At 58.4% G+C, this 114,096-nt stretch carries 104 protein-coding genes, 1 tRNA gene and 1 pseudogene (2 of these 106 running past the window's edge); 61 read left to right on the top strand and 45 right to left on the bottom strand.

The features are described 5' to 3' along the window. On the bottom strand, nt 1-1,989 hold the 5' portion of the coding sequence (gene plsB / locus EKL29_RS06580) for a glycerol-3-phosphate 1-O-acyltransferase PlsB (protein ID WP_120455876.1). It extends 435 nt beyond the left edge of the window; the window shows 1,989 of its 2,424 coding nt (coding positions 1-1,989); it begins with the start codon at nt 1,987-1,989; its stop codon lies off the left edge, out of view. Nucleotides 1,990-2,116: 127 nt separating this feature from the next. Between plsB and EKL29_RS06575 the strand changes: the two genes are divergently transcribed. The 4 genes from EKL29_RS06575 to EKL29_RS06560 all read left to right on the top strand — a co-directional run bounded on the left by EKL29_RS06575 (nt 2,117) and on the right by EKL29_RS06560 (nt 5,043). Beyond that, nucleotides 2,117-2,485 (top strand): diacylglycerol kinase, encoded by a 369-nt coding sequence (locus EKL29_RS06575; protein WP_120455152.1) that lies wholly within the window; start codon nt 2,117-2,119, stop codon nt 2,483-2,485. Nucleotides 2,486-2,591: 106 nt separating this feature from the next. Further along, entirely contained in the window at nt 2,592-3,206 is a 615-nt protein-coding gene (gene lexA, locus EKL29_RS06570) for a transcriptional repressor LexA (protein ID WP_033749144.1), read from the top strand. 121 nt (nt 3,207-3,327) lie between these two features. Beyond that, nucleotides 3,328-4,650 (top strand): MATE family efflux transporter DinF, encoded by a 1,323-nt coding sequence (gene dinF / locus EKL29_RS06565; RefSeq protein WP_126689157.1) that lies wholly within the window; start codon nt 3,328-3,330, stop codon nt 4,648-4,650. A gap of 180 nt (nt 4,651-4,830) precedes the next feature. Further along, on the top strand, nt 4,831-5,043 hold the full coding sequence (locus tag EKL29_RS06560) for a CsbD family protein (RefSeq protein ID WP_033749146.1): 213 nt from the start codon (nt 4,831-4,833) through the stop codon (nt 5,041-5,043). 48 nt (nt 5,044-5,091) lie between these two features. Here the strand turns inward: EKL29_RS06560 and zur are convergent, their stop codons facing one another. Next, nucleotides 5,092-5,613 (bottom strand): zinc uptake transcriptional repressor Zur, encoded by a 522-nt coding sequence (gene zur / locus EKL29_RS06555; protein ID WP_126689156.1) that lies wholly within the window; start codon nt 5,611-5,613, stop codon nt 5,092-5,094. A 446-nt stretch (nt 5,614-6,059) separates the two neighbouring features. On the opposite strand from zur, the gene EKL29_RS06550 reads away from it, so the two are divergent. The 3 genes from EKL29_RS06550 (at nt 6,060) to pspG (ending at nt 8,872) form a co-directional block, all read left to right on the top strand. Continuing rightward, nucleotides 6,060-7,310, top strand: a complete 1,251-nt coding sequence (locus EKL29_RS06550) for a conjugal transfer protein TraF (RefSeq protein ID WP_126689155.1) — start codon at nt 6,060-6,062, stop codon at nt 7,308-7,310. A gap of 110 nt (nt 7,311-7,420) precedes the next feature. Beyond that, on the top strand, nt 7,421-8,416 hold the full coding sequence (gene dusA / locus EKL29_RS06545; protein WP_120455160.1) for a tRNA dihydrouridine(20/20a) synthase DusA: 996 nt from the start codon (nt 7,421-7,423) through the stop codon (nt 8,414-8,416). Between the two features lie 189 nt (nt 8,417-8,605). Continuing rightward, the gene (gene pspG, locus EKL29_RS06540; RefSeq protein WP_120455161.1) at nt 8,606-8,872 is read left to right on the top strand and encodes an envelope stress response protein PspG; all 267 of its coding nucleotides are present in this window, start codon (nt 8,606-8,608) and stop codon (nt 8,870-8,872) included. 189 nt (nt 8,873-9,061) lie between these two features. Here pspG and EKL29_RS06535 read toward each other — a convergent pair whose 3' ends face one another. Continuing rightward, entirely contained in the window at nt 9,062-10,045 is a 984-nt protein-coding gene (locus EKL29_RS06535) for a quinone oxidoreductase (protein ID WP_120455163.1), read from the bottom strand. A gap of 95 nt (nt 10,046-10,140) precedes the next feature. Here EKL29_RS06535 and dnaB point away from each other — a divergent pair, with 95 nt between their 5' ends. From dnaB to EKL29_RS06505, 6 genes are all read left to right on the top strand, one after another. Further along, nucleotides 10,141-11,547 carry a replicative DNA helicase gene (dnaB, locus tag EKL29_RS06530; RefSeq protein ID WP_033793192.1) on the top strand — a complete coding sequence of 469 codons (1,407 nt, stop codon included), beginning with the start codon at nt 10,141-10,143 and terminating at the stop codon, nt 11,545-11,547. Nucleotides 11,548-11,670: 123 nt separating this feature from the next. Continuing rightward, a complete protein-coding gene (locus tag EKL29_RS06525; RefSeq protein WP_126689154.1) occupies nt 11,671-12,162 on the top strand; it encodes an Lrp/AsnC family transcriptional regulator in 492 nt (163 codons plus the stop codon). A 240-nt stretch (nt 12,163-12,402) separates the two neighbouring features. Continuing rightward, nucleotides 12,403-13,017, top strand: coding sequence for a YitT family protein (locus tag EKL29_RS06520; RefSeq protein WP_120455166.1), 615 nt, complete (start codon nt 12,403-12,405; stop codon nt 13,015-13,017). A gap of 48 nt (nt 13,018-13,065) precedes the next feature. Then, on the top strand, nt 13,066-14,259 hold the full coding sequence (locus EKL29_RS06515; protein ID WP_126689153.1) for an amino acid aminotransferase: 1,194 nt from the start codon (nt 13,066-13,068) through the stop codon (nt 14,257-14,259). 290 nt (nt 14,260-14,549) lie between these two features. After that, entirely contained in the window at nt 14,550-14,972 is a 423-nt protein-coding gene (locus EKL29_RS06510) for a secondary thiamine-phosphate synthase enzyme YjbQ (RefSeq protein WP_120455168.1), read from the top strand. Then, a complete protein-coding gene (locus EKL29_RS06505; protein ID WP_120455169.1) occupies nt 14,969-15,304 on the top strand; it encodes an MmcQ/YjbR family DNA-binding protein in 336 nt (111 codons plus the stop codon). Before EKL29_RS06510 ends, EKL29_RS06505 begins: the two co-directional genes overlap by 4 nt. 38 nt (nt 15,305-15,342) lie before the next feature. Here the strand turns inward: EKL29_RS06505 and EKL29_RS06500 are convergent, their stop codons facing one another. Both EKL29_RS06500 and uvrA read right to left on the bottom strand, forming a co-directional pair. Continuing rightward, nucleotides 15,343-16,407, bottom strand: coding sequence for an NAD(P)-dependent alcohol dehydrogenase (locus tag EKL29_RS06500; protein WP_120455171.1), 1,065 nt, complete (start codon nt 16,405-16,407; stop codon nt 15,343-15,345). 263 nt (nt 16,408-16,670) lie between these two features. Beyond that, nucleotides 16,671-19,499, bottom strand: a complete 2,829-nt coding sequence (uvrA, locus tag EKL29_RS06495) for an excinuclease ABC subunit UvrA (RefSeq protein WP_120455173.1) — start codon at nt 19,497-19,499, stop codon at nt 16,671-16,673. A gap of 225 nt (nt 19,500-19,724) precedes the next feature. Here uvrA and ssb1 point away from each other — a divergent pair, with 225 nt between their 5' ends. Further along, nucleotides 19,725-20,273, top strand: a complete 549-nt coding sequence (gene ssb1, locus EKL29_RS06490; RefSeq protein ID WP_120455175.1) for a single-stranded DNA-binding protein SSB1 — start codon at nt 19,725-19,727, stop codon at nt 20,271-20,273. 35 nt (nt 20,274-20,308) lie between these two features. On the opposite strand, the pseudogene EKL29_RS06485 reads toward ssb1, so the two are convergent. Beyond that, nucleotides 20,309-20,867, bottom strand: a pseudogene (locus EKL29_RS06485) (isochorismatase family protein). A 123-nt stretch (nt 20,868-20,990) separates the two neighbouring features. On the opposite strand from EKL29_RS06485, the gene EKL29_RS06480 reads away from it, so the two are divergent. Both EKL29_RS06480 and EKL29_RS06475 read left to right on the top strand, forming a co-directional pair. Continuing rightward, entirely contained in the window at nt 20,991-21,818 is an 828-nt protein-coding gene (locus EKL29_RS06480) for an AraC family transcriptional regulator (protein WP_126689152.1), read from the top strand. Nucleotides 21,819-21,898: 80 nt separating this feature from the next. Next, the gene (locus EKL29_RS06475) at nt 21,899-22,858 is read left to right on the top strand and encodes a DMT family transporter (protein ID WP_120455178.1); all 960 of its coding nucleotides are present in this window, start codon (nt 21,899-21,901) and stop codon (nt 22,856-22,858) included. A gap of 106 nt (nt 22,859-22,964) precedes the next feature. Here the strand turns inward: EKL29_RS06475 and EKL29_RS06470 are convergent, their stop codons facing one another. Further along, nucleotides 22,965-23,210, bottom strand: a complete 246-nt coding sequence (locus tag EKL29_RS06470; protein ID WP_120455180.1) for a hypothetical protein — start codon at nt 23,208-23,210, stop codon at nt 22,965-22,967. Nucleotides 23,211-23,782: 572 nt separating this feature from the next. After that, on the bottom strand, nt 23,783-24,178 hold the full coding sequence (locus EKL29_RS06465) for a transposase (protein ID WP_120455182.1): 396 nt from the start codon (nt 24,176-24,178) through the stop codon (nt 23,783-23,785). Nucleotides 24,179-24,703: 525 nt separating this feature from the next. Here EKL29_RS06465 and EKL29_RS06460 point away from each other — a divergent pair. Together EKL29_RS06460 and EKL29_RS06455 are read left to right on the top strand one after the other, a co-directional pair. Further along, on the top strand, nt 24,704-25,960 hold the full coding sequence (locus EKL29_RS06460; RefSeq protein ID WP_120455184.1) for a polysaccharide biosynthesis C-terminal domain-containing protein: 1,257 nt from the start codon (nt 24,704-24,706) through the stop codon (nt 25,958-25,960). A gap of 8 nt (nt 25,961-25,968) precedes the next feature. Next, nucleotides 25,969-26,919 carry an ATP-grasp fold amidoligase family protein gene (locus EKL29_RS06455; protein ID WP_120455186.1) on the top strand — a complete coding sequence of 317 codons (951 nt, stop codon included), beginning with the start codon at nt 25,969-25,971 and terminating at the stop codon, nt 26,917-26,919. Between the two features lie 54 nt (nt 26,920-26,973). Here the strand turns inward: EKL29_RS06455 and EKL29_RS06450 are convergent, their stop codons facing one another. Together EKL29_RS06450 and soxS are read right to left on the bottom strand one after the other, a co-directional pair. Continuing rightward, nucleotides 26,974-27,255, bottom strand: coding sequence for a YjcB family protein (locus EKL29_RS06450; protein WP_120455187.1), 282 nt, complete (start codon nt 27,253-27,255; stop codon nt 26,974-26,976). A gap of 266 nt (nt 27,256-27,521) precedes the next feature. Continuing rightward, nucleotides 27,522-27,947: a superoxide response transcriptional regulator SoxS gene (gene soxS, locus EKL29_RS06445; RefSeq protein ID WP_120455190.1), complete on the bottom strand. Its 426-nt coding sequence runs from the start codon at nt 27,945-27,947 to the stop codon at nt 27,522-27,524. Between the two features lie 83 nt (nt 27,948-28,030). Between soxS and soxR the strand changes: the two genes are divergently transcribed. The 4 genes from soxR (at nt 28,031) to EKL29_RS06425 (ending at nt 32,691) form a co-directional block, all read left to right on the top strand. Beyond that, entirely contained in the window at nt 28,031-28,516 is a 486-nt protein-coding gene (gene soxR / locus EKL29_RS06440) for a redox-sensitive transcriptional activator SoxR (RefSeq protein WP_120455192.1), read from the top strand. Between the two features lie 47 nt (nt 28,517-28,563). Beyond that, nucleotides 28,564-29,229 carry a glutathione S-transferase family protein gene (locus EKL29_RS06435; protein WP_126689151.1) on the top strand — a complete coding sequence of 222 codons (666 nt, stop codon included), beginning with the start codon at nt 28,564-28,566 and terminating at the stop codon, nt 29,227-29,229. 312 nt (nt 29,230-29,541) lie between these two features. Then, nucleotides 29,542-30,891 (top strand): NCS2 family permease, encoded by a 1,350-nt coding sequence (locus EKL29_RS06430; RefSeq protein ID WP_126689150.1) that lies wholly within the window; start codon nt 29,542-29,544, stop codon nt 30,889-30,891. Nucleotides 30,892-31,041: 150 nt separating this feature from the next. After that, complete coding sequence (locus EKL29_RS06425; protein WP_120455197.1) at nt 31,042-32,691, top strand: Na+/H+ antiporter; 1,650 nt, start codon at nt 31,042-31,044, stop codon at nt 32,689-32,691. A gap of 14 nt (nt 32,692-32,705) precedes the next feature. Here the strand turns inward: EKL29_RS06425 and EKL29_RS06420 are convergent, their stop codons facing one another. Then, the gene (locus EKL29_RS06420; protein ID WP_120455199.1) at nt 32,706-33,608 is read right to left on the bottom strand and encodes a LysR family transcriptional regulator; all 903 of its coding nucleotides are present in this window, start codon (nt 33,606-33,608) and stop codon (nt 32,706-32,708) included. 103 nt (nt 33,609-33,711) lie between these two features. Between EKL29_RS06420 and EKL29_RS06415 the strand changes: the two genes are divergently transcribed. The 3 genes from EKL29_RS06415 (at nt 33,712) to EKL29_RS06405 (ending at nt 35,490) form a co-directional block, all read left to right on the top strand. Then, nucleotides 33,712-34,137: a CidA/LrgA family protein gene (locus EKL29_RS06415; RefSeq protein WP_126689149.1), complete on the top strand. Its 426-nt coding sequence runs from the start codon at nt 33,712-33,714 to the stop codon at nt 34,135-34,137. After that, a complete protein-coding gene (locus tag EKL29_RS06410; RefSeq protein ID WP_120455203.1) occupies nt 34,130-34,825 on the top strand; it encodes an LrgB family protein in 696 nt (231 codons plus the stop codon). Before EKL29_RS06415 ends, EKL29_RS06410 begins: the two co-directional genes overlap by 8 nt. A 119-nt stretch (nt 34,826-34,944) precedes the next feature. Then, nucleotides 34,945-35,490, top strand: a complete 546-nt coding sequence (locus EKL29_RS06405; protein WP_120455205.1) for a YfaZ family outer membrane protein — start codon at nt 34,945-34,947, stop codon at nt 35,488-35,490. Nucleotides 35,491-35,558: 68 nt separating this feature from the next. Here the strand turns inward: EKL29_RS06405 and actP are convergent, their stop codons facing one another. The 3 genes from actP to acs all read right to left on the bottom strand — a co-directional run bounded on the left by actP (nt 35,559) and on the right by acs (nt 39,638). After that, nucleotides 35,559-37,208, bottom strand: coding sequence for a cation/acetate symporter ActP (gene actP / locus EKL29_RS06400; RefSeq protein ID WP_126689148.1), 1,650 nt, complete (start codon nt 37,206-37,208; stop codon nt 35,559-35,561). Continuing rightward, the gene (locus EKL29_RS06395) at nt 37,205-37,534 is read right to left on the bottom strand and encodes a DUF485 domain-containing protein (protein WP_126689147.1); all 330 of its coding nucleotides are present in this window, start codon (nt 37,532-37,534) and stop codon (nt 37,205-37,207) included. Before EKL29_RS06395 ends, actP begins: the two co-directional genes overlap by 4 nt. Before the next feature lie 148 nt (nt 37,535-37,682). Further along, nucleotides 37,683-39,638: an acetate--CoA ligase gene (gene acs / locus EKL29_RS06390; protein WP_120455211.1), complete on the bottom strand. Its 1,956-nt coding sequence runs from the start codon at nt 39,636-39,638 to the stop codon at nt 37,683-37,685. 550 nt (nt 39,639-40,188) lie between these two features. On the opposite strand from acs, the gene gltP reads away from it, so the two are divergent. From gltP to EKL29_RS06375, 3 genes are all read left to right on the top strand, one after another. Further along, a complete protein-coding gene (gene gltP, locus EKL29_RS06385) occupies nt 40,189-41,490 on the top strand; it encodes a glutamate/aspartate:proton symporter GltP (RefSeq protein ID WP_120455213.1) in 1,302 nt (433 codons plus the stop codon). A 262-nt stretch (nt 41,491-41,752) separates the two neighbouring features. Then, the gene (murQ, locus tag EKL29_RS06380) at nt 41,753-42,652 is read left to right on the top strand and encodes an N-acetylmuramic acid 6-phosphate etherase (protein ID WP_126689146.1); all 900 of its coding nucleotides are present in this window, start codon (nt 41,753-41,755) and stop codon (nt 42,650-42,652) included. A gap of 187 nt (nt 42,653-42,839) precedes the next feature. Then, the gene (locus EKL29_RS06375; RefSeq protein ID WP_126689145.1) at nt 42,840-44,384 is read left to right on the top strand and encodes a PAS domain-containing methyl-accepting chemotaxis protein; all 1,545 of its coding nucleotides are present in this window, start codon (nt 42,840-42,842) and stop codon (nt 44,382-44,384) included. Here the strand turns inward: EKL29_RS06375 and EKL29_RS06370 are convergent. Beyond that, nucleotides 44,381-45,343 carry an AraC family transcriptional regulator gene (locus tag EKL29_RS06370; RefSeq protein ID WP_120455219.1) on the bottom strand — a complete coding sequence of 321 codons (963 nt, stop codon included), beginning with the start codon at nt 45,341-45,343 and terminating at the stop codon, nt 44,381-44,383. The genes EKL29_RS06375 and EKL29_RS06370 overlap by 4 nt on opposite strands. A gap of 105 nt (nt 45,344-45,448) precedes the next feature. Between EKL29_RS06370 and EKL29_RS06365 the strand changes: the two genes are divergently transcribed. The 4 genes from EKL29_RS06365 to EKL29_RS06350 all read left to right on the top strand — a co-directional run bounded on the left by EKL29_RS06365 (nt 45,449) and on the right by EKL29_RS06350 (nt 50,045). Further along, a complete protein-coding gene (locus tag EKL29_RS06365) occupies nt 45,449-46,636 on the top strand; it encodes an MFS transporter (protein WP_126689144.1) in 1,188 nt (395 codons plus the stop codon). Between the two features lie 215 nt (nt 46,637-46,851). Next, nucleotides 46,852-47,061: a DUF1471 domain-containing protein gene (locus tag EKL29_RS06360; RefSeq protein WP_120455222.1), complete on the top strand. Its 210-nt coding sequence runs from the start codon at nt 46,852-46,854 to the stop codon at nt 47,059-47,061. A gap of 209 nt (nt 47,062-47,270) precedes the next feature. Next, on the top strand, nt 47,271-48,299 hold the full coding sequence (locus EKL29_RS06355) for a YncE family protein (protein WP_126689143.1): 1,029 nt from the start codon (nt 47,271-47,273) through the stop codon (nt 48,297-48,299). Between the two features lie 108 nt (nt 48,300-48,407). Next, complete coding sequence (locus EKL29_RS06350; RefSeq protein ID WP_126689142.1) at nt 48,408-50,045, top strand: dihydroxyacetone kinase subunit DhaK; 1,638 nt, start codon at nt 48,408-48,410, stop codon at nt 50,043-50,045. A 63-nt stretch (nt 50,046-50,108) separates the two neighbouring features. Here the strand turns inward: EKL29_RS06350 and sbmA are convergent, their stop codons facing one another. Continuing rightward, the gene (gene sbmA / locus EKL29_RS06345) at nt 50,109-51,350 is read right to left on the bottom strand and encodes a peptide antibiotic transporter SbmA (RefSeq protein WP_120455228.1); all 1,242 of its coding nucleotides are present in this window, start codon (nt 51,348-51,350) and stop codon (nt 50,109-50,111) included. A gap of 297 nt (nt 51,351-51,647) precedes the next feature. Between sbmA and EKL29_RS06340 the strand changes: the two genes are divergently transcribed. Genes EKL29_RS06340 through EKL29_RS06330 form a run of 3 tightly spaced genes read left to right on the top strand, consistent with a single transcriptional unit; the run spans nt 51,648 to nt 55,493 of the window. Beyond that, nucleotides 51,648-52,379, top strand: coding sequence for a gluconate 2-dehydrogenase subunit 3 family protein (locus tag EKL29_RS06340; protein ID WP_120455229.1), 732 nt, complete (start codon nt 51,648-51,650; stop codon nt 52,377-52,379). 2 nt (nt 52,380-52,381) lie between these two features. Next, nucleotides 52,382-54,166, top strand: a complete 1,785-nt coding sequence (locus EKL29_RS06335; protein WP_120455231.1) for a GMC family oxidoreductase — start codon at nt 52,382-52,384, stop codon at nt 54,164-54,166. A 10-nt stretch (nt 54,167-54,176) separates the two neighbouring features. Next, nucleotides 54,177-55,493 (top strand): cytochrome c, encoded by a 1,317-nt coding sequence (locus EKL29_RS06330; protein WP_120455233.1) that lies wholly within the window; start codon nt 54,177-54,179, stop codon nt 55,491-55,493. 70 nt (nt 55,494-55,563) lie between these two features. On the opposite strand, the gene EKL29_RS06325 is transcribed toward EKL29_RS06330, so the two are convergent. The 4 genes from EKL29_RS06325 to EKL29_RS06310 form a co-directional block, all read right to left on the bottom strand. Then, the gene (locus tag EKL29_RS06325) at nt 55,564-56,979 is read right to left on the bottom strand and encodes an MFS transporter (protein WP_311778978.1); all 1,416 of its coding nucleotides are present in this window, start codon (nt 56,977-56,979) and stop codon (nt 55,564-55,566) included. Nucleotides 56,980-57,166: 187 nt separating this feature from the next. Further along, the gene (gene abgT / locus EKL29_RS06320) at nt 57,167-58,687 is read right to left on the bottom strand and encodes a p-aminobenzoyl-glutamate transporter (protein ID WP_120455237.1); all 1,521 of its coding nucleotides are present in this window, start codon (nt 58,685-58,687) and stop codon (nt 57,167-57,169) included. Between the two features lie 76 nt (nt 58,688-58,763). Then, nucleotides 58,764-60,206, bottom strand: a complete 1,443-nt coding sequence (locus tag EKL29_RS06315; protein ID WP_126689141.1) for a M20 family metallopeptidase — start codon at nt 60,204-60,206, stop codon at nt 58,764-58,766. Further along, on the bottom strand, nt 60,203-61,516 hold the full coding sequence (locus EKL29_RS06310; RefSeq protein WP_126689140.1) for an amidohydrolase: 1,314 nt from the start codon (nt 61,514-61,516) through the stop codon (nt 60,203-60,205). Before EKL29_RS06310 ends, EKL29_RS06315 begins: the two co-directional genes overlap by 4 nt. 104 nt (nt 61,517-61,620) lie before the next feature. Between EKL29_RS06310 and EKL29_RS06305 the strand changes: the two genes are divergently transcribed. After that, nucleotides 61,621-62,517 carry a LysR family transcriptional regulator gene (locus EKL29_RS06305; RefSeq protein WP_126689139.1) on the top strand — a complete coding sequence of 299 codons (897 nt, stop codon included), beginning with the start codon at nt 61,621-61,623 and terminating at the stop codon, nt 62,515-62,517. A 73-nt stretch (nt 62,518-62,590) separates the two neighbouring features. Further along, complete coding sequence (gene yjdN, locus EKL29_RS06300) at nt 62,591-63,028, top strand: VOC family metalloprotein YjdN (RefSeq protein ID WP_120455243.1); 438 nt, start codon at nt 62,591-62,593, stop codon at nt 63,026-63,028. 203 nt (nt 63,029-63,231) lie between these two features. Here the strand turns inward: yjdN and EKL29_RS06295 are convergent, their stop codons facing one another. From EKL29_RS06295 to EKL29_RS06285, 3 genes are all read right to left on the bottom strand, one after another. Continuing rightward, on the bottom strand, nt 63,232-64,098 hold the full coding sequence (locus tag EKL29_RS06295; RefSeq protein WP_120455244.1) for a nucleoside-specific channel-forming protein Tsx: 867 nt from the start codon (nt 64,096-64,098) through the stop codon (nt 63,232-63,234). 275 nt (nt 64,099-64,373) lie between these two features. Continuing rightward, nucleotides 64,374-65,729 carry a HAMP domain-containing sensor histidine kinase gene (locus EKL29_RS06290; protein ID WP_120455246.1) on the bottom strand — a complete coding sequence of 452 codons (1,356 nt, stop codon included), beginning with the start codon at nt 65,727-65,729 and terminating at the stop codon, nt 64,374-64,376. After that, nucleotides 65,726-66,385: a response regulator gene (locus EKL29_RS06285; protein ID WP_120455248.1), complete on the bottom strand. Its 660-nt coding sequence runs from the start codon at nt 66,383-66,385 to the stop codon at nt 65,726-65,728. The genes EKL29_RS06290 and EKL29_RS06285 overlap by 4 nt, the downstream gene beginning before the upstream one ends. A gap of 186 nt (nt 66,386-66,571) precedes the next feature. Between EKL29_RS06285 and EKL29_RS06280 the strand changes: the two genes are divergently transcribed. From EKL29_RS06280 to EKL29_RS06270, 3 genes are all read left to right on the top strand, one after another. Beyond that, on the top strand, nt 66,572-66,940 hold the full coding sequence (locus tag EKL29_RS06280; protein WP_120455249.1) for a helix-turn-helix domain-containing protein: 369 nt from the start codon (nt 66,572-66,574) through the stop codon (nt 66,938-66,940). 68 nt (nt 66,941-67,008) lie between these two features. Continuing rightward, entirely contained in the window at nt 67,009-67,899 is an 891-nt protein-coding gene (locus EKL29_RS06275; protein WP_126689138.1) for a LysR family transcriptional regulator, read from the top strand. Nucleotides 67,900-68,006: 107 nt separating this feature from the next. Beyond that, a complete protein-coding gene (locus EKL29_RS06270) occupies nt 68,007-69,209 on the top strand; it encodes an MFS transporter (protein WP_126689137.1) in 1,203 nt (400 codons plus the stop codon). A gap of 44 nt (nt 69,210-69,253) precedes the next feature. On the opposite strand, the gene EKL29_RS06265 is transcribed toward EKL29_RS06270, so the two are convergent. Together EKL29_RS06265 and EKL29_RS06260 are read right to left on the bottom strand one after the other, a co-directional pair. Further along, a complete protein-coding gene (locus EKL29_RS06265; protein WP_120455880.1) occupies nt 69,254-71,644 on the bottom strand; it encodes a glucose/quinate/shikimate family membrane-bound PQQ-dependent dehydrogenase in 2,391 nt (796 codons plus the stop codon). Between the two features lie 282 nt (nt 71,645-71,926). Continuing rightward, a complete protein-coding gene (locus tag EKL29_RS06260; RefSeq protein ID WP_271152424.1) occupies nt 71,927-72,664 on the bottom strand; it encodes a hypothetical protein in 738 nt (245 codons plus the stop codon). Between the two features lie 241 nt (nt 72,665-72,905). On the opposite strand from EKL29_RS06260, the gene EKL29_RS06255 reads away from it, so the two are divergent. Further along, nucleotides 72,906-74,147 (top strand): MFS transporter, encoded by a 1,242-nt coding sequence (locus EKL29_RS06255; protein ID WP_126689136.1) that lies wholly within the window; start codon nt 72,906-72,908, stop codon nt 74,145-74,147. 98 nt (nt 74,148-74,245) lie between these two features. On the opposite strand, the gene EKL29_RS06250 is transcribed toward EKL29_RS06255, so the two are convergent. After that, nucleotides 74,246-75,403: a Gfo/Idh/MocA family protein gene (locus EKL29_RS06250; protein WP_120455257.1), complete on the bottom strand. Its 1,158-nt coding sequence runs from the start codon at nt 75,401-75,403 to the stop codon at nt 74,246-74,248. Between the two features lie 278 nt (nt 75,404-75,681). On the opposite strand from EKL29_RS06250, the gene EKL29_RS06245 reads away from it, so the two are divergent. Continuing rightward, the gene (locus EKL29_RS06245; RefSeq protein ID WP_126689135.1) at nt 75,682-76,593 is read left to right on the top strand and encodes a BadF/BadG/BcrA/BcrD ATPase family protein; all 912 of its coding nucleotides are present in this window, start codon (nt 75,682-75,684) and stop codon (nt 76,591-76,593) included. 45 nt (nt 76,594-76,638) lie between these two features. Then, the gene (locus EKL29_RS06240) at nt 76,639-77,757 is read left to right on the top strand and encodes an ROK family transcriptional regulator (protein ID WP_120455261.1); all 1,119 of its coding nucleotides are present in this window, start codon (nt 76,639-76,641) and stop codon (nt 77,755-77,757) included. Nucleotides 77,758-77,813: 56 nt separating this feature from the next. Here EKL29_RS06240 and EKL29_RS06235 read toward each other — a convergent pair whose 3' ends face one another. Together EKL29_RS06235 and EKL29_RS06230 are read right to left on the bottom strand one after the other, a co-directional pair. Then, nucleotides 77,814-78,905: an ABC transporter ATP-binding protein gene (locus EKL29_RS06235; protein WP_126689134.1), complete on the bottom strand. Its 1,092-nt coding sequence runs from the start codon at nt 78,903-78,905 to the stop codon at nt 77,814-77,816. A 12-nt stretch (nt 78,906-78,917) separates the two neighbouring features. Further along, the gene (locus EKL29_RS06230; RefSeq protein WP_120455265.1) at nt 78,918-79,517 is read right to left on the bottom strand and encodes a GNAT family N-acetyltransferase; all 600 of its coding nucleotides are present in this window, start codon (nt 79,515-79,517) and stop codon (nt 78,918-78,920) included. Nucleotides 79,518-80,069: 552 nt separating this feature from the next. On the opposite strand from EKL29_RS06230, the gene EKL29_RS06225 reads away from it, so the two are divergent. The 4 genes from EKL29_RS06225 (at nt 80,070) to EKL29_RS06210 (ending at nt 84,578) form a co-directional block, all read left to right on the top strand. Then, complete coding sequence (locus EKL29_RS06225) at nt 80,070-81,401, top strand: ABC transporter substrate-binding protein (protein ID WP_126689133.1); 1,332 nt, start codon at nt 80,070-80,072, stop codon at nt 81,399-81,401. Nucleotides 81,402-81,458: 57 nt separating this feature from the next. Further along, the gene (locus tag EKL29_RS06220) at nt 81,459-82,331 is read left to right on the top strand and encodes a carbohydrate ABC transporter permease (protein ID WP_120455270.1); all 873 of its coding nucleotides are present in this window, start codon (nt 81,459-81,461) and stop codon (nt 82,329-82,331) included. Continuing rightward, the gene (locus EKL29_RS06215; RefSeq protein ID WP_120455272.1) at nt 82,331-83,146 is read left to right on the top strand and encodes a carbohydrate ABC transporter permease; all 816 of its coding nucleotides are present in this window, start codon (nt 82,331-82,333) and stop codon (nt 83,144-83,146) included. The genes EKL29_RS06220 and EKL29_RS06215 overlap by 1 nt, the downstream gene beginning before the upstream one ends. Nucleotides 83,147-83,249: 103 nt before the next feature. Further along, entirely contained in the window at nt 83,250-84,578 is a 1,329-nt protein-coding gene (locus tag EKL29_RS06210; protein ID WP_120455274.1) for a glycoside hydrolase family 28 protein, read from the top strand. Here EKL29_RS06210 and EKL29_RS06205 read toward each other — a convergent pair. Continuing rightward, nucleotides 84,575-85,651, bottom strand: a complete 1,077-nt coding sequence (locus tag EKL29_RS06205) for a tartrate dehydrogenase (protein WP_126689132.1) — start codon at nt 85,649-85,651, stop codon at nt 84,575-84,577. The genes EKL29_RS06210 and EKL29_RS06205 overlap by 4 nt on opposite strands. Nucleotides 85,652-85,737: 86 nt before the next feature. On the opposite strand from EKL29_RS06205, the gene EKL29_RS06200 reads away from it, so the two are divergent. Continuing rightward, on the top strand, nt 85,738-86,655 hold the full coding sequence (locus EKL29_RS06200; RefSeq protein WP_126689131.1) for a LysR family transcriptional regulator: 918 nt from the start codon (nt 85,738-85,740) through the stop codon (nt 86,653-86,655). 126 nt (nt 86,656-86,781) lie between these two features. Then, nucleotides 86,782-87,867, top strand: a complete 1,086-nt coding sequence (locus EKL29_RS06195) for a YncE family protein (protein ID WP_126689130.1) — start codon at nt 86,782-86,784, stop codon at nt 87,865-87,867. Between the two features lie 184 nt (nt 87,868-88,051). On the opposite strand, the gene EKL29_RS06190 is transcribed toward EKL29_RS06195, so the two are convergent. From EKL29_RS06190 to EKL29_RS06180, 3 genes are all read right to left on the bottom strand, one after another. Continuing rightward, nucleotides 88,052-88,345: a DUF1330 domain-containing protein gene (locus tag EKL29_RS06190; RefSeq protein ID WP_120455282.1), complete on the bottom strand. Its 294-nt coding sequence runs from the start codon at nt 88,343-88,345 to the stop codon at nt 88,052-88,054. Between the two features lie 11 nt (nt 88,346-88,356). Beyond that, nucleotides 88,357-89,223 (bottom strand): glutathione-dependent disulfide-bond oxidoreductase, encoded by an 867-nt coding sequence (gene yghU / locus EKL29_RS06185; protein ID WP_120455284.1) that lies wholly within the window; start codon nt 89,221-89,223, stop codon nt 88,357-88,359. A gap of 89 nt (nt 89,224-89,312) precedes the next feature. Next, nucleotides 89,313-90,332: a LacI family DNA-binding transcriptional regulator gene (locus tag EKL29_RS06180; RefSeq protein WP_126689129.1), complete on the bottom strand. Its 1,020-nt coding sequence runs from the start codon at nt 90,330-90,332 to the stop codon at nt 89,313-89,315. Nucleotides 90,333-90,430: 98 nt separating this feature from the next. Here EKL29_RS06180 and EKL29_RS06175 point away from each other — a divergent pair, with 98 nt between their 5' ends. After that, nucleotides 90,431-91,444, top strand: coding sequence for a Gfo/Idh/MocA family oxidoreductase (locus tag EKL29_RS06175; protein ID WP_126689128.1), 1,014 nt, complete (start codon nt 90,431-90,433; stop codon nt 91,442-91,444). A 5-nt stretch (nt 91,445-91,449) separates the two neighbouring features. Here EKL29_RS06175 and EKL29_RS06170 read toward each other — a convergent pair whose 3' ends face one another. Together EKL29_RS06170 and EKL29_RS06165 are read right to left on the bottom strand one after the other, a co-directional pair. Further along, nucleotides 91,450-92,334: a sugar phosphate isomerase/epimerase family protein gene (locus EKL29_RS06170; protein ID WP_120455289.1), complete on the bottom strand. Its 885-nt coding sequence runs from the start codon at nt 92,332-92,334 to the stop codon at nt 91,450-91,452. A gap of 21 nt (nt 92,335-92,355) precedes the next feature. Next, nucleotides 92,356-93,387 carry a Gfo/Idh/MocA family protein gene (locus EKL29_RS06165; RefSeq protein WP_126689127.1) on the bottom strand — a complete coding sequence of 344 codons (1,032 nt, stop codon included), beginning with the start codon at nt 93,385-93,387 and terminating at the stop codon, nt 92,356-92,358. Nucleotides 93,388-93,961: 574 nt separating this feature from the next. Between EKL29_RS06165 and EKL29_RS06160 the strand changes: the two genes are divergently transcribed. Both EKL29_RS06160 and EKL29_RS06155 read left to right on the top strand, forming a co-directional pair. Then, complete coding sequence (locus EKL29_RS06160) at nt 93,962-94,885, top strand: TIM barrel protein (RefSeq protein WP_120455292.1); 924 nt, start codon at nt 93,962-93,964, stop codon at nt 94,883-94,885. Between the two features lie 10 nt (nt 94,886-94,895). Next, complete coding sequence (locus EKL29_RS06155; protein WP_126689126.1) at nt 94,896-96,065, top strand: Gfo/Idh/MocA family protein; 1,170 nt, start codon at nt 94,896-94,898, stop codon at nt 96,063-96,065. A gap of 449 nt (nt 96,066-96,514) precedes the next feature. Here the strand turns inward: EKL29_RS06155 and EKL29_RS06150 are convergent. From EKL29_RS06150 to aspA, 6 genes are all read right to left on the bottom strand, one after another. Continuing rightward, a tRNA-Phe gene (locus EKL29_RS06150) sits at nt 96,515-96,590 on the bottom strand. Between the two features lie 107 nt (nt 96,591-96,697). Continuing rightward, nucleotides 96,698-97,279, bottom strand: a complete 582-nt coding sequence (gene dicD / locus EKL29_RS06145) for a division control transcriptional repressor DicD (RefSeq protein ID WP_126689125.1) — start codon at nt 97,277-97,279, stop codon at nt 96,698-96,700. A 54-nt stretch (nt 97,280-97,333) separates the two neighbouring features. Next, nucleotides 97,334-99,034 carry a protein-disulfide reductase DsbD gene (locus EKL29_RS06140; RefSeq protein WP_126689124.1) on the bottom strand — a complete coding sequence of 567 codons (1,701 nt, stop codon included), beginning with the start codon at nt 99,032-99,034 and terminating at the stop codon, nt 97,334-97,336. Further along, on the bottom strand, nt 99,010-99,324 hold the full coding sequence (gene cutA / locus EKL29_RS06135; RefSeq protein ID WP_120455299.1) for a divalent cation tolerance protein CutA: 315 nt from the start codon (nt 99,322-99,324) through the stop codon (nt 99,010-99,012). Before cutA ends, EKL29_RS06140 begins: the two co-directional genes overlap by 25 nt. A gap of 75 nt (nt 99,325-99,399) precedes the next feature. Next, nucleotides 99,400-100,701, bottom strand: coding sequence for an anaerobic C4-dicarboxylate transporter (locus EKL29_RS06130; RefSeq protein ID WP_126689123.1), 1,302 nt, complete (start codon nt 100,699-100,701; stop codon nt 99,400-99,402). A 98-nt stretch (nt 100,702-100,799) separates the two neighbouring features. Beyond that, on the bottom strand, nt 100,800-102,236 hold the full coding sequence (aspA, locus tag EKL29_RS06125) for an aspartate ammonia-lyase (RefSeq protein WP_033793295.1): 1,437 nt from the start codon (nt 102,234-102,236) through the stop codon (nt 100,800-100,802). A 347-nt stretch (nt 102,237-102,583) separates the two neighbouring features. Here aspA and EKL29_RS06120 point away from each other — a divergent pair, with 347 nt between their 5' ends. The 4 genes from EKL29_RS06120 (at nt 102,584) to EKL29_RS06105 (ending at nt 105,820) form a co-directional block, all read left to right on the top strand. Next, entirely contained in the window at nt 102,584-103,042 is a 459-nt protein-coding gene (locus EKL29_RS06120; RefSeq protein ID WP_120455302.1) for an FxsA family protein, read from the top strand. 237 nt (nt 103,043-103,279) lie between these two features. Then, a complete protein-coding gene (locus tag EKL29_RS06115) occupies nt 103,280-103,573 on the top strand; it encodes a co-chaperone GroES (RefSeq protein ID WP_021507766.1) in 294 nt (97 codons plus the stop codon). A 45-nt stretch (nt 103,574-103,618) separates the two neighbouring features. After that, on the top strand, nt 103,619-105,268 hold the full coding sequence (gene groL, locus EKL29_RS06110; protein WP_120455310.1) for a chaperonin GroEL: 1,650 nt from the start codon (nt 103,619-103,621) through the stop codon (nt 105,266-105,268). Between the two features lie 195 nt (nt 105,269-105,463). Continuing rightward, on the top strand, nt 105,464-105,820 hold the full coding sequence (locus tag EKL29_RS06105; RefSeq protein WP_120455312.1) for a DUF4156 domain-containing protein: 357 nt from the start codon (nt 105,464-105,466) through the stop codon (nt 105,818-105,820). Nucleotides 105,821-105,967: 147 nt separating this feature from the next. Here EKL29_RS06105 and epmB read toward each other — a convergent pair whose 3' ends face one another. Next, on the bottom strand, nt 105,968-106,996 hold the full coding sequence (gene epmB, locus EKL29_RS06100) for an EF-P beta-lysylation protein EpmB (protein WP_120455314.1): 1,029 nt from the start codon (nt 106,994-106,996) through the stop codon (nt 105,968-105,970). Nucleotides 106,997-107,037: 41 nt separating this feature from the next. Here epmB and efp point away from each other — a divergent pair, with 41 nt between their 5' ends. The 3 genes from efp to EKL29_RS06085 all read left to right on the top strand — a co-directional run bounded on the left by efp (nt 107,038) and on the right by EKL29_RS06085 (nt 108,024). Then, complete coding sequence (gene efp / locus EKL29_RS06095; protein ID WP_120455316.1) at nt 107,038-107,604, top strand: elongation factor P; 567 nt, start codon at nt 107,038-107,040, stop codon at nt 107,602-107,604. Between the two features lie 51 nt (nt 107,605-107,655). Continuing rightward, nucleotides 107,656-107,787 carry an entericidin A/B family lipoprotein gene (locus EKL29_RS06090; protein WP_120455318.1) on the top strand — a complete coding sequence of 44 codons (132 nt, stop codon included), beginning with the start codon at nt 107,656-107,658 and terminating at the stop codon, nt 107,785-107,787. A gap of 102 nt (nt 107,788-107,889) precedes the next feature. Beyond that, entirely contained in the window at nt 107,890-108,024 is a 135-nt protein-coding gene (locus EKL29_RS06085; RefSeq protein WP_033749247.1) for an entericidin A/B family lipoprotein, read from the top strand. A gap of 33 nt (nt 108,025-108,057) precedes the next feature. Here the strand turns inward: EKL29_RS06085 and EKL29_RS06080 are convergent, their stop codons facing one another. Further along, nucleotides 108,058-108,582 carry a lipocalin family protein gene (locus EKL29_RS06080; protein WP_120455320.1) on the bottom strand — a complete coding sequence of 175 codons (525 nt, stop codon included), beginning with the start codon at nt 108,580-108,582 and terminating at the stop codon, nt 108,058-108,060. 134 nt (nt 108,583-108,716) lie between these two features. Here EKL29_RS06080 and epmA point away from each other — a divergent pair, with 134 nt between their 5' ends. Then, nucleotides 108,717-109,694, top strand: coding sequence for an elongation factor P--(R)-beta-lysine ligase (gene epmA / locus EKL29_RS06075; RefSeq protein ID WP_126689122.1), 978 nt, complete (start codon nt 108,717-108,719; stop codon nt 109,692-109,694). Between the two features lie 188 nt (nt 109,695-109,882). Here epmA and degS read toward each other — a convergent pair whose 3' ends face one another. From degS to zapG, 3 genes are all read right to left on the bottom strand, one after another. Continuing rightward, entirely contained in the window at nt 109,883-110,947 is a 1,065-nt protein-coding gene (degS, locus tag EKL29_RS06070) for an outer membrane-stress sensor serine endopeptidase DegS (protein WP_120455323.1), read from the bottom strand. A gap of 92 nt (nt 110,948-111,039) precedes the next feature. Beyond that, the gene (degQ, locus tag EKL29_RS06065; protein ID WP_120455325.1) at nt 111,040-112,410 is read right to left on the bottom strand and encodes a serine endoprotease DegQ; all 1,371 of its coding nucleotides are present in this window, start codon (nt 112,408-112,410) and stop codon (nt 111,040-111,042) included. A 109-nt stretch (nt 112,411-112,519) separates the two neighbouring features. Then, on the bottom strand, nt 112,520-112,921 hold the full coding sequence (gene zapG / locus EKL29_RS06060; RefSeq protein WP_120455884.1) for a Z-ring associated protein ZapG: 402 nt from the start codon (nt 112,919-112,921) through the stop codon (nt 112,520-112,522). Nucleotides 112,922-113,096: 175 nt separating this feature from the next. On the opposite strand from zapG, the gene zapE reads away from it, so the two are divergent. After that, a protein-coding gene (gene zapE, locus EKL29_RS06055) for a cell division protein ZapE (RefSeq protein WP_120455327.1) crosses the window boundary here: on the top strand, nt 113,097-114,096 show its 5' portion. It continues 128 nt past the right edge of the window; the window shows 1,000 of its 1,128 coding nt (coding positions 1-1,000); the start codon lies at nt 113,097-113,099; its stop codon lies beyond the right edge, outside the window.

Genomic DNA, 114,096 nt, shown 5'->3' with positions numbered 1-114,096 from the left:
CAGCGCGTCGATTTCCCAGCGCAGGAACAGTTCGCTTTTCAGCATCGGGTAAATCAGACGGACCTGGCGCAGCAGCTCGGCTTCGCTCAGGTTCGGATGCTGCTGAATAATGGCGGCAATCAGCGACGGCATCACCAGCATATGGTGAATATTGTTGCGGTAATAGGTCATCAGCACTGCCTGCTCGCGCGGCAGAATGATGATGTCGCCGATATTATCCTGTTCGGTTTCGAACTTATTCATGCTCATGGCATGGTTCAGCAGCTCTTCCGCTGAAAGCGGCGGCACCGTCGATTCCGGAGAATAGGGCACGTTACGCAGCAGCTCAATGTAGCACTCAAGCTGCTCGATCAGCTGCTCGCGCGTCAGCGAACGCTGGCGTGAGGCAAGCAGCGCGGTAACGCACAGGTTCATGGCGTTGGCGGCGCCCGCTTCGTTGATGCGCACCATCAGGCGCGCCGCGATATCGTTCACCGTTGGCGTCAGCCAGCTGGGACGTTGCGGTTCAATCGGGTCGATAGCGTCGCGCCACTCCGGCACCTGCTTGTTCAGGTAGTTCACCAGCGGCAGCGGTTCGCCGAAGTTAACGTAGCCCTGACCCAGATTGCGCAGCTTACGCAGACCGCGCACCATCTGCATAAAGCCTTCTTTCTCTTTCGCCGCGCCGCGTAGCTCTTTGGCGTAAGTGCCCACTTCCATAACGTGCTCATAGCCGATATAGATCGGCACCAGCGTAATCGGACGTTTGCCGCCGCGCAGCATCGCCTGCAGCGTCATCGCCAGCGTGCCGGTTTTGGGGTCGAGCAGACGGCCGGTACGTGAGCGCCCACCCTCAACGAAATATTCGACCGAATAGCCGCGGCTAAACAGCTCGCCGAGATATTCGCGGAATACGGTGGCGTAGAGTTTGTTGCCTTTAAAGGTGCGACGAATAAAGAATGCGCCCAGGCGGCGGAAAATCGGCCCGGCGGGCCAGAAGTTAAGGTTGATACCTGCGGCGATATGCGGCGGCACCAGGCCCTGATGATAAAGCACATAGGAGAGCAGCAGATAATCCATGTGGCTGCGATGGCAGGGCACATAGACAATCTCATGGCCATCTTCCGCCAACTGGCGCACGCGCTCGCCGCCGTTGACGTTGATGCCCTGATAGAGACGGCTCCAGAGCCAGCCCATCACGCGATCGGTCACGCGGATCGCCTCATAAGAGAAGTCCGCGGCGATCTCTTCCATCATCTCGACAGCGTTCTGCTGCGCCTTCTCATGAGAGAGCTTTTTACTGCGCGCTTCTTCTTCCACCGCTTTTTCAATCGCTTTGGACTGCAGCAGCTTGTTGAAGAGATCCTGTCGCGCCGGCAAACGTGGGCCGACCGCCGCTAACCGCTGACGCGCAAAGTGAATGCGCGCCACGCGCGCCAGTTTCTGCGCGATAGATTTATCGGTGCCGTGCTGCGTCGCCATCCAGCGCAGCGAGACGGTCGGGGAAAAGCGCACAAAGCTGTCGCGGCCGTGCCAGACGATGGCGAAAAACTTCTCTACGCCGTTAAGCTCGCGCAGGTGCGGCGTATCGTCGCCCTGAACTTCACGACCTGGCGCACGGCCGAACATCACCGAGACCGGCAGCATCTGGATATCCAGATGTGGATTATTGCGGTGCAGATCGAGATACTCGTGGAAAATTTTCACCGATTCCGTGTTCGGCCCGAAAGCGGGGAACACGCGCGGGCCATTGTGAATAAACACGTGGCGCGGCAGCAGCGTGCCGTCAATTTCCAGCGGCACCAGCGGATCGGGCAAATTATGCTTCAGACACTGCTGACGCAGCGTCAGCAAATCCGCCTTGGAATCGTATGGCAGCACGTACATAATCGGCCGCGTCGGATCGAGTCCATGTTCGGAAACGGGATCGGCCGGAATAGCCTTAGTTTTTACCAGAACGGAAAGTGGTAAATTCAACAATTTATAATAGAGTTTACGCCAACCTGACATAGACAACATGAAGCCTCTTGTTAGCAAAGCGCCGCAAGCATATCAGAAAGTGCTGCGAAGATCTGTGTGGTGCCAAACGCACCTGGCCCAGACATTGACGTCAAACAACTAAAAGGGTTCCCTCGCAATGGCAAGTAATACCACCGGTTTGCTCAGGATTGTGAAAGCGGCAGGCTACTCCTGGCAAGGGCTGCGCGCCGCCTGGCAGCATGAGGCCGCGTTTCGTCAGGAAGCCACGGCCGCCATCATCGCCGTTATCATCGCCTGCTGGCTGGATGTCGATACCGTCGCGCGCATCCTGATGATCGGATCGGTGGTGCTGGTGATAATCGTCGAGATCCTTAACAGCGCGATTGAAGCGGTGGTCGATCGCATTGGTCAGGAGCGTCATCCGCTGGCCGGACGGGCGAAAGACATGGGCTCAGCCGCCGTCTTGCTGGCTATCATACTGGCGCTGTTTGTCTGGATCGCGCTGCTTTGGTCCCATTTGCGCTAGGCTTTCCACAATTGCCCAAATGGCTGTTATTTCCCTGGGTTTTGGTTTTCATTTCGCCAATACCTGTATATACTCACAGCGACTGTATAAACAACCAGGGGGCGGGATGAAAGCATTAACCACCAGGCAGCAACAGGTTTATGACCTGATTCGCGACCATATTAACCAGACGGGCATGCCGCCGACGCGTGCGGAAATCGCCTCGCAGCTGGGGTTCCGTTCCCCCAACGCCGCCGAAGAACATTTGAAAGCGCTGGCACGTAAAGGCGTTATCGAGATCGTCTCCGGCGCATCACGCGGCATTCGCCTGCTGATGGAAGAGGAAGAGTCTAACGGGCTGCCGTTGATCGGCCGCGTCGCCGCCGGTGAACCGCTGCTGGCGCAGGAACATATTGAAACGCATTACAAAGTTGATCCCGACCTGTTTAAGCCTTCTGCTGATTTTCTGCTGCGCGTCGCGGGAATGTCGATGAAAGATATCGGCATTATGGATGGCGATCTGCTGGCGGTACATAAAACGCAGGATGTGCGTAACGGCCAGGTCGTAGTGGCGCGCATCGATGACGAAGTCACGGTAAAGCGCTGGAAAAAGCAGGGCACCGTGGTGCATCTGCTGCCGGAAAACAACGACTTCGAGCCGATTATCGTCGATACCCGCACGCAGTCGCTGACCGTTGAAGGTCTGGCGGTGGGCGTGGTGCGCAACGGCGAGTGGCTCTGACCGGTTGCCTTCAGACGCCTGTATCGTTTCGTCAGGCGTCTGTACGATAAGCTGTTAAAGCGCTCTCAATGCGGTTAACGCCGCTCCTTTCTGTTTTACGTTTTCAGGCATGGACCGGCTGATGCGTCTCTTCTCTACAGACGACCGACACCTCTGGCGGCTGGCGCTGCCGATGATCCTTTCTAACATTACCGTGCCGCTGCTCGGCCTGGTGGATACCGCCGTTATCGGCCATCTCAACAGTCCGGTTTACCTTGGCGGCGTGGCGATTGGCACCACCGCCACCAGCTTCGTCTTTATGCTTTTCCTGTTTCTTCGCATGAGCACCACGGGCTTTACCGCTCAGGCCTTTGGCGCACGCGACCCGCAGGCGCTGGCGCGCGCGTTGACGCAGCCGCTGCTGATGGCGCTGCTTGCTGGCGGACTGTTTGTGCTGCTGCGCGATCCGTTAAGTTCGCTGGCGAGTCGGCTGGCGGGCGGCAATCCGCAGGTGCTGGAACAGGCCGCGCTCTTCATTCATATCCGCTGGCTTAGCGCGCCGGCGACGCTGGCGAACATGGTGATCCTCGGCTGGCTGCTTGGCGTGCAGTATGCCCGCGCGCCGGTTGTGCTGCTGGTGGTGGGCAACGCGGTAAATATCCTGCTCGATCTCTGGCTGGTGCCGGGGCTGAAGTGGGGCGTCGCGGGCGCGGCGACCGCAACGGCGGTGGCGGAATATGTCACGCTGGCGGTAGGGCTGGCGATGGTGTGGCGCGTACTGAAAATACGCGGCATCTCCATGGCGATGCTGAAACAGAGCTGGCGCGGCGATATTAGCCGTCTGCTGCGTCTCAATCGCGACATTATGCTGCGCTCGCTGTTGCTGCAGCTCTGCTTTGCTTCGCTCACCCTGATCGGCGCGCGTCTGGGGCCTGAGATCGTCGCCGCTAATGCCGTTCTGCTGATGTTTATCACCTTTACCGCCTATGCGCTCGACGGTTTCGCCTACGCGGTGGAAGCTGTCTCTGGCGAAGCCTACGGCGCGCGCGACGGCGACAGGCTGCTGGCTGTATGGCACGCCGCCTGTCGTCAGGCAGGAATGGTGGCGCTGGCGTTCGCGCTGATTTACGCGGCGAGCGGCGAAGCTATAGTGGCGGCGCTCACCTCGCTGGATTCGCTGCGGCAGCAGGTGGATCGCTATCTGTTCTGGCAAATCATCCTGCCGCTGGCGGGGGTGTGGTGCTATCTGCTGGATGGCCTGTTCATCGGCGCAACGCGCGGGCGAGAAATGCGTAACAGTATGGCGGTTGCCGCGCTCGGCTATTTCCTGACGCTGCTGACCTTGCCCTGGCTGGGTAACCACGGTTTATGGCTGGCGGTGACGGTCTTTCTCGCGCTGCGCGGCGTCTCGCTCTGGCTAATCTGGCGGCGTGAATGGCGTCTAAACCGCTGGTTTAGCTGCTAATTAGCCTCTGCGCTCGCGTCTGATTTACGCCTCGTTAAACAGATTATTCTGTAATTATCCCGCAGTTGCCGATTCGTCTACTATAATTACCTTACAACAGCGCGACACAGCAGCGCTTTGTATTGTCGTACTGCCATTACATGGTGGTATGTAAAACTAAGGATGACGTGGAGGTCTGAAATGAATAAAGACGAAGCGAGTGGTAACTGGAAGCAGTTCAAAGGCAAATTCAAAGAAAAATGGGGCAAGCTGACCGACGATGATATGCAGGTTATCGAAGGTAAACGCGATCAGCTTGTCGGCAAAATTCAGGAACGCTACGGTTACGCTAAGGATGAGGCAGAGAAAGAAGTCTCAGACTGGGAAACCCAGAACAAAGATTACCGCTGGTAATCTCCCCGTTCAGCTTTTGTCTGAACGCCCGGCACAGGGAGGTGCCGGTTACCCTCTTTTCCCGCGTTTTTTCCCTTCTGTCTCATGGTCATGATCGCAGCTATCGTGCTCCATGCAGGCTTCTACCTCAGCACAGTCCACACAAAGCCCATGCGCCTCAATCACGCTATGTCGCAGGACAAAGCGCGCTTCGCCAGCGAGATCGTCAATAATCTTCTCTACACCCTGCGCCTGTTTCTCCGTCACCGCCGCGCAGCGATCGCATACCAGCATCACCGAGGTATGGGCGGGCGCTTCAAAGTGATGGCAAATGACATAACTGTTGTTTGACTCTACGCGGTGAATAAAGCCCTGTTCCAGCAAAAAATCGAGCGCGCGATAGACCGTCGGCGGTTTCGCCTGCGGCTCGCTGGCGCGTAACTGGTCCAGCAGGTCATAAGCGCTAATCGATCCATGCTGCGCAGCCATCAGACGTAACACTTCGGCGCGCTGCGCTGTCAGGCGCACCCCGCGTTGCAGGCAGAGTTTCTCAGCCTGGGTCATGATTTGCTCGGGCGTCATTATCGACATGGTGCTTCTCCGCTAAAAACGAGATGTTATTTTATCACACTAAAATCGCTTGCGCTGGAGTTGCGGTTGTTATCTCTTCTTTGCTCATTTCCAATTAAATATCAATAAATTAAATAGGTATTCAGCGACCAGCTATACCGCAAAGCGGCTTAGCAGTGCCAGCCTTACTGAGATATAAAGCAACAAAATTAACGATTCGCTTTACAACTCACCAGGTTAAGCACTAATGTTCATGAGGCCTTAAGAAACCGCTGGCCTTAATACCCTTTTTTAACTATCCCGCTAAATAATAAAAGCGCCGATTTGTAGCTAAAACATCCAATCCGGCGAATAACAGTGCTGTTTCGACTGAATTCACAGCAATGAACCGTTAGCCGCCGTTCACAATAGCGCTAACGACAAATTCCGATGATGAATGTTTTCCTGATCAAGGTGATGGCAGACAAATGGCGAACAAAACCACCCGGCGCTCCGCGCTTTTATATCCTGCTGTTTTAAATGCGCTTTTTATCTCCTCTTCCGCAATGGCTGCGGGTACCTGGTATGACGCGCGTAACGACGCGATGGGCGGTACAGGTGTCGCTTCCTCTACGTGGAGCTCAGCCGTACTGGCGAACCCGGCGCTGATGACGCGCGCGCAGCCGGATGATAATGTCGGCATCATTTTCCCGTCTGCGGGCTTGCAGATTACTGATAAAGACAAGATGGTCGACAAAGTCGATGACATCAGCGATACCGTTGATCGCTATCGTGACGTGATTAATGGCCTGACCTTCCGTGACTATCTTAACGGCTACCCGCAGTTGAAGACGGCGTCAAAAGACGTAGCGAATCAGCTGCGCGATCTGCGCGGCAATAAGGCTAACGCCACGGCGGGCGTCGCGCTGGCAGTAACCGTACCCAATGAAACCTTGCCATTCGCCTTTATCACCAAGGCTTACGGCACGGTGCACCTGCGCGCCAACGTGGCGCAGAGCGACATCGCCTATCTTGACGGTGTGGCGAACGGTACAGTGATTCCCGTGCCGGGCGATCAAAATAACTTACGCTCCAGCGCAAACGGACTCGCGGCACTGGTAACTGATTACGGCATCTCCGTGGCGCATGAATTCAACGTGGCGGGCCATCCGGTTTCGCTGGGCGTTACGCCGAAGATCCAGAAAACCTGGCTCTATAACTACACCGCCAGCATCTATAACTACGATAAAAATGACCTCAACGGCAGCCGCTACCGCAACGATAATACCGGCTTCAACATCGATGCCGGTTTAGCGACGCCGCTGGGCGACAACTGGACGCTGGGCGTCACCGGGCAGAACCTGGTATCGCGCGATCTGAAGACCAAAGAGACCAACGGCTATCGCGATACCTATCAGATCCGTCCGCTGGTGACCTCTGGCCTGTCATGGACCGGCGGTCCCTTTACCGCTGCGCTGGATGTAGACCTGACCGAAACCAAGCGTTTCAAATCGGAAGAGAGCAGCCAGTACGCTGGGATTGGCGGTGAATATCGCGTGCTGGACTGGCTGGCGCTGCGCGCCGGTTACCGCGCGGATATGAAATCCAACGATGAAAACGTCTTTACCGCGGGTTTCGGCCTGGCGCCGTTCAACAACAAGGTCCATCTGGATCTGGCGGGCTCGGTGGGCGACGACAACACCTGGGGTGCGATGATGCAGCTCGGTTTTAACTTCTGATCAGCGTTTCCAGCCCTCTGTAAACCGGGCGACGCAGAGTCGCCCGGCATCCTGTTAATGTGTTATCCTTGCGCAGATTATCATCACCCTTAACGGATTTTCTGCGCTTCATGAGCAACTCTTTTTCCCCGCAACGTTTTTCCATCGCGCCAATGCTCGACTGGACCGACCGACACTGTCGGTATTTTCATCGCCAGCTGACCGGCGATGCGCTGCTGTACACCGAAATGGTGACGACCGGCGCCATTATTCACGGCAAGGGCGACTATCTGGCCTACAGCGAGGCGGAGCATCCGGTTGCGCTGCAGCTCGGCGGCAGTGACCCGGCGGCGCTGGCGCAGTGTGCGAAACTGGCGGAGGCGCGCGGCTACGATGAGGTAAACCTCAACGTCGGCTGTCCTTCCGATCGGGTGCAAAATGGTCGGTTCGGTGCCTGCCTGATGGCGGAAGCCTCGCTGGTGGCCGAATGTATCGACGCCATGCGCCAGGTCGTTTCGATTCCGGTGACGGTAAAGACCCGTATCGGCATTGACGAGCAGGACAGCTACGCCTTTCTGACTGACTTTGTCGGCACCGTGGCGCAGCGCGGCGGCTGCGACACCTTTATTATCCATGCGCGCAAAGCCTGGCTCTCCGGCCTGAGTCCTAAAGAGAACCGCGAGATCCCGCCGCTCGACTATCCGCGCGTCTACCAGCTGAAGCGTGACTTTCCGCAGCTGACTATTGCTATTAACGGCGGCGTAAAGTCACTGGAAGAGGCGAAAACCCATCTGCACTATCTCGACGGCGTGATGATGGGGCGTGAGGCCTACCAGAATCCAGGCCTGCTGGCGCAGGTAGATCGCGAGCTGTTTGGCCGCGACGCGCCGGCTGTCGATCCGGTGGCGGTGGTGCGCAGCATGTATCCCTATATTGAGGCGGAGCTGGCGAAGGGCACTTATCTGGGCCATGTCACGCGTCATATGCTGGGTTTATTCCAGGGCATCCCAGGCGCGCGCCAGTGGCGTCGCCATCTGAGCGAGAATGCGCATAAGCCGGGCGCAGACGTACGCGTGCTGGAAGCTGCGCTGGCGCTGGTGGCGGATAAAATCCCACAGGAAGCGTGACGGCTTTTCACTACATAAAAAGACCAGCCTGAGCGCTGGTTTTTTTTACGCCATAAATCGGCGAATTTCACTATGAGCAAGACTTTGTCTCAGAGGTATTTATAATAAAATCAACAGATTATATTGTGGCACGCTTCTTGAAATAACCTCATGAAATAAAAGTGTAGAACTAACAAGAGGAGTAACGAAGTGGAAATTTTATTCGTGCTGGGCTTTTTTCTGATGCTGCTGGTGACCGGCGTCTCGCTGCTGGGCGTGCTGGCGGCGCTGGTGGTTGCCACGGTGGTCATGTTTGTCGGCGGCCTGTTTGCGCTTGTAATCAAATTGTTGCCATGGCTGGTGCTGGCGCTGGTTGCCGCCTGGGCTTATCGCGCCTTTTCTGGCGATGGTCGTGAGCGTGCACGCCGCAGGCTACGCCGCAAAATCAGCAAGTTAGAGCGACGTCGCGGCTATTAATTGCGGAGGCGATCACAGACTGAAAGATTGCTTATGCCAGTTTTGCAATTAAACATATTTTTTACTTATGTTTTCTGCCAGGATGTTCGCCGTTGAGTCGACATGAATTCATCGCCGCTGTCCCTACACCAGCGCGAACGATAAAAAGAAAAGGGGCTTCCTTCGGGAAGCCCCGTTTGCATTCTGGAATCAGGGAATCAGCAGGCTGGAGCCTTGCGTGCTGCGGTTTTCCAGCGAACGATGCGCTCGCTCCGCCTCTTTCAGCGGGAATTTCTGCTGTTCCGGCACCTCAACCTTGATTGCGCCGCTGGCCAGCAGCGAGAAGAGATCGTTGCTGGCGTGCTCCAGCTCTTCGCGGTTGGTGATGTAGCCGTAAAGCGATGGGCGCGTCACAAACAGCGAGCCTTTCTGATTAAGGATGCCGAGATTCACGCCGGTGACCGGGCCGGAAGCATTACCAAAACTCACCATAAGCCCCTGACGACGCAGCGAATCCAGTGACGCTTCCCAGGTATCTTTACCCACTGAGTCATACACGACCGCCACTTTTTTGCCGTTAGTCAGCTGGCTGACGCGTTCAGCGATGTTCTCTTCACGGTAGTTAATGGTCGCCCAGGCGCCTGCCTCTTTCGCCAGCTTAGCCTTTTCCGCCGACCCGACAGTGCCGATCAGGTGCGCGCCAAGCGCTTTCGCCCACTGGCAGGCGATCAGGCCGACGCCGCCCGCCGCCGCGTGAAACAGAAACGTTTCGTCCGGCTTCACCTGATAGGTCTGGCGCAGCAGATAGTGTACGGTCAGGCCCTTCAGAAAGCTGGCGGCGGCCTGCTCAAAGCTAATGGCGTCCGGTAACGGCATCAGGCGATCTTCCGCCACGTTGTGCAGTTCGCTATAGGCGCCCAGCGCTGCCTGGCAATAGACCACGCGGTCGCCCGGCTTAAAGCGCGTCACCGCGCTGCCGACGCGCTTTACCACGCCCGCGGCTTCGGTGCCGAGACCCGAAGGCAGAGCAGGAACCGGATAAAGTCCGCTGCGCACGTAGGTGTCAATGAAGTTAATGCCGATGGCGCGATTCTCCACCTGCACTTCGTGTTCAGCAGGATCGGCAGGATCGACGTCCACCCATTGCAATACCTCAGGCCCGCCCTGCGCGGTAAACTGAATACGCTTTGCCATTTTTACTCCTGTGATTGTTCAATATGAGGCGTGAGAGGCGCGTCGCCATAAGGTATACTGGCGCGTCCCCTCAGAAGATCGGTATTGCATTCACTATGGCAGGAAATAAACCCACCAACAAATCGAACGACACGCCCGACCGGCAGCTGGAAGGTATCAAAATGCCGCCGCATTCGATTGAAGCGGAGCAGTCGGTGCTGGGTGGGTTGATGCTGGATAACGAACGCTGGGATAACGTCTCCGAGCGCGTCGTGGCGGAAGATTTTTTTAACCGTTCGCATCGTCTGATTTTTTCCGAGATGCAGCGCCTGCTGGAAGCGGGCCAGCCCATCGACCTCATCACGCTGTCGGAGTCGCTGGAAACGCGCGGCGAGCTTGAAATGGCGGGCGGATTCGCCTACCTGGCGGAACTGGCGAAAAATACCCCCAGCGCGGCGAACATCGGCGCTTATGCGGACATCGTGCGCGAACGCGCGGTAGTGCGCGAGATGATCTCGGTGGCGAATCAGATCGCCGACGCCGGTTACGATCCTCAGGGACGCAACAGCGACGAACTGCTCGACTTCGCTGAATCCAACGTCTTTAAAATCGCCGAGTCGCGCGCCAGTAAAGATGAAGGGCCGAAAAATATTCAGGAAGTGCTGGAAGCCACGGTTTCGCGCATTGAATCCCTTGTCTCGACGCCGCACGACGGCGTAACCGGCGTCGATACCGGCTATCAGGATCTGAATAAAAAGACCGCCGGCCTGCAGCCGTCAGATCTGATTATCGTTGCGGCGCGTCCGTCGATGGGTAAAACCACCTTCGCCATGAACCTGTGCGAAAACGCCGCGATGCTGCACGACAAGCCAGTGCTGATTTTCAGCCTGGAGATGCCCAGCGAGCAGATTATGATGCGTATGCTGGCGTCGCTATCGCGCGTAGACCAGACGCGCATCCGTACCGGCCAGCTTGACGATGAAGACTGGGCGCGTATCTCCGGCACCATGGGTATCCTGCTGGAGAAGAAAAATATGTATATCGACGACTCTTCCGGCCTGACGCCGACTGAAGTGCGTTCGCGCGCGCGACGCGTTTTCCGCGAGAACGGCGGGTTGAGCATGATCATGATCGACTACCTGCAGCTGATGCGCGTGCCGTCGCTCTCCGATAACCGCACGCTGGAGATCGCCGAAATCTCCCGCTCGCTCAAGGCGCTGGCGAAAGAGCTCAACGTACCGGTCGTGGCGCTGTCGCAGCTGAACCGCTCGCTGGAGCAGCGCGCCGATAAGCGCCCGGTTAACTCCGACCTGCGTGAATCAGGCTCTATCGAGCAGGACGCCGATCTGATTATGTTTATCTACCGCGACGAGGTTTATCATGAAAACAGCGACCTTAAAGGCATCGCAGAGATCATTCTGGGTAAGCAGCGTAACGGCCCTATCGGTACGGTTCGCCTGACCTTTAACGGCCAGTGGTCGCGCTTCGACAACTATGCCGGCCCGGCTTACGACGACGAATAGCCTCTCTTTTCGGCATGCACAATCTGTGCATGCCGCCTCGCATCATCAGAAAATAGTGTTGGACAACCTCGCCTTTAATCGGGTTATCTGTATCACAGCGCATGTTTAAGCACTGGAAGCAGCATGACTCACGTAGACGATTACGACCTGAAAATACTGACCTTATTACAATCCAACGGCCGCTTAACCAACCAGGAGCTGAGCGATTTAGTTGGCCTGTCGGCATCGCAATGCTCGCGACGCCGCATCAATCTTGAACAGGCGAATTTAATCCTCGGCTATCACGCGCGTCTTTCGCCCGATGCGATTGGCCTGGGCATGGTCGGTCTGATTGAGGTGCGGCTGATTAACCACACCGATGAATATGTCGATAGCTTTCACCGCATGGTAGAGCAGGAGGAGGCGATCGTCGACGCGTACAAAACCACCGGCGACGCGGATTATCTGCTGAAAGTGGCGGTAGCCGACCTCGCTTCGCTGAGCGCGCTGATAAGCCAGCTGGTGGCGGGCCATCAAAGCGTGTCTCATGTGAAAACATCGGTGGTGTTAGGTCGTTTGAAAGAGAATGGCCTGATGATGCTCCCCGAGCGCAAAGTGCGCCAAAAGAGTGCATGATGTGCTTATTTGGTGCATCCGGACGCCATTTATGCAAAAGATACGCACAATATCCTGAATTTGTGCATGGGTTGACGGCCTGGCCGTAAAACGTGCGCAAAACCACGCAACAAAAGCGCCTTAGTTATCAACTGGATAATCACTGGCACCTGCCGAAGGCAGCAACGGGCTGACGGTATGGTGCGTTTTTTGCATCTGAGCGGTACGTTTTTTTCGGCTTTGACTGCAATGAGATGACCCATGGATAACGTCGTAGAACCTACCCGAATACCTCATTCGCGCATTGAAGATGCGCTGGCGATTTTGCTCGGCACGCTGATGGTCTCTTTCGGCGTCATTATGCTAAAGCAGGCGGGCGCGCTGACCGGCAGTACCGCCGGCATCGCATTTTTAATCAGCTATCTGTCGCCGCTCTCTTTCGGCAGCGCCTTTTTTCTGATCAACCTGCCGTTTTACTGGCTGGCGGTGCGCCGCATGGGATGGGAATTCACGCTGAAAACCTTCTGCGCGGTGGGGCTGGTATCGCTGTTTACCCATCTGCACCCGCTGTTCGTCCACTTTTCCGCGCTCAATCCCTTTTATGCGACACTGTTCGGTAACGTGATCATGGGCATTGGGTTTATAGTGTTGTTTCGACACAAAGCCAGCCTGGGCGGAATAAATATTCTGGCGCTGTGGCTGCAGGATCGCATCGGGCTACGCGCCGGGAAACTGCAAATGGCCGTCGATACCTGCGTTGTGCTGGCGTCGCTGTTTGTCGTCAGCGTACCGATGCTGCTGGCGTCGGTAGCGGGCGCAGTGATCCTTAATCTGATTATCGCCATGAACCATCGTCCCGGACGGTACATGGTTTAATGCTGCATACACCTCTGTTTTTTACGACCACTCATGGAGATCTGCACCGTGTTTCAAAACGTTGATGCCTACGCCGGCGATCCGATTCTGTCGCTGATGGAAACCTTCAAACAGGATCCGCGCACAAATAAAGTGAACCTCAGCATCGGCCTCTACTACGACGAGCAGGGCATCATTCCTCAGCTCCAGGCGGTCGCCGCCGCGGAAGAGCAGCTGAAGGCTGAGCCGCAGCAGGCGTCGCTTTATCTGCCGATGGAAGGCCTCAACGCGTACCGCAACGCCATTGCGCCGCTGCTGTTCGGCGCGGAGCACCCAATGCTGAAAGCGGGCCGTATCGCGTCGATTCAGACGCTGGGCGGCTCCGGCGCGCTGAAGGTCGGTGCAGATTTCCTCAAGCGTTACTTCCCCAATTCCGGCGTCTGGGTCAGCGATCCGACCTGGGATAACCATGTGGCGATCTTTACCGGCGCGGGCTTTGACGTTAACCACTACCCGTGGTACGACGCAGAGACCAACGGCGTCAAATTCGACGCCTTCCTCGCCGCGCTGCAGGCGCTGCCGAAGCAGAGCATCGTGCTGCTGCATCCCTGCTGCCACAACCCGACCGGCGCCGATCTGACTGACGCGCAATGGGATCAAGTCGTTGAGGTGCTAAAAGCGCAGGAGCTGATCCCGTTCCTGGATATCGCCTATCAGGGTTTCGGCGCAGGGATGGAAGCGGATGCCTATGCGATCCGCGCTATCGCCGCAGCGGGTCTGCCGGCGCTGGTCAGCAACTCCTTCTCGAAAATCTTCTCGCTGTATGGCGAGCGCGTCGGCGGCCTCTCTGTGGTGTGCGACAGCGCCGACGAAGCCGGGCGCGTGCTCGGCCAGCTGAAAGCTACGGTGCGCCGCAACTACTCCAGCCCGCCGAACTTCGGCGCGCAGGTGGTGGCGCGCGTGCTGAATGACGATGCGCTGAAAGCCAACTGGCTGGCCGAAGTGGAGGCGATGCGCCTGCGTATTATCGCCATGCGTAAAACGCTGGTGGATGTGCTCAGCACCGCGCTGCCTGGCAAAAACTTCGACTATCTGCTGAAGCAGCGCGGCATGTTCAGCTATACCGGCCTTAGCGCGCAGCAGGTGGAGCGGTTGCGCAATGAGTTAGGCATCTATCTGGTGGGCAGCGGCCGTATTTGCGTCGCCGGTCTCAACAGCAATAATGTGCAGCAGGTGGCGCAGGCGTTTGCCGCGGTAATGTAATCGCGCGGATGAGATCTGCAAGCGGGTGAGCACCCGACGCGTAAAGCGTCCCGCGACTGGGACTGAAGCGCAGAACATTCGCCCGGCGACGGGCGCGCCTCAGGGATAAGAGGCGTATCTGCGCGGGTCGCGCTGGCCGGGAGGCCAGCCTTCGCGTCACTGCGGCCGACCCCCCTCTCTTCAGTAAACTGAAACCCTCAGCTCAGGCTGGCGGTTTTTTTTTGCCTTCAGGTTTACCTTTCCACGACTTATTGCACACTTAAACGGTGTAACCAATTCAGGAAAAAGGCATGTGGCATCAACAAACGCTTACGCTGGGTGAGAAACCCCGCGGCTTTCATCTGGTCACCGAAGAGATCCTCGGTCAAATCCCGGCGCTGGGGCAGGTGCAGACCGGCCTGCTGCATCTGCTGCTGCAGCACACCTCAGCATCGCTGACGCTGAATGAAAACTGCGATCCCACGGTGCGTAGCGATATGGAAAATCATTTTATGCGTCACGTTCCGGAAGAGGCGCCTTACCAGCATGATTACGAAGGCCGCGACGATATGCCGGCGCATATCAAATCTTCCATGCTGGGCGTATCGCTGCTGCTGCCGGTCCAGCGCGGCAAGCTGATGCTGGGCACCTGGCAGGGTATCTGGTTAGGGGAACACCGCATTCACGGCGGCGCGCGGCGCATTGTCGCCACTTTACAAGGGGAGTCGAAATGAACACGTCAGATCTACTGACTTACTGTATGAACAAACCGGACGCGGAGCAGAGCGTTCACAGCGACTGGAAAGCGACGCAAATCAAAAGCGGCGGCGTACTGTTCGCCATGGTGCATGAGGTAAACGGACGTCCGGCGGTGTCGCTCAAAACCACGCCTGCGCTGGCGGAGCTGCTGCGCGAGGAGCACAGCGACGTTTTCCCCAGCGAGCATCTCAATAAGACGCACTGGAGCACGCTGCTGCTGGACGGGTCGCTGAAGGATTCGCAAATCTACTATCTGGTGGATGCTTCTTATCAGCAGGCGGGCGCTACCCGGGCGGCGGGCGTCTGAGAGAAGCGCGCGGCGTTGCGCCGCGCGCCTGGTTGCCGTTACGCCGCCGCTTCGTCGCGCAGCGTATTGATATCTATAACAAAGCGATATTTCACGTCGCTTTTCAGCATACGCTCATAGGCTTCGTTGATCTGATTCATCGCGATCATTTCGATATCAGAAGTGATGCCGTGCTTGCCGCAGAAATCGAGCATCTCCTGCGTTTCGGCGATGCCGCCGATCAGCGAACCGGCAATGCTGCGGCGTTTCATGATCAGGTTAAAGACCTGCGGTGCCGGGTGATCGTGCTCCGGCGCGCCAACCAGCGTCATATTGCCATCGCGCTTCAGCAGGGCGATAAACGGGTTGAGATCGTGCTGCGCCGCCACGGTGTTAAGGATGAAATCAAAGCTGTTAACGTGCTGCGCCATCTGGTCCGCATCTTTCGATACCACAACCTCATCCGCGCCCAGGCGCTTGCCATCTTCAATTTTTGACGGCGAGGTGGTGAACAGCACGACATGCGCGCCCATCGCGTGCGCAATCTTCACGCCCATATGGCCGAGGCCGCCCAGGCCGACGATGCCCACTTTTTTGCCCGGGCCGACGTTCCAGTGGCGCAGCGGCGAATAGGTGGTGATGCCTGCGCACAGCAGCGGTGCGACGCCCGCCAGCTCCAGGTTTTCCGGCACGCGCAGCACGAAGTTCTCATCGACGACGACCGACGTTGAGTAACCGCCGTAGGTGACGTCGCCGGTTTCGCGATCCTGACCGTTATAGGTGCCGACAAAGCCGACCTCGCAATATTGCTCCAGCCCTTCCTGACAGCTCGGACAGCTGCGGCAGGAGTCGACCATACAGCCGACGCCGACCAGGTCGCCTGGTTTGTATTTGCTGGCGTGATCGCCGACTGCAGTTACGCGACCAACGATTTCATGTCCCGGCACGACCGGAAAAAGGGTGTTTTTCCACTCGTTGCGGGCCTGGTGCAGGTCAGAGTGACAAACGCCACAGAACAACACTTCAATCTGTACATCATGCGCGCGCAGCTCGCGCGGGGTGTAATCGAACGGTGCCAGTCTGGATTTCGCGTCCTGAGCGGCATAGGCGTGCGTAATATTCATGGTGTCTCCAGGTTCGTTGTGTCGTGAGAATAGTGATGAGTGCGGCGCGCAGGGCGCCCGGCAAGAGGGCGAGGCCAACGGGGCGCGCCAATGAGGAACGCTTAAAAGGATAGTCACAGAACGCCAGCGCGGCTATGCCTATACATGCCTGAATCTTGCCTGATTCTGTTTTTATCGGATGGAATATGCAGTATGAAAAAGGCCCGCTTGCAGCGGGCCTGAGAGGTTTAACGCAATGTCAGTGTAGCACTGCTGACAGCGAACTATTTCGTCAGCAACGGCTTCAGGAAGCGCGCGGTATGCGATTTTTCACACTCCGCCACGGTTTCCGGCGTGCCGGCGACAAGGATCTCGCCGCCGCCGCTGCCGCCTTCCGGACCCAGATCGACAATCCAGTCGGCAGTCTTGATCACGTCAAGGTTATGCTCAATCACCACGATGGTGTTGCCCTGATCGCGCAGCTGATGCAGCACTTCCAGCAGCTGGGCGATATCGGCGAAGTGCAGGCCGGTGGTGGGCTCATCCAGGATATAGAGCGTCTGGCCGGTGCCGCGTTTCGACAGCTCGCGCGCCAGCTTAACGCGCTGTGCTTCGCCGCCGGAAAGGGTGGTAGCCGACTGGCCGAGACGAATATAAGAGAGGCCCACATCCATCAGGGTCTGCAGCTTACGCGCCAGCGCCGGGACGGCGTCAAAGAACTCGCGCGCCTCTTCGATGGTCATCTCCAGCACTTCGTGGATGCTCTTGCCTTTGTATTTGATCTCCAGCGTCTCGCGGTTATAGCGCTTGCCTTTGCACTGATCGCAGGGAACATAGATATCGGGCAGGAAGTGCATCTCTACCTTCAGCACGCCGTCGCCCTGACAGGCTTCGCAGCGGCCGCCGCGCACGTTAAAGCTGAAGCGGCCCGGATTATAGCCGCGCGAACGCGCCTCCGGCACCCCGGCGAACAGCTCGCGCACCGGCGTAAAGATACCGGTGTAGGTCGCCGGGTTAGAGCGCGGCGTACGGCCGATCGGGCTCTGATCGATATCGATCACCTTGTCGAAGTGCTCAAGTCCATTGATCTCACGATAAGGGGCCGCTTCGCCAGTGGTTGCGCCATTCAGATGGCGCTGCGCGATCGGGAACAGCGTATCGTTAATCAGCGTCGACTTACCTGAGCCGGAGACGCCGGTGATACAGGTAAACAGACCGACCGGCAGTGTCAGCGTCACGTCTTTAAGGTTATTGCCGCGCGCGCCGCTTAGCTTCAGCGTCTTCGTCGGATCGCCTTTCACACGCTCCTTCGGCACCGCAATCTCTCGCTTGCCGCTGAGGAACTGGCCGGTCAGCGACGCTTCCACCGCCATAATCTCGTTAACCGTACCTTCCGCCACGATCTGGCCGCCGTGCACGCCCGCGCCGGGACCGATATCGATCACATGGTCGGCTGCACGGATAGCGTCTTCGTCATGTTCGACCACAATCACGGTGTTGCCGAGATCGCGTAGATGGATCAGCGTGCTGAGCAGACGTTCGTTGTCGCGCTGGTGCAGGCCGATAGACGGCTCATCCAGCACATACATCACGCCCACCAGGCCCGCGCCGATCTGGCTCGCCAGACGGATACGCTGCGCTTCACCGCCGGAAAGCGTCTCTGCGGAGCGTGACATCGACAAATAGTTCAGGCCGACATTAACCAGGAAGCTCAGGCGATCGCCGATCTCCTTCAGCACCTTTTCAGCGATTTTGGCGCGCTGGCCGCTCAGCTTGAGGTTGCGGAAGAAATCCATCGCGTGGCCGATGCTCATATCTGAGATGGTCGGCAGATTGGTGTTTTCTACAAAAACATGACGCGCTTCGCGACGCAGACGGGTGCCGTCGCAGGTGGCGCAGGCGCGATTGCTGATAAATTTCGCCAGATCTTCGCGTACCGCGGCGGATTCCGTCTCTTTGTAGCGACGCTCCATATTATGCAGCACGCCTTCAAACGGATGGCGACGCACAGAGGTGTCGCCGCGATCGTTGATGTACTTAAACTCGATGCTCTCTTTGCCGGAGCCGTACAGGATCACCTGGCGCGCTTTATCGTTCAGGGTGTTGAACGGCGCTTCGACGTCGAAATCGAGGTGCTCGGCCAGCGAGCGCAGCATCTGGAAGTAATAGAAATTACGGCGATCCCAGCCGCGGATCGCACCGCCAGCCAGCGAAAGCTCGCCGTTTTGCACCACGCGATCGGGATCGAAATATTGCTGTACGCCAAGGCCGTCGCAGGTAGGGCAGGCGCCGGCCGGGTTATTGAACGAAAAGAGACGCGGCTCCAGTTCGCGCATGCTGTAGCCGCAGATCGGGCAGGCAAAGTTAGCGGAGAAAAGCAGCTCTTCCGCGCTCGCGTCATCCATATCGGCGACGATCGCTGTCCCGCCGGAGAGATCCAGCGCGGTTTCAAAGGATTCAGCGAGGCGGGTCGCCAGATCTTCGCGTACTTTGAAGCGATCGATCACGACTTCAATGGTGTGCTTTTTCTGCAGCTCCAGCTTCGGCGGATCGGAAAGATCGCACACTTCGCCGTCGATACGCGCCCGGATGTAGCCCTGCGCCGCAAGATTTTCCAGCGTTTTGGTATGTTCGCCCTTACGGTCTTTCACCACTGGCGCCAGCAGCATCAGGCGACGGCCCTCTTCCTGGGCCAGCACATTGTCCACCATCTGGCTCACGGTCTGCGCCGCCAGCGGCACGTCATGATCCGGACAGCGCGGCTCGCCGACGCGGGCGAACAGCAGACGCAGATAGTCGTGGATCTCGGTGATGGTGCCGACCGTAGAACGCGGGTTGTGTGAAGTGGATTTCTGCTCGATAGAAATAGCGGGCGACAGACCTTCGATATGGTCGACGTCCGGCTTCTCCATCAGAGAAAGAAACTGACGCGCATAGGCAGAGAGCGACTCTACGTAGCGGCGCTGACCTTCCGCATAGAGCGTATCAAACGCCAGAGAGGACTTACCGGAGCCTGAGAGGCCGGTGACCACTATGAGTTTGTCGCGAGGGATGATCAGGTTGATGTTTTTCAAATTATGGGTGCGGGCACCACGAACTTCGATCTTATCCATTCACCTTTCCCGGATTGAGCAGCACGCCCCGTGCCTGACGGACACGATTAGCGTAAACAGGGTATTATGGCACAAAAAATAGACTGATTAAATATCCAGTATTTTTTGTGTTTTGGGTGTAAAATGAGCGCTTCTGCGAGCCGGCTCTAAAGTGGGATCGCATAGCAGGACGTGATAGAATTGATCGTTTAGACTCTTAGCATTAACTCATCGGGAGAGAGCAACATGGCCAGTCGTGGCGTAAATAAAGTGATTCTTGTCGGGAATCTGGGTCAGGATCCGGAAGTGCGCTACATGCCGAATGGTGGCGCGGTTGCCAACATTACGCTGGCCACGTCGGAAAGCTGGCGTGACAAGCAGACCGGTGAAAATAAAGAGATCACCGAATGGCACCGCGTCGTGCTGTTCGGCAAGCTGGCGGAAGTCGCTGGCGAATATCTGCGTAAAGGTTCTCAGGTTTATATCGAAGGTCAGCTGCGCACCCGCAAATGGCAGGACCAGGGCGGCCAGGATCGCTATACCACGGAAGTCGTGGTCAACGTCGGCGGCACCATGCAGATGCTGGGCGGACGTCAGCAGGGTGCTGGCGCTGGCGGCGCGCCGATGGGCGGCGGTCAGGGCGGCGGCAACAATAACGGCTGGGGTCAGCCACAGCAGCCGCAGGGCGGCAACCAGTTCAGCGGCGGCGCGCAGTCGCGTCCTCAGCCGCAGAGCGCCCCGGCGAGCAACAACAACGAACCGCCGATGGACTTCGACGACGATATTCCGTTCTGATCCTCTTTGGGTCGGCACTGTCTCTCAGGCCCCGCTCAGGCGGGGCTTTTTTTCGTCTTCCGTTCAGGCGGAGAAGCCCAGCCTGACACTATCTCCGCCGTACTGAGCACCTGCGGCACATTGCCCGGCAGCGACAGGCCTGCCCAGATCTCGTTATGCTGTCCAGTCAGTTGCTCCGCGCTGACGCAGGTGCGATTCGCCGTAGTATGCGCATCGGCGGCGACGGTAATGCGATAGCCCAAACTCGCACCGACCTTAATCGTGGTATCGACGCAGTAATCGGTCGCGCAGCCGCAAATAACAAAAGCGTCGGCTTTCAGCCGCGCCAGCGTGGCGGCCAGCCCGGTTTGCCAGAAGCTGTCGCAGGTGGTTTTAGTAACGAAAAAACTACCGGCGGGCTGATGCAGCTCCGGCAGCAGTTCAAACGCCTGCGTCCCGGGCTGCATCTCGCCTTCGCGGTGCGTAATAAAGACTGTACTGTCAGCCGCCGCGGTCAGCTGATTGATCCGCGCCGCGCATCCGGCACGATCGAAGCGCGGCGTAGCGAAAACACCGTTTTGCATATCCCACCACCACAACGGCTCGTTGGGTCATCACTTTCTTCTTTCTGTTCTGCGCTTCAGTTTCACCGCGCCGCGGCGAAATGGCAAAACTGTTTTGCAATCCGCCCGCCATCGCTGGCATGCTGAAAGCCTGTCTGATAACGAGGAGATTGAGGTGGAGGGCGTTCCGGCTATTTTTCCCTGCGAAAAAGATCGCGCGCAGTTTCGCCAGTTTGATGAGCTGCCCGGCGTCGAGCTTTATCAGGCACATATCTCCCGCTATGCCTTCGAGCCGCATACGCATGAAGCCTTCGGCATCGGCACCATCGAGTCGGGCGCGCAGCGGTTCCGCTATCGCGGTGCGCAGTACACTGCGCCGACGCATTCGCTGGTGATGATGAATCCAGATGAGCTGCACACCGGCGAGTCGGCCTGCGAAGAGGGCTGGCGTTATCAGATGATCTATATCCACCCTGACGACATGAGGCAGCTCACCGGCGATGGCGGCTGGTGGTTTAGCGAAGCGCTGCGCACCGATTCACGGCTGGCGCTGCCGTTATCGCAAACGCTGGCGGCGATGTGGCAGGCCGATAGCCCGCTGGCGCGGCAAAGTCTGTTAGGTGAAGTGCTGGCGCAGCTGCGGCCGCTGGCGCGCATGGCGGAAAGAGGCAAGGAAGAGGGAGGGCATCGCTTCGACCAGGTGCGTGATTATCTGCGCGACAATCTTGCCGAGCCGGTAAGGCTGGAGGAGCTGGCGGCGCTGGCCTCGCTTTCGCCATGGCATTTCCTGCGCGCTTTCCGCGCGCATTTTCACGTTACGCCGCATCAGATGCTGATGGCGTATCGGTTATATGAGGCCAAGCAGCTGCTGGCACGCGGCCTGCCGGCGGCCAGCGTGGCGGCGAGCGTCGGCCTGAGCGACCAGGCGCATCTGACGCGCGCCTTCGCTCAGCGTTACGGCATTACGCCGGTGCGCTATCAGAAACAGGTGCGTGGCGCTTAGGGCGAACCGCAATCTGCTACAAGATTTTTCCCCGCTTTTTCCGCCACACTTCCTTATGCACTTTAATAAAGGAAGAGACGATGTTAGCTGGCGTGTTGTTTGCCCTTGCCGCAGGGCTGATGTGGGGACTGATTTTTGTCGGGCCGCTGCTGGTGCCGGACTATCCGGGCGCGCTCCAGTCTGCCGGACGCTACGTCGCGTTTGGTTTGATCGCCTTGCCGCTGGCCTGGTTTGATCGCCACCGTCTGCGCAAGCTGCTCTCTGCCGACTGGCAGGAGGCGCTAAAGCTTTCGCTGGTGGGTAACCTCCTTTATTACACCTTTCTCGCCAGCGCGATTCAGCGCACCGGCGCGCCGGTATCCACCATGATTATCGGCACGCTGCCGGTAGTGATGGCGATTACCGCCAATCTCTGTTACGGCCACCTTGAGGGACGCCTGGCCTGGCGCCGGCTGACGCCAGCGCTGCTGGCGATCGGCGCAGGTCTGGTGTGCGTAAATATTGCCGAGCTGCGCGGGCAGAGCGGCGGCTGGGATGTGATGCGCTACCTGAGCGGCATTGCACTGGCGGTGCTGGCTGTGGCGTGCTGGACCTGGTATCCGCTGCGCAATGCGCGCTGGTTACGTACCCATCCGCAGCATAAACCGGCCACCTGGGCGACGGCGCAGGGGATTGTGACGCTGCCGCTGGCGCTGGTTATGTATGCGGTGGTAAGCGCACAGCTGGCGTGGCAGAGCCCGACCTTCGCGCTGCCGTTTGGCCCGCAGCCGCGGCTGTTTCTGCCGCTAATGCTGGTGATTGGGCTACTTTGCTCCTGGCTCGGCGCGCTCTGCTGGAATGCTGCCAGCCAGCGGCTGCCTACGGTATTTATGGGACCGCTTATCGTATTCGAAACGCTGTCAGGCCTGCTGTGGACCTTTCTCTGGCGACAAAGCTGGCCGCCGCTGTTGACGCTGACGGGCATCTTCTGCCTGATCCTCGGCGTGCTTTGGGCGATGCGTATTAAGCCTGAACCGTTGCTGACATCAATTGAGCAGTAATCTCCCACTCTGTCGCGCAATTAAATAGGTGCTGACCCGCTGATTTCACACTGTTTTAGGAATAATGCGCAGAGCGGAGCGGCAAATTTTGCCGCTCTTTAGCTAATTAGCCGCTAAAGCCGAACGGCGAATCGCCATAAAAAGCGATCAAGATCTCATTTTTTTCGCCCGCGCGTTGGCGCTCATCGACTTTGTCCGGCGGAAATTCTTCTCTCTGACGGCTTATATTCCACCTTAAAGAAGCATTAAGGCTTTGTGAGTGGCGAGCAATTCGCCACTTTACTGCATATTTATCGCGTACCGCTGCGTTTTTATTGGCGTTTGGTCCTGAGAATGGCGTCTGATAAACCACCGTTTTTTCCAGAAATGGTCAGGCTATTAAGAATAATTCCCAATGAAGGAAATTACGAAACTTTAGCCGGGGCGATCTTTAAAGTGATTTATCTTATATGTGATTAACCCGGAATAAGAAAAGCGATAAGCATTGATAAACCATTCTGCCAGGAAAATTCCTGGCATTTTTTTTACGGTTCGCTTATTTGCGGCTGATTAAATATTCTTCGCTGGATGTAAACTTAGTACCACCATTTCTTGCGGTAACCGAAGCGTGAATTAGAACGGCCGTTCAGCGCGGCTTAATAGAAAACCAGGGCTTTAGCGCCGGGCATTAACGAGTCTGATGAAAAGTAAGAAGCACCAATCTCATCGAAATGAGATTGGGCGAGAGGAGAAGTAGCGAGAAATGCGAGACTTTTGCTGGTGCTTATCAATATTACCGCAAAAAATGAAAATCGATCCGTTGGCAAACTCATCAGGAATGCATGGAGCGAAAATTAAAGCCACGAATGGTATCTTAAAGTGTCATCATCTCTTCTGGTAAGAACAATCTCAGCGCTAAGTCAGTTTAAGGCAGTATTATTGGTTTTATCGATTTTCCGATCCTGACGGGTAGTGGTAAACGCTGCGGCTAATATCGAGCAGGCGGCAGCTGCGGCGCGTGCCGATGTCGAAAGTGCTCTGCAGGAAGTTGACCGCCTGGCGCTTTTCGTTAGTGGTAAAGAAGTTCTTCAGTACGCTTTGCAGCATCTCCTTATCTGAGTTGAGCGTTTGCAGTTCACGGGTAAGTGCTTGTAGTTTATCCTCTAACTCCTTGATTCTTCTTCCTTCCTCTGAGGAAAGGCCGGAAAATTTCTTTTTCCAGCTATAGAAGGTGGCCTCAGAGATCCCCAGCTCGTCACAAATCTCCCTGACTTTAACCCCTGATTCAGAAGCTTTAATGGCATTTGTGATTTGCTCTTCGCTATATCGTGACTTTCTCATAAATGCTCTTACCTTTCTTATCGATTAATGGATGAGATGTACTGTATTAATATCTGGCACTGTAAATAATCTATTAATGCAGTATTAAAGTGCGCGATTAGAATTGCGTGGGTTAAATTAAGATATTTAGAATAAATATCATCATGGGATAAATCTTATTTTATTCTTATCGGATGGGCGCACCTTCCTGGTCAGGGATTTTTGTTATAGATTCTTCCCATCCCAAATACGAAAAATTTCTACGTACATTTGATATTTAGCATAACGTGCTTGCTAAATTCTCAGGGAAATGGCTTGTGAATGGGGTCTGTTTTCCGTGTGAAATCGATTCCAGATTAGCCCTTCTGAGCCAAATTTAATCAGAATTATCCTGAAAATATTCACCGAATCGTGTTCTGATTCTCATTTTTCGGACCAGCCTGGTTTGAAATCTTTAAATAACGCCAGGCCCACTGAGCGCTTGTTAATTCGTTACAGGGATGTTGTACCGAAGCGGTTGAAGTAAGTAATGCAAAGGATGAGTCAATGAAATTAAGCGTAATGTCTAATGCCGCCTGGATGATGTCTGAGAAGATCGTCTCGGTTTTTGGCGTCATATTTGTGACCTCCTACGTGGCGAAATCATTCGGGCCAACCGTATTCGGCCAGATGGCGTTTTCTACCTCTTTATTTTCAATGGTCCAGACCGTCGCCATCTTCGGTACCGAGACTATCTTGTTTAAGCGGATCAGCAAAAGCGCGCCGAAAGGACTGCGCCTGATGAACGTGGCGCGTACCCTGCGCATGATTTTACTGCTGCTCACCGCGGTGCCGGTGCTGGCCTGGGTGTGGTTCACCATGCCGCAAAATTTCCTCGCTTTCACTCTGGCGTCATTCGTCGCCTCGGTATTCGTTACCCAGGACACCTTCAGCGTTTACAACAACGCCCGTCTCGCTTCCCGGCTTAATACCGTGGCGAACTCGCTCGGCATGCTGTTGAGCTTCGGCATCAGCTTCACTATCGCCTGGCTGCGCCTTAATCCGGCATGGCTGACGCTCTCTATCGTGGCCGTAACGCTAGTGCCTTACGTTATCAAGCGCTACAACTTCTACCGCGAAACACAGGATGTCGCGCCGCCGCAGGAGAAACGCAGCGCTTATCTGCGCTATCTGATGTATGCCGGTCTGCCGCTGGCTATTTCCAGCATTTTTATTTCAGTGCAGGTTAAAGCCGCGCAGATGTTTTTAGCCGGCATCGCTTCGGCAAGCGATCTCGGGCTGTTTGCGGCGGCCAACACTATCGCGGCTTCGTGGATTTTTATCCCCGTGGCGCTCATAACTTCATGCTTCACTGAAATTTTCAGGGAACGCGGCGAAGTGGCTATTAAGCTGGCAGCGCGGCTCAATGGCTATGTCATGGGAGTATCACTGATGATGCTGCTGGTCATCGCGCTGTTCGGCGAGAAAATCATCATCGCTTTGTATGGTTCAGAATACACACAGTCAGGAAGTCTCATTACGTTGTTGTCAATGGCGACCTGCTTCTCCGCCATGGGCACAGTAGCCTACCGCTACATGGTGAAAGAGGGTGGTTTCAACTATCTGTTGAAGAAAATCATCTGCCTGATGGTGATCAGCCTGCCGCTTTCGTGGTGGCTGATCCAGGGCTACGGCATTATGGGCGCCGCCTGGAGCGTCTTTGTGTCGGAACTCTTGTCCCTTACCGTAATGAATTACTTCTTCAAAAACGGCGTCATTCAAAGAATTCAAGTTTCCTCACTCAACTACAAAACCTACAAATGAGGTCAGATATGTTTAAGTTGAAAGATGAACTCAGAAGAAGTGTGCAGTACTTCATTAAGAAGATGCCCTGGGCATACCAGGACCGCATTTACTACTTCCATAAGTTCAGAAAATTGCCCAATCTGCGTCAGCCCAAAGTTTTCAACGAAAAGGTGCTGTATCGCAAATTCGTCTATGGCGACTACCAGATTTACGGCCGCCTTTCAGACAAGTATTCGGTGCGCGACTATATCGCCGAAAAGATTGGCAACGAATACCTGATTCCGCTGGTGCACGAGACTACCGATCCGGCGTCGCTGAATAGCCTGCCATGCTGGAAGGGCACGGTGATCAAGCCGAATCACGCCTCCAATATGGTGGAGATTCTGCTGGAAGAGCCGGATGCGCTGCGCAAACAGCAGATTATCAACAGCTGCTATAAGTGGCTGAAGACCGACTTCGCTAACGAGGCGCGCGAGATCCACTATCGCTATATCAAGCCGCGCATTCTGGTCGAGCAATATATCGGCGACGGCAAAACGGCGCCCATCGACTACAAGTTTCATATGTTCAACAAGCGCGACGGCCGCTTTGAATATGTGTTGCAGGTGATCTACAACCGCTGCCAGCCGCAGCTGTCGATGAACTTCTACGTCAACAATCTGACCGAAGCTTTTCACAAGATTCGCGACACCGGCCTCGACGTGACGAAAATCGCCGAGTCGCTGCAGCACGCGCTCGATCTGAGCAAGAAGCTGGCGAGCGATTTCGACTATGTGCGCGTTGACTGGTATATCCATGAGGGCCACATCTACTTCGGCGAACTGACCTTTACGCCGGGCGCCGGTCTGGTGACAGGTCTGGATCGCGGGCTTAATCAGATGATGGGAGATATGTGGATTCAGGATCGCCGCGGCACGCAGAGACCGGGCGTTTCGGTGCAGGATGTTAATATTCCTGCGCTGTTGAAGAAAGTTTGAGTCACACAGCAAAATAAAAAACCCCGCTTCGCGGGGTTTTTTATTGGCTGGATATTAAGGCATCGGCCAGTCGGGCGGCGTCTGGCTCATTACCTGGATAAAGGTGTCTTTGGTAACCAGCATAAAGTGCTGCACGTTTTCCATGCTCAGCGAGATGCCCAGCAGACCCATAACAAACCAGCAGGTCATACCGAGACCGAGGCCGCCGCACATAAACGCCATCACATGATGGCTGCTCTGGCGGAATTTGATTTTAAGGGTGCTGGCAAAAAACATCATAATTGCGCTGAGCAGTTCCCAACGCATGACAATCAAGCTGGTGGTTATCGTCGCCATCGACTTAAGCCTCTGAATCTAAGTGATTATCCCTGACAGTTACTGGACATCACCGGCGACGAAAAGCGAGGTCAGGGAAAGGCTTTCCGTCGTCAAAAAGAGTGTAATGTGTGACCTGAGTCACATTATATCACTGGATTTGAATTTATGAACAAAATTTGTAACTGGTATGGTAGAGAAATTTTTATCGAAACGTCGAAGAGAAAACCGGGGCGTAAAGCGGGAAGGAAAAGAGAAAAGGTGCGCCCGTTAAGGGCGCCTGAGGCTTAGCAAATCGGGCAGCATTCGCCGGTGGTGCGCTGAGTAAAACTGGCCGCAGCTTCGCTACAGTCGAAGTTCACCCTACGCGGACGCTGGAGCGCCTGACGGCGCATAAAATGGCGATAGGCGGTCGGGGTCTGGGAAAACTGACGGCGGAACACGCGGGAAAAGGTCTGCTGCGAGTCATAGCCATACTGCATCGCGATATCAAATACCGGCCGTTGCGTCTGGCGCAGCGCTTCTGCCGCCAGCGTCAGGCGACGTTCGCGAATGTATCCACCCAGCGTCTGTTTCGTCACGGTACGGAACATACGCTGCAGGTGCCACTTTGAATAACCTGATTTAGCCGCCACTTCATCGATCGACAGCGACTTATCCAGGTTTTGATCGATCCAGTGCGTCAGGGAGTGAATGATCTCTTCTTGCATCATAATCTCGTCCTTTAGTCCTGAGGGATTCGTTATTTAACGGAGGCGAGTATAATTCCTCAAGTTAACTTGAGGTAAAGAGCCAGATGAAAAAAGATCGCAACTACCCGAAACCGGTTTTAACGCCGGGCGAAGTCGCGCGCCGTAGCGGCGTGGCGGTCTCCGCGCTGCATTTCTATGAGAGCAAAGGGCTGATTTCCAGCACGCGCAACGGTGGCAATCAGCGGCGTTACAGCCGTGACGTACTGCGGCGCGTCGCCATTATCAAGGTTGCTCAGCGCATCGGCATACCGCTCGCGACGGTCAGCGACAGCCTGATGCATATTCCCGCCAACAAGCGTATGTCGACGCAGGAGTGGAACGCCCTGACGCAGCACTGGCGCGAGGAGCTGGATAAGCGCATTGAAACCCTGACGCGCCTGCGCAACGATCTCGACGGCTGTATCGGTTGCGGCTGTCTATCGATGCGCGACTGTCCGCTGCGCAATCCCGGCGACCGGCTGGCGCAGCAGGGCTCTGGCGCGGTGCTGCTTGATCCCGAACAGGATGAGAAAGGCGAGCCGCCGCGCTAAAGATGCTGGAAGCTATACTTGCCTGAGACGCATAACAGGAGTGCTCTATGATTACCGTCCATCATCTTGAGCGGTCGCGCTCGCACCGCGTGCTGTGGCTGCTGGAAGAGCTGGAAGTGCCTTACCAAATCAAACGCTATCAGCGCGAGGCATCGATGCTGGCGCCGGAAGCCCTGAAAAAAGTGCATCCGCTGGGCAAGTCGCCGGTGATTACCGACGGTAATCAGGTGATTGCCGAATCGGGCGCCATTCTCTCTTATCTGGAAGGCAAATATGACAGCGAGCAGCGGCTGGCGCCCGCCGATGAGCAGGCGCGTCTGCAGGCAACCTACTGGCTGCACTACGCCGAAGGCTCGCTGATGCCGCTGTTGCTGATGAAGCTGGTATTCGGCCGTCTGGGGCAGGCGCCGGTGCCCTGGCTGCTGCGTCCGGCGGGTGCGGCGCTGGGCAAAGGCATTCAGAAAGCCTGGCTTGATAAGCAGCTGGTGCCGCATCGCCAGATGATTGAGCAGCATCTGGCCGCTCACCCCTGGTTTGCCGGCAAGCGCTTCAGCATTGCCGATATCCAGATGAGTTTTCCGCTGCTGGCGATGCAGGCGCGTGGCGGCCTGGCCGATATGCCTGCCACGGCAGCATGGCTGGCTACCGTTCAGCAGCGCGCCGCCTGGCAGCGCGCCATCCAGCAGGGCGGCGAAGTGCTGCCGGGCGGCTGAACAGTGGAAAACGCCAGAAATATCAAAACGTAGCGCGGCATCTGCCTTGATGCCGCCGTCGCACACGCCTTCGGGAACCGCCGCAAGCGCTCTGCTTTATCCTGAATTAAGGCGAGGAAGCGGTTGAAAATCGGCTGCCAAACGCCGGATAATCCCCTGCCTTTTTATCTGGCCGCATAGCGGACAGTTATTCGCCGCGAAGTAAACGTTTGCCTGCCGCCTGTGGCGCCTTTGCGCCAGGGTGACAACCAGGGATTTTGCGGGCAACGACGCAGGGCTTTTTACACAACAAAAATTTCTTGAGGCTCAACTATGTCATACGAATCACGCTCGTCCGCTGGCAAGCTGGACGCCTGGTTCTCTGTTTCTGCACGCGGCAGCAGCATCCGGCAGGAAATCCTGGCGGGACTGACCACCTTCCTGGCGATGGTCTACTCGGTGATCGTGGTGCCCGGCATGCTCGGCAAGGCGGGCTTTTCGCCCACCGCCGTTTTTGTCGCCACCTGCCTGGTCGCCAGCGTCGGCTCTATCGTCATGGGGCTGTGGGCCAACCTGCCGCTGGCGATTGGCTGCGCCATCTCACTGACCGCCTTTACCGCATTCAGCCTGGTGCTCGGCCAGCACATCAGCGTGCCGGTGGCGCTTGGCGCGGTCTTCCTGATGGGGCTGCTGTTCACCTTGATCTCCGTAACCGGCATCCGCGCCTGGATTCTGCGTAATCTCCCGATGGGCGTGGCCCACGGCACCGGCGTGGGGATCGGCCTGTTCCTGCTGCTGATCGCCGCTGACGGCATCGGACTGGTGGTGAAGAACCCTGCACCAGGCATGCCGGTGGCGCTGGGCCACTTCACCTCGTTTCCGGTGATGATGTCGCTGCTGGGTCTGGCGGCGATTTTCGGGCTGGAGAAGCGTCGGGTGCCGGGCGGCATCCTGCTTACCATTATCGCTATCTCGATTCTCGGCCTGCTCTTCGATCCCGCAGTAAAATTCCAGGGTCTGTTCGCCTTGCCGAGCCTGCGCGACAGTCAGGGCCAGTCGCTGCTCTTCAGCCTCGACATTATGGGCGCGCTACAGCCGATGGTGCTGCCGAGCGTGCTGGCGCTGGTCATGACGGCGGTGTTTGACGCGACCGGCACCATCCGTGCGGTTGCTGGACAGGCAAACCTGCTGGATGAGAAGGGGCAGATCATTAACGGCGGGCGCGCGCTGACCACAGACTCCGTCAGCAGCCTCTTTGCCGGTCTGGTCGGCGCATCGCCAGCGGCGGTCTATATTGAATCCGCAGCCGGCACCGCGGCAGGCGGTAAAACCGGACTGACGGCGATTGTGGTCGGCTTGCTGTTTCTGGTTATTCTGTTTATGTCGCCGCTGGCCTGGCTGGTGCCCGCCTATGCGACCGCGCCTGCGCTGATGTATGTCGGCCTGCTGATGCTCAGCAACGTGGCGAAAATCGACTTCGGCGACTTTGTGGATGCGATGTCCGGGCTGTTGACCGCGGTGTTTATCGTGCTGACCTGCAATATCGTCACCGGCATCATGCTCGGTTTCGCCACGCTGGTAGTGGGGCGCCTGTTCGCCGGAGAGTGGCGTAAGCTGAACCTCGGCACCGTCGTGATTGCCGCCGCGCTGGTGATTTTTTACGCTGGCGGCTGGGCGATCTAACTGCTAAACCGGGCGAGCGCCGTCTCGTCCGGAACTTTTTCCTGAATTTCTGCCGCGCCGCACGTGTGACTTGTCATTCTCTGCGCACTTTGCTTTACACTTTAGCGCTCACAACATTTTTTCTGACTTTACGATTCGCCTAAGGAAAGCATGGAAATCTTTTTTACTATTCTCATCATGACGCTGGTGGTATCGCTCTCGGGGGTGGCCGCGCGCATATTGCCGTTCCAGATCCCGCTGCCGCTGGTGCAAATACTCGCCGGGGCGCTGCTCGCCTGGCCGACCTTCGGCCTGCATGTCGATTTCGACCCTGAACTTTTCCTTGTGCTGTTTATTCCGCCGCTGCTGTTTGCCGATGGCTGGAAGACGCCGATCAGCGAATTCCTGCATCATGGCCGGGAAATTATCGGCCTGGCGCTGGTGCTGGTGCTGATTACCGTGGTCGGCATCGGCTATCTCATCTACTGGATGGTGCCGGGTATCCCGCTGATCCCCGCCTTCGCGCTGGCAGCCGTGCTGTCGCCGACAGACGCCGTGGCGCTCTCTGGCATTGTCGGCGAGGGACGTATCCCGAAAAAAATCATGTCGATCGTGCAGGGCGAAGCGCTGATGAACGACGCATCCGGCCTGGTTTCACTGAAGTTTGCCGTTGCGGTCGCGATGGGCACCATGGTGTTTACCTGGGGCGGCGCCAGCATCGAGTTTCTTAAGGTGGCAATCGGCGGTCTGATTGCGGGCGTTGCGGTGTGCTGGCTCTACGGGAAATCGCTGCGTCTGCTGAGCCGCTGGAGCGGCGACGATCCGGCGACGCAAACCGTGCTGCTGCTGCTGCTGCCGTTCGCCTCTTACCTTATCGCCGAACACCTCGGCGTCTCCGGCATTCTGGCGGCGGTCGCGGCGGGCATGACGATTACCCGATCCGGCATTATCCGTCAGGCGCCGCTGGCGATGCGCCTGCGCGCCAACAGCGTCTGGCAGATGCTGGAATTCGTGTTCAACGGCATGGTGTTCCTGATGCTCGGCCTGCAGCTGCCGGACATTATCGGCACCTCGATTGACGCCGCTAACGCCGATCCCAACGTCGAGCTCTGGATGCTGTTTACCGACATTATCCTGGTCTACGGTGCGCTGATGGTGGTGCGTTTTGGCTGGCTCTGGATTATGCAGCGTCTCAGCAAGCGCGTGCTGAAGAAAAAGCCGATGGAGTTCGCCAACTACTCGCTGCGCGAGCTGCTTATCGCCTCTTTCGCCGGCGTGCGCGGCGCGATTACGCTGGCGGGCGTGCTCTCTATTCCGCTGTTTCTCACTAACGGCCAGCCTTTCCCGGCGCGCTATGAGCTGGTGTTTATCGCCACCGGCGTGATCCTGTTTTCGCTGCTGGTGGGCGTGGTGGTGCTGCCGCTGCTGCTGCGCGGCGTGGACGGCATCGATAAAGCCGGGCATCGTCGCGAGCTGCAAAATGCCCGCGCGGTAATGGCGAGCGTGGCGATCGAAAGCCTGCATAAAATGGAAGCGCGGCTGGAGAACGACACCGAAGAGAACATCGATCCCGAGCTGCTTAAAGAGGTAAGCCTGCGCGTGATCGGCAACCTGCGGCGCCGTGCTGACGGCAAGAGCGATCTGGAGCAGGCGCTGTTCGCCGAGAATCTGGAGCGTCGCTTCCGTCTGACCGCGCTGCGCGCCGAACGCGCCGAGGTCTACCATCTGCGCGCGACCCAGCAGATTTCCAGTGAGAGCATGCAGCGGCTGCTGCGCGATCTCGACCTGCTGGAAGCGCTGCTGATCGAAAAAGAAGAGTAAGCCGCGCGCCGCGCCTAAACTGACAGGCGCGGCGCTTCATCCGGCCAGTGTTCGCGACAGCAGGCGATCCAGGCCTGCGCGCTGCGCGACAGATAGCTTCCCTCCCGCCAGATCAATCCCAGACTCCACTTCAGATCCGACTCCAGCGGCAGCCACAGCAGCGACTGCTTATCCAGCCGCTGACAGATCGGCTCCGGCAGAATCGCCAGCCCCATCTCCGCCTGCACCATCGCCGCAAGAAAATCCCACTGTCCGCTGCGCACCGCGATATGCGGCGTGACGCCCAGTCGCTGAAATGCCTTCATCAGCTGACGGTTCAGAGAAAACTCTTCGTTGAAGATCAGCAGCGGATGCGACGCCAGCTCCGTCAGTCCGATATGGCTGCGGTTGAGCCAGACGGGCTGACGCGGCACCAGCACGCAGAGAGGATGATGCATCAGCGGCAGCGTATTAAGCGGCAGATCGGGATCGACCGGCAGGGCGGTCAGCGCGATATCCAGACTGCCCGCCAGCACCGCCTGCTGCACCGTCAGCCCGCCAAACTCAGAAATTTTCAGCTCTACGCCGGGATAGCGGCGGCGAAACGCCGAGATCGACCCGGCGATTTGCATGCCGACCATCGGCGGAATGCCGAGGCGCAGCTCGCCAGTTTTTAGCTGGTTAATATCGCCGATTTCCGCCTCCAGCTGATGAAACTCCTGCAAAATCGCCAGGCCGCGCTGGTAGACCGCCTGGCCGCTGTCGGTAAGATGCAGCTTGCGGCCGTCGCGCAGCAGCAGCGTGCAGCCCAGCTCCTCTTCCAGCTGGCGCAGCATTTTGCTGATGGTGGGCTGCGTAACGTAGAGCTTCTCGGCGGCGCGGGTAAAGCTCTGCTGGCGCACCACCTCGGTGAAGTAGCGTAAAGCGCGAACGTCCATAACTATTCCCTTTTGGCATGACTGGAATGATTTTAATTCATTTTTTTCACCTTCTGTTGCGGATTTATACTAAGCGCCGGATTGTATTAGAGGAGAGAAGAAAATGGCGTTAGCGCTCAGCCCGCAAAGAACGGGCAGGCTGCAACGACTCTGGTTGCCGCTACAGCTGCTGCTGTATGTGGGCATGTTTATCGCCTGCGATCGCCTGGTGAGCTGGCTGCACCTGCCGCTGCCCGCCAATATCGTCGGTATGCTGCTGCTGCTGGCGCTTATCGTCACGCGCGTGCTGCCGCTGCGCTGGGTGAAAGCGGGTTCGCGCTGGCTGCTGGCGGAGATGCTGCTGTTTTTTATTCCGGCAGTAGTCGCGGTGGTGAACTACGGCGATCTGCTGCGCGTCGACGGCTGGCGTATCTGCGTGGTGATCGCGCTGAGCACTCTGCTGGTGCTGGCTTCCACTGCGCTGGTGGTCGATCGTCTCTATCGCTATGAAATGGCGCGCGCAGCGCGCAGGCAGCAACGCGATGCGTGATTTTATCCTTAGCCTGCTCTGCCTGGCGGTCACGCTGCTGATCTACTTTCTCAATAAACGTCTTTATCGCCGCTGGCGCACGCTGCTGCTGATGCCGCTGGTGGCGACTCCCTTGCTGCTGGTCGGGCTGCTGCTTATTACGCACGTCTCCTGGCAGGACTATATTGCCGAAAGCCACTGGCTGCTCTGGCTGCTTGGCCCGGCGACGCTGGCCTTTGCCGTGCCGGTGTATGAAAACATGGCGATTATTCGTCGCCACTGGCTCTCACTGAGCGCGGGGGTGCTGACCGCTACGCTGGTCGCGGTGTGCAGCTCAGTCTGGCTGGCGCGGCTGCTGACGCTGCCCGAGTCGATCCAGCGCAGCCTGGCGGTGCGCTCCATTACCACGCCGTTCGCGCTGGCGGCTGCGAAGCCCATCGGTGGCCAGCCGGATCTGGTGGCGCTGTTTGTCGTTATTACCGGTGTGTTCGGCATGGCGGTCGGGGACGTCCTGTTCCTGCGCATCGCCATTCGCCAGGGCGTGGCGAAAGGGGCGGGATTCGGCGCGGCGTCGCACGGCGCAGGTACGGCGCGCGCTTATCAGCTCGGCGAGCAGGAGGGCGTCGTCGCCAGTCTGGTAATGATGCTTTCCGGCGTGGTGACGGTGGTGCTGGCGCCGCTTATCGGCCAGCTGATGTGGAGCGTCTGAAGAACGACCGCGCGCTGACGACATGTCTGTTTACGTAAAGGTTGCCAAATAGAGTTGTCAGAGGATTTCAGGCTGTTAACCTTTGCGCCGAAATTATTGTCCTTTCACGGAGTGGAATCATGTTTAAGCAACTTGTTACCGGGAGCGCATTGGGTCTGGTGCTGCTGAGCGGCGCGGCGCAGGCTATCGAAGGCAGCGTGGATGTAGGCGAGCACAACACTAATCTGAACGTCGGTCTGGGCACCACCTCGCCGGGCCTGTTCCTTAAAGGCAACTGGCTGCGCAGCGATCACGACGGCAGCACTTACGGTCTGGGACTGGGTTACAACGTCGATATCGGCGGACTGCGTCTGGCGCCGACCGCCAAGACCATTTTCACCCATCCGGAAGATGGTAAAAATGGCTTCGCCGTGGCGCTGGGCGGCGGCGCACAGTACAGCTTTAACAATATGTGGGGCCTGTACGGCGAATACTACTACGCGCCGGAAGGTCTGACCGACCATCTCGACAGCTATCAGGAAGCCGCTGGCGGCCTGAGCTTCACCCCGATCTCCCTGGTTAACCTGCGCGTGGGTTATCAGTATATCGAGCTGAATAACAAAGGCGGCCGTAAAGATAACGTGCTGGTCGATGGCCCGTACGTCGGCGCTTCACTGCGCTTCTGATTGGGTTCAGAGAAAAGAGAAAGGCGGCTAATGAGCCGCCTTTTTTATTGTGTAGTACAGCGCAAAGGTTAGTGCGATTTGCCCTGCGAAATCCCGATGCCGGTCTGCGAGCGAATAAACTGCGCCCGGAAGCGGCCGCGCTCCTGCGCGCCCTGCGGCGAATGATCAGTTACGGAGAAGAGCCAGGTGCCGACAAAGGCGACGATCATCGAGAAGAGCGCCGGATACTCATAAGGATAAACCGGCGACGCGTGGCCCAGCACCTGTACCCAGACCGTCGGGCCAAGGATCATCAGCACTACCGCGGTGATCAGTCCGAGCCAGCCGCCGATCATTGCGCCGCGCGTGGTCAGCTTCGACCAGTACATCGACAGCAGGATAATCGGGAAGTTACAGCTGGCGGCGATAGAGAAGGCGAGGCCGACCATAAAGGCGATATTCTGCTTCTCAAACAGAATACCCAGCGCAATCGCCACTACGCCCAGCACCAGCACGGTAATCTTCGACACGCGCAGCTCTTCGCGCTCGGTCGCCTGTCCTTTGCGGATCACGCTGGCGTAGAGATCGTGCGACACCGCCGACGCGCCCGCCAGCGTCAGGCCCGCCACCACCGCCAGGATAGTGGCGAAGGCCACGGCGGAGATAAAGCCGAGGAAGGTGCTGCCGCCGACCGCATTCGCCAGATGCACCGCCGCCATATTGGTGCCGCCGATCAGCGCGCCGCTGGCGTCCTTAAAGGCGGGATTGGCGCCCACCAGCAGAATCGCGCCGAAGCCGATAATAAAGGTCAGGAAGTAGAAGTAGCCCATAAAGCCGGTGGCCCAGAAGACGCTTTTACGCGCCTCGCGCGCATCCGCCACGGTAAAGAAGCGCATCAGGATATGCGGCAAGCCAGCGGTACCGAACATCAGCCCCAGCCCGAGCGAGAGCGCGGAAACAGGGTCCTTCACCAGCCCGCCCGGTTGCATAATGGCCGCGCCTTTCGGATGGACCGCCATCGCCTGGGTAAAGAGGTTATTGAAGCTAAAGCCGACGGCCTTCATCACCATAATTGCCATAAAAGTAGCACCGAACAGCAGCAGCACCGCTTTGATAATCTGCACCCAGGTAGTCGCCAGCATGCCGCCGAACAGCACGTAGAGCACCATCAGAATGCCGACCAGCACCACAGCGACATGATAGTCGAGGCCGAAAAGCAGCTGAATGAGTTTGCCTGCGCCCACCATTTGCGCAATCAGGTAGAGCGCCACCACCACCAGCGAGCCGCAGGCGGAGAGGGTACGGATCGGCTTCTGCTGAAGGCGGTAGGAGGCGACGTCGGCGAAGGTGTAGCGGCCAAGGTTGCGCAGGCGCTCGGCGATAAGAAACAGGATCATTGGCCAGCCCACCAGGAAACCCAGCGAATAGATCAGGCCGTCGTAGCCGGAGGTGTACACCAGCGCGGAGATACCCAAAAAGGAGGCGGCGGACATAAAATCGCCTGCCATCGCCAGCCCGTTCTGGAAGCCGGTAATATTGCCACCCGCCGTATAGTAGTCGCTGCGCGACCGGGTGCGTTTCGATGCCCACCAGGTAATGCCCAGCGTAGCGGCGACGAAAACCACAAACATGATAATCGCCTGATAGTTCGTAGGCTGCTTCTGTACCGCGCCGGTCAGGGCATCCGCCAGCGCGGAGGTGGGCAGCAGTGCCAGCAGCCAGAGAGAAAGACGTTTCATGGGGTCACCTCGCTGAGGATCTGCTTCGTCAGGCGATCGAACTCGCCGTTGGCGCGCCAGACATAAACGCCGGTCAGCACAAAAGAAATAACAATCAGCCCCACGCCGATGGGAATGCCGCGCGTAACGCTGGTGCCTGCATGCAGCGGCGTGCCAAGCCAGCCGGGCGCAAAAGCGATCAGCAGAATAAAGCCGACATAGAGCACCAGCATAATCAGCGACAGCAGCAGGGCGAACCGCTGGCGTTTATGTACCAGCTCCTGAAAGCGTGGATGACGTTCAATCCGTTGATTTAGCGCCTCCTGAGTAGAAAGGGCGTCGTTCATCACAGTTTCTCCAGAGGTTATGCAGGCGGCAGCCTCACGCAGCTGCGCGAGAAAGGCCTGGACAGTTATTTTTATGTGACTTCAGAAACACACAGCGTAAGGAAAGAGGGGCGGGAAGAAGAGACTTCCCGCCGGTAAGTAAAGGTGTTTAAGGCATTCGAATCGACTGCTTCTCCTCCAGCAGTTTGTCCACTACGCCGGGATCGGCCAGCGTTGAGGTATCGCCCAGATTGCTGGTATCGCCCGCGGCGATCTTGCGCAGAATACGGCGCATAATTTTGCCGGAGCGGGTTTTCGGCAGCGAATCGGTCCAGTGCAGAATATCGGGCGTAGCGATCGGGCCGATCTCTTTACGTACCCAGCTGCGCACCTCGCTGTAGAGCTCCGGCGAGGGTTCTTCGCCGTGGTTCAGCGTGATATAGGCGTAGATCGCCTGGCCTTTAATGCTGTGCGGGATGCCCACCACCGCCGCTTCGGCGATTTTTGGATGGGAAACCAGCGCGGACTCGATCTCAGCGGTGCCGAGGCGGTGGCCGGAGACGTTAAGCACGTCATCAACGCGGCCGGTGATCCAGTAGTAGCCATCTTCGTCGCGGCGCGCGCCGTCGCCGCTGAAATAGCAGTTTTTAAAGGTAGAGAAGTAGGTCTGCTCGAAACGCTCATGATCGCCGAACAGGGTACGCGCCTGGCCCGGCCAGGAGTCGGTGATCACCAGGTTGCCCTCGGCCGCGCCCTCCTGAGGATTGCCTTCGTTATCCATCAGCGCAGGTTGTACGCCGAAGAAAGGTTTGGTCGCGGAGCCCGCTTTTAGCTCGGTAGCACCCGGCAGCGGCGTGATCATAAAGCCGCCGGTTTCTGTCTGCCACCAGGTATCGACAATGGGACAGCGGCCGTCGCCAATCTTGTTGTAGTACCACTCCCAGGCTTCCGGGTTTATCGGTTCGCCCACTGAGCCCATAATGCGCAGGCTTTTACGACTGGTGCCGGCAATCGCTTTATCGCCTTCCGCCATCAGAGCGCGGATCGCCGTCGGCGCGGTGTAGAGCAGCGTGACTTTATGCTTGTCCACCACTTCCGCCATGCGGCTCGGCTTCGGCCAGTTCGGCACGCCTTCAAACATCAGCGTCGTCGCGCCGCACGCCAGCGGCCCGTAGAGCAGATAGCTGTGGCCTGTTACCCAGCCGACATCTGCGGTACACCAGTAGACATCTTCCGGATGGTAATCGAAAACGTATTTGAAGGTGGTCGCCACATAAACCAGATAGCCGCCGGTGGTGTGCAGCACCCCTTTCGGCTTGCCGGTCGAGCCGGAGGTATAGAGGATAAAGAGCGGATCTTCAGCCTGCATCTCGGCGGGCGCGTGCTGCTCGCTCGCTTTATCCATTAAGTCAGCCCACCAGAGATCGCGGCCATCCTGCCAGTCGATCTGCTGGCCGGTGCGTTTCAGCACCACCACGTTTTTCACGCTGTTCACGCCGGGGTTTTTCAGCGCTTCATCGACGTTTTTCTTCAGCGGAATGGGACGTCCGGCGCGTACCCCTTCATCGGCGGTAATCACCAGCCTGGCGCTGGAGTCCACTACGCGTCCTGCGACCGCTTCCGGCGAGAAGCCACCAAAAATCACCGAGTGCACCGCGCCGATACGCGCGCAGGCCAGCATCGCGACCGCCGCTTCCGGCACCATCGGCATATAGATCGCCACCACGTCGCCTTTTTTCACCCCCAGCGACAGCAGCACGTTGGCGAAACGGCACACCTGGTTATGCAGCTGGCGGAAGGTCAGGGTTTTGCTTTCGCTGGCGTCGTCGCCTTCCCAGATAATGGCGGGATGATCGCCGCGCTTTTCCAGATGGCGATCGAGGCAGTTGGCCGCCAGATTAAGCGTGCCGTCTTCATACCAGCGAATAGAAATATTGCCCGGCGCGAAAGAGCTGTTTTTCACTTTGCTGTAGGGCTTGATCCAGTCGAGAATTTTTCCCTGCTCGCCCCAGAACGCATCCGGGTCGCTGACGGATTGCTGATACATTGTCTGATACTGCTCGGCAGTAATCAGCGCATTCGCAGCAATGCTGGCGGGTATCGGGTGTTTATGTTGTTGGCTCATGGCGGATCTCCTTGAAGATGTTAATAATATGTCAATCAAAGGTTAAGTGAAGCCTACGCCATCGCTTTGTTTCTTTTTTGCGCCACAGATCACGAGAGCAGACACAAGCGTGTAATCCTTTGCAAAATCGCGTGAACATTCTCCGTTATACCCCTGTCCGCCTGGTGAAAAATGCAGCAAACAAACCCGCCGCTATTTTGCGCAACGCTGCATAGCTATGCGCGCAGTGTGAGAACTATTACTTTTCAGAACAGCAAGTTAGGGTTTTGATAACTAAACAGCATTTTATGCTATAAGAGTGGCTAATCTTTAACCGAAGACGCCAGGGGTTGCATTTACCACAGTGAAAATGGTACTTATCTCGCCCCTGCTCAGCAGGACTCAACCAGACGGCGTCTGAAAAAAGTACGGGAATTTTCGCATTTTCGTAGAGGACGCTGTCCTCAATAACCCTCTAATTTACCGGGCTTTTGCTCACTTCCCTGTGTGTATCCTTCTCTGCACCTTCGCAGCGTAGCAATAGGGGTTTTGACTGAGGAAATAACGCGTTATGAAAGGTTTTAAAATAAGCCTGGCCTGGCAGATTCTGATTGCACTGGTGCTCGGCATCATCGCTGGTTCAGTGCTGCATAATCAGCCAGACGATCGTGAATGGTTAATCACCAACATTCTCAGCCCGGCGGGCGACATCTTTATTCACCTGATCAAGATGATCGTTGTGCCTATCGTGATTTCATCGTTGATTGTCGGCATTGCCGGCGTAGGCGATGCGAAGAAACTGGGACGTATTGGTGTCAAAACCATCGTCTATTTTGAAGTGATCACCACCCTTGCCATTGTGGTCGGCATTACGCTGGCTAACGTGTTTCAACCCGGCACCGGCATTGATATGTCAACGCTGGCAACGGTGGATATCTCTAAGTATGAAGCCACGACCGAAGCGGTGCAGAACGGGCCGCACAGCCTGGTCGCCACTATTCTGTCTCTGATCCCGCAGAATATTTTCGCCTCGCTGGTGAAGGGCGACATGCTGCCGATTATCTTCTTCTCGGTGCTGTTCGGCATGGGCCTGTCGGCGCTGCCGTCGGAGCAGCGCGATCCGCTGGTAAACATTTTCCGCAGCGTGTCGGAAACCATGTTTAAGGTGACGCACATGATCATGCGTTACGCGCCGGTGGGCGTCTTTGCGCTGATCGCTGTGACTATCGCCAACTTTGGTTTCGCCTCGCTGTGGCCGCTGGCGAAGCTGGTGCTGCTGGTGTATGCCGCGATTCTCTTCTTCGCTTTCGTGGTTCTCGGCGGCGTGGCGCGCTTCTGCAAGCTGCGCATCACGACCCTGATGCGCATCCTGAAAGATGAGCTGATCCTCTCCTACTCAACCTCCAGTTCGGAAACCGTCCTGCCGCGCATTATGCAGAAGATGGAGGCCTACGGCGCGCCGAAGGCGATCACCAGCTTTGTGGTGCCGACCGGCTACTCGTTTAACCTGGATGGTTCAACGCTCTATCAGAGTATCGCCGCTATCTTTATCGCGCAGCTTTACGGCATAGACCTGTCGCTGACCGATGAGATTATCCTGGTGCTGACGCTGATGGTGACGTCGAAAGGCATCGCGGGCGTGCCGGGCGTATCCTTTGTGGTGCTGCTGGCGACGCTGGGCAGCGTCGGCATTCCGCTGGAAGGGCTGGCCTTTATCGCGGGCGTCGACCGCATCATGGATATGGCGCGCACCGCGCTCAACGTTATTGGCAATGCGCTGGCGGTGCTGGTTATCGCCCGCTGGGAGAATCAGTTCGACGCCGAGCAGGCGAAAGCGTACGAGCTGACGCTGCGTACGCAAACGGCGAACTAGCCCTTCTTTTGCCCTGACCATCAGGCGGCATCTAAAGCCGACAAGCGGGAGAGAAGGGCCGCAGAGCAAAGCGTCCCGCAACATGGATGTTGCGGGACGAGCTGCCAGGGATAGCGCTTTTTGCGTCTTTGCGATCGGCTCCTCTCTCTCGCGTTAGCGCCTTGCTAACCAACGTAGGGTTCAGACAGCGTCTGAACCCTTTTTTTATCCTGCAAGTATGATAAAAACGGGCCTGAATCAACTCTTTCCCGGAGCATGCCCCATGACTATCGACCTCAGCCAGCTCATTACCGAAGGCCGCAACCCGGCCAGTCAGAACATTGACGAACTCTCTACCGACGCGATGCTGCGCGTGATTAATAACGAAGATAAAAAGGTGGCGCTGGCAGTCGAAGCGATAGTGCCGCAGATTGCGCAGGCGGTTGACGCCATCGTTGCCGCTTTCGCACAGGGCGGTCGGCTGATCTACAGCGGGGCAGGCACTTCCGGCCGTCTTGGCATTCTCGACGCCAGCGAATGCCCGCCCACCTTCGGCACGCCGCGCGGCCAGGTGGTGGGGCTGATTGCGGGCGGTCACAAGGCGATACTCCAGGCGGTGGAAAACGCAGAGGATAACCGCGAGCAGGGCGCGCAGGATCTGCGCGACATCCAGTTCAGCGCGAAAGATGTGCTGGTGGGCATCGCCGCCAGCGGCCGCACGCCCTATGTGCTGGGCGCGCTGGAGTATGCCCGTTCGCTTGGCGCCACCACGGCGGCGCTGACCTGCAACCCCAACAGCGCCATGGCGCAGGCGGCGGAGATCGCGCTCACGCCGGTGGTCGGCCCGGAGGTGGTTACCGGCTCCTCGCGTATGAAAGCGGGCACCGCCCAGAAGCTGGTGCTCAATATGCTCACTACCGGCGCGATGATCCGCAGCGGCAAAGTCTACGGCAACCTGATGGTCGACGTGGAAGCCACCAACCAGAAGCTGGTGCAGCGCCAGATCAATATTGTTATGCAGGCCACCGACTGCGACGAGGCGAGCGCCAGTCACGCGCTGGCGGCCTGCGGTGGCCACTGCAAAACCGCCATCCTGATGCTGCTGGCCGGTATCGACGCCGCCGAAGCCCGCACGCTGCTCGCCAGGCACCAGGGTTTTATCCGTCGCGCCTTACAAGGCTGAGGATCGATTATTAAAAAGAGCTAAACGATTATATGTATGCTGCTGGCGGGTTAATTGCTCGCCAGTCCGCTTTTTTAGCGGGGAAAATTAATTGCTGCCACTAAAGCCAGGGTCTTTTGCTGCCGAAAAGATAAAAAAACATAACTGATAATCACCTTACTCTCAGCAGCTCTTTCAAGGACCCGCCATGCGCAATAACCAGCCAGTCACTCAGCGCGAATTCGTGTTTGACGACCAGGCGACATTAATGTCGACCACCGATATCAACAGCTATATCACCTACGCCAACGACGCCTTTATTGAAGTCAGCGGTTTTACGCCGGAAGAGGTCAACGGACAGCCGCACAATATGGTGCGCCACCCCGATATGCCACCAGAGGCGTTTGCCGATATGTGGGCGACGCTGAAGCAGGGCGAGCCCTGGTCGGCGCTGGTCAAAAACCGCCGTAAAAACGGCGATCATTACTGGGTGCGCGCCAATGCGGTGCCGGTCGTGCGCGACGGCAAAGTGCAGGGATTTATGTCGGTGCGCACCAAGCCCGGCGAGGCGGAAATTCGCGCCACCGAGGCGCTCTATCGTGATTTCCGCGAAGGGCGGGCAAAGGGACGCCGCTTCCATAAAGGGCTGATCGTACGCACCGGCTGGCGACGCGTCGGCTCGCTGCTGAAAACGCTGCCGCTGCGCTGGCGTATTCGCCTGCCGCTGATGACGCTGCTGCCGCTGGCGGCGCTCAGCGCCGCGCTGCTCGGCATGACGCCCGCGTCGCTCGGCTGCTTTACCGGCGGCATGGCGATCCTGCTGCTGCTGACCAGCCTGTGGATGGAACAGCAAATTTCGCGGCCTGTTGAACGTATTTGCCAGCAGGCGCTAAGCGTGGCGACCGGTGCCAGCCATAAGGTCGAAGAGATGGAGCGCGTTGATGAAGTCGGAATGACGCTGCGCGCCGTCGGCCAGCTCGGCCTGATGTTTCGCTGGCTGGTGGATGACGTTAGCGGTCAGGCGATTAACGTCCTCAGCGCCAGTGACGCTATCGCCAACAGCAACAACGAGCTGAGCCGTCGTACCGAACAGGCGGCCGCCAATGTGCAACAGACCGCCGCCACCATGAATGAAATGACCGCCACGGTGAAGAGCAACACCGAAACGGCGGACGAGGTTAATACGCTTTCGGCGCATACCAGCCAGGCGGCGAGCAAGGGCGGCGAAGTCATGCAGGAGATGGTGAGCATGATGGCGGAAATCGCCGAAAGCTCGCAGCGCATCGCCAATATCACCAGCGTAATCGACGGCATCGCCTTCCAGACGAATATCCTCGCGCTTAATGCCGCGGTGGAAGCGGCGCGCGCGGGCGAACAGGGCAAAGGCTTTGCGGTGGTGGCGGGAGAAGTGCGCAGCCTGGCGCAGCGCAGCGCGAAGGCCGCCAGCGAAATTAAAAGCCTGGTGGAAACCAGCGCCAGCCGCGTCCAGCTTGGCAGCAATCATGCCGACGCGGCGGGCCGCACCATGCAGGATATTGTCGCGCAGGTGCAGAACGTCTCTTCACTGATTGCGCAGATCAGCGCCGCCACCGCCGAGCAGTCAACCGCGCTGGGCGAAATCTCTACGGCGGTCGAGGATCTCGACGATATTACCCACCGCAACGCGGCCCGGGTGCAGGAGAGCGCGGAGGCGTCGGGCCGTATGACGCATCAGGCTAACCGACTGGTGGAAGCCATCAGCGTCTTCCGCTAAGAGGCGACGCGGCTCTCATCTCGTCCGGCGCGCAGCGCGCCGGGCGGCTGGCCGACAATACGCTTAAAGGCGCGGCTAAAGGCCGCCAGCGAGCCGTAGCCGAGCTGGAACGCCACCACCTCCACCGCCTCGCCGTTATTGACGATGCGCTGCACCGCCAGCCGCATACGCAGTTCGGTCAGGTAGCGCAGCGGCGTCATGGTCGTGGCGTTCTGAAAGCGCTCGGCAAATACCGAACGCGAGCAACCCGCCACCCGCGCCAGTCTTTCAACCGTCCAGCTCTCTCCCGGCTCGCGGTGCATCGCGGCGATCGCTTTGCTCAGACGCGGATCGCGCATCGCCTGCACCAGCCCGCTGCCCTGACCGCAGCCATTCTCTACCCAGCCGCGTACGATCAGCGCCGCCACCACGTCCGCCAGCCGCGACAGGATACCGGCAAACCCGGCGTGCCGCGTGCGCGACTCGCGCTCCATCGCGTCGAGAATGGGCTGGATCTCCGGGTACTTCGACAGCAGCGTGCTGACCAGCATGATATCCGGCATGGTGTTGATCAACGGCTGCATGCCGCCCAGCTCGAATTTCATGCAGGCGCTGAATAAAATCACGCTCTCCTCATCGTCGCAGGCGTCGGCGGGCGCGCCGATGGCGCACACGCTGTCGCAGATCGGCTTGCTGACGAAGGCGGCGATGTTTTCGCTGGCGGCGTCGGGTGACGAGAGCAGGCTGTGCGGTTTGCCATGCGGGATCAGCAGCGCGTCACCGGTATTCAGGGTGAAAATCGCACCCGACGCGCCACGCACCAGCAGCGGCCCGCGTCCGACAAAGTGAAACTGCGCGCGGCCTGGCGCCTGCTCATAGCGCAGCCCGAAGGGCGCGGCGAGCTGAATGCGTTGATAGGTCACGCCGTGCAGCCGCATTCCCATCAGCAGCTCGCTGGTCAGATCTTCATAATGGCTCATGGCATTCCAGACGAATTATCAATAATGAAGGTGTCGTCATCATAGATCGTCTTGCCCGCAATCTCTATGCTCCAGCCTTAATCATTTTTTCTCTGGAGAAGCTACATGAGTCTGAGCACAGAAGTGGCTGATGAGGTTTCCGTCCCCGCGCGTCCCGCCTGGGGCGCGGTGTTTTCAATGGCGTTTGGCGTATTCGGGTTAATCACCGCTGAGTTTCTGCCGGTTAGCCTGCTGACGCCGATCGCGGCTTCGCTGCAGGTATCGGAAGGGCAGGCGGGCCAGACGGTGACGGTGACCGCGCTGGTGGCGTTACTGACCAGCCTGGTGGTGGGCAGCGTAACGCGGCGGCTGGATCGTCGCGTGGTGATGCTGGCCTTTACGCTGTTGCTGGTCGCCTCGGCACTGCTGGTGGCGCTGGCGAGTAATCTGACGCTGATCCTGCTGGCGCGCGTGCTGCTTGGTATGGCGATTGGCGGTTTCTGGACGCTCTCGACCGCGATTACCATGCGTCTGGTGCCGAGCGCTCAGGTGCCGCGCGCGCTGTCGATCGTTTTCAGCGGGATTTCGCTGGCGACCATCATCGCCGCGCCGCTCGGCAGCTATCTCGGCGGCCTGATCGGCTGGCGCAATATCTTTATGCTCACCGCAGGCCTGGGCGTGCTGGCGCTCATCTGGCAATGCTTTACGCTGCCTGCCATGCCGCCAGAGAACAAAGCGCGTAGCGGCGGGGTACTCGATCTGCTGCGCAGCGGGCTGATGCGCTGGGGCATGCTGGCGGTAATAATGATGTTTACCGGCCACTTCGCCTTCTTTACCTATCTGCGTCCTTTCCTGGAGAGCAGCGCGCAGCTGAGCCTGAATCAGCTGTCGCTGGTGCTGCTGGCGTTTGGCGTGGCTAACTTTTTCGGCACCTCGCTGGCGGGTTATCTGGTGACGCGCAGCGTATCGCTGACGCTGAGCGTGATGGCGCTGGTGATGAGCGCGACCGCGCTGCTGCTGGTGAGTTTCGCCGACGTCTCCTGGCTGGTCGCCGCGGGCGTGGCGCTGTGGGGACTCGCTTTTGGTTCGATGCCGACCGGCTGGTCCACCTGGATCTCGCGCGCGGTGCCGGACGATGCCGAATCGGGCGGCGGTCTGCTGGTGGCGACTATCCAGCTGGCGATTACCGCAGGCGCGGCGGCGGGCGGCTGGATGTTCGACTTACAGGGCGCAGGCGGCGTCTTTCTCGCCAGCGGCGTGCTGATGCTGCTCGCCTCCATCACCATCTTTACCCGAGTGCGTCATCACGGCTAAAAGCCTTGAGGGCAGCGAAATATGCTGCCCTTTTTTATTATCCCAGCAAGTTAACCTTTTTCGGCGCGGCTACACCAATTGTGCGCTTTCATCGTCAGTAAATTTGATAAAGAACGGCAATTATCTCCGCTATCCGCTGCATCAACCTCGGTCTATTATTCATATCAACAAGGCGACACGCCTTACCTTATTAAACATCTACCAAGGAATTGACCATGAAAACCATCAAAACTTTTGCTGCTGTTATCGCTCTCTCTGTTCTTCCACTGACCAGCTTCGCGCAGAGCGTAACCGCTACCGACTCGACGCTGGACGGCGCGGAAGCAAAAATCGCGGCGCAGGCGAAAGACGCGGGCGCATCATATAAAGTGACCGAAGCCTACACCAACAACGGCGTGCATATGACCGCTGAACTGCTGAAATAAGTCTGACCGGCTGTTGCTGACAGGACGCCTTCGGGCGTCCTGGCGGCGTTGTAAGCGCGGGAAACCGCTTCCCTTTCGGCGTTAAATCCTTATCATTTGCTAAAAAACATATCTTTGACGGCTTCAGGGCCGCTTCTCTTTTTGCAGGGTTTGCAATGTGAGCTTTCCAGCACTGCCTGACGGCGGTGAATCTTTACTATGGAGAGATCATGAAATCCTTATCCTTTGCGCTGCTCGCTACCGCGCTCTTTTCCGCCTCCGGCATGCTGGCGCATGCAGACGAACTCAACCAGCCCGTCAGTAAGGGCGCTTATGAACTCGCCTTCAGCCCCAGCGACAATGCGCTTTTTCTCGCCGCGTCTCAGGGCAGTGATGCGCCGGGCGGCGCGGTATTCCGCCTCGATCCGCAGACTCTGGCCGTTAAGCAAACCCTTCCTACCGAGCTGAAAAGCTTCGGCGCGGCCATTAATCCGCAAACCAACGTGCTTTACGTCGGCAATACCCTGAACGGCGCGCTCACCGCCATTGACGCCGCCAGCGGCAGGGTTATCAACACGCTGGTGCTGGATGGCCGCAAGCGCAGCGAAAACGTGCGTCCGCTGCAGCCGCGCGAGATCGCCGTCGACGTGAAAACCGACCGCGTGTACGTGACCGGGATCGGCCCGCAAAGCGTGGTCTGGGTGGTGGACGGCAAAACGTTGCGGCTGATTAGCGTGGTGCCGAATACCGGCAAAATGGGCACCGGCCTGGCGGTCGACAGCGAGCGGCAGAAACTCTATGTTACCAACGGTGATGGCGAGCTGGTCACCATCAACACCCGCACCAACGCCATTGAAAAACGCCAGAAAATCGACGGCGATAACGCGCATTTCTTCCTAAATATCGCGCTCGATACCCAGGGCCAGCGCGCCTTCCTCAGCGACGCGAAGCAGCCGCAGGTGCTGGTCATCGATCTGCGCGATCAAAAGGTGATCCAGTCGATCGCCGTTCCGGAGTCGCTGGCGGTGCTGTTTAATCCACACAGCAATGCGCTTTACGTCACGCACCGCAAAGCGGGCGAGGTAAGCATCATTGACGCTGCCAGCTATCAGGTAAAACGCACGGTTAAAACGCCGGGCCTGCCTAACAGCCTGGCGCTTTCCGCCGACGGCAGGACGCTGTTCGTTAGCGTCAAACAGCCAGGCTCGCGCAAAGAGCCGCCGAAAGATCCAGACAGCGTGATGCGCATCGCGCTTTGATTTCACTGTTAGTTTCCGGGGCGGCTGCGGGCCGCCCTTTGCATTTCTTCGGCTACCTTTAAAAGCGTGCCGCTGCCTGGCGGCATCAACACCATTGGAGAGGATGCAATGAGCCAGTTCCTGATGAATGAAAAAAATAATCTGGTCAACGAAGCGATAGAGGGCGTACTGCTGAGCACGCCCTGGCACAACCTCAGCCGCCTGGATTTAGGCGACGACATTCGGGTCGTGGTGCGCAACGACTGGGACAAAAGCAAGGTGGCGCTGATTTCGGGCGGCGGTTCAGGGCATGAGCCGGCCCATGCCGGCTTCGTCGGCAAAGGGATGCTGACCGCCGCAGTCTGCGGCGATATTTTCGCCTCGCCCAGCGTTGACGCGGTGCTGAGCGCCATCATTAACGTCACCGGCGACGCGGGCTGCTTGCTCATCGTGAAAAACTATACCGGCGACCGCCTCAATTTCGGCCTGGCGGCGGAGAAGGCGCGGGCGCAGGGCTATAAGGTCGAGATGGTAATGGTGCAGGACGATATCGCCCTGCCGGATAACCCGCAGCCGCGCGGCATCGCAGGCACCGCGCTGATCCATAAAATCGCCGGTTATGCCGCAGAGCAGGGGCAGTCGCTGGCGCAGGTAAAAACGCTGGCGCAGCGTGCCATCAAGGGTACGGCGAGCATCGGCGTCGCCTTCTCGACCTGTCATATTCCCGGCGAAAAGCGCGACAACCGCGTTAAAGAGGGCGAGAGCGAGCTGGGCATGGGCATCCACGGCGAGCCGGGCGTCATTACGCTGGACACGCAGAACAGCGAAAAGCTGGTCAGTATCATGACGGAGAAACTGGCTAACAGCCTCTCTTCCGGCACCAGAGCGGTGCTGCTGGTCAACAATCTCGGCGGCTTCTCTATGCTGGAGCTGGCGCTGGTGACGCGCGAGGTGCTGAAAAGCCCGCTGGCGGCGCAAATCAGCCATCTGATCGGCCCGGCGACGCTGGTGAGCGCGCTGGACATGAAAGGATTTTCGCTGACGGTGCTGCAGATCGAAGCAGCGTTTCTTGAAGCGCTGAAGGCACCGGTCGAGGTGCTGGGCTGGGCACCGATCCATGCGGTAGAGCCGGTGACGACGCTGAGCAGCCAGCGCGTGGTCAGCAAGCTGGAGTTTACGCCTTCGCAGGATGAGCAGACGGCGCGGGTAGTGAGCCGCGTTGCGCAGACGCTGATCGATCTTGAAGCTGAGCTGAACGCGCTGGACGCAAAAGTCGGCGATGGCGATACCGGCTCGACCTTTGCCGCGGGCGCGCGCAAGGTGAAAAGCGCGCTGGAGGCGCAGCAGCTGCCGCTGGCGGATCTGCCGTCGCTGTTCGCGTTGGTGGGCGAACAGCTGGCGACGGTGATGGGGGGGTCGAGCGGCGTGCTGATGTCGATCCTCTTTACCGCGGCGGGCCAGCAGCTGGCGCAGGGCGGCACGCTGCCGGAGGCGTTACAACAGGGGCTGGCGCAGATGAAGCACTACGGCGGCGCGCAGATTGGCCATCGCACGCTGATCGATGCGCTGGAACCGGCGCTGGAGGCGCTGGTCGCGGGCAACACCCTGGCGGAGGCGGCGGAGGCCGCGGCGCAGGGCGCTGAATCAACGGCGCAGATGCAGAGCGCCAGAGCGGGGCGCTCCTCTTACCTGAATCAGCAAACGCTGGATGGGGTGAAAGATCCTGGCGCGTACGCCGTGGAGCGGGTTTTCGCCGCGCTGGTTTAACCTTTTCCTCGCTGTCCCGCGCACCGGCTGCGCGGGACCTTTTGCTGCCGCGATCCTGCCGCGCTACTCGTTTTCCGCCGCTTCGCGCATCATCTCCTGATGCGGAATATCCTGCAGGATTTGCTCAAAGCTGCGCAGACGTTTGTAGATCGACATCAGCTCCACCAGCGTCGACCAGGAGGTGATCAGATACTGGAACGAGGAGCGCACCTGGTCGAACACGTTAGTGATCTGGTTCAGCAAACCGAGCGTAATGGTGCCCGCCACGATCGACGGGAACAGCACAAACAGACCGAAAACGTTATCGACCTGCAGATAGAGAATGCGGGTGATATTAAAGTAGAGATAGTGAAAGTAGAGGCGGAAGTAGTTAACCCGCACGCGGCTAAACAGCGCCTGCACTGTCGGCGGCGTCGCGCGATCGGGATCGTCCTCGCCATACACCAGCTCTTTACGGTAAGCCGCTTCAACCCGCTGATTGCGGAATTCCAGGCCCGGCAGCTTAATGCCCACCAGCGCCAGCAGCGCTGTGCCGAAGAGCGACCAGAGCAGCGCCGCAACCACCAGCGCGTAGGGAATATTGCCGAGAATCGGCACGTCTTTCACGTGGTGCGACAGGCTAATCAACACCGGTAAAAAGGCCACCAGCGTCATAATCGCCTGAATAAAACTCACGCCCCAGCTCTCCAGCGTACTGGCGAAGCGCATGGTGTCTTCCTGCACACGCTGCGCCGCGCCTTCCACCTCGCGCAGACGCTGCCAGTTATGCATGTAGTAGTTGTTCATCGCGGTGCGCCAGCGGAACACCCAGTGACTGATAAAGAATGAGTTCATCACGCCGATGACGACGGCAATAAGCGCGATGCCGAGAAAGGCCATCACTTCGGCGTAAAAACGGTTTATCTGCACTGAGCCCGCTTTAGTCAGCGCCTGCTGAATCAGATCGTAGAACGGGCCGTACCAGGCGTTAATCGCGACGCCGACCTGTACGCCGAACCAGGTGACGAAAATAATCAGTGCTGAGCCCCAGACCGACCAGCGCTGCCACGGATGGTTATCAATAGCGCGCCAGGCCAGGGCGAATAGCGCCACGACAATCCAGTAATAGCTGTAAAACCAGAGCTGGCTGGGCGCGATAAAGCGCGCGGCCGTGGTCGGCAGCTGCTGCTGCATCGCAGCATGTAGCGCTGACCAGCGTGACGGCAGATCGTCGGCAAAGCCGAACCAGGCAAAAATCGCGATCAGGCTCCAGATCGCCGCCGTGCTGAAAAACAGCGCTGGCCGGGGGAAAAAAGACTTAAACATAGGCTCTCCGCTGTTGTATGCATCCTTTTATAACGTTTTTTAGCGTTATTTGTCTGCTGAGTGTTGTTTCTGAAGGTGACAGCGTTCGCCCACGTCAGGTAAAGCATTCCGACGAGATGTTAATGAATTTGTGCGAATTTGTTTTGACGAACTAAATGTTTCGCCACAACGGTGTTACACTAGCGCCCGCTGTTACCGGTAACAGTGCTGCTGTAACCCTTAATCCGCATAAAAAAATCATTACAACGCAACTGTTTAACTTTCATGCCGCATTATAAGCGGTACTGAGGCAATGTCATGTCAGAACAAAAACGTGGCCAGACACGCAGGGATTTTCTGTTAAAGACCATTGCGCTGGCACCCGCCATGGCGGCAGGTAGCGCCGTCGTAGGGGGCTTCAGCGTGGCGCCTGCGGTACAGGCCGCCGATCCCGCTGCTGCGCAACCCGCGCGCGACTATCAGCCGAGCTGGTTTACCGCAGAAGAGTTCGCCTTTATCAAAGCAGCCGTTGCACGCCTGATCCCAAATGACGAGCGTGGCCCCGGCGCGCTGGAAGCGGGCGTGCCGGAGTTTATCGACCGCCAGATGAATACCCCTTACGCCACCGGCGCTAACTGGTATATGCAGGGACCGTTCAATCCGGATCTGCCTAAAGAGCTGGGCTATCAGCTGCCGCTGGTGCCGCAGCAGATCTACCGTCTGGGTCTGGCGGACGCCGACGACTACAGCAAGCGTCAGCACGGCAAGGTGTTCGCCGATCTCAGCGGCGAGCAGCAGGATGCGCTGCTGCAGGCGATGGAGAGCGGCCAGGCCGATTTCCGCCAGCTGCCAGCGAAAACCTTTTTCGCCTTCCTGATCCAGAATACTCGCGAAGGCTTCTTTAGCGACCCGATTCACGGCGGCAACCAGAATATGGTGGGCTGGAAGCTGATCGGCTTTCCCGGCGCGCGCGCCGACTTTATGGACTGGGTTGAACGCGGTGAGCGTTATCCCTTCCCGTCAGTTTCTATTCGCGGGGAGCGCGCGTAACCATGGCAAACGAAATGAAAAAAGCAGATGCGGTGATCGTAGGTTTCGGCTGGGCCGGCGCGATCATGGCCAAAGAGCTGACCGAAGCCGGACTTAACGTGGTGGCGCTGGAGCGCGGCCCGCATCGCGATACCTATCCTGACGGTTCCTATCCGCAGTCGATTGACGAGCTGACCTATAACATCCGCAAAAAGCTGTTCCAGGATCTGTCGAAAAGCACCGTGACTATCCGCCACGACGCCTCGCAGACGGCGGTTCCCTATCGTCAGCTGGCGGCATTTTTGCCGGGCACCGGCACCGGGGGCGCAGGACTGCACTGGTCCGGCGTACACTTCCGCGTCGATCCCACCGAGCTGCGCCAGCGCAGCCATTACGAAGAGCGCTACGGCAAAAACTTTATTCCGGAAGGGATGACGATTCAGGACTTCGGCGTCACCTATGACGAACTGGAGCCGTTCTTCGACAAGGCGGAGAAGGTCTTCGGCACCTCCGGTACCCCCTGGAGCATCAAAGGCCAGGTGATCGGCAAGGACAGCGGCGGCAACCCGTTCGCGCCGGATCGCTCTGATAAATTCCCGCTGCCTGCGCAGAAACGCACCTGGTCGGCGCAGCTGTTTGCCGAGGCGGCGAAATCGGTGGGCTATCACCCCTACGATCTGCCATCGGCCAACACGTCCGGCCCGTACACCAACCCCTACGGCGCGCAGATGGGGCCGTGCAACTTCTGCGGCTACTGCAGCGGCTACGCCTGCTACATGTACTCGAAAGCGTCACCGAACGTAAACATTCTGCCTGCGCTGCGTCAGGAGCCGAAGTTCGAACTGCGCAACAACGCCTATGTGCTGCGCGTTAACCTGACTGAGGATAAAAAGCGCGCTACCGGCGTGACTTACGTCGATGCGCAGGGGCGTGAAGTGGTGCAGCCAGCGGATCTGGTGATTCTCTCAGCGTTCCAGTTCCATAATGTGCACCTGATGCTGCTCTCCGGCATCGGCAAGCCTTACAACCCGATTACCAACGAAGGTACCATCGGCCGCAACTTCGCCTACCAGAATATTTCGACCCTGAAGGCGCTGTTCGATAAAAACACCACCACTAACCCGTTTATTGGTGCGGGCGGCGCGGGCGTTGGCGTAGATGATTTCAACGCCGACAACTTCGACCACGGGCCGCACGGCTTTGTCGGTGGTTCGCCGTTCTGGGTCAACCAGGCGGGTACCAAGCCGATCTCTGGCCTGCCGACCCCAACGGGCACGCCGAACTGGGGCAGCAAGTGGAAAGCGGCGGTCGCGGATACCTATACGCACCATATCTCCATGGACGCCCACGGCGCGCATCAGTCTTACCGCGTCAACTATCTCGACCTCGATCCTAACTACAAAGATGCCTACGGCCAGCCGCTGCTGCGCATGACCTTTGACTGGCAGGATAACGACATCAAAATGGCGCAGTTTATGGTCGGCAAGATGCGTAAAATCGCCGAAGCGATGAGCCCGAAGATGATTATCGGCGGCGCGAAAGGGCCGGGTACCCACTTCGACACCACGGTGTACCAGACTACGCATATCAGCGGCGGCGCCATTATGGGCGACAATCCCGCCACCAGCGCGGTGAACCGTTACCTGCAAAGCTGGGACGTGCCGAACGTCTTTGTGCCGGGCGCATCCGCGTTCCCGCAGGGGCTCGGCTATAACCCGACGGGGATGGTGGCGGCGCTGACCTACTGGTCGGCGAAAGCGATCCGCGAGCAGTATCTGAAAAACCCGGGTCCACTGGTGCAGGCATAAGGAAATGGCGATGAAAAACGGCTTACTGGCCCTGATTCTGGGCACGATGACCTTTGCCGCGCTGGCGGACGATAACGGCGGCGATCGGGTAAAACGCGGTGAGTATCTGGCGCGCGCGGGCGATTGCGTCGCCTGTCACACCAGCAAGGATGGCAAACCTTTTGCGGGTGGCCTGCCGATGGCGACGCCGATCGGCACCATCTACTCCACCAATATCACGCCCGATAAGGCGACCGGCATTGGCGACTACAGCTACGACGACTTCCAGAAGGCGGTGCGTCACGGCGTGGCGAAAAATGGCGATACCCTCTATCCGGCGATGCCTTACCCTTCCTATGCGGTGGTGAGCGACGACGATATGCAGGCGCTTTACGCCTACTTTATGCATGGCGTTGCGCCCGTTGAGCAGGCTAATAAAGAGAGCGCGATTCCCTGGCCGCTGTCGATGCGCTGGCCGCTGGCGATCTGGCGTTCACTATTCGCGCCGGACGTAAAAGCGTTCCAGCCTGCGGCGCAGGAGGATCCTGAACTGGCGCGCGGTCGCTATCTGGTAGAGGGGCTGGGCCACTGCGGTGCCTGCCATACGCCGCGTAGCATCACCATGCAGGAAAAAGCGCTGAACAACGGCGAAGGCAGCGACTATCTGGCGGGCAGCAGCGCGCCGATTGACGGCTGGACCGCCAGCAACCTGCGCGGCGACAACCGCGACGGGCTGGGGCGCTGGAGCGAGAACGACTTGCGCCAGTTCCTGCGCTACGGCCGTAACGATCATACCGCCGCGTTTGGCGGCATGACCGAGGTGGTGGAGCATAGCCTGCAGCATCTCAGCGATGAAGATATCGCCGCGATTGCGCGCTACCTGAAGTCGCTCGGCGCGAAAGATCCGAGCCAGGCGGCTTTTAGTCAGGACGACGCCACAGCGAAAGCGTTATGGAAAGGCGACGACAGCGCGACCGGCGCATCGGTCTATGTCGATAGCTGCGCGGCCTGCCATAAAACCGACGGCAGCGGCTACCAGCGCTTTTTCCCGGCGCTGCGCGGCAACCCGGTGGTGATGACTGACGATCCCACCTCGCTGATCCATATCGTGCTGGCGGGCGGTACCTTGCCTGGCGTAAAAGGCGCGCCGTCGGCCATCACCATGCCGGCGTTCGGCTGGCGGCTCAACGATCAGCAGGTCGCGGACGTGGTGAACTTTATCCGCACCAGCTGGGGCAACGGCAGTCAGTCGAAGGTCACGGCGAAGGATGTGGCGAAGCTGCGTGAAGATAAGACGATAAAACCTTATCAGGGCAGCGCGGATATTCATCAGCTCGAAAACCCGTAATGCTCAAAGGCGCCCGGCTGACACCGGGCGCCTTTTCCCGCCTCTTTAGCCTTTCATCGCGCACCGGCGCTTAAATATTCTCCAGATCGATGCCACGCGTCTTCGGCCCGTAAATCCCTACCGAGAGCATCACAATCAGCATACTTGCCACAATAAAGGCGATAACGCCCTGACTGCCCGCATACTGCAAGATCAGACCGATCAGAATACTGCTGAATACTGTCGAGAGGCGGCTGAAGGAGTAACAAAAGCCGACCGCGCGGGCGCGGATATGGGTCGGGAAAATCTCTGTCTGATAGGCGTGATAGCTAAAGGTCAGCCAGGCGTTGGACCAGGTGATCAGGAAGCCGCAGACAATCAGCAGCGCCGGGCTGGTCTGAAAGGCGAACAGCGTGCCGAATACCACGGTCATCAGACAGGACAAAACGATCTGCCATTTGTTTTCCAGCTTATCGGCGTAGCGGCTGGAGATCAGCGAGCCGAGCGGGTAGGCAAGGGTGATGAAGAAGGCGTAGAGCAGGCTGTGGGTGACGGTGGCCCCTTTGCCCGACAGCAGCGCCGGCAGCCAGTTGCCGAAGCCGAAAAAGCCGATCGCCTGAAAGAGGTTCATCACCACCAGCATCAGGGTGCGCTTGCGGTAAGCTGGCGCCCAGATCTCGCTGAACCGGCCGCGTTTCGGCAGCTGTGCCGCCGCATCATCCGGCGGAAAATCCGCGCCGGGAGCAACGCCGCAGCGTTTTTCCATGGCGCTCAACATCTGATGCGCCTCCTGATGGCGTCCCTGCTGCGCCAGCCAGCGCGCCGACTCCGGCAGATCCTTACGGATAAACCAGATCGCCAGCGAACAGATCGCGCCCGCGATCACCACCCAGCGCCAGCCCTCAAGACTCAGCACTGTCTGCGGCACCAGCCACCATGACATCAGCGCCACCGCAGGCACGGAAAGGAACTGCACAAAGAAAGAGAAGGCGAAGGCGCGGCTGCGCAGATGCGTCGGCACCCATTCCGAGAGATAGGTATCGATAGTGACCAGTTCGATGCCGAGGCCGATGCCCACCAGAAAACGGAACAGAATAATCATCTCCGCGCTCTGTTGAAAAGCCATCAGCAGGGAGAAAATGCCATACCACGCCAGCGCACACATAAAGGTCAGGCGGCGGCCGAAGCGGTCAGCATAGGGCGCCAGCAGGCTGGCGCCGACAAACAAGCCGAGAAAGGTCGCGGAAGCGAAGGCGGCCTGATCGGCAATGCCGAACACGCCTGCGCTGCCGGTGTGGAAAACGCCAGCGGCCAGCAGGCCCGAGCTGATATAGCCGGTCTCGAACAAGTCGTAGAGTTCAAAGAAGCCGCCGAGCGCGAGCAGCGTAATAAAACGCCACAGGCCTCGCGATGACGGCAGGGCGTCGATGCGCCCCGCTAAACTGTTGTTATGCGGCGTCGGCGCAGCGAGCGCCGGCGCTATCCCTGAAGGGCAGGTTGTTGTCATTATTTTATGAACCTCGGTGTGACGGTGTTTGCCTGTCCTGCTAACGGCGTGGCGACGTTGTAAAAATAATTAACCGTTAGCAAGCGAAGAGATAGCAGAATAATCAATTCGGCGATCCTTGCCGAGAGGGTTGTTGGTGAGTTTTTAGCAACGTACGTTGCAGTTTTAGCCGTCCCTGGCAAGCCCGCTACGGCATCTGCGGATAGACCCCGGGACCGACAGGCAATCCCAGCGCATACCAGGCGAGCAGCAGCGCGATCCAGGTGATAAAGAAGAGCACCGGATAGGGGAAAATCAGCACGTAATAGGTGCCGAGCTGCGCATCTTTCTGGTATCGCTGCAGGAAGGAGAGGAACAGCGGCAGAAAGGGCGACATCGGCGCCAGCGGCAACACTGCCGAATCGGCGATGCGGAAGATCATCTGGGCGAAGGCGGGATGGAAGCCGAGCAGCATAAACATCGGCACGAATACTGGCGCAAGAATCGACCAGATCGCCGAACCGCTGGCGATAAACATACAGAGAAACGCTGACAGGAACATCAGGCCGAGGAAGGCTGGCGCGCCGCTGATGCCCGCGCTCTCCAGCACATCGGTCAGCCCGATGGCCATAAATTTGCCCATGTTGCTCCAGTTAAAAAAAGCCACGAACTGCGACAGCGGAAACACCATCACAATAAAGCCCGCCATGCTTTTCATCGGCTCCACCAGCAGCTGCGGAATATCATCTGGACGGCGGATCTGCTTCGTGACCGCGCCATAGACGATCGCCACGACAAAGAAGAACAGGATGATGATCGGTACGATGCCTTTGATAAAGGGCGACGGCACGATACCGCCGGTTACTGGATCGCGCAGCGGTGCATGTTCCGGCACCACCAGCAGCGCCATCACGCCGATAAACAGCAGCGCCGCGATGCCCGCCGCGCGCAGGCCGCGATTCTCCAGCGGCGTCAGGGCCGCCAGCCGCTCGCTGCTGCCTTCTTTCCACTGCGGCAGGCGCGGCTCGATAAACTTGTCGGTCAGAAGGGCGCCCGCCACGGTCAGCACCAGCACGGAGGTGGCCATAAAGAACCAGTTGTCGATCACGCTCACGTGTACCGTATCGCTCACCGCCTTCGCCGCCTCAGTGCTGATGCCGGAAAGCAGCACGTCGGTGGTGACGATCAGCAGGTTGGCGGTAAAGCCGGACGCGACGCCCGCAATCGCCGCCAGCAGGCCCGCGACCGGATGGCGGCCCACGGCGAGAAAAATCAGCGCGCCGAGCGGCGGCATCACCACCAGCGCGGCATCAGAGGAGATATGGCTGAAAAAGGCGATAAACAGCACCATATAGCTGGCGTAGCGGCGGCTGACGCGCGACGCCATCTTCACCATCAGCGACTGCAGCAGGCCAACTTTTTCCGCCAGGCCCGCGCCGAGCACCAGCGCCAGAATCGAACCGAGCGGCGTAAAGCCGCTGAAATTTTTGATGATGTTGGGCAGGATCCACTGCAGACCCGCGACGCTCAGTAAATTGTTGACGCGCACCAGCTCGCCGCTGACAGGGTTTTTCACCGCCAGATCGAGGCTGCTGATAATGGCGGTCGCCACCATCAGCACCAGGATCAGATAAACAAACAGCAGGAAGGGATTGGGGACTTTATTGCCGACCCGCTCAATCCAGCCGAACACTTTCCCAGGGCTGCGATTCTCCGACATTACGGTCATGTTATTCCTCGTCTTGTATGGTCGTGTTTGCGTTTTTTATTGTGTTATCGGTCCGCGCCTGAGGCGCGGCCGTGGCTCAGTTGGCCAGTTTTGAAGGCGTGACGCCTTCAGGTATCGGACAGCGATAGGGCTGGGCGCGGCGCGCGCGCTCAAATTCGGCGCGACAGCGTGCCAGCGCCTGGTCATCGTTCAGTAGCTCCAGTACGGTGGCGGCCATCACTTTGGCTGCCAGCAACATGCCTTTATGCGCGATAGAGGTGCGGCCCTGCGCCACCAACTGCCACGTATGAAGCGGGGTGCCAAAGGTAAAGCAGGGCGCGAAGCACTGTGCGACAGGCGTGACCCAACTGACATCGCCGACGTCGGTAGAGCCGTAGAGCAGCTCGCGCGTCGCCGCGCAGGGCGCTACCTCGTCCATCAGCTGCTTGTCGCCGTGCGCCTCGATCCAGACCGCACCCGCCTCGCCGCCGGTGCGCGCCGCATTGAGTCGGGCATTGCGCAGATCGTCCTCGCTGAGCGTGGCGCGGATCTCGGCGGCGAAGGCGCGCTCTTCGTCGCTGTAGTGCGGCAGACCGAAGTGATGCAAATAACGCTCCATCACCGCCTCCAGCGCGCGATTCGGCACGTAGTTAGAGCACGCCTTGTCGAAGCGAACGGTGACGTGTGTGTCAGTCATCAGCGCCGCGCCCTGGGCGATATTGATAACGCGCTGGTAGATCTCCTGCGCCTGCGGCAGCTCCGGCGCGCGGATCAGGTAGAGCACTTCAGCATCGGCCTGCACGACGTTAGGCGAGACGCCGCCGCTGTTGGTGACTGCATAGTGCAGCCGCGCCTCCTGCACGATATGCTCACGCAGAAAGTTCGCGCCGGTATTCATCAGCGTCACGGCGTCCAGCGCGCTGCGTCCGAGGTGCGGCGAATTAGCGGCGTGCGCCGCCACTCCTTTAAAGTGAAACGCCGCCTGGATATTCGCCAGCGTGCTGAGGTTAAACAGGCCACTGAAGCCTTCGGGATGCCAGGTCACGGCGGCGTCGACATCATCGAACAGCCCCTCGCGCACCATAAAGGTTTTGCCGGAACCGCCCTCTTCGCCGGGGCAGCCGTAAAAGCGAATCGTACCGCGCCCGCCGTGCTGCTCCCTCCACGCCTTAAGCGCGAACGCCCCTGCCAGCCCTGCGGTGCCGAGCAGGTTATGGCCGCAGCCGTGGCCGTTGCCATTCTCCTCCAGCGGGTCAGGCTGCGCACAGCCCGCTCGCTGGCTCAGCCCCGCCAGCGCGTCGAACTCGCCGAGAATGGCGATAACCGGTTTGCCTTCGCCCACGCTGGCGATAAAGGCGGTTTCAATGTTGCCGACGCCGCGCGTCACGGTGAAGCCTTCCTGCTCCAGCGCATCGGCCAGCAGCGCGCTGGAGCGGGTTTCGGCGAAGCGCGTTTCCGGCGTGTCCCAGATGGCGTCGCTGAGAGCGGTAAAGCGCGCCTGGTTAGCGTCGATATAATCGCCGAGGAAATCAGCGTTCATCGCCCGCCTCCAAACTGCGACTGATTGAGCGCCAGCGTCGCCAGCATCTGCACCGCTTTACCCATTACGCTTTCGTCAAAATCGAACTTCGCGTTATGGTGGCCTGCTGCCAGCTCGCAGCCGAAAATCGCGTAGGTCGCCTGACCGCCGCGCTGTTTCACCCGCTCCATCATACAGGTGGCGTCTTCCGATCCGGCGGCCTGCGCTTTGCTATCCACCACCGAGTCGAAGATGCCCAGCGCCTCCGCCTGCTGATGAAGGAAATCGACCCAGGGCTGCGTCGGCGTGCAGCTGCGCGCCGCGCCCATCAGTTTGACCTCATACTCCACGCCGTACATCGCCGCCGCGCCAGCGATAATACGCAGCGCCTGCTGGTAGATATCGTCGTTGACCTCATTGCTGACGCCGCGCGTCTCCACCTTCATCAGCGCCGTATCGGCCACCACGTTGCGGCCCGTTCCCGCCTGCAGTACGCCGACGTTGACGCGCGCTACGCCACCGCTGTGCTGCGGTAGTCCATGCAGACCCAGCGTGGCCTGCGCCGCCGCCAGTAAGGCGTTGCGACCCTCTTCAGGCTTGCCGCCCGCGTGCGCGCCGACGCCGGTAAAATGCACGTCCAGCTTGGTGGTGGCGAGGAAGCTGTCGCTGCCGCACACCAGCTCGCCAGCGGGCACGCCGGTGCCGAGATGGATGGCGGTAAAGAGATCGACATCGTCCACCACGCCTGCTTCCACCATCGCCTTCGCGCCGCGCACGCCCTCTTCGGCAGGCTGAAAGATCAGCTTAATGGTGCCGCTCAGCTGCGACTTCATCGCCATCAGCACGCTGGCGAGCCCGAGCCCGATAGTGGTATGGCCGTCGTGGCCGCAGGCGTGCATCATGCCGGCGTTGCAGGAGGCGAAGCCTTCGCGCTGCGGCAGATGGTCGGCCGCCTGGCTCTCATTGAGATCCAGCGCGTCCATATCGACGCGGAAACCCATTACCGGGCCGGGGCGACCGGTCTCCAGCGTGGCGACGATGCCGCAAAAGCCGCCGGAAAAAGCGGGCATCCACTGCGCCAGCGCGCCCTGCTGCAGCGCGCGCGCCTCCTGCTGCTTCAGGGTGTCGGCGTCGGGCAGCCCCATACGCGCCTCGGCATTGATTACCTCGCGGCCGAGCTGCAGCTGATAACCCAGCTTATGCAGCGCATCGGCCACCCGCGTCGCGGTGCGGAATTCCAGCCAGCCGGATTCGGCGAACTGATGAAGATCGCGCCGCCAGTTTTGCATTTGCGGCGCCAGCGCCTGGACCTGTTCAGAGAGGGTTGTCATAGGAAATCCTTATTGTTGGTTTTTTATGCACAGTCCCGAATTTACACAAGCCTCTCTGGCCGCATAAGATGCAAATATCTTTCTCCTGATAAACAGTGGTTATCATGCCGTCACAGCTTAAGCTGCATCAGCTGCGCGCCTTCGTTGAGGTCGCGCGCCAGGGAAGCATTCGCGCTGCAAGCCGTCTTTCCGGGCTTTCCCAGCCTGCGCTGACTAAATCGATTCAGGAACTTGAGCAGGTATTAGGCGCGCGGCTCTTTATTCGCCGTCAGCAGGGCGTGGTGATGACCGACGTGGGTGATAACTTTTTTCGCCATGCCAGCCTGGTTTTAGAAGAATTACGTGTGGCGCAGGAGGATATTCAGCAGCGGCTTGGACTGGCGGGCGGACGAGTCAATATCGGCGTCGGCGGCAGCGTGGCGCGCACCATCATGCCGCAGGTGATCACGCAGTTTCACCGCGAATACCCGCTGGTCAAAGTGCGTATCGTGGAGGGACAGCTGGTGTCGATGATCCCAGAGCTGCGCCAGGGCGAGCTTGATTTCACCATCAACACCTACGATCAAAGCCATCTCGATCAGGAGTTGAGCTTTGAGAAAATGATGCAGCGCGAATATCGGGTGGTGGTGCGTAAAGGGCATCCTATGGAGAAGGCGCGTTCGCTGGCGGCGCTACAGCAGTGCAACTGGACCATGCCGACGCCGAAAGGCAGCTACTACCGCCTGCTGCACGATCTCTTTAGCGAGCGCGGCATGGCGCCAAAAATTGTGGTCTCCTGCGAGACGTTTATGGCCTGTACCAGCCTGGTGGCGCAGAGCGATTTCGTCAGCATTTTATCGGTGGACGTGATCAACGATCCGGTGCTGGGCCATCAGCTGGTGGCGCTGGAGCTGGACGATCCGCTGCCGAAAGCGACCTTCTATTTGATCCAGCGAAAGGATACCGCGCTGACGCCGATGAGCGCCTATATGGCGCAGCTGTTCCGCCGTTATTGCCAGTAAAAACAGCAGGTAAGCCCTGTCGTCTACACTATTAAGGTGCTGTAAAAAATCCAACCGACAAATGGAGGTGAAGATGCAAGTCAGTCCTTATCTGTTTCTCTACGGCCGCTGTGAAGAGGCTATCGACTTTTACCTGAAGGCCACCGAGGGAGAGCTGCTCTATAAAATGACGTTCGGCGATATGCCGGATCAGGGCGAACAGGTGGGCGACCAGTCTGCGCCGCCGCTGCCGCCGGAGAAGATTATGCATGCTCATCTGCGTATCGGTCAGGGCGAGTTGATGCTGAGCGATGGCAATACCGATCAGCCCCCGGCATCGGAGCACGCCGGTTATGCGGTAAGCCTTTCGACTACCGATGCGGAGCAGGGTAAAGCCTGGTTTGAGAAACTGTCGGCTGGCGGGAAAGTGACGACGCCGTGGCAGGAAACCTTCTGGTCGAACGGATTCGCCATGTTTATTGATAAATTCGGCATCCCGTGGCGTATTAACGTGGTGAAGCCGCAGCATTAAGCGGGCGTTTGCACGGCCGTTGCTGTCAGAGAGCGACCAAAGCCTGCAGGCGGGAGGGCTGGACCGAAGAGCAAAGCGTCCCGCCCCAGGGAAGGGGCGGGCCGAGCTGGCATGGATGCCGCTTTTTGCGTCTTTGCGATCGGGCCAGCTCTCCCGCGATAGCACATTTTCACAACGGGCGACATTCAGGTCGCCCGTTTTTATCAGAAGTTATAGCCCGCCACCAGGTAGTAACCCCAGCCGGTCGATTTCACTTCAAAGGGTCCGCGACCGAAATTCAGCTCCTGGCCGTCCGCCCACTGTCCGCCGTTATGGAAATAACGCGCCACGGCGGAGATATGCCAGTGATCGTAACCCAGCGACAGAATATGGCTGGAGGCGATGGAGTTGCTGGTACGCGAAGCGTCTGACTTGTCGCGCAGGTCAGAACCCCAGTCAAAGTTGGTAAAGCCGATATAGCTCAGGTTGCCGCCCCACAGCGTGGTGATCGGCACCATGTATTTCACCTTGAAGCGATAGCCATCCCAGCTGTTCTCATTCGCCGCGCCGTAGTTTTCCCACTGGTATTTGGCGTAAACGTTAAGCGACAGGCCGACGTCGCTGTGCGTATCGATGTCGGTGCCGAGACCCATATACCAGGTGTTCTGGCGGTTATCGCTGTTACGGCCCATATCGTAGATATAGTTGTTAGCGAAATACCACTCTTTGAACGGACCGAAAGCCAGGCTGGTGCCAGTCAGCTTATCAATAGAGAAACGCGGCTCAATTTCCATGAACATCGGCGAGCCGTGGTCGAAAATACCGTTGGCGTTACTGTTGCCCATGCCGAAGAAATTGGTCAGGTCGAGATAGCCGTAAAAATCGAACCAGTCTTTTTTGGCAAAGGCTTCATATTCCAGATAGACATCATTATTGAACTGCGGTCCGAAGCGGGTGTGATAGCTACCTACCACGTTAACGCTCTGGTGCCACCAGTCGGAAAGATATTGCGGATCGCTTTCGGCGGCTTGCGCGCTGCCAGCCAGAGAGGTCGCCAGCAAGGCTCCTGCTATCAAGGTTTTAAATGTCATTCTCATTAACCACATGCTTTCGACCACGCCTGGACGCAGTCAAGGTGAAATCAATCCCAGAGTAGGGCGGCGAAGATGTAACCGTTTTTTACTGCCGGTTTCTAGCCTGCGTAGCCTGACCGTTACAGGGCGATAGAAAATAGATTTTGCTCACGTTTGTCAAAATGTGTTGCATTGCATTTACGTGAAAATGTGAAGCGTGTCACGAAAATAAGCGGCAGCGAACGGAACGCCGCAACCGTTTACGTTGTCGGCATCGCGCTCGAACGTGAAATTCAGGGTAGGGTGACGCGAACCTGCAAACCGCAGATAACGCCTTGTGGGTTGAGACAGTTGGAGAGGGCTACCTGGATATGGTGTTTCTGCGCCACGCTGCGCACTATTGATAACCCTAAACCGCTGCCCTGCGCCTTCACCGTGGGGGCACGGGTAAAGCGATCAAAGGCGCGATCGATAAAGGCTTCTGGCATGCCGGGTCCGTTATCGACGATATCGACCACGGTGCGATCGCCGACGCGGTGCAGCAGCACGTCTACCAGACTGCCTTCCGGCGTGTGCAGCATGGCGTTGCCGATCAGGTTATCGAACAGGCTGCGCAGCTCGGAGCGGCTCGCCTGCAGACGATAGTGGGTCGAGCCATTAAAACCGATATCAATGCCGCGCTTATCGGCCACCACCATCAGCTGCTCAATGCTCTCTTTCAGCAGATCTTCCAGCTCAATATGCTCGATCGAGGCAACGACGGTTTTATCCTCCTGGCGAGAGATATTAAGCAGCTGCGTCACCAGATGGCGCGTGCGCGTGACGCCCGCCTCCAACTGATCGAACTGGCGGCTCGCTTCGCCGGGCTGAATATGCTGACGCAGGTTCTCCAGCTGCAGCGTTACCGCGGTCACCGGCGTACGCAGCTCGTGCGCGGCGTCCTCAAGAAACTGGCGCTGCGACGACCAGGCGGCGCGCAGCTTATTGAGCAGCGAGTTGTACGCCTCTACCAGCGGCAGGATCTCGTCCGGCAGTCCCTCCGGCGAGACGAGATGAGGATGCAGCGTCTCCTGCGCCGCGATTTCACGCGACGCGACGCGCAGATCGCGGGTGATTTTGCGCACCACCAGCCAGATGACCAGCAGTGAGAGCGGCATCATTAAAATCATAGGGATAATGGCCGACAGCGCGCGCTGCACCATTACGGAACGCATATAGCTCAGGTTATGCATAACCTGGATGGTCTTGATCTCACTGCCCGGCTCGCCGGGGCGCGTATAGATACGCCAGGCGCACTCGTTGCAGTCGCCGACGTCGATATCATGCCACCCTTTTTCCGCCTGCAGCGGCGCATGCAGCTCCGGCCAGGAGCTGGCGCGCAGTTTGCCGTTGCTGTCCCACAGCTGCACCACATAGGCGCTTTTGACCTTGTCGGCGTGCAGCATCAGCGGCATCAGCGCCGGGATCTCTTTATTGGTCGCCCAGGCGTCGGCGATTTTCGACAGCTGGTCATCCTTCATGGTGCCAATCATCTCGCCGTAGCAGCTGAAGAAGTACCAGGTGACGCCGCCAATCATCAGCAGATGAATAATCAGCAGCGTACTCAGCAACTTATTACGCAGGGAGCGCATAAAGGTAAAAGGTTTCATAATGCAGGCACGCGCCAGCCGAGTCCGCGCACGTTGCGGATGGCGTCATTGTCGAGTTTGCGGCGCATGCCGTGGATCAGCACATCGACCGCATTGCTGGTTACCTCTTCGCCCCAGCCGTAGATGCGGTTCTCCAGCTGTTCCCGCGACAGGATCGCGCCGGGACGCTCCAGCAGAGCGTAAAGCAGCGCATATTCGCGCGCGGTAAGCTGCTCGCGCTGCCCCTTATAGAGCACTTCGCGCGTCATCATATCCAGCTGTACGTCGCCGCTGCCGAGCAGCGAGTCCGCTGCGCCGTGGCGACGCCGGGTGATGGCGCGCATGCGCGCCAGGACCTCTTGCAGATCGAAAGGCTTCAGAAGGTAGTCATCGGCGCCGCTGTCGAGCCCCTGCACGCGCTGCGCCACGGTATCGCGCGCCGTTAAAATCAGCACCGGCGTGGTATCGCCGCGTCCACGCGCGCGCTTCAGCACCTGCAGGCCGTCGTCGCGCGGCAGGCCGAGATCGAGCAGCACGCAGGTATAGTCGCCTTCGCTCCAGGCGTGATGCGCGAAAACGCCGTCGCGCACCCAGTCAACCGACCAGCCTGTGGCTTCCAGCGCCTGCTGCAGGTTGGCGCCGATCATTTCATCATCCTCCACCAGTAGCACGCGCATGGAAAATCTCCTCGTTGATAAGTAGCCGCAGTTTACGCCGGGATTATTAGCACAGAATTAAAGCTGCCGCACAGGACGCCCTGCGGCGCGCCATGCTAATTCTGCGCTAATTTTCCGCTAATTAAGGGATAAATTTCCTGCGTTAAAGTGGGTTCACTGAAGATCATGCCGTATCAGGAGGAACTCATGAATCAGCGCGAATTTATTCGTAGTTTGCTGCAGTGGATTGAAAACAACTTAGGTCAGGATCTGCATCTGGATGAGGTCTCGCGCCGCTCGGGCTATTCCCGCTGGCACCTGCAGCGTCTGTTTCGTCAGCATACCGGCTTTTCGCTGGCGGAGTATATTCGCCAGCGCCGGCTGACCGAATCCGCTCTGCTGCTGCTGAACAGCAACGAAGCGATTCTGCAGGTGGCGATGAACTACGGTTTCGATACCCAGCAGGCCTATACGCGCACCTTTAAAAATTATTTTCGCGTCACTCCCGGGCAGCTGCGACGTCAACGGCGCGTCGAGCCGGACCGGCTGCTGTTCCCGCTGGCGATGGCGGGCTAAGTCAGCAAACAGGTGTAACAGATGGCTGAATTGTTTAGTCTGCTTTTTTCCGGCGGACAAAGACAATCATGGATAACAGCGAAAACTTAACGGCGATGATGATGTTCGCCCGCGTGGTGGAGTGCAGGAGCTTCAGCGAGGCCGCACGCGCGCTCGGCCTGTCAAAATCCCACGTCAGTCGGGAGATCGCCCGGCTTGAGGTGCGGCTGGGATTTAAGCTGCTGCAGCGCACTACACGCAAACTGGCGCTGACCGAGCTGGGTCAGGCCTACTATCCTTTCTGCACCCGTATGCTGGCGGAGATGCATCGCGCCGACGCCTTTGTCCAGCAGCTGCATCAGAACGTTGCGGGCAATGTGCGGCTGCAGGCGCCGGTCACCTACGGCTGCCAGTGCGTGGTGCCAGCGCTTAATCCTTTTCTGCGGCGCCATATCCATATCAATGTCGATCTTGACCTGACCGATCGCGGCAGCGATCGGCTGGAAGAGCAGGTCGATATCGCCATCGTTATTCGCGCCCGCGCGCCACAGGGAGCGCACGTTCGGGTGTTAGGTAATATCGACTGGGGGCTCTACGCCGCGCCGGACTATCTGGCGCAGCGCCCGCCCGTTACCCATCCCGATATGCTGCCGCGCCACGATTTGCTGATGTTTCACGGTCCGGCGCATACCGCCGCGCTCCCTTTTCGCCGCGATAAGCAACGACTGGCGATCGACGTGCGCAGCCGCTTTCGCGCCAACAACAGCATGGCCTTGCTCAACGCCGCGCAGGCGGGCAGCGGCATCGCCTATCTGCCTTCCTATATGGCGCAGGCGGCGCTGGCGCGCGGCGAAATCACCCAGCTACTGGCGGAGTGGCAGATGGATCGCCTGCAAAGCTATCTGCTGCTGAAGGAGGCGCAGCCCGCCGCGCCGGTCAGCCTGCTATGTGACACGCTTATCGCCGCGCTGAACGGTTGATTGTTGCTGTCTGGCAACAGCGGGCGGCGCTGAGTAATTATCGCGGCGGGACTGTTGTTCACGCATCAACGCCGCTAGCCTGAAGGTCAAATAAGACGGAGGGCTTTATGGAAGCGATCGCCGCGCCAGATGCGCAAATCTGGAAACGTAACTTATGGGTCTGCGTGCTGGGCTCGTTCAGCACTATCGTGGCGATGACGCTACTGCTGCCGTTTCTGCCGCTCTATGTGCGTCAGCTCGGCGTGACGGAACCGGCGGCGATTGCGCGCTGGTCCGGGCTGGCCTATGGCGCGACTTTCTTCAGCGCCGCGCTGACCGCGCCGCTCTGGGGCAGGCTGGCGGATCGCTATGGCCGCAAGCTGATGCTGATCCGCGCCAGTCTCGGCATGGCGATCGCGATGGCTCTGATCGGTATGGCGAGCGCGCCCTGGCAGCTGGTGGCGCTGCGCCTGCTGGCGGGGCTGCTTGGCGGCTACGCCTCCGGCTCAACCATTCTGGTGGCGTCCCAGACGCCGAAGGCGCAGACCGGCTGGGCGCTCGGCGTGCTCTCATCCGGAATTATGGCGGGCAATGTCGTCGGCCCGCTGCTGGGCGGCGTGCTGCCGCCGCTGATTGGCATCCGCCATACCTTCTGGCTGACCGGCGGCGTGATTTTTCTCGCCTTCCTGGCGACCGCGTTTCTGCTTAAAGAGCTGCCGCGTCAGCCTGCGGCGACGCATCGCGCCGACAGCGAGTCGGGCCACCTCAATCACGGCGTAGTAAGGCTGATGTGGCTGTCGGGGATGCTGCTGATTTTCGCCAATATGTCGATTGAGCCGATTATCACGCTCTATGTCGGGCAGTTTGTTCAGGGGGATCACGCCGTCACCGTTACCGCCGGGCTGGTGATGGCCGCAGCCGCGCTGGGCAGCATTCTTTCTGCGCCGCGGCTGGGCAAACTGGCTGACCGTATCGGCCACTGGCGCGTGCTGAGCGCCGGGCTGCTGGTCTGCGCGATGCTGCTTATTCCTCAGGCGTTTATTACCGCCGCGTGGCAGCTGGTGGCGCTGCGCTTTTTAATGGGGATGGCGCTGGGCGGCCTGTTGCCCTGCATCACGGCGATTATTCGGCACAGCGTGCCGGAAGGGCAGGTCGGCCGTATGCTTGGCTACTCCACCTCGGCGCAGTATATCGGTCAGGTAAGCGGCCCGCTGTTCGGCGGCGTTATTGGCGGGGCGTACGGCATGCGGCCGGTGTTTTTGCTGACGGCGGCGGTGATGGTGCTGTGCGGGGCAGTGAACGGGTGGAAAAGCCGGAAGGAACAGCAATAAAAAAAGCGGACCGAAGTCCGCTTTTTTAATCACCTCAACGAGGCTTATTTCTCATCGGGCAACGCATAGGCAATAACGTAGTCGCCCAGCTTGGTGCCGAAGGAGCCATGACCGCCTGCAGCGATGACAATGTACTGCTTGCCGTTCGCTTCATAGGTCATCGGCGTCGCCTGGCCGCCAGCCGGCAGACGCGCCTGCCACAGCTGCTCACCGGTTTCGGTGCTGAAAGCGCGCAGATAGTTATCTGCGGTCGCACCGATAAAGAATACCTTACCGGCAGTGGCGATCGGGCCGCCCAGCATCGGCATACCCATCTTGAACGGCAGCGGAACCGGCGCGCTGTCGCGCGTGGTGCCGATACGTTTCTTCCAGACGACTTCATTAGTTTTCAGGTCGACGGCAGAAACGTAGCCCCAGGCCGGCTGTTTACACGGCAGACCAAACGGTGACAGGAACGGGTTCAGCTCAACGCCGTACGGCACGCCGTACTGCGGCTGGATACCGGTTTCGGTGCCTGAACCACCGTTCGCGCCTTCTGGCGGCTCGATCGGGTTGCCCGGACCGCGCGGCACCAGTTTAGAAACAAACGGCAGCGCCATCGGGTTGGCAATAGCGATCTGGCGATGCGGATCGACCGCAATACCGCCCCATTCGAACATGCCCAGGTTGCCCGGGAACACCAGCGTGCCCTGCTCGGACGGCGGAGTGAACGGACCTTCGTAGCGCAGGCGCTTAAAGATCACGCGGCACACCAGCTGGTCATACAGGGTCGCGCCCCACATATCCTTGTCCGTCAGATTCTGCTTCGGACGGAAGGTAAGCTCGGAGTAAGGCTGCGTCGGCGAAACGTGGTCGCCTTTCGCTGCGCCCTGCGGAACCGGGGTCTCCGGCGCAGGCACAACCGGCTTGCCGGTACGGCGATCCAGCACAAAGATGTTGCCGGTTTTCGCCGGGGCGTAGATCACCGGAACGGTATTGCCGTCTTTATCGGTGATATCGGCCAGCGTCGGCTGCGACGGCAGGTCCATGTCCCACAGATCGTGGTGTACGGTCTGATAGGACCATACCAGCTTACCGGTGGTGGCGTTCAACGCCAGCACGCTGCTCGCATAACGCTCCTGCTCCGGCGTACGGTTGCCGCCCCAGATATCCGGGGTAGAAACGCCCATCGGCAGGTAAACGGTATCCAGTTTCGGATCGTAAACCGCCGGCGCCCAGGAGTTCGGCGAGTTCATGGTGAAGGTGTGTTCGTCAGACGGGATCGCGTTAGGATCTTTCGCGCCCGGATCGAAGACCCACAGCAGTTTGCCGGTGTTAACGTCGAAGCCGCGGATCGCGCCTGACGGCTCGCGGGTCGAGTAGTTATCAGTTACCGCGCCCGCAATCACAATAGTGGTATCGGTGATAACCGGCGGCGAAGTCGGCTCATACTGACCTGAGGTAGTGACCGGCTGCTTGTGCTGCAGATCCAGCTCGCCGTTGTTGCCGAAGGCAGGGCAGCGTGCGCCAGTTTCCGCATCCAGCGCGAACAGGCGACCATCGTTTACCGGCAGGTAAATACGGCGCGAGCAGAGCGCAGGCTGGCTGTTAGCGGCATCGGCCGCAGCAGGCACTTCGTGGTAAGAGACGCCACGACAGGTGACATGCTGGAAGGTCGGGTTCGGTTTCAGGCCCGGATCGAATTTCCACTTCTGCTTGCCGGTGGTCGCGTCGAGCGCGAACAGGATCTGGTGCGGCGAGCAGAGGTAGAGGGTGTCGCGAACCTTAATCGGCGTCACTTCGTCGGTGATTTCACCCGGATCGTTCGGGGTTTTCAGATCGCCGGTCTGGAACTGCCAGGCAACCTGCAGGTTCTTCACGTTCCCTTCGTTGATCTGCTTCAACGGCGAGAAGCGAGTACCCTGCTGGTCACGCGCATAGGCGGGCCAGTCGGCATCGTCGATATTGCTCAGCGGCTGTGCTGGCGTGGCGTTCTGCGCGGTTTCCGGCAGCTTGCCATTCACCGTCTGCGGATCGTTAAACACCGCATAGGCCAGCACGAGAGCGCTGGCGATCAGCGCGACAGCCATGCTGCCCAGCGCGGCTTTGCTGCCAGCGTTTACGCTACGGTAAACGAAGGGCAGGATCAGCCAGACGCCGAAGATCACCAGCACGTCGGTGCGCGGCGCCAGGGCCCAGAAGTCAGTGCCGACTTCCCACACGCCCCAAATCAGGGTGCCGATCAGCAGCAGCGCATAGAGAACCAGCGCGGTGCTTTTGCGACGTGACAGCAGATAAGCGGTGATAAGCATAACCACACCGCCGATAACGTAATACCAGGAACCTCCGATAGCGGCTAACCAACCACCGCCAATCAGCATAAACGCGCCCGTCAGGAATGCGAACAGCACCGTCAGGAAACGAATTACGCCAAAAGATGAGGAACTTTTCCCCATAATGTCGACCTCGTTTTTTTGCCATAAAAACACAGAAAACAACGAATTAGGCTGTTTTCACGTCATAAAGTACGTAAGAAAGCAGGTGTTCAATGCCGCTCTTTCCGTGAGCAACGCTGTCCATGTGAGTTAAATTTTATAGCAAAAACGTTAAGAGGTTTGATTTTTTTAGCGCTTTGCGCTTGAGCGCGTAATTAGGACGACATTTTATGGGGTTTTACGCTGCGTTATGGCGCGAAGCCTGCGCCCATAACGCCAGCGGTTGGGTTTTTCCTCGGCGATTCAGCTAAACAGAGAGCCTGCGCATCGCTGCTGCTGCCAGCCAGATATATTCAACGCCTTCATCACCTCGGCGGGCGGCGCGGGCTGAGCGCTGCGGACAATAACCTTAATTTCTCTTTCAGCAAATGAAGATAATAAAAAGGGGAAGGTGAATTTTTGATAATTAGCGTTAAAGAAATCTTCGCTTAACACGATGCCGGAAAAAGGAAAAGAGTCAATCAGCCGCCAGTCAGCGCCGGGCGGGGCGAAATCGAGTAGCCAGAAGTGGAAAATATTTGTTATTTCAGGCAAAGCGAGGCGGCACTCTTTCAGGGCGTCATAGTTAATGGCAAGACGGATCCGTGAATTTTGCCAGAAGCGATATTGCTCCGGTGCGGCAATGATTTGTTTAAGCTGCTTTACCGTGACGGGAATAATCATTAAGGCTGCTTCATTTGCAGAATGATTCGTCCACGCAACTATGTCGGTATTATTATTGATTCCCTCAACATCATCCAGTAAGTAAGGTTTGGAATAACAAAAACCCAGCAGCGTACCTGCAGGGCAGAGAATATTTTCAGTAACATATGGATTGTACAAGCTATTTTCCATGCATCTCTGGTTAAAAGAAAAAGTCGGACAAAAATGAAAATTGATTTTCAAGGTAACGCTCAGGTTACTGCTGGACTCAATATAAAACGGAATTATTAAAGGCGTCACCCTTTTTATGCGCCTTGTTGCGCGGCAATTAGCAGCCATTATAATGAAACCTTTAATAATTTACTGGTCCTGATTTTGGCTTTCTGGAAATAAATAGTCTGATAATAGTCAGTAATTAACCCAATAACAGGCGTGCCATTTTACCCGCCTGACAAAGCACATCCCGACATTGCCAGGCGACGGGAAATCAAGCACGCTGTGCTACGCATTCGCCTGCGCGGATAAAAAAGAGAGGCTCATGCTATGACGTGAGTCGGCAGAGTGATCAACGGGATATATTATGGATTCTATGGCATCGACAGCGGATGATTCGCTGTTAAAACACCGGGCGTTTGTCGCTTTCTGGCTGGCACGCACCTGCTCATCGTTTGGCTTTCAGATGTTCTCCGTCGCCATTAGCTGGCAGATCTACGCCCTTACCAGCAGCGCTATGGCGCTGGGCATTATTGGCCTGATGCAGTTTCTGCCGTCGGTGCTGCTGGCGCTGCCCGCCGGTCATCTGGCCGATCAGTACGACCGTCGCCGCATCGTCCTGCTGGGTCAGCTGATAGAGTTTGTCGCGCTGGGCGCACTGGTGTTGTTAACCCTGTTTCAGTGGGCAGGCAAAATCGAAATCTGGGGGCTGGTGTTCCTTATCTCCGTGGCAAAAGCGCTGGAGTGGCCCGCGATTACCTCGATGCTGCCTTCGCTGGTGCCGCCCGCTATTCTCGCGCGCGCCATGGCCTCGACGTCAGTCGGCAGCCAGGCGGCGGTTATCGTCGGCCCCACGCTGGGCGGTCTGCTCTATGTCGCCGGACCGGACGTGGTCTATGGCGTCTCTGCCGCCTTTTATCTGCTGTCGCTTTTTCTGGTGGCCCGCCTGCACTATGAGCGTCCGCCGCAGACGCGTCTGCCGATGAATCTGCCGAACCTTTTTGCCGGCGTGCGCTTTATCCGCGATCGTAAAGATGTGCTCGGCGTGATTTCGCTGGATCTTTTCGCTGTGCTGCTCGGCGGCGCGACGGCGCTGCTGCCGATTTTCGCTCAGGATATTCTTCACACGGGTCCCTGGGGGCTTGGTCTGCTGCGCGGCGCGCCTTCAGTAGGCGCGCTGCTGGTGGGATTGTGGCTGAGCCGCAATAAGCTGGAGAAACATGTCGGTATAATCATGTTCGGCTCGGTGGCGGGATTCGGCATCGCGACGCTGGTGTTTGCGCTCTCCACCCAGCTCTGGCTGTCGCTGCTGGCGCTGGCCGCGCTTGGCGGATTCGATATGGTGAGCATGGTAATCCGCGGCGCGCTGGTGCAGCTCGATACGCCGGATGATATGCGCGGCCGCGTTAACGCGGTCAACGCCATTTTTATCAACACCTCAAACCAGCTCGGCGAGTTCGAGTCAGGGATGCTGGCCGCCTGGTTCGGCGCGGTACCTGCTGCGGCGATTGGCGGTATCGGCACGCTGGTGGTGGTGGGTCTGTGGATGGCGCTGTTCCCGCATTTACGCAAGCGCCAGAAGCTGGAGAACGATGTCGATGCTGCATAAAAAAACCGGCCCATGGGCCGGCGACAGTGAGCTTCCAGTCATACCGCTAATCACAGACTAAGGCGCGACGGGGGACGGCGCGCCTCAGGAGAGGGCCATCAGGCCCCTGTTTTTCCCAGGTTGGCGTCAAAGGTTTGCCAGCTTTCGCGCATATCCACTACGCTGCGGGTTTTGCGCGCCTCATCGATTTTTATGGCGGTGAGGCCCGCTTCCAGCGCGTCCACAACTGAAACTTTCAGCGGTGTTCCCTGTTTAATGTGTTTTACAATCTCTTCCGCCATCAGCGCGTCGGCACCGTAGTGGCCATCGTAAGCGTTGCCGCTGTAGGCGGTATCGACTTCTTTCTCGCCGCTGCGCGCATTGTGGACGCGGAAATAGTTGCGAACGAAATCCCCTTCCGCCATCCCGTCGGTACCGATGACGCAGAAGCGACGGAACTCATCCGGCACGTTCAGATTGGCGTGAAAGGCGAGGGTCGCTCCGCCCGCGTATTCAATCAGGGCGGTCTGGTAGTCGACAATATCCGCATCGCTGTCAAACACCGCATCAGTACTCGACCAGCCGCTTGGCTTGATATGGTAGACCTCGGAGTCAGCAGTTACCGTCCCCTGCGGGGCATGCGCCGGGGTAAAGGATTTACGGCCGCCAAAGCTGGCCACCCGCACCGGTCGTTGCTGCATCAGCCCCTGATAAAGATCGATGTCGTGGCAGCATTTTTCCAGAATGTAGGGACCGGCATATTTTTCCAGCCGCCGCCAGTCGCGCTGGAAGAATGCGCCATGGTAAGGCTTGATATGCTCTGTCGCCTCAATTGACGTGATTTCGCCCAGTTGACCGGCGTCGCGTGCGGCCAGCAGATCGTGATAGAGCGGCGAATAGCGCAGTACCAGCCCAACCAGAATGCGCGCCTCGCCATATTGACGCACCAGCTTCGCCATCTCCATGGTCTGCTGTTCGTTGATCACCACCGGTTTTTCGGTAAAGACGGTATAGCCCGCCGCCAGCGCCTGGCCCACATGCTCAAGGTGGAGAAAATTAGGTGAACCCACCAGCACCACATCCATACCGCCGTGCTGCAGTAATGCCTCAGCCGAGTCAAACGCCTCTCCCGGATCGATACCAAAACTATGCAGATTAGGCAGCCCGGCGGGAGCCGGGTCGTAATAGCCCACCACTGAGAAGGCGTCGTCAGCGTTATTGAACTCTTTGATGACGTGGGACAGACGAAAGCCAAGACCGATAATGCCTACTTTCATGTTAAACCCCTGATCCTGAAATCGGATAGCGCAGAGCCCGCTCATAGCCAGGCGCGACTGTTGATAATCTGAACGCCAACTTATTACGGTAGAAAAACTAATGTCAATATCGCGCTGCAATATTTGCAAAGGAGGTTTTATTTATCTTTATGTAAACTAAGATGAAAATCCGGATATTTTTTTGCGATATTTATTTGTTATTGCGATTTAAGTTTTTTTACCCTATCGTTCGCTCATTATGGCTACAACTCTTAACCAGTGGAGGCGGGAGGAAACGCGTGCAATCACACTATCTTCTTGGCATTGATGGTGGCGGCACCCAGTGTCGCGCGCGGTTAACCGACCTTCAGGGTACGGTACTGGCGGAAGCCGCTGGCGGGCCTGCTAACGTCTGGTCACAGTATGAGGCCGCTCTGTCCAGCGTCGGGCAGCTGATCGACACGGTATTTGTACAGGCCGGACTGTCACCAAAGATGCTGGCACAGACCTCGCTGGTCGCCGGATTAGCTGGCGCTAACGTCGCGTCGGTACAGGCGCGGCTGGCCAGCTGGCAGCCAGTATGTGCGGCTTTACAGGTTGTCAGCGATGTAGAGATCGCCTGCGCGGGCGCCCACGGCGGGCAGCCTGGTGCGGTGTTCATTACCGGCACCGGTAGCCAGGGCGCCGCCTGGGATGGCGCACGCTTCACGCTGCTGGGCGGCTGGGGCTTTGCCCTCTCCGATCACGGATCGGGCGCGGAGCTGGGTCGCCGTGCGCTGCGCCTGGCACTGCTGGCTCACGAAGCGATTGTCGGGCAAAGCGATTTTACTTATCAGCTGATGGCGCAATTTGATCACAGTCCGGAAACCATGCTGTTGTGGACCCGTACGGCCGCGCCCGCTGACTGGGCGCGAGTGGTGCCGCAGGTTTTCGCCGCCGCTGCTGGCGGTGACCATCATGCGCAGGACCTGTTGCGGCAGACGGCTGAAGATATCGGCCTGATGGTGCGTCGACTTACGGCGCTAAGCTCCGGTCGCGTGGCGCTGATGGGCGGCCTGGCGGCGCCGATTCATCGCTGGCTGGCCGCCGATATCCAGGCCCGGCTGGTGATGCCGCAGGGTGACGCGCTAAGCGGAGCGCTGACGCTTGCCCGCGCGCATCCTGCTTTATCGTCCGATAACGTCACTCCGGCACAGCTACCCAGTCACTGACCGGAAGCCTGCTGGTTAACGACAGGGATATAACCCGAGGAATTTATGACCGCTCCCAACGTGACCGCGCGCATTCTGCGGTTGATTGTTGAAAACGCGCCGATTAGCCAGTCCGATCTTAAAGTCCGCAGCGGCCTGAGCATGTCGACGGTCTCGCAGGCGACCAATCGCCTGCTGGCACAAGAGATTGTGCAGGAGCTGGGGCTGCGTCGCGTGTCGATGGGACGGCCCAAAACGCTGCTGGGGCTCAACCCCGATCGCGCCAGCGTAATCGGCATCCAGCTCAACGCTGAACGTAACCTCATCGTGATGACCGATCTCAGCGGTAATTTGCTGGGCGAACAGCAGATGCCTTCTGGTCCCCTGACGCCGCGCCAGCTCGGCGATGCGCTGGCAAAATTCCTGCGCGGCGTTGAAGAGAAGCGGGTCGGCGCCATCGGTCTGGCGTTATCGGGGCTGGTAGACGCTGAAAACGGCTACTGCATCCGCTCGAAAGTACTCGACTGGGAGAACGTGCCGGTCGCGCGTCAGCTGGAGGAACGCTTCTCGCTGCCGGTCTTTATTGAGAATGATGCCAACGCGATGGCGATGGCGGCGCTGGTATTTGGCCAGCTCGGCACGGCTCAGTCGGCGGTTATCGCCACCTACGGCAAGGGCATTGGTGCCGGGATCATCCTCAATCGCCAGCTCTACCGGGGGCGCCACGGCAAAGCGGGCGAGATTGGTAACGGGCTGGTCGGCGACGGCTCGCTGCGGTTGCTGGAGGACGTGGCCTCCTCCCGCGCTATTTTGCAGCGGGTGGCGGAGCACGAGCCAACTGCGCTAACCACACTGCAGTCGCTGGATCAGCGTCCGACGCCAGAGGTGCTGGCAGCGCTGGAAGAGGCGGGGCGTGAGCTGGGGATCTCGCTGGCAAATCTGTCGGTGGCCTACGATCCCGATGTGGTGTATCTGGCGATGGAGCCGCATATGGCGTCGCGCATTCTCCTCGATCACATCACCCAGAGCTTCCAGGCTTACCGGCTGAAGCTGACGCCGCATATGACGCCATTGCAGTTCCTGACCGAGTCAAACCGCATGTGGGCGCTGGGGGCGGCGGGCTTTGCCGTTAACCGCCTGCTTGACCTGCTGGCGGCGCAGGCCGATGAAGAGCCGGTAACCTGATACCGGCTGTCAAAGAAAACGGGCGCCGCAGCGCCCGAAAATCCTGTTCGCTTCTCTTAACGTAGCCGTTCTCCGCGCTCGTCAAACAGCAGGCAATGAGCGGCGGAAATGCCCAGTTCTACCTGTGCGCCCAGCTCGCGCGCATGCGCTTCGCGCTCCTCAACCACCAGCATCTGTTCACGCCCAATGTCGAGATAGAGATAGTTGGTGTGGCCGAGCATTTCGCTAAACGACAGCTCACCCTGAAAGCGCAACGCCTCTGGCGTCTGCATCACCGGCTGAAAATGCTCCGGCCGAATGCCCAGCGTTACCGCTTGCCCCTCGCGGCAGGGCGCAGCAACGCGCAGCACCAGGCTGTTAATCTTCAGCTCCGGCACCCGCAGCTGCACTTCGCCTTTGCCAACCGCGCTGATTTCAGCGTGCAGGAAGTTCATCCTGGGCGAACCGATGAAGCCGGCGACGAAAAGGTTATCGGGATCGTGATAGAGCGTTAACGGCGCGCCAACCTGTTCAATGCGACCCTGACGCAGCACCACAATGCGGTCAGCCAGGGTCATCGCCTCCAGCTGATCGTGGGTGACATATATCATGGTGTTGCCTAGCGAGGCGTGCAGCCGGGCAATCTCAATCCGCATCTGCAACCGCAGCTCCGCATCGAGATTAGAGAGCGGCTCATCGAACAGGAAAATCCGCGGACGGCGAATGATCGCCCGACCAATCGCCACGCGCTGCCGCTGCCCGCCAGAGAGCGCGCGCGGCAGGCGGTCAAGGAGTTCGGTCAGGTGCAGACGCGCCGCCGTCCGCTCAATCGCCTCGGCAATCTCCGCCTTTGATTTTTTCATCACCTCAAGCGGATAGGCCAGATTTCCGCGCACCGTCATATTGGGGTAGAGCGCATAAGACTGAAAGACCATGGCGATGCCGCGTTCGGTGGCGGGCTGCTGCGTCATGTCCTGCTCCTCAATCAGCAGCTGCCCGCTGCTGATCTCCTCCAGCCCGGCGATCATGCGTAGCAGCGTTGATTTACCGCAGCCGGAAGGCCCGACAAATACGACAAACTCACCGCTGTTGATCGTCAGATCGATGCCATGAATGACACTGACGTGCTCGTAAGACTTCTTCACATTCTGCAAGCGCAGGCTGGTCATCGGCTACCTCACTCAGAGTATCTGGCCCATGTAAATGGCGTTGCTGCGCATGATCGGCGTGAATCCCATGCGCTGATAGAAAGCGCAGACCTGCTCGTTTTGCAGGCTCACGCCAAGGTGTACGCCGCTGACGCCTGCCGCCCGTAACGCTTCCAGTTCATGCTCAATCATTTTGCGTCCCCAGCCCCCTTTTTGCGCCGCTGGCAGCAGGTTAATGTGCAGATGCGCTGGCCACTGCGCCACCAGCGCGTCAGCTGCACTGTCGGGCTGACGGATAGCGTCGAGCACTTTATTATCGAGCGGCGCGCTGGCGGTACGCTGGCGATATTTCTCCTGCCATAACGGCCACCATTCCGCCTGCAGTTGCGCCTCAAAGGCACGCGTATCGGGCGCGGCTACCACATAACCCATTACCTCGCCGCCGATCTCCAGCACAAAGGCAAAATCAGGCGCGAAGCGCGCATAGGGCACGGCAAACCGCTGGCCGGGATAGTCCGGATCAGAGTAAAGCGCGCGGGCATCGCCTCCGGCATCGGCTGTCTCCAGGCAGATGCGGTAGAGCGCCGGATAGTCCGCCGGGGTGGCCGGACGAATGACACCTTGATTCGCCATAATGCATTCTCATAAGTGGGTGAGAGGGGCAGTCGATGAACCGGCCCGCAGATGAAAAGTTACGTTAGTGAAAGCGGACTTAGTTTTCAAGATAGAATAATTATCTTATCGCACTAACGCATCGGGTTCGGCAATCTTTACCGGTATCACCTTTCACAACTGTGATCGCCAACACGCACGACACGCGGCGTCTGAGGCTGGCTTTCAGAACTGGAAAAACGGAAAAATGTGAGCGTGATAGGATTTTCATATGTTTTATCATGGGGTTATTTTGCAATGGTGACGTTGATATTTTGTGCTGAGGAAAGACGTTCGGGTGGCGTTCCGCTGCGGTCAGGTCGCGGATAGCCAGCGCGGCATGCTGATTTTGCCGCCACAATGCTGTTTATTTGCGCGTGCTCACAGCGTTGCAATTTCACCGGCTGGCTGTTTGACTTTATTTTTCTATTAAAGTAAGTATGGATAAGCGTGTGATGTAAAAGGCTTCAGCCTGCGGGATGGCGGGCGGTGAGATGAAAGGATGCCGACCCTGGTCTGGAGAAGGTGAGCATAATGTCTGTTTCCTCAGTTCGTTCGTTCCGTATTCGCAATGTGGGTCGGCTATTGGCGGCGGGCTTGCTGGCGGGCAGCGTTGCGCACGTTGCGCAGGCCGCCGTCACCCTCAATGAGTGGGATATCTATAACTATCCGCAGCAGACAGCCGCCGTGGACGAGGGCATTAAAGCCTTTTCGCAGCAGAATCCAGGCATTGTGATTAACCGGTCGGTACACTCGTTTGAAGATACGCGTATTCCGCTCAAGCTGGCGCTCACCGCTGGCGACGGGCCGCAGATCGCCCAGGTGAATCAGGGCGGCGGCGATATGGGCTCCCTCGTGAAAGATAAACTGCTGGTGCCGCTGGATAGCTATGCCAGCGCCGACGGCTGGACCACACGCTTCCCCGACTCGATTCTTAAACGTAACCGCTGGTCAGACAGCGGCGAATTCGGCAGCGGCAAACTGTACGGCGTCGCCAGCCTCGGTGAAATGGTCGGGCTTTACTACAACAAAGCGCTGCTGGATAAAGCGGGCATTGCGGTTCCCAAAACCCTGGCTGAGCTGGAGAGCGCCATGGCGAAGCTGAAACAGCAGGGCACCGCGCCGATGATGCTCGGTCTGCTGGATGGCAACATGGGCCAACAGCTGCTCAGCACCCTGTGGCAGGCGCAAATAGAAAGCCACGATCGTAAGGCGCTGGACAATCTGATTTACGATGTCGGCGGCAGCTTTAAGGATGACAAGCTGGTGAAGGCCGCCACCATGATGAAGCGCTGGACAGACAACGGCTACTTTTTCCCGGGCTTCCAGGGGATCGGTCACGATGACGCCGCGACGCTGTTCCAGAACAATCAGGCGGCCTTCCTGGTGAGCGGCACCTGGTACCTCGGCCAGTTTAAAGACAATAAAGATATTCACTTTGCCGCCATGCCCGCCGGTGACGGCGTGAAGCAGCCGCTGATGGTGGGCGGTACCGATCTGGCCTTCTCACTCACCAGCACCGCGAAGGGTAAAGAGCAGCAGGATGCGGCGGCGAAATTCATTAACTATATGGTGTCGGATGAGATGGCTGACCGCTGGCTGAAGATCGGCTTCCTGCCTGCCAGCACCAACAAGACGGCCAAAATGCCGACGGACAATCCGCTGCTGGCGGAGGCGTATCAGGTGTGGCTGACGCTCAACGACTATGACGGCCTGGGCCACTACGTTGACTGGGCGACGCCGACCATGAATGCCGAGCTGAATCAGAACGTTCAGCTGCTGCTGGCCGGCCGGCAGACAGCCGACCAGATGATCGCTAATTTTGACGACAACTATCAGCGTTACCTGAAAACCCTGAAACATTAAGCCGGTGGCCCGGCCTATTGCCGGGCCTGAGTGTCGTTCTGAGCCACGAGTACGGTTATGTTGAATCTAAGCGGTTGGCGTAATTTTCTCTATGTTCTGCCTGCAGTGCTGGTCTACGCGGTATTTCTGCTCTTTCCATTGCTGGCCTCGCTGGGCATCAGCTTTACCGAGTGGGACGGCACCTCGCTGCCGCTGTTTAGCGGTGTCAGCAACTATCTGCGCATGTTCAGCGATCCGGTATTCTGGATTGCGCTGGGTAATAACGCCATCCTGATGCTGTTCTATACCCTGTTGCCCATTAGCGTGGGTCTGCTGCTGTGCAGCTTTTTGTATGACACGCGCAGTAACAGCGAACGAAGCGTGCTGCGTATTCTCTTCTTTCTGCCCTATATCATGCCGATGGCGGTGCTGGGGGTCGTATGGCGCTGGCTGTATAACCCGGCGTTTGGCCCGATCGATCAGGTACTGCGTGCTATCGGCTTGCCGCAGCTGGCGATGTCGTGGCTCGGTGACTTTACCTGGGCGCTGCCCGCCGTCGGCTTAGTCGCTACCTGGTACTTCTTCGGCTTCTGTCTGGTGCTGTTTATGGCGGGGTTGCAGCGGATGGATCCTTCTCTGCTGGAGGCGGCCGATCTGGATGGCTCCTCGCGTCGCCAGAAGTTTATGCGAATCACCCTGCCGGGCCTGCGGCCTGAGTTGCGGATCGCGCTGCTGTTGACGGTTATCGCCAGCCTGAAGGCGTTTGATCTGGTCTATGTGATGACCCAGGGCGGGCCGGGCACCTCGACCATGGTCACCAATATCTTCATGTATAAGCAGGGCTTTGACCTGCACTACTTTGGCTATGCTTCATCGGTAGCGGTGTTCAGCATGCTGATCGTGTTAGGGATTAACTACCTGATACACCTGGCTTTAAAGGAGCGTTACTGATGCGAAGTACGCTGGTGATTTCACGCGCGCTGATCTGGATTGTTGCGCTGATGACCATCCTGCCGTTTCTGATGGCGCTGATGACCTCCTTCAAAACCCAGATGGAGCTGTTTCAGGGCGTGTTCACGCTGCCCGCCTCGTTTAGCATCAGAAACTACGTTACCGCCTGGCAGCAGGGGCATTTTAACATCTACTTCCTTAACTCAGTGCTGGTGGTCATTCCTGTTGTGCTGTGCAGCGTGCTGCTTGGGATTCTGGCGGGGTTTGGCTTCGCCTGGCTGAAAATTCCCGGTAAAAAAGGGATTGCGGCGCTGCTGGCGCTCGGTATGGTGCTGCCGAGCGAGGCGTTTATCATTCCGCTCTATCATGAACTGCGCTGGATGGGGCTGACGAATACCTACCTGGCGCTGATCCTGCCGCAAATCGCTTTGTCGCTGCCGTTTACCACGCTGATGATCGCCAGCGCCTTTCAGCAGGTGCCGAAAGAGCTGATAGAAGCTGCGGTGATGGATGGCGCGTCGCGGGTCAAAATCCTGTGGGGTATTCTGGTACCGGCGATCTGGCCGACGTTGTCGACGCTTGGTCTATTACTCTTTATCTGGACCTGGAACGAATTCCTTATTCCCCTCATTCTGGTCAACAAAGATGAACTGCGCACTCTGCCGATTGGCATGATGTTCTTTCAGAACAAAAACACCATCGATATTCCGGTACTGATGGCGGGCGCGATGATTGTCATTATGCCGCTGATAGCGGTGTTCCTGATTTTCCAGCGGAAATTTATCAGTGGCGTGACCGAAGGCGCCGTGAAGTAATGCGAAAGATGTCATATGGCGCGGCGCAGTGGCGGCCAGACAAAGGTTTGCAACGCCAGAACGTGCTGCAATTCTTCCTCCTCACTGTTGCGGGAGCCGCATAATGCACCTTTCCCTTGCTGATTTTCATCCTGCCGCCGATGGCGAAACCCTGGATACGGCGGTGCTGCAATACGCCATGGATCAGATCGCTGCCGCGGGCGGAGGACGCCTGACGGTGCCTGCCGGGCGTTACCGCAGCGGCTGCCTGAACCTGCCTTCTGATTTTGAACTGCACCTTGAAGCGGGCGCAGTGCTGATCGCCAGTCAGCGGCTGGCCGATTACCAGCCGTTCCAGGCGCTGAGCAGCGCCGAGAAGTCGCACAATGTGCTGCTCTACGCCCTTGGCCAGCGCAATCTCACCATCAGCGGCACTGGCCGCATTGACGGCGACGGCGAAGCCTGGTTCGCCGCCGGGCGTGACGAGCAGGGCTACCGGCTGCCGCGCGCCGACAGGCCGCGCATCATTGTGTTTGAAGATTGCGAACAGGTGCGGCTAGAGGACGTTACCATTGTGCAGGCCCCGATGTGGACCGTGCATCTGGTGAGCTGCCGGCATGTGCATATCGACCATCTCACCATCGACAACGCCATGACTATGCCGAATACCGACGCGCTGGATATCGACAGCTGCGAGACGGTGTTTGTCAGCAACTGCTACCTCAGCGCTGCCGATGACGCAATCTGTATTAAAACCACCCACAAACCAGCGGCGCTGCGGCGTCCGGCACGGCAGATTATGATTACCAATTGCCAGCTGCGCAGTTACAGCTGCGCCTTTAAGATCGGCACCGAAACCTGGGATGATGTGGAAGATGTGACGGTCACCGGCTGCACCATATTTGACTCCAATCGCGCCGTAGGCATCCTGTCTCGCGACGGCGGCACCCTGCGGCGTCTGCTGTTCAGCCAGCTGACCTTTGTCTGCCATTATGCGCCGCCGTGCCACTGGGGAAAGGCCGACCCGCTGTTTATTTCAGTACGCAGCCGTCGCCCTGACATTATGCCTGGCAGGGTTGAGCAGGTGCAGTTCAGCAATATCGTCGGCGTGGCGGAAGGGGCGATCAACCTGCATGCGGCGCGGCCGGGCGATATCCGCGACGTGCTGATCGCCAGTGTGCAGCTGCGCCAGACGCTGAGCCATGATAGCGCGCAGGGACAGTATGATATTCGGCCGCCGTGCAACCCGGACGCGCCGACCGGCATGGGACTGGATAATGCGTATAAGCTCGACCCCAGAACCGGCGAAGCGTACGGCGTAGAGCGTTATCCTGACGGCCTGCCCGCGCTGTTCGCGCGCGGCGTTGAGAACCTGCGCTGGCATCACCTGGCGGTTGAGCGGCCTGAGCCGCTGCCGCCAGGCTGGCATGCAGAGCTGTTCGACGTGGATTAAGCGTTGAGCGCGGCGGCGATCGCGGCGCCAAGCGCTTCGGTGCCTGCGTCGCCGCCAAGATCGCGCGTCAGGCATTCGCCCTGCGCCAGCGTGCGTTCGATAGCGTCGAGCACCGCGTCGCCCGCCTCTTTATAACCCAGGTGTTCCAGCATCATCGCGCCGCACCAGATCTGGCCGATGGGATTCGCCACGCCTTTACCGGCGATATCGGGCGCGGAGCCGTGTACCGGTTCGAACAGGCTGGGGAAGATGCGGTCAGGGTTGATGTTAGCGGAGGGCGCAATGCCGATAGTGCCGGTACAGGCCGGGCCGAGATCGGAAAGGATATCGCCGAACAGGTTGCTGGCGACTACCACGTCGAACCAGTCAGGATGCAGCACGAAATTGGCGGTAAGAATATCGATATGATACTTATCGACTTTGACCTGCGGATAGTGCTCACCCATCGCCTCAACCCGCTTGTCCCAGTAAGGCATAGTGATGGCGATGCCGTTGGATTTCGTGGCGGAGGTCAGGTGCTTTTTCGGGCGGCTGTTTGCCAGCTCGTAGGCAAATTTCAGGATGCGATCGACGCCGGTGCGCGTCATCACGGTTTCCTGGATCACCACTTCACGCTCGGTGCCGGGGAACATCGTGCCGCCGACGCTGGAGTATTCGCCCTCGGTATTTTCACGCACCACATAAAAGTCGATATCGCCCGGTTTGCGGTTCGCCAGCGGTGCCTTAACGCCGGGCATCAGGCGCACCGGCCGCAGGTTAACGTACTGGTCAAACTCGCGGCGGAACTGCAGCAGCGATCCCCACAGCGAGACGTGATCCGGCACGATCTCAGGCCATCCCACCGCGCCGAAGTAGATCGCATCGAAGGTTTTCAGCTGCGCAAACCAGTCATCGGGCAGCATCTTGCCGTGCTGCTGCCAGTATTCGGCGCTGGCGAAATCGAACCACTCCCAGCGCAGCGCGATACCAAACTTCTCTGCCGCCGCATTCATCACACGGATGCCTTCCGGCATCACCTCTTTACCGATACCGTCGCCGGGGATCACGGCAATACGATGGATTTTTTCAGTCACAGGGCACCTCGCAGGGTTGATGTTCGAATTGTCTCCGCAGTATAACTTTGCATCACCGGGAAATAATTAGCCTGAAACGCAAGCCAATGTTGAATCAAAGTAAAGAATCCCGCACTTCGACCGACGATCTCGCCTTCTTTGTGCGTATCGCTACCCTTGGCAGCCTGACGGCGGCGGCGCGCGATCTCGGTTTATCGCTGGCGGCGGTCAGCAAGCGCCTCAGCCAGCTTGAGCGACGGCTCGGCGTGCAGCTGCTCAGGCGCACCACGCGGCGTCTGGAGCTGACGGCAGAAGGACGCCGCTATCTGGACGGCGCGCGTCCGCTGCTCGATCAGCTGGCGGCGCTGGAGGAGGCGGTGAGCGGCCAGACGCAGACGCTGCGCGGCACGCTGAATATCAACGCCTCGTTCGGCTTTGGCCGCCGCCACGTCGCCGCCTGCGTCTCGGCGTTCGCAGCTCTGCATCCTGACCTGTCGCTTTCGCTGCAGCTCAGCAGCCAGCCGCTCAATTTTCTCGACGCTAACGTGGATATCGATGTGCGCGTCGGCGAACCGCCCGATTCGCGGCTGGTGGCGCGTCGGCTGCGCACCAATCCGCGCATCCTTTGCTGCTCACCCGCTTACGCGGCCCGCTGCGGACTGCCCGCCGATATTCATGGACTGGCGCAGCACAACTGCATTCTGCTGCGCCAGCATGAAGGGGATTTTACCCTGTGGCGCTTTGTTAAGGGGGATGAGAGCGTCAGCCAGAAGGTTCGTGGCAGCCTGCTCACTAATGACGGCGAGGTGGCGATGCGCATGGCGCTGGACGGCCACGGCATCCTGCTGCGCTCGTGGTGGGATGCGCAGCACGCCATTGAACGGGGCGAGCTGCTGCACGTTCTGCCGGAATGGCAGGCGCCTGACGGTGATATTTTTGCGGTATGGCAGGCGCAGCGTCAGCTTCCGGCGCGTATTACCGCCTTTGTCGATTTTTTACAGGCGCGTTTACAGCAGGAGGCGTAACGCTGTCGCCGCGGCGGGTTAATATTTACACATTGAGTGTTAATGAGTATGATTCTCATTCTTTTTGAGCGCTAACCGCTGCGGATTAACCGGGCGGAGGCGACTCATTTGCTAAGGGAGTCATGCATGAAACCTCTGTTCAGTCCGCGCAACGCCGCGCTTGCTCTGGCGATTGCCGCCGCTTTCGGCCTGACAGCCTGTCAGGCCCCGGCGAAAAAAGTCGAAGCCCCAACCGTCGCCGCGCAGCCCGCCGCTTCTCAGATGAAACAGCGCGAACTCGCCTTCGGCCTCTATGAGATGGCTTACGCGCCGGGCGCCAAAGCGCTTTACGTCGCCAGCGCTGACGCCTTTAAGGATGTCAGCGGCGGCGTCATCTATCGCCTCGATCCCGCCACGCTGGAGACCACCGGCAAAGGCTATACCGATCTGAAAAACTTCGGTATGACCATGAATGATGACGGCAGCCTGCTCTACGTGACCAACACGCTGGATGGCGGCGTCTCGAAGATCGATCCGGTGAAGGGCAAGGTGCTGGCGCGCACGCTGTTCAGCGAGCGCAACGAGAAGGGATCCCCGTTCGGCGCGCGCGAGATCTTTCTGCATGACGGCCTGCTCTATATCGGTGGCGTGGGCGATCCCGGCGTGATCTGGGTGGTAGACGCGCAGACCATGAAGCTGAAAACCCGTATTAAAAACGCAGGCAAGTGGGTCACTGGCATTATCTATTCCCCGGTCACCGATCGTATTTACGCTGCGAACGGCGGCGGAGAGATCTTGGCGATCAACCCGCGCAGCCATAAGATCGAGAAGCGCCTGACCGCAGGCGACGGCAAAGAGTATCTGCTGCTGAATATGGCGGAAGATCCGGCGACGGGCCGTCTGTTTGTCACGGACAACTCCAAAGCGAAGACCACGCTGGTGTTCGATGAGCGTACGGGCAAGGTGATCAAACGTATCGACGGCGACGCGCTGGGGATTAAATTCAACGCGAAACGCAACGAGATCTATATCAGCCAGCGCGAATCGAAAAAGGTGCTGCAGCTTGACGCCACCACCTATGCGGTGAAAAACAGCTGGTCGTTCGAGGGACATCCCAACAGCCTGCTGGTCACGCCGGATGGTCAGACGCTCTATGTCACCGTCAAGCAGGGCTTTAATAAGGACCACAGCAGCAAAGGTCCGGACAGCGTGGCGCGTATTCAGCTGAACTAAAGCAAAGCGTCGTACGGAATAGCCATGGCGGGCGCAGCGGGTGCCCGAAAACAAAGCGTCCCACGCTATGGATAACGCGGGACGCGCTGACATCAAGGCTGACTTTGGCCGCTTTGCGACGGGATCATGCAACCCGCGTCGGCACGCTGTCAGCTTTTAAGGGGACGCCGTCAGGCGTCCCTTTTTACTTCTCGACGCCCTGCACCAGCACCACGCGATACTCCGCACCTTTCAGGCGGTGCGCTTTGGCTTCCTGGTATTCCGGGCTGTCATACCAGCCGTGTGCCGCTTCTACCGTCGGGAATTCTAGCACCACAACGCCGTCCGCTTTTGGCCCTTCCAGCGTCTCCAGCTCACCATAAAACGCCAGCGGCGTAACAGGGTGATCGCCGCGCGCTTTGCCCGCCTTTTCGCCGTAGATAGCGAACTCTTCAGGGTTGGTAATTTTGTCGCGAATAAAGATTACATATGCGCTCATTGTCGGCTCCTTTACGCCTGGCGTTTATCTTCGGTGTTGGTATCAAAATCGGATGCGTCGTGACGCTCGTGCAGCTGATCGGCCGGTTCGCCCATCACGCGGTTTACTTTGCGCCCGCGGATCACCGCTGGACGTTCCGCAATCTCCTGCGCCCAGCGCGCCACGTTTTTATAGGATTTCGCATCGAGGAACTCGGTCGCGCCATACTGGTTGTTCAGCACCAGCCCACCGAACCACGGCCAGGTCGCGATATCGGCAATGGTATAGGCGTCGCCGCCGAGGAAGCGGCTCTCCGCCAGACGGCGATCCAGCACGTCGAGCAGGCGCTTGGTCTCAAGCGTATAGCGGTTAATGGCGTATTCGATTTTCTCCGGCGCGTAGTGATAGAAGTGGCCGAAGCCGCCGCCGACGAAGGGCGCTGCGCCCTGTAGCCAGAAGAGCCAGTTCAGCGCTTCGGTACGGCCTGCCAGGTCTTCAGGCAGGAAATGGCCGAACTTATCCGCCAGGTAAAGCAGGATATTGCCGGACTCGAACACGCGCAGCGGCGGGTTCACCGAATGGTCGCTGAGCGCCGGAATTTTTGAGTTCGGGTTGATATCAACAAAGCCGCTACCGAACTGATCGCCTTCGCCGATGCGGATCAGCCAGGCGTCATACTCAGCTTCCCTGACGCCGACCGCCAGCAACTCTTCCAGCAGGATGGTTACTTTCTGGCCGTTCGGCGTGCCGAGCGAGTAGAGCTGCAGTGGATGTTTGCCGACCGGCAGCGCTTTTTCATGGGTCGCGCCTGCGATGGGACGGTTGGTTTTCGCGCCGTTGCCTTTGGCTTCCGGATCCCATTTCCAGACTGTTGCGGGCTGATAACTGTTTTCCGACATAGTGTGGGTTCGCCTTGTTGATGAGAGTTTGTCAGACGTCTCTGAGTGTAGCAGGGCGGATAATTGCGGTTTAACTCTGCTGGCGTTCGCTAATCGACGTTCTCCTGGGTATAGAGCATAAAGTCGACGCGGCCCTCCTCATAAGTAGAAAAATTTCCGCCTTTTTCCAGCTGCTGCAAAAGCAGGTTAAGCGCCAGTTGGGCGTGACGCTGGGTGTTCTGATCGAGCGTTAAGGTGAGGATGCGCTGCTGCAAAAGGCGGCGCGTCGTGGCGTAAAGTTCATGCGTAATGTAAACCACGTCGCGTTCGCGGCGGTGGCGCGCCAGCGCCTGCGAAATCTCGCTGTTGCCGAGACCGGTATTATAGATGCCGACAATCGCGGTCGACTCCACCAGCGCCTTCTCCAGCAGTTTGCTGATGCGCTCGCGCTCCTCCTGTCCGGCCAGCACTTCGCGCAGCGCCAGATGCGGGAAGCGCTGCTGTAAAACGTCGCGAAAGCCTTCAATACGCTGGCGATGCGCGCGATAGTCGACGCGGCCGCTGATCATCAGCACTTCGCCCGCCCGGGCCAGCATGCTGCCCATCATCAGCCCGGCGGTGCGTCCGGCTTTAAGCTGATTGATGCCTACATGCAGCAGCCGCTCGGCATCGGGCAGATCGGAAACCAGCGTAATCACCGGCACGTTGCGCGCTTTGCAGTCGCGTAGCGCCTGATAAATCGCAGGATGTTCATGAGCGAAGACCATCAGCCCATCCATCCTGCGGCTGCTGACGAGAATATGCGCCGCCAGCTTCTCCGGCGCGTTTTCGGCGATAAAGGTGCGCTGCAGGCGCAGGCGGCGATAGCCGAGCGCGTCGGCTAACTGCTGAAAATCCTGCGCCAGCTGCTGAAAGAAAAAGGAGTCGTTGCCGCTGAGGATCACTTCGATTTGCCACGGCTGGCGGTGCTCTTCCGGCAGGATGCGGTTAAGGCCCGCCGCGCGCGCTGCGTCCAGTACCTTTTTCGTCATCGCTGGCGACACGCCGCCGCGTTCGTTGAGCACCCTGTCCACGGTCGCCACGCCAACGCCTGCGGCGCGCGCCAGGTTGCTGAGCGTCATTCGCTTCATGCTGAGTGAATTCCATCAATTTCTGCGTTCAGCCAGCCTGACAGAACGGGCTATTTTGACAAGGCCAACCATCCTGAACTGTGAAGAGGAAACCGAAAATGTTGCCAGTAACTCAACGCGTTGCCCTGATTGGCAGCGGCTTTATCGGCCAGGTTCACGCTGCGAATCTGGCGGCGCACCCTGGCGCGCATCTGGCGCTGGTGTGTGACCTCGACGCGACGCGCGCCGACGCGCTGGCGCAGCGGTATGGCGCGCGTGCTGGCCGCGTCAGCGAGGCGCTTAGTCGCGACGATATCGACGCGGTGCTGATCGCCAGCTCGACGCCGACCCACGCCGACTTTCTGGCGCAGGCGGTGAATGCGGGCAAGGCGGTCTATTGCGAAAAGCCTATCGACCTGTCGCTGGCGAAGGCGCGCGCGGTAGTGGAAAGCATCACGCCGCTGAAGGTGCCAGTTACCGTCGGCTTCAATCGCCGTTTCGACCGCAGTCACCAGCAGCTTAAGCAGCAGATTCAGCAGGGCGCGATTGGCGTGCCGGAGCTGATCCAGATGGCGTGCCGCGCGTCTGAAATGCCGTCGCTAGAATACCTGCGCGCGTCGGGCGGTCAGATGCGCGACCAGGCGATACACTTTTTCGATCTGCTGCGTTTTCTCACCGGCGATGAGGTAGAGGCCATCGGCGCGCTGGGTGCGACGCTGGCGCAGCCTGTGCTGCGCGAACTGGGCGATGTCGATACCTCGGTGCTGATTATGCGGCTTGAACGCGGCGCGCTGGCGCAGCTCGACAACACGCGGCGCACCGCTTACGGCTATGACGAGCGCATCAGCGTGGTGGGATCGAAAGGGATGCTGGCGTCTGAGCCGCAGGCGACGCGCGGCGCGACGCTTTATCAGGCAAGCGGCATCACTCAGCCCGGCCTGTTCCCGGACTGGTTTAGCCGCGTGCGCGACACCTACTACGCCCAGCTGGATGCGTTTCTGCGCCATCTCGGTGGCGAAACAGTGGCGGATCTGCCTGGCCTGATGGATGGCCTTCAGGCGCAGGCGATTGCCGAAGCGGCCTGTGAATCGCTGGCCAGCGGGCGTTTCGTTCAGGTGGAGCGGCTGGTGTAAAGCGATTACCGGCTCAGCAGCTCGCGTTCGATCAGCTCACGCGTTTCTACCGCCTGCACCTTCATCTTCTCCGGGTAGCCGAACAGCGCGGAGGCGATAATGGATTCGCCGCCCACTTTATAGGTGCGGTTGGCGAAGTCCATCTCGCGCAGCGTCTGGAACAGGGTATCAAAGTCGACTTCGCCTTCGCCGACGCCGACGTGCTGGTGGATCGTGGCGTCCACGCCTGGCGGGTTAACGATATAGCGGCAGTGCTTGGTATGGTTCATGGTATCGGCGATCAGCACGTGAGAAAGATCGTCACCGGCATACTCCAGCATCGGCCTGACGTCGCCTTTACCGTTGTCGTAGAAAAAGGTGTGCGGCACGCTGTAGACATATTTCACGTTGTCGCTGCGGAACGATTTCACCATATCGGCGGTTTCGTTGCTGTTCTCGCAGAAATCCCACGGATGCGACTGGATTTCGACGCGAATATTCTCGCGTTCAAAAATCGGCAGCAGCTCTTCCATCGAGCGGTAGAACATCTCTTCGCAAATCTCCGGCTCGTTAGGGTTGCCGGACAGTTCGGTGTTGATCACCTGCACGCCCATTTCAACAGCGATTTCGATCATGCGCTTCCAGTTTTTCACCGCCGCCTGACGACGCAGCTCATCCGGGCCGGACCAGCGATAAACCACGATAAACGAGGAGATCTCTACCCCGGTGGCGTTTAGCGCGTTCTTATATTCGCGCATGATTTCGCGGCTGGCCTTCGGGTGCTTATAGAACGGGTTGATCTGCGGATGGGGCGATTGCTCGATATATTTATATCCCCACTCCGCCACCTGGTGCACCATGCGGGTGATGCCCATATCCCTGATTACATCCACATCAAAAGCGATTTTCATCTTAACTACTCCAGGCTTAAGTTAGCGTTCTTCGTTAAATACCACACCGATCTGCCGACGCGCCTCATCCATCGCGCGGAGCGTCAACAGCGACGTCGCCAGCGAGCGAACCGGCGAATCAGCGAGGCCCTGGCCGACGCACCAGGCGAAATGGTTGATTTCATGGCAGAGCTGCTGGTAGCGGTTAGCGGGTTCTTCCCAGTGCAGCGTGTGACGCCTGTCGCTGGAAACCAGACGGAAGTTGCCAGGCGCGTAGAACTGGCCGTCGAGGTAGAGCGTGGCGTCGCGTCCGGCGATCACCGCCGTGCCCGGCGTGTTGCTGAACAGCGTGGTGTGCAGCACTGACTGCATGCCCTGCGCCTGGGTAAAGATCATCGCGGTCTGGCCGTTGACGCCGCCCGGCGCGGGTTCGCCCTGCGCAATAATGCGCTCGGGCGCGCCGCCGACCAGAATGCTCAGGGCGACAAGATAGCTGCCGAGATCGAGCATTGGCCCGCCAGCGAGATCGGCGTTGAAAATACGATGATCCGGGGTAAAAAATTCGCCGTGGTCGGCGATCAGGCTGTGAACTTCGCCCAGCGCGCCATCCGCCAGCAGCTGACGGATAACGTCATATTTCGGCGCGAAGTCGCACCACATCGCCTCCATACAGAGCAGCTGCGCCCGCCGCGCCGCCTGCTGCAGCTCTTCGCCCTGACGCGCGTTGAGCGCCAGCGGTTTTTCAATCAGGACATGTTTTCCTGCCTGCAGCACGCGCAGGCCATCGGGAAAATGGTGGTTATGCGGCGTGGCGATATAGACCGCGTCGACATCATCGCGCGCCAGCAGCGCATCGATGCCGCCGCACGCATGAGGAATGGACCATTTATCGGCGAACGCCTGCGCTTTCTCACGGCTGCGTGATGAAACAGCAATCAGCTGCTGGCCGGTGTGGTGGCGCAGCGCGCTGGCAAAGTGATCGGCAATCCAGCCGGGGCCGACAATGCCCCAGCGCAGCGCAGGGATCTGTTGCGCATCGGGCAGTCGCGGAACAGGTAAGGTAGAGGGAAACATAATATCTCCAGATTTATTCGCATGTTAATGGAGCGCGGCGGCTAACCGCTTCGTCCGCCAGGCTTTCACTATAGAAAGCCTGCTGCTGCCCTCTCTAACCCTTTGCTGATGGAATCCCATCAACCCTTCTGCTGGCAGAACGGGGAAATTTTTAACAAATGTATTTTCCAAATGAAACACGTTTAGAAATAAATATTTCATTATGCGAAGAGGATCAAATTTATAAGCGCTTTTTTATTAAAGAAGAGGCAGCGGCCGCCGCGTAGAGAGGAGAGCAACAGCGAAATTTCAGCGTCAGCCGGGCGGGGGAGATCGCTGTCACAAGGGATACCAGCGATGAAAATTGTCATGCGCGCAAGGGGCGCGACGCTGGGCCGGTCGTGCCGACAGCGGCCCGCATGTTGACGTCGGGAAAAGAGTTAAATCAGTTAGTTAATGATTTAAATGGAAAATTTCTGTCATAGTGATGTTAAAAATAACTATGACCGCTATCAAAGAATAAAATTTCCACAGTTGTTAGTTGCGGAAAAAATATTCGATACTCCTGGCAAAGCTACCAGCCCGGAGAGTGAGCATGACCATTCATATCGCCAATGCGCCCTGTAGCTGGGGCGTCGATAACCCTGATAATCCCTTTCTGCCGCCGTGGCAGACCGTACTACGTGAAGCAGCGCAGGCGGGCTACCGCAGCATTGAGCTGGGCCCCTGGCGCTATCTGCCCAGCGATCCTGAGCAACTCAGCCGCGCGTTGAACCAGCACGGCTTGTCGATCGTCGCCGCTACGCTGTTTGACGATCTGGTCAGCGAGGCGAATTTCCCCGCGATGGTCGACCTGACGCATAAGCTGTGTCGAACCCTGTCCCAGATCCCTACCGCAGAGAAGACCCACGGCGACAACGCGCCCGCGCCCTATCTGGTGATAATCGACTTCGGCAACCCTGAACGCGCCAGGCTGGCCGGGCAGTTTGAGCGCGCCCCGCGGCTCGGCGCGGCGGAGTGGCAGCGCCTGATGCGCCATATCAGGGAAATCAGCGAGATCGCCTGGCGCGACTACGGCGTGCGGCCGGTGATCCATCCGCACGCTGGCGGCTGCATTGAGTTCGCCGACGAGCTGGCGCAGCTGGAACAGGACATTCCGCACCAGGTCGCGGGGCTCTGCCTCGATACCGGCCACCTCTATTATGCGGGCATGGACCCCATCGCCGCGCTGCGGCGCTACTGGCATCGCATCGACTATCTCCATTTTAAAGACGTCAACCACGCGGTGTGGCGCGATGTGCTGGCGCGCGGTATCGATTTTTTCAGCGCCTGCGCCGAAGGAGTGATGTGTCCCATCGGGCAGGGCGCTATCGACTATCCGGCAGTGCGCGCTTTTCTGGCCGAGCAGGGCTATCAGGGCTGGATTACCCTGGAGCAGGAACGCGATCCACGCCAGTCCGACACCAGCCTGCGCGACGTCAGCGCCAGCCTGAGCTATCTCAAATCCGTGGGTTTTTAAGGAGCAGAGGATGATTAACGGTACAAAAGCAGTGGATCGCGCCCTGCGCTGGGGCATGGTTGGCGGCGGCGGCACCAGCCAGATTGGCTATATTCATCGCTCCGCAGCGCTGCGCGACGGCAACTTCAGGCTACTGGCGGGCGCGTTCGATATCGATGCCGAGCGGGGCCGCGCTTTCGGCACCTCGCTGGGCGTTGTGGCCGAACGCTGCTATCCCGACTATGAAACGCTGTTCGCCGCGGAAGCGGCGCGCGAGGATGGCATTGAAGCGGTCTCTGTCGCCACGCCCAATAACACCCACTTCGCCATCTGCCGCGCAGCGCTCAATGCCGGACTGCATGTCGTCTGCGAAAAGCCGCTCTGCTTTACCACGCAGGAGGCGGACGAGCTGGAGCGGCTATGCAAAGCGAAAAACAAGCTGATCGGCGTGACCTATGGCTATGCAGGGCACCAGCTGATCCAGCAGGCGCGGGAGATGATCGCGCAGGGAATGCTGGGAGAGATCCGCATCGTCAATATGCAGTTCGCCCACGGCTTTCATCATGAAGCCGTGGAGTTGCAAAATCCCAGCACGCGCTGGCGCGTCGATCCCCGATTTGTCGGGCCCAGCTATGTACTGGGCGATCTGGCGACCCATCCGCTGTTTCTCGCTGAAACCATGGCACCGCAGCTGAAAGTCAAACGGCTGCTCTGCTCGCGGCAGAGCTTTATCGCCTCGCGCGCGCCGCTGGAAGATAACGCCTTTGTAATGATGGAGTACGACAATGGCGCGGTCGGCACGCTCTGGGCGTCGGCAGTAAACTGCGGGTCGATGCATGGCCAGAAGATCCGTATTGTCGGCGCGAAGGCGAGTCTGGAGTGGTGGGACGAACAGCCTAATCAGCTGCGCTATGAAGTGCAGGGCGAACCGGTGCGTATTCTTGAGCGCGGCATGCCGTACCTGACGCCGCGCGCGCTGGAAGAGGACCGCATTGGCGGCGGCCATCCTGAAGGTCTTTTTGAGGCCTGGTCGAATCTCTATCGCCGTTTTGCCCAGGCATTCGCCGCCAGCGATCGCGGTGACGCCGCTTTTCTGCAAACCTTCTGGTATCCCGATGTTCATGCAGGTTTAGCGGGCGTGCGCTGGGTCGAGCAGTGCGTTAAATCAGCGGATGCGGGCGCGGTCTGGGTTGAGTGTTAGCGGCTCTCTGGCGCGCGCCGTTATGCTGACGCCCGATGCGGCGAGGATATTTCGATAACGGGTTCCGCACAAAAGCAAAAACCCAGCCATAAGGCTGGGTTCTTTAATTCGTGGTGCCCGAACCCGGACAAAAATGCCGGGAGCATTTTTGCTTTGTCGCGCCCGCGCGGCAAACCCGCAAGGGCGAGCCGCAGGGAGGCGGCGAGGAGATCGAACCTGTTCGATAACGGGTTCCGCACAAAAGCAAAAACCCAGCCATAAGGCTGGGTTCTTTAATTCGTGGTGCCCGAACCCGGACAAAAATGCCGGGAGCATTTTTGCTTTGTCGCGCCCGCGCGGCAAACCCGCAAGGGCGAGCCGCAGGGAGGCGGCGAGGAGATCGAACCTGTTCGATAACGGGTTCCGCACAAAAGCAAAAACCCAGCCATAAGGCTGGGTTCTTTAATTCGTGGTGCCCGAACCCGGAATCGAACCAGGGACACGGGGATTTTCAATCCCCTGCTCTACCGACTGAGCTATTCGGGCAACGGGGCGCATTAAACCGTAATGGCCGCTTCGCGTCAACGCCTTTCCGGTAAAAAAGCGGGAAAACGTGACTGATTGCCTGATTTTCAGGCAGAAGCGGCAAAACCCTAAGCCAGCGCGCCGTTGGCGCGGCACAGCGCGATGCGCAGTACATCTTCCGCCAGCCGTTTGGCTGTCGCGACATCCTGTACATTACGCTTCACCAGCAGCTTGCTGAGACAGCCTTCCAGGATAAGCTCCAGCTGATCCGCCACCATCGTCGGATTATCCAGCCCCAGCTCCACCAGAATGTTATGGGTGAAGTGCCAGGAGGCCAGTTTCTGCTGTTCGGCAATCTGATGCACCGGCTGGTCCGGCTGCGGATAAAAGCTACAGGCCGCAATAAACAAGCAGCCAGGATAGCGCCCCTTTTGCACCTGTTCGCTCAGCACCTGATAGCGCGCCAGCAACTTCTGCTCGCCGTCGAACTTATCGCTGAGCAAAACCTGGCGCCGCCAGCTGTCGATCTGCTGGCCGTGATAGCGCAGCGCATCGTAGAGCAGGGCATCGCTATCGGGCCAGAATTTCTCTAGCTGCGCCAGCGACAGTTCGCTGTTGGCAGACAGCTGCGGTAGTAATGACGTCGTCGCCGCCAGTCCATTTTTTTCGAGCACATTCAACGTATGCTCGAGTATCTGTTCACGCTGCAAGTGACGTCTCCTCTCTGTACGAGTCCGCCTGTGGCGGAGTTACTCCAGTGTCGTTTAGCGCGTCCGATTCTGCAAATGCGCGCGGAAATCCTCTGCGTTGAGGAAGCCCGTCACGCGAGAATCCGGGATCTCACGGCCCTGCGCATCAAAAAACAGAATAGTCGGCAGGCCGAGCACCTGAAGATGCTGCAACAGGGCGTTATCTGTGGCGTTATTCGCGGTTACGTTAGCCTGCAACAGCTGAAAACGGCTCAGCGCTTCGCGCACGCCCGGATCGCTAAAGGTGTATTTTTCAAACTCTTTGCATGCCACGCACCAGTCAGCATAGAGATCGACCATGGTGACGCGGCCGTTAGCCTGCCGCAGCGCCTCGTCCAGCTGCGGCGCAGAGGCGATGCGCTGAAAGGGTAGCTGCGCTGCCGTCTGCGAGGCAGCAGGCGCGCTCCAGACCCACTCCTGTAACGGGCGGGCGCTGAGTAGCGCCGCAGCCAGCATCACCATCTGCACAATACGCCATTTGCCGCCGTGGCCGCGCAGGCTGCTGCAAAACGCCCAGGCGAAGCCAGCGACGCCCAGCGCGCTCCAGAGCCGCGCTCCCCAGAGATCGCCCAGTACGCGCTCCAGTAAAAAGACCGGCAGCGCAAGAATAACGAAGCCAAAGCCCTGCTTGACCGTCTGCATCCAGGGGCCGCTTTTCGGCAGCAGGCGGTTGCCGAACACCGTCACCGCAATCAGCGGCAGGCCCATGCCCATCGCGTAGAGCCACAGCGTGCCCGCACCGGCCCAGAGATTGCCGCTCTGGGCGATATAGAGCAGGATGGCGCTGAGCGGCGCAGTGGTGCAGGGCGAGCAGATCAGCCCCGCCAGCGCGCCCATCAGGAAGACGCCGGGCAGCGAACCGCCCTGCTGGCGATTGCTCCAGAGCGTCAGGCGCGTCTGGACGCTGGCGGGAAGCTGCAGCTGAAACAGACCAAACATCGAAAGCGCCAGCAGGGTGAAAATCAGCGACAGACCGATCAGGACATAAGGATGCTGCAGCGCCGCCTGAAAGCGCAGGCCCGCCGCCGCAACCACCACGCCCAGCAGCGTATAGGTGAGCGCCATGCCCAAGACATAGACTAACGCCAGGCTAAACAGTCGCAGCAGAGAGCCGCTGCGCTGGCCGCCGAGGATAATCCCGGCGATCAGGGGATACATCGGCAGCACGCAGGGGGTAAAGGCGACGCCGATGCCGATCAACAGCGCCCAGAGCGGCGAGAAGGGCAGCGGCGTTGCGGGAGCGGGCGGGACGCTGACCGCTGGCGTCGCCGCGTCGGCGGCCACCGGCGTTAGCGGAATGGTGCGCGTTTCAGGCGGATAGCAGAAGCCTGCCGCCGCGCAGCCCTGATAGGTCACGACAAGGCTGGCGCCGCTGGCGGCCTGCTGTAGCTGTACCGGCACGCGGAGATCCTGCGGATAGATTTCGCTTTTGCCGTAGAACTCATCCTCATGCGGCTGGCCTGGCGGCAGCGCCACTGGCGCTATCTGCGCCTGGCGCGCGCTGACATGAATCTGCTGTCGGTAAAGGTAGTAACCCTCTTTGACTTTCCAGCTGAGGGTCAGCTGATGGCCCTGCTGGCTGAAATCGAAGGCAAACGCCTGCTCCACAGGAACAAAGCGGCTATTGCCGTTAGAGGTGAAAATCGACGCCTGCGTCGGCAGCGCAATAAACAGCGCCAGCACAAAGGCGATCAGGCAAGAGATGCGTGCAGCCATGACAAGTATTCACTGTCTCCATGTTGAACCGGTAGCGCCAGCAGCTCAGGCACATCATAAGGATGTTCGCGCTTAAGCAGATCCATCAGCGCCTGCTGGTGCGTCGTATCGCTTTTTAACAGCAGCTGAACTTCGCTAGCCTGCTCAAGTTTGCCTTGCCAGACGTAAAGTGAAGTTGCGCCGGGCAGCAGCGTAACGCAGGCGGCAAGCTTCGCTTCCAGCGCCTGGGCGGCGAGCCGACGCGCGCAGGCTTCATCCGGCGCGGTACAAAGAATCACAACGGCGTTCATTGCGTCGCTCCTGTTGCGGAAAGCGAGGATGATAGCACGCTAGCGGCGCTTCAGGCTTTACAGGTTGTAACGGCGCTACAGCACCAGACCGCCAATCAAAAAGCCAAACAGCACTGAAAGCGCAATCGCCAGCACGCCGGGCACGATAAAGGCGTGATTGAAAACATAGTTGCCGATCCGCGTTGAGCCGGTATCGTCCATCTCGACGGCGGCGAGCAGCGTCGGATAGGTCGGCAGCACGAACAGCGCGGAAACGGCGGCGAAGGAAGCGATAGCGGTATGCGGCGAAACGCCCAGCAGCAGCGCGGCGGGCATCAGCGCTTTGGCGGTCGCCGCCTGCGAATAGAGCAGCATTGAGGCGAAAAAGAGCGCCACCGCCAGCAGCCAGGGCGCCTGTTGCAACAGACCACCCGCCAGCTGCTGGATCTCACCGATATGCGCTTTGACGAAGGTGTCGCCGAGCCAGGCGACGCCCATCACGCAGACGCAGGCGCTCATGCCCGACTTAAAAGTGCTGGCGCTGAGGATGGCGCTGGTGTCGATTTTGCAGCTCAGCGAAATGAGCGTTGCGATGGTCAGCATAAACACCACTATCGCTTCGTTGCGCGGCAGCGGCGGATTGGCAATTAATCCCACCCCATCGCTGATAGCGGTGGCGTAGAGCACCACGGCGACGATACCGACCAGAAATAGCAGCACCGACCGTTTTGCGCCCGGCTTCTTTTCATAACGGCTGGCCCCACGCAGGCGCACTTCGCCTTTGGCGAGGCGCGCCTGGTAAACCTCATCTTCATGCAGTTCTTTGCCGAGGAAGTTGGTCACCAGCGCCGCGAGAAACAGGCCGATCATCGTCGAGGGGATCGCGACCGCCAGCAGGGAGATATAGCCGACGCCGCGTGGCTCCAGCAGGGAGGCGAAGAAGACCACCGCGGCAGAGAGCGGCGAAGCGGTAATGGCGATCTGCGAGGCGACCACGGCGATAGAAAGCGGACGCGACGGGCGAACGCCTTGCTCTTTCGCGACTTCGGCAATGACCGGCAGCGTCGAGAAGGCGGTATGGCCGGTGCCAGCCAGCAGCGTCATCATATAAGTTACCAGCGGCGCCAGCAGGGTGACGTAGCGCGGATGACGGCGCAGCAGCCTTTCTGCCAGGCTGACCAGATAATCCATACCGCCCGCTACCTGCATCGCGGCGATAGCAGCGATCACCGCCATAATAATTTCAATGACATCAAAAGGGATCGCGCCCGGCTTCAGCCCACAGACCAGCGTCAGCGCCAGCACGCCCAGACCGCCCGCGAAGCCGATTCCGATCCCGCCCAGACGCGCGCCCAACCAGATCGCCAGCAGGACGATCGCTAATTCAACGACGATCATTCGTCACCTCATCAGAGTGAAAAGAGCCGGTTATGTACCAAATAAAAAGGCGCGCCGTGTTGATCGCGGCGCGCCTTTCTTATTATTACGTAAAAGAGTTACTGTTCGTTTTCGTCAGTGTAGCGACGGGCTTTATAAACCGGGTACATCAGGTTCTGCACCGAGAAAATGTCGTCCAGTTCGCTTTCGGTCAACAGACCGCGCTCCAGCACGACTTCGCGCACGCTTTTACCTGTCTCCGCGCAGATCTTGCCGACGATATCGCCGTTGTGATGACCAATATACGGGTTGAGGTAGGTCACGATGCCGATAGAGTTGAAGACGTAGGCTTCGCACACCGCTTTGTTGGCGGTAATGCCGTTAACGCATTTTTCCAGCAGGTTGTAGCAGGCGTTGGTCAGAATGCTGATTGATTCAAACAGCGCCTGGCCGATCACCGGCTCCATTACGTTGAGCTGTAGCTGACCCGCTTCCGCTGCCATGGTCAACGTGGTGTCGTTGCCGATCACCTTGAAGCAAACCTGGTTAACCACTTCTGGCACTACCGGGTTGACCTTCGCGGGCATGATCGAGGAGCCAGCCTGCAGCTCTGGCAGATTGATCTCGTTAAGGCCCGCGCGCGGACCGGAAGAGAGCAGGCGCAGGTCGTTACAGATCTTCGACAGCTTCACCGCCAGACGCTTCAGCGAAGAGTGCACCATCACGTAGGCGCCGCAGTCCGAGGTCGCTTCGATCAGATCTTCCGCCGGCACCACCGGCAGGTTGCTGACTTCGGCGAGACGCTGGACCGCCAGTTGCTGATAGCCGTCCGGCGTGTTCAGACGCGTGCCGATCGCCGTAGCGCCGAGGTTCACTTCCAGCAGCAGCTCGGCAGTGCGCAGAATGCTGCGCGTCTCTTCGTTCAGCAGGACGTGAAAAGCGTGAAACTCCTGGCCCAGCGTCATCGGCACCGCGTCCTGCAGCTGCGTGCGGCCCATCTTGAGAATGGTCTCGAACTCCGCCGCTTTGCGCTCGAAGCCTTCGCCCAGCTCTTTAATGGCGTCCAGCAGCTTCAGGATCGAGCTGTAGACCGCGATGCGAAAACCGGTGGGGTAGGCGTCGTTGGTGGACTGGCACTTATTGACGTGATCGTTCGGGTTAAGGAACTGGTATTCGCCTTTCTGATGGCCCATCAGCTCCAGCCCGATATTAGCCAGCACTTCGTTGGTGTTCATATTGACCGAGGTGCCCGCGCCGCCCTGATAGACGTCGACCGGAAATTGATCCATGCACTTGCCGTTGTTCAGCACCTCGTCACAGGCCTGAATAATGGTATTGGCGATATTGCGCGGGATGGTCTGCAGCTCTTTATTGGCGAGCGCGGCGGCCTTTTTCACCATCACCATGCCGCGCACGAATTCGGGAATATCGCTGATTTTACTGTTGCTGATACGGAAATTTTCAATCGCACGCAGAGTATGAACGCCATAGTAGGCATCGGCGGGGACTTCACGCATGCCTAGCAGGTCTTCTTCGATACGAATGTTGTTCGCCATGATAACCTTCTTGTTATTGGCCGCTTGCGCTGGCGCCATCCATCACAGGTGATGTATTGATTTGTCGTGGAAAGCCGGAGCGGACAGTGTATCCGCCTCGCCACCGGCGCGCACGATCATATGCTGCCGTCGGGCTAAAGCGCGAGCCTGGATACGTATCCGTGCACCAATTATCGTTGCAATAACCGCGATATGTGATATCGCGCACAAATTTAACCCTACTGTAAATATTTGAAAACAGCGGTTGAATTCGCCGCGCCACAGGCCCATCTCATGGCTATGCCGTTTAACAGGGCATTTTTCGCTGTCTGCCTGACGCAGAGCAGCCCGACTAAAAGGAGAATACGGTGCGCTGGTTACCGTTAATCATTATTTTTGCGCTCGCCTGGATTGAGATCACGCTGTTTATTCAGGTGGCTCACGCGCTGGGCGTGTTGCTGACCATGCTGCTGGTGATTTTCACCTCGGCGATTGGCGTGTCGCTGGTGAAAAACCAGGGCATGAAAAACTTTATGCTGATGCAGGAGAAGCTGGCGCGCAACGAGAGTCCGGCTGAAGAGATGATCAAAAGCGTATCGCTGATTATCGCCGGTTTCCTGCTGTTGCTGCCCGGTTTCTTTACCGATTTTCTCGGCCTGCTGCTGCTGTTGCCGCCAGTGCAGAAACATCTGACGCTTAAGCTGATGCCGCACCTGCGCGTCTGGCGCGGGCCGGGCGCTGGCCCTGACGGCGGATTTACCGTTGATGGCGAATATGAACGTAAGGAGAGCGATCGTATCGGCCATGACGATCGTCGCGATCGTTAAAGGCGCCCTAAAGAGAAGCGTGACCTGCGGGCCACGCTTTTTTTATGCGCGGCGCTAAAAGCGCCGCTGTTGCGCAAAAAACAGGCAGTTGTCATAACCAGGTAAAAAAAATTGTCCTGCCGCCCCTTGAAAGCGATTTTGTCCGACCCTATCTCTTGCACCACGAGGCCGGAAGCCCTGCAGCCCGGCGTTCAACCCAAAAATGAATGATTGGACTTCTCAAAGGAGAGCTATCTAATGAAAATTCGTCCGTTGCACGATCGCGTTATCGTCAAGCGTAAAGAAGTTGAAGCTAAATCTGCTGGCGGCATCGTTCTGACCGGCTCTGCAGCAGGCAAATCAACCCGTGGCGAAGTACTGGCCGTGGGCAATGGTCGCATCCTGGAAAATGGCGATGTGAAGCCGCTGGACGTCAAAGTGGGCGACCTGGTGATCTTTAGCGAAGGTTACGGCGCAAAAACCGAAAAGATCGACAACGAAGAAGTGCTGATCATCTCTGAAAGCGACATTCTGGCGATTGTTGAAGCGTAATTACGCGAAATTCACTGAACGAAACGAATTTAAGGGACAATTGAAATGGCAGCTAAAGACGTAAAATTCGGTAATGACGCTCGCGTAAAAATGCTGCGCGGCGTGAACGTACTGGCAGATGCAGTAAAAGTTACCCTGGGCCCGAAAGGCCGTAACGTGGTTCTGGATAAATCTTTTGGTGCACCGACCATCACTAAAGATGGCGTGTCCGTAGCGCGTGAAATCGAGCTGGAAGACAAGTTCGAAAACATGGGCGCGCAGATGGTGAAAGAAGTCGCTTCTAAAGCTAACGACGCAGCGGGCGACGGTACCACCACCGCAACCGTACTGGCGCAGTCTATCGTTAACGAAGGTCTGAAAGCTGTAGCTGCAGGCATGAACCCGATGGATCTGAAGCGCGGTATCGACAAAGCGGTTATCGCCGCTGTTGAGCAGCTGAAAGCGCTGTCCGTACCTTGCTCTGACTCTAAAGCTATCGCTCAGGTCGGCACCATTTCCGCTAACTCCGATGAAAGCGTCGGCACCCTGATCGCGCAGGCGATGGAAAAAGTGGGTAAAGAAGGCGTGATCACCGTTGAAGAAGGCACCGGTCTGCAGGACGAGCTGGACGTGGTTGAAGGTATGCAGTTCGATCGCGGCTACCTCTCTCCGTACTTCATCAACAAGCCGGAAACCGGCGCCGTTGAGCTGGAATCACCGTTCATCCTGCTGGCTGACAAAAAAATCTCCAACATCCGCGAAATGCTGCCGGTGCTGGAAGCCGTTGCTAAAGCAGGCAAACCGCTGCTGATCGTCGCTGAAGACGTAGAAGGCGAAGCGCTGGCAACGCTGGTGGTCAACACCATGCGCGGCATCGTGAAAGTGGCTGCAGTGAAAGCGCCGGGCTTCGGCGACCGTCGTAAAGCCATGCTGCAGGATATCGCTATTCTGACCGGCGGTACCGTTATCTCTGAAGAGATCGGTATGGAGCTGGAAAAAGCGGCGCTGGAGGATCTGGGCCAGGCGAAGCGTGTAGTGATCAACAAAGACACCACTACCATCATCGATGGCGTGGGCGAAGAGTCTGCTATTTCTGGCCGCGTGACGCAGATTCGTCAGCAGATCGAAGAAGCGACCTCTGACTACGACAAAGAAAAACTGCAGGAGCGCGTAGCGAAACTGGCAGGCGGCGTTGCCGTTCTGAAAGTGGGCGCAGCAACTGAAGTTGAAATGAAAGAGAAGAAAGCGCGCGTTGAAGATGCCCTGCACGCAACCCGTGCTGCGGTAGAAGAAGGCGTGGTAGCTGGCGGCGGCGTAGCGCTGGTGCGCGTAGCGGCACAGCTTGCTGACCTGACTGGCCAGAACGAAGATCAGAACGTCGGTATCAAAGTCGCGCTGCGCGCGATGGAAGCACCGCTGCGTCAGATCGTTTCCAACGCAGGCGAAGAGCCGTCTGTTGTTGCCAACAACGTGAAAAACGGCGACGGCAACTACGGTTACAACGCGCAGACCGAAGAGTATGGCAACATGATCGACTTCGGTATCCTGGATCCGACCAAAGTGACCCGTTCTGCGCTGCAGTACGCGGCCTCTGTTGCCGGTCTGATGATCACCACCGAGTGCATGGTGACCGACCTGCCGAAAGGCGACGCGCCTGATTTAGGTGCTGGCGCTGGCGGCATGGGCGGCATGGGCGGTATGGGCGGCATGATGTAATTGCCCTGACGCTTTCGTCATCTGAAAAACCCCCGATCGGAAACGGTCGGGGGTTTTTCTTTTGCAGATGAAAAGGGTATAAGTAAGGGCGCAATACTTCGGCTTTGCGGGTTCAGGGCAATGAATGTTCAGAAAAAAGAGACATTTTTCTGCTACGCTGCCGCCCGATACTGATGATAATAAATGGGGATTACAATGCGGATTAACCTCTTGCTCGGACTGGCGGTCGGTACTTTATTGCTGGCTGGATGCAGCAGCTCTCACCAGTTGAGCGCTGGCGGCGAACGTGTCACCTTCACCGACCAACAACCGGGCAGCGAATGTCAGCTTCTGGGAAATGTCACCGGTTCACAAAGTAACTGGCTGAGCGGCTCCGGCGGCGAGGGCAGCTCTCTGCGCGGCGCGGCCAACGATCTGCGCAACCGCGCGGCGGAAATGGGCGGCAACGTGATTTATGGCGCGACCAGCCCGACGCAAAACCTGTGGTCCGCTTTCGCGCCGCTGGACAGCAAAATGAATGGGCAGGTCTATAAGTGCCCGGCGAAAGGCTAATCGCGTTCGCAAGCTTATTGATAACGGCCGGTCTTACCGGCCGTAAATTTTTAGAAGGCGCAAAGCCCGGCTTGAGATAGCGGCTTTGCCCTTCGCGCCGTTTCACCTGGCCTGAAAAGGGGACGGCAGCCCGATATCCCTTCTCCTCTACTCCTGACGCAACTGCAAATCGAGCGGCGTTTTGCTCGGCTCGCCGCCGATCTCGCGCGCCAGCTTCGGCACCATATATCCGGACACCTGCGTCAGCAGCTCGCGTACCAGCGCGCGCGCCTCTTCGTCGGAGACAAAGAAGTGCGCCGCTCCCTGCACCTTATCCAGAACGTGCAGGTAGTAGGGCAGGATGCCCGCGTCGAACAGGGCGTTGCTGAGGTTAGCGAGCGTCTGCGCGTTGTCATTGACGCCGCGCAGCAGGACGCTCTGGTTCAGCAAGGTGACCCCGCCGCGCTTAAGCTGCTGCATCGCGGCCGCCAGCGGTTCGTCAATCTCCTGCGCATGGTTGATATGCGTCACCATCAATACCTGTAAACGCGTTTCGGCGAGGATTTGGCACAACCCGTCGGTAATACGCGCCGGGATGACGACCGGCAGACGGCTGTGGATACGCAGGCGTTTCAGGTGCGGGATCTGCGCCAGCGCGTCGATCAGCCACGCCAGCTCATGATCCTTCGCCATCAGCGGATCGCCGCCGGAGAAGATGATTTCGTCCAGCTCGGGATGGGCCGCGATATAGTCGATAGCCGTCTGCCAGTTGCGTTTATTGCCCTGGTTATCCTGATAGGGAAAGTGACGGCGGAAGCAGTAGCGACAGTTGACCGCGCAGCCGCCTTTGACGAGCAGCAGCGCGCGGTTTCTATACTTATGCAATAAGCCCGGCACCACGCTGCTCTGTTCGTCGAGCGGATCGGCGCTGTAGCCTGGCGCCTGAATAAACTCCTGGCGCTGGGTGAGCACCTGCAGCAGCAAAGGATCCTGCGCATCGCCTGGTTTCATGCGGGCGATAAAGGCGCGCGGCACGCGCAGCGCGAAAAGCCGGCGGGCATCATGACCAGCTGCCAGTTCCGCATGCCGTTCGAGGCCTAAAAGTTGCAGTAATTCATCAGGTTCGGTGACAACATCAGCAAGTTGCTGCAACCAATCTTCTCTGGAAGGGGTTTTTAGGGTTACAATGTGTGCCATTTTTTTGGCTATTACCAGTTCAATATTTACAGAGGGCCTTTATGGCGACTTATCTTAGCAACGATTTTCGTTCCGGTCTTAAAATCATGTTCGAAGGCGAACCTTATGCCATCGAATCCAGTGAATTCGTTAAGCCAGGTAAAGGCCAGGCATTCGCACGCGTTAAAATGCGTCGTCTGCTGACCGGTACGCGCGTTGAGAAAACCTTCAAGTCTACCGACTCAGCTGAAGGTGCGGATGTTGTTGATATGACGCTGCAATATTCTTACAACGACGGCGACTTCTTCTACTTTATGCACCCGGAAACCTTCGAACAGTACCAGGTCGAAGCGAAGATCCTGGAAGACGTGCAGAAGTGGCTGCAGGACAACTCAGAGTGTATCGTCACGCTGTGGAACAACAAAGCCATCGCCGTTCAGCCGCCGAACTTTATCGAAGCGGAAGTCATTGAAACCGATCCAGGCCTGAAAGGCGACACTGCTGGTACTGGCGGCAAGCCTGCCAAACTGGCGACCGGCGCCGTGGTGAAAGTGCCGCTGTTCGTACAGATCGGCGAAGTGGTTAAAGTTGATACCCGCTCCGGCGAATACGTGTCACGCGTAAAATAAGTGCGAAGGCGCATCCTGGGATGCGCCTTTTTCTTTGGTGAGTAAAGAAGAATGAAAAAACAGCTAACGCTTTTCACTCTTGTGCTGCTGGCCTGTTCCGCGCTCAGCGCCTGTAATACTTTTCATGGCTTCGGCGAAGATGTTTCCCACCTTGGCGGCGCCATCTCGCGCGCGGCAAAATAGACCCGGTAGATAACCTTTTTCTGTGCGTTTCAGTACGTTTGGCCATAAGCAGTCTATGCTTAAAGCGCTGTACTTGACTGCAACCACAAAAAGGACATTGCCATGTTAAAGAAAAGTATTGTTGCGATTTTCTCAGTGCTGGTGCTCTCTTCTCTGCTGTCCGCCTGTAACACCACCCGTGGTGTCGGCGAGGACGTAGAAGCGGGCGGCCAGGCTATTCAGCGTACTGCGCAGTAATTCCTTCAAGCCGGTACGATCTCTTCGTACCGGTTATTTCTGTTTGACCCAGATAAGCTCATCCACCGGGAAACCGGCCTGCCGCGCCTGATCTACCAGCTTCTGCTTCACGCCCTCTTCCAGCTGCGGCGTGCGCGATAATATCCAGAGATAGTGATGATTGGGACCGCACACCAGCGCGTAGCGGTAATCCTTATCCAGCGCGATAACGTTGTATCCGGCGTAGAAAGGACCAAAGAACGAGACTTTCAGGGCGGCACGCTGCGGATCGCCGGTAAAGTACGCCTTGCCTTCGCTCTCCTGCCATTTCTGCTTCTGCGGCTTGTAGCCGCGGTTAACCACCTTGATACCGCCGTCATCGCGCGGGCTATAGGTTGCGGTAACCTGTTCCAGGCCGCGCTCGAAGCGGTGGTCGAGACGCGCTATTTCATACCAGGTCCCGAGATAACGCTGACTGTCGAACCCTTCGACAACGGTAACGTTTTTCGGCGGCGTGGTAGAGCAGGCTACTGACAGCACTGAACTCAGGCCTGCGATAAAGGTTTTCCATGGGGACATACGCGATTCCTTTTTAGCTGAACAGATTAAGTATAGTTGCCGCTGCGATTTTTCTCTGGGTTCGGACGGCTCATTGTCTGCGGAGGGCATTGCAGGTAGACTTCCACCCCTTATTTGTATACGGAGTCATCACCATGAGCGAAACGGCAAGCTGGCAGCCGAGCGCACCCATTGCCAATTTGTTGAAACGTGCGGCTATCCTCGCGGAAATTCGACGTTTCTTTGCCGATCGCGGCGTGCTTGAGGTCGATACGCCGGCGATGAGCCAGGCGACCGTCACCGATATCCATCTGGTGCCCTTTCAGACGCGCTTTGTTGGCCCCGGCGCGACGCAGGGACGCGATCTCTGGCTGATGACCAGCCCGGAATACCATATGAAGCGCCTGCTGGCCGCGGGCAGCGGACCCATTTATCAGATGGCGCGCTGCTTTCGTAACGAGGAGGCGGGTCGTCACCACAATCCTGAATTCACCATGCTGGAGTGGTATCGTCCGCATTACGATATGTACCGCCTGATGAATGAGGTCGACGATCTGCTGCAGCAGGTGCTGGAGTGCGACAGCGCTGAGTCGCTCTCCTACCAGCAGGCGTTTATTCGCCATCTCGATCTCGATCCCTTGTCTGCCGATAAAGCGCAGCTGCGCGAAGCGGCGGAGAAGCTGGGCGAAGGCGAGCTGGCAAACCGCGAAGAGGATCGTGATACGCTGCTGATGCTGCTGTTTATGCTGGGCGTAGAGCCGAAGATTGGTATCGATAAGCCGACCTTCGTTTACCATTTTCCAGCCAGTCAGGCGGCGCTGGCCGAGATCAGCACTGAAGATCACCGCGTCGCGGAGCGTTTTGAGGTCTATTACAAAGGCGTGGAGCTGGCGAACGGTTTCCGTGAACTGACCGATAGCCGCGAGCAGCGCCAGCGTTTCGAGCAGGATAATCGTCGGCGCGCGGCGCGCGGGCTGCCGCAGCATCCGGTCGATAATTTTCTGCTGGATGCGCTGGCGCATGGCATGCCTGACTGTTCCGGCGTGGCGCTCGGTGTAGATCGTCTGATTATGCTGGCGCTGAAGGCGGATTCGCTGAGCGAGGTTATCGCTTTCCCGGTGGATCGCAGTTAGAAGCAGAAGGGCCTTGCTGGCTGTAGCTTCTGGGCCTGAGCGGGTAGCGGGAACCGATCGCAAAGTCGCTCAAGGCATCCTTGCTCGCTCGGCCCGCGCCTTCCCTGGCGCGGGACGCTTTGCTCTTCGGCTCCCGCTACCCGCTTCTCAACGCTGAAGCCGTCTGAAAGAGGCAACTGCCCTCAGAATCAGTTCTCGCTGTCAGGAAACTCCTGAATAGTGACCGGCAGCGTCAGCTTCTGATCGTTGCGTAATACGTCGACTTTAATCACCGAGCCCGGGCGGATCTCCGCGACCTGATCCATCGTCTCCTGAGCGGAAACGGCCGGTTTGCCGTTGACGCTCAGCAGCACGTCATTCACCTGAATGCCCGCTTTCTCCGCCGGTCCGCCTGGCGTTACCACGCTAACGATAATGCCCTGAACGTGATCGATGCCGCTGCCCTGATTATGCAGCGCAGGCAGCTCGCGCCCGGTGATGCCGATATAGCCGCGAATAACGCGACCGTCGCGGATGAGCTTATCCATAATCTTGCTCGCCAGCGCGGTAGGGATGGCGAAACCAATGCCTTCCGGCGTCTCGCCGTCATTGCTTTTATCAAAGGTCAGGGTGTTGATGCCCATTAGCTCGCCCAGCGAGTTAATCAGCGCGCCGCCGGAGTTGCCCTGATTGATGGAGGCGTCCGTTTGCAGGAAGTTCTGGCGCCCCGATGAACTCAGCCCGATGCGGCCAGTGGCGCTGATAATGCCCTGCGTAACGGTTTGTCCTAAGTTATAGGGGTTGCCGATCGCCATCACCACATCGCCGATATGCGGCACGCGGTGCGGGTTAATCGGGATAACCGGCAGACTGGAGGCGGTGATTTTCAGCACCGCCAGATCGGTCATCGCATCCGAGCCCACCAGGTTGGCTTCAAAGAAGCGGCCATCCTGCAGCGCGACGATAATTTGATCGGCATTGTTGATAACGTGCTTGTTGGTAAGGATGTAGCCTTTGGCGTTCATGATCACGCCGGAACCCAGCGTGGTAATACCGCGGTTGTTATTGCCGTGGGCGCTGCGGTTGTAGACGTTGACTACCGCGGGCACGGCGCGGCGGACGCCGGCATTAAAGCTGAATGGCGTCTTATCGTTGCTGTCGTCATGGTCGAGAAGGGCACTGGTGCCGCCCATACGCAGTGCGGGCAGCGCCGCAAGCAAAATGCCCGCGACTATCAGGCCCAACACCACTGAACGCAAAAGTTTAGGAAACATGGTGTTAACTTACGCCAGGGGGAGATCGCAGGGCAGAATAGCACGAGAAAGGCGAACAAACACGCGATCGTGTTGTTCGCCTGTAGAGAAGATTAACGCAGCAGCAGGTAGATAGATTCGCCGCCACGTACGACGTTCAGCGCCAGCACCGGCGGTTTGCCTTCCAGCACCTTGCGCATCTCGGCAAGGCTGGTAACGCGCGTGCGGTTAACACCGACAATCACGTCCTCTTTTTGCAGACCGACCTGCTCAGCAGGCGTGCCTTTTTCAATGCTGTCGATCTTCACGCCTTTGTCGCCGGTTTTCGTCGCGCCGTCGCTCAGCATTGCGCCCTGGAGCGCAGGTGACATTAACTGGGCGCTCGCAGTGCTCTGCGCGCTTTGCTCCAGCGTTACCTCGACCGAGAGCGGCTTGCCGTCGCGCAGCAGGCCGAGCTTCACTTTTTCGCCCGGCGCGGTGGTACCCACCTTCACGCGCAGTTCAGCAAAGCTGGTGATCGGCTTGTCGTTAATCGAGGTAATAATATCGCCTGACTTAATCCCCGCTTTCTGGGCGGCGGACTGCGGCAGCACCTCGGAGACGAACGCGCCGCGCTGCGCATCGACGTTAAACGCCTTGGCGATATCCGCTGTCATTTCGGTACCTTTGATACCGAGCTGGCCGCGTTTCACTTCGCCATATTTGATCAGCTGCTGCGCCAGATTCATCGCCATATCGCTGGGGATAGCGAAGCCGATACCAATATTGCCGCCGCTTGAGGCCAGGATCGCCGTGTTGATGCCGATCAGCTCGCCATTAAGATTGACCAGCGCGCCGCCGGAGTTGCCGCGGTTAATGGCGGCGTCGGTCTGGATAAAGTTTTCCAGGCCTTCCAGATTAAGCCCGCTGCGGCCCAACGCGGAAATAATGCCGGAGGTGGCAGTCTGACCCAGACCAAACGGGTTGCCGATCGCCACGGCGAAGTCGCCGACTTTCAGCTGATCGGAGTCGGCGATTTTCACCTGGGTCAGGTTCTTCGCGCCTTCAACCTGAATCAGGGCAATGTCGGTCTGTTCGTCGTGTCCAATCAGCTTCGCATCATATTCGCTGCCGTCGCCAAGCTGAACGCTGATTTTGTCCGCGCCGTTAACCACGTGGTTATTGGTGAGGATATAGCCTTTAGCGGCGTCGATAATCACGCCGGAGCCCAGGCCTTCAAACGGCTGCGCCTGATCGCCGCCCGGTCCCTGACCGAAGAAGCGTTTTAACGGTTCGGGAATATCCTGCGCCTGGCTAGCCGCTTCCGTACCTTCAACGTGGACGCTGACTACCGCCGGCAACACTTTTTCCAGCATCGGCGCCAGGCTGGGTAACGGCTGGCCCTGAATCTGCGCGGGCAATGTCGCCATCGCAGCAGGCGCTGCGGCAAGGCTCATCCCAATACTCAAGGCTAATGCGCTTAACAGTCGTGCTTGTTTTTTCATTGCTACAACGCTCTCGCTGCGAAAAGTGGGGGAGTAAACGTATGTGACAGCTGATTCAGGGTCGGGTTCGCAAAAATGCGGGGCGCAACGTGATTGCGCCCCAATAAGATTAGTCGCGCGCGGCGCGTTCGCCACGCAGCAGGCCGGAAGCGCCTTCAGAATAGTCGCGCGGGATCTGAACCGGCGCCTGATCGTTATCCGCTTCCGCTTCAGTCAGCTGATAGGCAAAAGGATTTTTTTCGCCCGGCAGGTTCGGCAGCAGATCGTTCGATCCTTTCGCCATATGCTGATAAAGCTGGCGATAGTCGCGCGCCATATTATCCAGCAGCTCTGCGCTCTGTGCGAAGTGGTTGGTGAGCTCTTCGCGGTAATCCGCCAGCTCCGCTTTGGACTTCTCCAGCTCGTACTGCATGCTGCGCTGCTCACGCAGCTTTTTGTTACCGAAACGCATGGCAACCGCGCCGATAATAATGCCAATTACTAAACCAATTAGCCCGTATTCCCAGGTCATAATGACTCCCATGTAATTTCCGTTGCTTGTAGGGCATCCACCATTTCAATAATAGCCACTATACCCGTTAATCTTATGGATGTGGAACTCTGAGGCGGCATGCCTTAGTGTAGAGCGGCCTTTTTTTCATCAACCGAACTGTGAATAAGACCTTATCAGGGATTCTGAGAGAACCATGCAAACCTCATCTCCGCTTGCGCGCTATGAGCAGGCGCTGTCGCAGGGCGACTTTAAACCCGATGATGTACAACGCGAAGCGATCACCCGACTGGACGCTGTTCAGCGGGCGCTGATGGCGCGTCAGCCTGAGCAACCTGCGAGCGGCAAAGGATTATTCGGCCGCCTGTCCCGACTGATGGGCAAAGAGAAAAGCGAAACGCAGGCGCCGGTACGCGGCCTCTATATGTGGGGCGGCGTAGGGCGCGGCAAAACCTGGGTCATGGATTTGTTTTTTCAGTCTATTCCTGGCAACCGCAAGCTGCGCCTGCACTTCCATCGTTTTATGCTGCGCGTGCATGAAGAGCTGACCCAACTGCAGGGACAGAGCGATCCTTTACTGACGATCGCCGACCGTTTTAAAGCTGAAACGGATATTCTCTGCTTCGATGAATTCTTCGTCTCCGATATTACCGACGCTATGCTGCTCGGCACGCTGATGGAGGCGCTCTTCGCGCGCGGCATCACGCTGGTGGCGACGTCGAATATTCCGCCAGACGATCTCTATCGCAACGGCCTGCAGCGCGCGCGCTTTTTGCCGGCGATTGAGCAGATCAAACAGCACTGCGACGTGATGAACGTCGACGCTGGCATCGACTACCGGCTACGCACGCTGACCTCGGCGCACCTGTGGAACGCGCCGCTGAATGAGGCGACGCACGCCGAGATGGAACGCATGTTTAAGGCGCTGGCGGGCAGCGCGCGCGACGACGCGCCGGTGCTGGAGATTAACCATCGCCAGATGGCGACGCTGGGCGTCAGCGAAGGGGTGCTGGCAATCGACTTCCTGACGCTGTGCGGGGAAGGGCGCAGCCAGCATGACTACATCGAACTGTCGCGCCGCTTCCACAGCGTGCTGCTCTATGACGTGCCGGTGATGATTTATAAAACCGAAGATCAGGCGCGACGCTTCCTCGCGCTGGTGGATGAGTTCTACGAGCGCCACGTCAAACTGGTGG

This window comes from Pantoea sp. YU22 (assembly GCF_003970755.1).
GTDB classification, from domain to species: domain Bacteria; phylum Pseudomonadota; class Gammaproteobacteria; order Enterobacterales; family Enterobacteriaceae; genus Pantoea; species Pantoea piersonii.
This window is presented reverse-complemented; position numbering and strand designations above follow the sequence as displayed.

Bases quoted from the DNA above. Each gene is read 5' to 3' on its own strand.
- EKL29_RS06575 (WP_120455152.1), top strand. From the start codon at position 2,117: ATGGCAAGTAATACCACCGGTTTGCTCAGGATTGTGAAAGCGGCAGGC.
- lexA (WP_033749144.1), top strand. From the start codon at position 2,592: ATGAAAGCATTAACCACCAGGCAGCAACAGGTTTATGACCTGATTCGC.
- dinF (WP_126689157.1), top strand. From the start codon at position 3,328: ATGCGTCTCTTCTCTACAGACGACCGACACCTCTGGCGGCTGGCGCTG.
- EKL29_RS06560 (WP_033749146.1), top strand. From the start codon at position 4,831: ATGAATAAAGACGAAGCGAGTGGTAACTGGAAGCAGTTCAAAGGCAAA.
- zur (WP_126689156.1), bottom strand. From the start codon at position 5,613: ATGTCGATAATGACGCCCGAGCAAATCATGACCCAGGCTGAGAAACTC.
- EKL29_RS06550 (WP_126689155.1), top strand. From the start codon at position 6,060: ATGGCGAACAAAACCACCCGGCGCTCCGCGCTTTTATATCCTGCTGTT.
- dusA (WP_120455160.1), top strand. From the start codon at position 7,421: ATGAGCAACTCTTTTTCCCCGCAACGTTTTTCCATCGCGCCAATGCTC.
- EKL29_RS06535 (WP_120455163.1), bottom strand. From the start codon at position 10,045: ATGGCAAAGCGTATTCAGTTTACCGCGCAGGGCGGGCCTGAGGTATTG.
- dnaB (WP_033793192.1), top strand. From the start codon at position 10,141: ATGGCAGGAAATAAACCCACCAACAAATCGAACGACACGCCCGACCGG.
- EKL29_RS06525 (WP_126689154.1), top strand. From the start codon at position 11,671: ATGACTCACGTAGACGATTACGACCTGAAAATACTGACCTTATTACAA.
- EKL29_RS06520 (WP_120455166.1), top strand. From the start codon at position 12,403: ATGGATAACGTCGTAGAACCTACCCGAATACCTCATTCGCGCATTGAA.
- EKL29_RS06510 (WP_120455168.1), top strand. From the start codon at position 14,550: ATGTGGCATCAACAAACGCTTACGCTGGGTGAGAAACCCCGCGGCTTT.
- EKL29_RS06505 (WP_120455169.1), top strand. From the start codon at position 14,969: ATGAACACGTCAGATCTACTGACTTACTGTATGAACAAACCGGACGCG.
- EKL29_RS06500 (WP_120455171.1), bottom strand. From the start codon at position 16,407: ATGAATATTACGCACGCCTATGCCGCTCAGGACGCGAAATCCAGACTG.
- uvrA (WP_120455173.1), bottom strand. From the start codon at position 19,499: ATGGATAAGATCGAAGTTCGTGGTGCCCGCACCCATAATTTGAAAAAC.
- ssb1 (WP_120455175.1), top strand. From the start codon at position 19,725: ATGGCCAGTCGTGGCGTAAATAAAGTGATTCTTGTCGGGAATCTGGGT.
- EKL29_RS06475 (WP_120455178.1), top strand. From the start codon at position 21,899: ATGTTAGCTGGCGTGTTGTTTGCCCTTGCCGCAGGGCTGATGTGGGGA.
- EKL29_RS06465 (WP_120455182.1), bottom strand. From the start codon at position 24,178: ATGAGAAAGTCACGATATAGCGAAGAGCAAATCACAAATGCCATTAAA.
- EKL29_RS06460 (WP_120455184.1), top strand. From the start codon at position 24,704: ATGAAATTAAGCGTAATGTCTAATGCCGCCTGGATGATGTCTGAGAAG.
- EKL29_RS06455 (WP_120455186.1), top strand. From the start codon at position 25,969: ATGTTTAAGTTGAAAGATGAACTCAGAAGAAGTGTGCAGTACTTCATT.
- EKL29_RS06450 (WP_120455187.1), bottom strand. From the start codon at position 27,255: ATGGCGACGATAACCACCAGCTTGATTGTCATGCGTTGGGAACTGCTC.
- soxS (WP_120455190.1), bottom strand. From the start codon at position 27,947: ATGATGCAAGAAGAGATCATTCACTCCCTGACGCACTGGATCGATCAA.
- soxR (WP_120455192.1), top strand. From the start codon at position 28,031: ATGAAAAAAGATCGCAACTACCCGAAACCGGTTTTAACGCCGGGCGAA.
- EKL29_RS06435 (WP_126689151.1), top strand. From the start codon at position 28,564: ATGATTACCGTCCATCATCTTGAGCGGTCGCGCTCGCACCGCGTGCTG.
- EKL29_RS06430 (WP_126689150.1), top strand. From the start codon at position 29,542: ATGTCATACGAATCACGCTCGTCCGCTGGCAAGCTGGACGCCTGGTTC.
- EKL29_RS06425 (WP_120455197.1), top strand. From the start codon at position 31,042: ATGGAAATCTTTTTTACTATTCTCATCATGACGCTGGTGGTATCGCTC.
- EKL29_RS06420 (WP_120455199.1), bottom strand. From the start codon at position 33,608: ATGGACGTTCGCGCTTTACGCTACTTCACCGAGGTGGTGCGCCAGCAG.
- EKL29_RS06415 (WP_126689149.1), top strand. From the start codon at position 33,712: ATGGCGTTAGCGCTCAGCCCGCAAAGAACGGGCAGGCTGCAACGACTC.
- EKL29_RS06410 (WP_120455203.1), top strand. From the start codon at position 34,130: ATGCGTGATTTTATCCTTAGCCTGCTCTGCCTGGCGGTCACGCTGCTG.
- EKL29_RS06405 (WP_120455205.1), top strand. From the start codon at position 34,945: ATGTTTAAGCAACTTGTTACCGGGAGCGCATTGGGTCTGGTGCTGCTG.
- actP (WP_126689148.1), bottom strand. From the start codon at position 37,208: ATGAAACGTCTTTCTCTCTGGCTGCTGGCACTGCTGCCCACCTCCGCG.
- EKL29_RS06395 (WP_126689147.1), bottom strand. From the start codon at position 37,534: ATGAACGACGCCCTTTCTACTCAGGAGGCGCTAAATCAACGGATTGAA.
- acs (WP_120455211.1), bottom strand. From the start codon at position 39,638: ATGAGCCAACAACATAAACACCCGATACCCGCCAGCATTGCTGCGAAT.
- gltP (WP_120455213.1), top strand. From the start codon at position 40,189: ATGAAAGGTTTTAAAATAAGCCTGGCCTGGCAGATTCTGATTGCACTG.
- murQ (WP_126689146.1), top strand. From the start codon at position 41,753: ATGACTATCGACCTCAGCCAGCTCATTACCGAAGGCCGCAACCCGGCC.
- EKL29_RS06375 (WP_126689145.1), top strand. From the start codon at position 42,840: ATGCGCAATAACCAGCCAGTCACTCAGCGCGAATTCGTGTTTGACGAC.
- EKL29_RS06370 (WP_120455219.1), bottom strand. From the start codon at position 45,343: ATGAGCCATTATGAAGATCTGACCAGCGAGCTGCTGATGGGAATGCGG.
- EKL29_RS06365 (WP_126689144.1), top strand. From the start codon at position 45,449: ATGAGTCTGAGCACAGAAGTGGCTGATGAGGTTTCCGTCCCCGCGCGT.
- EKL29_RS06360 (WP_120455222.1), top strand. From the start codon at position 46,852: ATGAAAACCATCAAAACTTTTGCTGCTGTTATCGCTCTCTCTGTTCTT.
- EKL29_RS06355 (WP_126689143.1), top strand. From the start codon at position 47,271: ATGAAATCCTTATCCTTTGCGCTGCTCGCTACCGCGCTCTTTTCCGCC.
- EKL29_RS06350 (WP_126689142.1), top strand. From the start codon at position 48,408: ATGAGCCAGTTCCTGATGAATGAAAAAAATAATCTGGTCAACGAAGCG.
- sbmA (WP_120455228.1), bottom strand. From the start codon at position 51,350: ATGTTTAAGTCTTTTTTCCCCCGGCCAGCGCTGTTTTTCAGCACGGCG.
- EKL29_RS06340 (WP_120455229.1), top strand. From the start codon at position 51,648: ATGTCAGAACAAAAACGTGGCCAGACACGCAGGGATTTTCTGTTAAAG.
- EKL29_RS06335 (WP_120455231.1), top strand. From the start codon at position 52,382: ATGGCAAACGAAATGAAAAAAGCAGATGCGGTGATCGTAGGTTTCGGC.
- EKL29_RS06330 (WP_120455233.1), top strand. From the start codon at position 54,177: ATGAAAAACGGCTTACTGGCCCTGATTCTGGGCACGATGACCTTTGCC.
- EKL29_RS06325 (WP_311778978.1), bottom strand. From the start codon at position 56,979: ATGACAACAACCTGCCCTTCAGGGATAGCGCCGGCGCTCGCTGCGCCG.
- abgT (WP_120455237.1), bottom strand. From the start codon at position 58,687: ATGACCGTAATGTCGGAGAATCGCAGCCCTGGGAAAGTGTTCGGCTGG.
- EKL29_RS06315 (WP_126689141.1), bottom strand. From the start codon at position 60,206: ATGAACGCTGATTTCCTCGGCGATTATATCGACGCTAACCAGGCGCGC.
- EKL29_RS06310 (WP_126689140.1), bottom strand. From the start codon at position 61,516: ATGACAACCCTCTCTGAACAGGTCCAGGCGCTGGCGCCGCAAATGCAA.
- EKL29_RS06305 (WP_126689139.1), top strand. From the start codon at position 61,621: ATGCCGTCACAGCTTAAGCTGCATCAGCTGCGCGCCTTCGTTGAGGTC.
- yjdN (WP_120455243.1), top strand. From the start codon at position 62,591: ATGCAAGTCAGTCCTTATCTGTTTCTCTACGGCCGCTGTGAAGAGGCT.
- EKL29_RS06295 (WP_120455244.1), bottom strand. From the start codon at position 64,098: ATGACATTTAAAACCTTGATAGCAGGAGCCTTGCTGGCGACCTCTCTG.
- EKL29_RS06290 (WP_120455246.1), bottom strand. From the start codon at position 65,729: ATGAAACCTTTTACCTTTATGCGCTCCCTGCGTAATAAGTTGCTGAGT.
- EKL29_RS06285 (WP_120455248.1), bottom strand. From the start codon at position 66,385: ATGCGCGTGCTACTGGTGGAGGATGATGAAATGATCGGCGCCAACCTG.
- EKL29_RS06280 (WP_120455249.1), top strand. From the start codon at position 66,572: ATGAATCAGCGCGAATTTATTCGTAGTTTGCTGCAGTGGATTGAAAAC.
- EKL29_RS06275 (WP_126689138.1), top strand. From the start codon at position 67,009: ATGGATAACAGCGAAAACTTAACGGCGATGATGATGTTCGCCCGCGTG.
- EKL29_RS06270 (WP_126689137.1), top strand. From the start codon at position 68,007: ATGGAAGCGATCGCCGCGCCAGATGCGCAAATCTGGAAACGTAACTTA.
- EKL29_RS06265 (WP_120455880.1), bottom strand. From the start codon at position 71,644: ATGGGGAAAAGTTCCTCATCTTTTGGCGTAATTCGTTTCCTGACGGTG.
- EKL29_RS06260 (WP_271152424.1), bottom strand. From the start codon at position 72,664: ATGGCTGCTAATTGCCGCGCAACAAGGCGCATAAAAAGGGTGACGCCT.
- EKL29_RS06255 (WP_126689136.1), top strand. From the start codon at position 72,906: ATGGATTCTATGGCATCGACAGCGGATGATTCGCTGTTAAAACACCGG.
- EKL29_RS06250 (WP_120455257.1), bottom strand. From the start codon at position 75,403: ATGAAAGTAGGCATTATCGGTCTTGGCTTTCGTCTGTCCCACGTCATC.
- EKL29_RS06240 (WP_120455261.1), top strand. From the start codon at position 76,639: ATGACCGCTCCCAACGTGACCGCGCGCATTCTGCGGTTGATTGTTGAA.
- EKL29_RS06235 (WP_126689134.1), bottom strand. From the start codon at position 78,905: ATGACCAGCCTGCGCTTGCAGAATGTGAAGAAGTCTTACGAGCACGTC.
- EKL29_RS06230 (WP_120455265.1), bottom strand. From the start codon at position 79,517: ATGGCGAATCAAGGTGTCATTCGTCCGGCCACCCCGGCGGACTATCCG.
- EKL29_RS06225 (WP_126689133.1), top strand. From the start codon at position 80,070: ATGTCTGTTTCCTCAGTTCGTTCGTTCCGTATTCGCAATGTGGGTCGG.
- EKL29_RS06220 (WP_120455270.1), top strand. From the start codon at position 81,459: ATGTTGAATCTAAGCGGTTGGCGTAATTTTCTCTATGTTCTGCCTGCA.
- EKL29_RS06215 (WP_120455272.1), top strand. From the start codon at position 82,331: ATGCGAAGTACGCTGGTGATTTCACGCGCGCTGATCTGGATTGTTGCG.
- EKL29_RS06210 (WP_120455274.1), top strand. From the start codon at position 83,250: ATGCACCTTTCCCTTGCTGATTTTCATCCTGCCGCCGATGGCGAAACC.
- EKL29_RS06200 (WP_126689131.1), top strand. From the start codon at position 85,738: ATGTTGAATCAAAGTAAAGAATCCCGCACTTCGACCGACGATCTCGCC.
- EKL29_RS06195 (WP_126689130.1), top strand. From the start codon at position 86,782: ATGAAACCTCTGTTCAGTCCGCGCAACGCCGCGCTTGCTCTGGCGATT.
- EKL29_RS06190 (WP_120455282.1), bottom strand. From the start codon at position 88,345: ATGAGCGCATATGTAATCTTTATTCGCGACAAAATTACCAACCCTGAA.
- yghU (WP_120455284.1), bottom strand. From the start codon at position 89,223: ATGTCGGAAAACAGTTATCAGCCCGCAACAGTCTGGAAATGGGATCCG.
- EKL29_RS06180 (WP_126689129.1), bottom strand. From the start codon at position 90,332: ATGAAGCGAATGACGCTCAGCAACCTGGCGCGCGCCGCAGGCGTTGGC.
- EKL29_RS06175 (WP_126689128.1), top strand. From the start codon at position 90,431: ATGTTGCCAGTAACTCAACGCGTTGCCCTGATTGGCAGCGGCTTTATC.
- EKL29_RS06170 (WP_120455289.1), bottom strand. From the start codon at position 92,334: ATGAAAATCGCTTTTGATGTGGATGTAATCAGGGATATGGGCATCACC.
- EKL29_RS06165 (WP_126689127.1), bottom strand. From the start codon at position 93,387: ATGTTTCCCTCTACCTTACCTGTTCCGCGACTGCCCGATGCGCAACAG.
- EKL29_RS06160 (WP_120455292.1), top strand. From the start codon at position 93,962: ATGACCATTCATATCGCCAATGCGCCCTGTAGCTGGGGCGTCGATAAC.
- EKL29_RS06155 (WP_126689126.1), top strand. From the start codon at position 94,896: ATGATTAACGGTACAAAAGCAGTGGATCGCGCCCTGCGCTGGGGCATG.
- EKL29_RS06140 (WP_126689124.1), bottom strand. From the start codon at position 99,034: ATGGCTGCACGCATCTCTTGCCTGATCGCCTTTGTGCTGGCGCTGTTT.
- cutA (WP_120455299.1), bottom strand. From the start codon at position 99,324: ATGAACGCCGTTGTGATTCTTTGTACCGCGCCGGATGAAGCCTGCGCG.
- EKL29_RS06130 (WP_126689123.1), bottom strand. From the start codon at position 100,701: ATGATCGTCGTTGAATTAGCGATCGTCCTGCTGGCGATCTGGTTGGGC.
- aspA (WP_033793295.1), bottom strand. From the start codon at position 102,236: ATGGCGAACAACATTCGTATCGAAGAAGACCTGCTAGGCATGCGTGAA.
- EKL29_RS06115 (WP_021507766.1), top strand. From the start codon at position 103,280: ATGAAAATTCGTCCGTTGCACGATCGCGTTATCGTCAAGCGTAAAGAA.
- groL (WP_120455310.1), top strand. From the start codon at position 103,619: ATGGCAGCTAAAGACGTAAAATTCGGTAATGACGCTCGCGTAAAAATG.
- EKL29_RS06105 (WP_120455312.1), top strand. From the start codon at position 105,464: ATGCGGATTAACCTCTTGCTCGGACTGGCGGTCGGTACTTTATTGCTG.
- epmB (WP_120455314.1), bottom strand. From the start codon at position 106,996: ATGGCACACATTGTAACCCTAAAAACCCCTTCCAGAGAAGATTGGTTG.
- efp (WP_120455316.1), top strand. From the start codon at position 107,038: ATGGCGACTTATCTTAGCAACGATTTTCGTTCCGGTCTTAAAATCATG.
- EKL29_RS06090 (WP_120455318.1), top strand. From the start codon at position 107,656: ATGAAAAAACAGCTAACGCTTTTCACTCTTGTGCTGCTGGCCTGTTCC.
- EKL29_RS06085 (WP_033749247.1), top strand. From the start codon at position 107,890: ATGTTAAAGAAAAGTATTGTTGCGATTTTCTCAGTGCTGGTGCTCTCT.
- EKL29_RS06080 (WP_120455320.1), bottom strand. From the start codon at position 108,582: ATGTCCCCATGGAAAACCTTTATCGCAGGCCTGAGTTCAGTGCTGTCA.
- epmA (WP_126689122.1), top strand. From the start codon at position 108,717: ATGAGCGAAACGGCAAGCTGGCAGCCGAGCGCACCCATTGCCAATTTG.
- degS (WP_120455323.1), bottom strand. From the start codon at position 110,947: ATGTTTCCTAAACTTTTGCGTTCAGTGGTGTTGGGCCTGATAGTCGCG.
- degQ (WP_120455325.1), bottom strand. From the start codon at position 112,410: ATGAAAAAACAAGCACGACTGTTAAGCGCATTAGCCTTGAGTATTGGG.
- zapG (WP_120455884.1), bottom strand. From the start codon at position 112,921: ATGACCTGGGAATACGGGCTAATTGGTTTAGTAATTGGCATTATTATC.